The 115343-nt window shown below is 55.5% G+C and carries 89 protein-coding genes and 1 pseudogene (2 of these 90 only partly in view); 64 read left to right on the top strand and 26 right to left on the bottom strand.

The window, feature by feature from the left end; translation table 11 throughout:
- The 11 genes from essC to L6439_RS17765 form a co-directional block, all read left to right on the top strand.
- Positions 1-573: the 3' portion of a type VII secretion protein EssC gene (gene essC / locus L6439_RS17815; RefSeq protein WP_213468110.1), read on the top strand. It extends 3438 nt beyond the left edge of the window; 573 of the gene's 4011 nt are visible here — the last part of the coding sequence; its start codon lies off the left edge, out of view; its stop codon occupies positions 571-573.
- 18 nt (positions 574-591) lie between these two features.
- Positions 592-1437 carry a hypothetical protein gene (locus L6439_RS17810; protein WP_213468414.1) on the top strand — a complete coding sequence of 282 codons (846 nt, stop codon included), beginning with the start codon at positions 592-594 and terminating at the stop codon, positions 1435-1437.
- 5 nt (positions 1438-1442) lie between these two features.
- Positions 1443-2636 carry a WXG100 family type VII secretion target gene (locus L6439_RS17805; RefSeq protein ID WP_168178887.1) on the top strand — a complete coding sequence of 398 codons (1194 nt, stop codon included), beginning with the start codon at positions 1443-1445 and terminating at the stop codon, positions 2634-2636.
- Positions 2637-2678: 42 nt separating this feature from the next.
- Positions 2679-2981 carry a DUF4176 domain-containing protein gene (locus tag L6439_RS17800; RefSeq protein WP_168178785.1) on the top strand — a complete coding sequence of 101 codons (303 nt, stop codon included), beginning with the start codon at positions 2679-2681 and terminating at the stop codon, positions 2979-2981.
- A 107-nt stretch (positions 2982-3088) separates the two neighbouring features.
- Positions 3089-3364 carry a WXG100 family type VII secretion target gene (locus L6439_RS17795; protein WP_006674860.1) on the top strand — a complete coding sequence of 92 codons (276 nt, stop codon included), beginning with the start codon at positions 3089-3091 and terminating at the stop codon, positions 3362-3364.
- Positions 3365-3490: 126 nt separating this feature from the next.
- Positions 3491-5449, top strand: a complete 1959-nt coding sequence (locus L6439_RS17790; protein ID WP_168178784.1) for a hypothetical protein — start codon at positions 3491-3493, stop codon at positions 5447-5449.
- Positions 5450-5496: 47 nt separating this feature from the next.
- Positions 5497-6249, top strand: coding sequence for a vWA domain-containing protein (locus L6439_RS17785; RefSeq protein ID WP_168178886.1), 753 nt, complete (start codon positions 5497-5499; stop codon positions 6247-6249).
- A 17-nt stretch (positions 6250-6266) separates the two neighbouring features.
- The gene (locus L6439_RS17780; protein WP_213468111.1) at positions 6267-7091 is read left to right on the top strand and encodes a PP2C family serine/threonine-protein phosphatase; all 825 of its coding nucleotides are present in this window, start codon (positions 6267-6269) and stop codon (positions 7089-7091) included.
- Positions 7092-7236: 145 nt separating this feature from the next.
- On the top strand, positions 7237-7788 hold the full coding sequence (locus L6439_RS17775) for a ribonuclease FAU-1 family protein (protein WP_168178782.1): 552 nt from the start codon (positions 7237-7239) through the stop codon (positions 7786-7788).
- 88 nt (positions 7789-7876) lie between these two features.
- Positions 7877-8068, top strand: coding sequence for a hypothetical protein (locus L6439_RS17770; protein ID WP_168178781.1), 192 nt, complete (start codon positions 7877-7879; stop codon positions 8066-8068).
- A gap of 65 nt (positions 8069-8133) precedes the next feature.
- Positions 8134-8388: a DUF2164 domain-containing protein gene (locus L6439_RS17765; protein WP_168178780.1), complete on the top strand. Its 255-nt coding sequence runs from the start codon at positions 8134-8136 to the stop codon at positions 8386-8388.
- A 91-nt stretch (positions 8389-8479) separates the two neighbouring features.
- Here the strand turns inward: L6439_RS17765 and L6439_RS17760 are convergent, their stop codons facing one another.
- Genes L6439_RS17760 through L6439_RS17750 form a run of 3 tightly spaced genes read right to left on the bottom strand, consistent with a single transcriptional unit; the run spans position 8480 to position 10067 of the window.
- Positions 8480-8683, bottom strand: coding sequence for a hypothetical protein (locus L6439_RS17760; RefSeq protein WP_168178779.1), 204 nt, complete (start codon positions 8681-8683; stop codon positions 8480-8482).
- Positions 8680-8991: a hypothetical protein gene (locus L6439_RS17755; RefSeq protein WP_213468112.1), complete on the bottom strand. Its 312-nt coding sequence runs from the start codon at positions 8989-8991 to the stop codon at positions 8680-8682. Before L6439_RS17755 ends, L6439_RS17760 begins: the two co-directional genes overlap by 4 nt.
- A 59-nt stretch (positions 8992-9050) precedes the next feature.
- Positions 9051-10067, bottom strand: coding sequence for a polysaccharide pyruvyl transferase family protein (locus L6439_RS17750; protein WP_168178777.1), 1017 nt, complete (start codon positions 10065-10067; stop codon positions 9051-9053).
- Between the two features lie 425 nt (positions 10068-10492).
- Between L6439_RS17750 and L6439_RS17745 the strand changes: the two genes are divergently transcribed.
- The gene (locus L6439_RS17745; RefSeq protein ID WP_168178776.1) at positions 10493-11173 is read left to right on the top strand and encodes an HAD family hydrolase; all 681 of its coding nucleotides are present in this window, start codon (positions 10493-10495) and stop codon (positions 11171-11173) included.
- A gap of 255 nt (positions 11174-11428) precedes the next feature.
- On the opposite strand, the gene L6439_RS17740 is transcribed toward L6439_RS17745, so the two are convergent.
- The 6 genes from L6439_RS17740 to L6439_RS17715 form a co-directional block, all read right to left on the bottom strand.
- Positions 11429-12388 carry an ABC transporter ATP-binding protein gene (locus tag L6439_RS17740; RefSeq protein ID WP_168178775.1) on the bottom strand — a complete coding sequence of 320 codons (960 nt, stop codon included), beginning with the start codon at positions 12386-12388 and terminating at the stop codon, positions 11429-11431.
- The gene (locus L6439_RS17735; RefSeq protein WP_168178774.1) at positions 12385-13377 is read right to left on the bottom strand and encodes an ABC transporter ATP-binding protein; all 993 of its coding nucleotides are present in this window, start codon (positions 13375-13377) and stop codon (positions 12385-12387) included. Before L6439_RS17735 ends, L6439_RS17740 begins: the two co-directional genes overlap by 4 nt.
- Positions 13378-13396: 19 nt before the next feature.
- Positions 13397-14344, bottom strand: a complete 948-nt coding sequence (locus tag L6439_RS17730) for an ABC transporter permease (RefSeq protein ID WP_168178773.1) — start codon at positions 14342-14344, stop codon at positions 13397-13399.
- Positions 14341-15279, bottom strand: a complete 939-nt coding sequence (locus L6439_RS17725; protein ID WP_213468113.1) for an ABC transporter permease — start codon at positions 15277-15279, stop codon at positions 14341-14343. Before L6439_RS17725 ends, L6439_RS17730 begins: the two co-directional genes overlap by 4 nt.
- Positions 15280-15399: 120 nt before the next feature.
- Positions 15400-17103: a peptide ABC transporter substrate-binding protein gene (locus L6439_RS17720; protein WP_168178771.1), complete on the bottom strand. Its 1704-nt coding sequence runs from the start codon at positions 17101-17103 to the stop codon at positions 15400-15402.
- A 306-nt stretch (positions 17104-17409) separates the two neighbouring features.
- Positions 17410-17907 carry a copper amine oxidase N-terminal domain-containing protein gene (locus tag L6439_RS17715; protein WP_168178770.1) on the bottom strand — a complete coding sequence of 166 codons (498 nt, stop codon included), beginning with the start codon at positions 17905-17907 and terminating at the stop codon, positions 17410-17412.
- 324 nt (positions 17908-18231) lie between these two features.
- On the opposite strand from L6439_RS17715, the gene L6439_RS17710 reads away from it, so the two are divergent.
- The 5 genes from L6439_RS17710 to L6439_RS17690 all read left to right on the top strand — a co-directional run bounded on the left by L6439_RS17710 (position 18232) and on the right by L6439_RS17690 (position 22545).
- Positions 18232-18855, top strand: a complete 624-nt coding sequence (locus tag L6439_RS17710) for a TetR/AcrR family transcriptional regulator (protein WP_168178769.1) — start codon at positions 18232-18234, stop codon at positions 18853-18855.
- Positions 18852-19706 (top strand): ABC transporter ATP-binding protein, encoded by an 855-nt coding sequence (locus tag L6439_RS17705; protein ID WP_168178768.1) that lies wholly within the window; start codon positions 18852-18854, stop codon positions 19704-19706. Before L6439_RS17710 ends, L6439_RS17705 begins: the two co-directional genes overlap by 4 nt.
- The gene (locus L6439_RS17700) at positions 19703-20446 is read left to right on the top strand and encodes a fluoroquinolone export ABC transporter permease subunit (RefSeq protein ID WP_168178767.1); all 744 of its coding nucleotides are present in this window, start codon (positions 19703-19705) and stop codon (positions 20444-20446) included. The genes L6439_RS17705 and L6439_RS17700 overlap by 4 nt, the downstream gene beginning before the upstream one ends.
- Positions 20447-20462: 16 nt before the next feature.
- Positions 20463-21209 carry a hypothetical protein gene (locus tag L6439_RS17695; RefSeq protein WP_168178766.1) on the top strand — a complete coding sequence of 249 codons (747 nt, stop codon included), beginning with the start codon at positions 20463-20465 and terminating at the stop codon, positions 21207-21209.
- Between the two features lie 97 nt (positions 21210-21306).
- Positions 21307-22545 carry an MFS transporter gene (locus L6439_RS17690; RefSeq protein ID WP_168178765.1) on the top strand — a complete coding sequence of 413 codons (1239 nt, stop codon included), beginning with the start codon at positions 21307-21309 and terminating at the stop codon, positions 22543-22545.
- Here the strand turns inward: L6439_RS17690 and L6439_RS17685 are convergent.
- Positions 22482-23312, bottom strand: coding sequence for a helix-turn-helix transcriptional regulator (locus tag L6439_RS17685; protein ID WP_213468114.1), 831 nt, complete (start codon positions 23310-23312; stop codon positions 22482-22484). The genes L6439_RS17690 and L6439_RS17685 overlap by 64 nt on opposite strands.
- Positions 23313-24128: 816 nt before the next feature.
- Here L6439_RS17685 and L6439_RS17680 point away from each other — a divergent pair.
- The 12 genes from L6439_RS17680 to L6439_RS17625 all read left to right on the top strand — a co-directional run bounded on the left by L6439_RS17680 (position 24129) and on the right by L6439_RS17625 (position 54495).
- Positions 24129-25871, top strand: coding sequence for a fatty acyl-AMP ligase (locus L6439_RS17680; protein ID WP_237096935.1), 1743 nt, complete (start codon positions 24129-24131; stop codon positions 25869-25871).
- Positions 25831-29205 (top strand): type I polyketide synthase, encoded by a 3375-nt coding sequence (locus L6439_RS17675; protein ID WP_213468115.1) that lies wholly within the window; start codon positions 25831-25833, stop codon positions 29203-29205. Before L6439_RS17680 ends, L6439_RS17675 begins: the two co-directional genes overlap by 41 nt.
- Positions 29206-29237: 32 nt before the next feature.
- The gene (locus L6439_RS17670; RefSeq protein WP_213468116.1) at positions 29238-35816 is read left to right on the top strand and encodes a non-ribosomal peptide synthetase; all 6579 of its coding nucleotides are present in this window, start codon (positions 29238-29240) and stop codon (positions 35814-35816) included.
- Positions 35813-38827 (top strand): type I polyketide synthase, encoded by a 3015-nt coding sequence (locus L6439_RS17665; protein WP_213468117.1) that lies wholly within the window; start codon positions 35813-35815, stop codon positions 38825-38827. The genes L6439_RS17670 and L6439_RS17665 overlap by 4 nt, the downstream gene beginning before the upstream one ends.
- A gap of 26 nt (positions 38828-38853) precedes the next feature.
- Positions 38854-44616, top strand: coding sequence for a non-ribosomal peptide synthetase (locus L6439_RS17660; RefSeq protein ID WP_213468118.1), 5763 nt, complete (start codon positions 38854-38856; stop codon positions 44614-44616).
- Between the two features lie 14 nt (positions 44617-44630).
- Positions 44631-45440 (top strand): methyltransferase domain-containing protein, encoded by an 810-nt coding sequence (locus L6439_RS17655; RefSeq protein ID WP_168178758.1) that lies wholly within the window; start codon positions 44631-44633, stop codon positions 45438-45440.
- 17 nt (positions 45441-45457) lie between these two features.
- Entirely contained in the window at positions 45458-46708 is a 1251-nt protein-coding gene (locus L6439_RS17650; RefSeq protein WP_213468119.1) for an MFS transporter, read from the top strand.
- A gap of 22 nt (positions 46709-46730) precedes the next feature.
- Positions 46731-47990: an MFS transporter gene (locus L6439_RS17645; RefSeq protein WP_168178756.1), complete on the top strand. Its 1260-nt coding sequence runs from the start codon at positions 46731-46733 to the stop codon at positions 47988-47990.
- Between the two features lie 4 nt (positions 47991-47994).
- Complete coding sequence (locus L6439_RS17640) at positions 47995-48699, top strand: ABC transporter ATP-binding protein (protein WP_168178755.1); 705 nt, start codon at positions 47995-47997, stop codon at positions 48697-48699.
- A 24-nt stretch (positions 48700-48723) separates the two neighbouring features.
- Positions 48724-51093 (top strand): ABC transporter permease, encoded by a 2370-nt coding sequence (locus L6439_RS17635; RefSeq protein WP_213468120.1) that lies wholly within the window; start codon positions 48724-48726, stop codon positions 51091-51093.
- Between the two features lie 439 nt (positions 51094-51532).
- Entirely contained in the window at positions 51533-53176 is a 1644-nt protein-coding gene (locus tag L6439_RS17630; RefSeq protein ID WP_168178753.1) for a hydroxysqualene dehydroxylase, read from the top strand.
- Positions 53177-53199: 23 nt separating this feature from the next.
- Positions 53200-54495 (top strand): sensor histidine kinase, encoded by a 1296-nt coding sequence (locus L6439_RS17625; RefSeq protein WP_237096522.1) that lies wholly within the window; start codon positions 53200-53202, stop codon positions 54493-54495.
- A 118-nt stretch (positions 54496-54613) separates the two neighbouring features.
- On the opposite strand, the gene L6439_RS17620 is transcribed toward L6439_RS17625, so the two are convergent.
- Complete coding sequence (locus L6439_RS17620) at positions 54614-56788, bottom strand: HelD family protein (RefSeq protein ID WP_213468121.1); 2175 nt, start codon at positions 56786-56788, stop codon at positions 54614-54616.
- Positions 56789-57029: 241 nt separating this feature from the next.
- Here L6439_RS17620 and L6439_RS17615 point away from each other — a divergent pair, with 241 nt between their 5' ends.
- The 3 genes from L6439_RS17615 to L6439_RS17605 all read left to right on the top strand — a co-directional run bounded on the left by L6439_RS17615 (position 57030) and on the right by L6439_RS17605 (position 60225).
- Complete coding sequence (locus tag L6439_RS17615) at positions 57030-57389, top strand: hypothetical protein (protein WP_237096521.1); 360 nt, start codon at positions 57030-57032, stop codon at positions 57387-57389.
- Positions 57390-57599: 210 nt separating this feature from the next.
- The gene (locus L6439_RS17610) at positions 57600-58364 is read left to right on the top strand and encodes an ABC transporter ATP-binding protein (RefSeq protein WP_168178751.1); all 765 of its coding nucleotides are present in this window, start codon (positions 57600-57602) and stop codon (positions 58362-58364) included.
- Positions 58339-60225 carry an ABC transporter permease gene (locus L6439_RS17605; RefSeq protein WP_213468122.1) on the top strand — a complete coding sequence of 629 codons (1887 nt, stop codon included), beginning with the start codon at positions 58339-58341 and terminating at the stop codon, positions 60223-60225. The genes L6439_RS17610 and L6439_RS17605 overlap by 26 nt, the downstream gene beginning before the upstream one ends.
- Positions 60226-60388: 163 nt before the next feature.
- Here L6439_RS17605 and L6439_RS17600 read toward each other — a convergent pair whose 3' ends face one another.
- A complete protein-coding gene (locus tag L6439_RS17600; protein ID WP_213468123.1) occupies positions 60389-60682 on the bottom strand; it encodes a hypothetical protein in 294 nt (97 codons plus the stop codon).
- Positions 60683-61297: 615 nt separating this feature from the next.
- On the opposite strand from L6439_RS17600, the gene L6439_RS17595 reads away from it, so the two are divergent.
- The 14 genes from L6439_RS17595 to L6439_RS17530 all read left to right on the top strand — a co-directional run bounded on the left by L6439_RS17595 (position 61298) and on the right by L6439_RS17530 (position 78480).
- Positions 61298-62533, top strand: coding sequence for a metallophosphoesterase family protein (locus tag L6439_RS17595; RefSeq protein ID WP_213468124.1), 1236 nt, complete (start codon positions 61298-61300; stop codon positions 62531-62533).
- Between the two features lie 215 nt (positions 62534-62748).
- A complete protein-coding gene (locus tag L6439_RS17590; RefSeq protein WP_168181564.1) occupies positions 62749-63255 on the top strand; it encodes a MauE/DoxX family redox-associated membrane protein in 507 nt (168 codons plus the stop codon).
- Positions 63252-63815 (top strand): hypothetical protein, encoded by a 564-nt coding sequence (locus L6439_RS17585; protein ID WP_168181563.1) that lies wholly within the window; start codon positions 63252-63254, stop codon positions 63813-63815. Before L6439_RS17590 ends, L6439_RS17585 begins: the two co-directional genes overlap by 4 nt.
- A 323-nt stretch (positions 63816-64138) precedes the next feature.
- The gene (locus tag L6439_RS17580; RefSeq protein WP_213468125.1) at positions 64139-65971 is read left to right on the top strand and encodes an ABC transporter ATP-binding protein; all 1833 of its coding nucleotides are present in this window, start codon (positions 64139-64141) and stop codon (positions 65969-65971) included.
- 241 nt (positions 65972-66212) lie between these two features.
- On the top strand, positions 66213-67181 hold the full coding sequence (locus L6439_RS17575; RefSeq protein ID WP_168181561.1) for an ABC transporter permease: 969 nt from the start codon (positions 66213-66215) through the stop codon (positions 67179-67181).
- Between the two features lie 31 nt (positions 67182-67212).
- Complete coding sequence (locus L6439_RS17570; RefSeq protein WP_168181560.1) at positions 67213-68109, top strand: carbohydrate ABC transporter permease; 897 nt, start codon at positions 67213-67215, stop codon at positions 68107-68109.
- A gap of 88 nt (positions 68110-68197) precedes the next feature.
- Positions 68198-69889: an extracellular solute-binding protein gene (locus tag L6439_RS17565; protein ID WP_172879150.1), complete on the top strand. Its 1692-nt coding sequence runs from the start codon at positions 68198-68200 to the stop codon at positions 69887-69889.
- Positions 69890-70063: 174 nt separating this feature from the next.
- Positions 70064-71644, top strand: a complete 1581-nt coding sequence (locus L6439_RS17560) for a response regulator (protein ID WP_213468126.1) — start codon at positions 70064-70066, stop codon at positions 71642-71644.
- Positions 71645-71659: 15 nt separating this feature from the next.
- Positions 71660-73396, top strand: coding sequence for a sensor histidine kinase (locus tag L6439_RS17555; RefSeq protein WP_213468127.1), 1737 nt, complete (start codon positions 71660-71662; stop codon positions 73394-73396).
- Between the two features lie 91 nt (positions 73397-73487).
- Entirely contained in the window at positions 73488-74078 is a 591-nt protein-coding gene (locus tag L6439_RS17550; protein WP_168181557.1) for a hypothetical protein, read from the top strand.
- Between the two features lie 51 nt (positions 74079-74129).
- Complete coding sequence (lepB, locus tag L6439_RS17545; RefSeq protein ID WP_237096520.1) at positions 74130-74630, top strand: signal peptidase I; 501 nt, start codon at positions 74130-74132, stop codon at positions 74628-74630.
- A 223-nt stretch (positions 74631-74853) separates the two neighbouring features.
- Positions 74854-75453 (top strand): hypothetical protein, encoded by a 600-nt coding sequence (locus L6439_RS17540; RefSeq protein WP_237096519.1) that lies wholly within the window; start codon positions 74854-74856, stop codon positions 75451-75453.
- A gap of 770 nt (positions 75454-76223) precedes the next feature.
- A complete protein-coding gene (locus L6439_RS17535; protein WP_213468128.1) occupies positions 76224-77261 on the top strand; it encodes a Gfo/Idh/MocA family protein in 1038 nt (345 codons plus the stop codon).
- An 88-nt stretch (positions 77262-77349) separates the two neighbouring features.
- Positions 77350-78480 (top strand): DUF4261 domain-containing protein, encoded by a 1131-nt coding sequence (locus L6439_RS17530; RefSeq protein WP_237096518.1) that lies wholly within the window; start codon positions 77350-77352, stop codon positions 78478-78480.
- A gap of 116 nt (positions 78481-78596) precedes the next feature.
- Here the strand turns inward: L6439_RS17530 and msrA are convergent, their stop codons facing one another.
- Positions 78597-79571 (bottom strand): peptide-methionine (S)-S-oxide reductase MsrA, encoded by a 975-nt coding sequence (gene msrA, locus L6439_RS17525; protein ID WP_168181555.1) that lies wholly within the window; start codon positions 79569-79571, stop codon positions 78597-78599.
- Between the two features lie 369 nt (positions 79572-79940).
- On the opposite strand from msrA, the gene L6439_RS17520 reads away from it, so the two are divergent.
- On the top strand, positions 79941-80660 hold the full coding sequence (locus tag L6439_RS17520; protein WP_168181554.1) for a TerC family protein: 720 nt from the start codon (positions 79941-79943) through the stop codon (positions 80658-80660).
- A 169-nt stretch (positions 80661-80829) separates the two neighbouring features.
- Here the strand turns inward: L6439_RS17520 and L6439_RS17515 are convergent, their stop codons facing one another.
- Positions 80830-81714: a LysR family transcriptional regulator gene (locus L6439_RS17515; protein ID WP_168181553.1), complete on the bottom strand. Its 885-nt coding sequence runs from the start codon at positions 81712-81714 to the stop codon at positions 80830-80832.
- A 415-nt stretch (positions 81715-82129) separates the two neighbouring features.
- On the opposite strand from L6439_RS17515, the gene L6439_RS17510 reads away from it, so the two are divergent.
- Positions 82130-83182, top strand: coding sequence for a YeiH family protein (locus tag L6439_RS17510; RefSeq protein ID WP_213468129.1), 1053 nt, complete (start codon positions 82130-82132; stop codon positions 83180-83182).
- Positions 83183-83398: 216 nt separating this feature from the next.
- Here L6439_RS17510 and melA read toward each other — a convergent pair whose 3' ends face one another.
- Positions 83399-84697, bottom strand: a complete 1299-nt coding sequence (melA, locus tag L6439_RS17505) for an alpha-glucosidase/alpha-galactosidase (protein WP_213468130.1) — start codon at positions 84695-84697, stop codon at positions 83399-83401.
- A gap of 174 nt (positions 84698-84871) precedes the next feature.
- Here melA and L6439_RS17500 point away from each other — a divergent pair, with 174 nt between their 5' ends.
- The gene (locus tag L6439_RS17500; RefSeq protein WP_168181550.1) at positions 84872-85744 is read left to right on the top strand and encodes an AraC family transcriptional regulator; all 873 of its coding nucleotides are present in this window, start codon (positions 84872-84874) and stop codon (positions 85742-85744) included.
- Positions 85745-85813: 69 nt separating this feature from the next.
- On the opposite strand, the gene L6439_RS17495 is transcribed toward L6439_RS17500, so the two are convergent.
- From L6439_RS17495 to nhaC, 7 genes are all read right to left on the bottom strand, one after another.
- Positions 85814-86953 carry a glycoside hydrolase family 88 protein gene (locus L6439_RS17495; protein WP_168181549.1) on the bottom strand — a complete coding sequence of 380 codons (1140 nt, stop codon included), beginning with the start codon at positions 86951-86953 and terminating at the stop codon, positions 85814-85816.
- Positions 86954-87045: 92 nt separating this feature from the next.
- Positions 87046-87804, bottom strand: a complete 759-nt coding sequence (gene kduD, locus L6439_RS17490) for a 2-dehydro-3-deoxy-D-gluconate 5-dehydrogenase KduD (RefSeq protein WP_168181548.1) — start codon at positions 87802-87804, stop codon at positions 87046-87048.
- Between the two features lie 67 nt (positions 87805-87871).
- Positions 87872-88624: a DeoR/GlpR family DNA-binding transcription regulator gene (locus tag L6439_RS17485; protein ID WP_168181547.1), complete on the bottom strand. Its 753-nt coding sequence runs from the start codon at positions 88622-88624 to the stop codon at positions 87872-87874.
- 13 nt (positions 88625-88637) lie between these two features.
- The gene (gene kduI, locus L6439_RS17480) at positions 88638-89471 is read right to left on the bottom strand and encodes a 5-dehydro-4-deoxy-D-glucuronate isomerase (protein WP_168181546.1); all 834 of its coding nucleotides are present in this window, start codon (positions 89469-89471) and stop codon (positions 88638-88640) included.
- A 225-nt stretch (positions 89472-89696) separates the two neighbouring features.
- On the bottom strand, positions 89697-89861 hold the full coding sequence (locus tag L6439_RS17475; RefSeq protein WP_168181545.1) for a hypothetical protein: 165 nt from the start codon (positions 89859-89861) through the stop codon (positions 89697-89699).
- 54 nt (positions 89862-89915) lie between these two features.
- Positions 89916-90272: a hypothetical protein gene (locus L6439_RS17470; RefSeq protein WP_213468131.1), complete on the bottom strand. Its 357-nt coding sequence runs from the start codon at positions 90270-90272 to the stop codon at positions 89916-89918.
- 97 nt (positions 90273-90369) lie between these two features.
- Positions 90370-91809 (bottom strand): Na+/H+ antiporter NhaC, encoded by a 1440-nt coding sequence (gene nhaC, locus L6439_RS17465; protein ID WP_213468132.1) that lies wholly within the window; start codon positions 91807-91809, stop codon positions 90370-90372.
- A 1331-nt stretch (positions 91810-93140) separates the two neighbouring features.
- Between nhaC and L6439_RS17460 the strand changes: the two are divergent.
- Positions 93141-93455: pseudogene (locus tag L6439_RS17460) on the top strand (transposase); the annotation flags it as partial.
- Between the two features lie 13 nt (positions 93456-93468).
- Here the strand turns inward: L6439_RS17460 and L6439_RS17455 are convergent.
- Genes L6439_RS17455 through L6439_RS17445 form a run of 3 tightly spaced genes read right to left on the bottom strand, consistent with a single transcriptional unit; the run spans position 93469 to position 95788 of the window.
- A complete protein-coding gene (locus tag L6439_RS17455) occupies positions 93469-93939 on the bottom strand; it encodes a RidA family protein (RefSeq protein ID WP_168181512.1) in 471 nt (156 codons plus the stop codon).
- A gap of 19 nt (positions 93940-93958) precedes the next feature.
- Positions 93959-95119 carry an alanine racemase gene (locus L6439_RS17450; protein ID WP_213468133.1) on the bottom strand — a complete coding sequence of 387 codons (1161 nt, stop codon included), beginning with the start codon at positions 95117-95119 and terminating at the stop codon, positions 93959-93961.
- Between the two features lie 24 nt (positions 95120-95143).
- The gene (locus L6439_RS17445; protein WP_213468134.1) at positions 95144-95788 is read right to left on the bottom strand and encodes a helix-turn-helix transcriptional regulator; all 645 of its coding nucleotides are present in this window, start codon (positions 95786-95788) and stop codon (positions 95144-95146) included.
- Between the two features lie 382 nt (positions 95789-96170).
- Between L6439_RS17445 and L6439_RS17440 the strand changes: the two genes are divergently transcribed.
- The 11 genes from L6439_RS17440 (at position 96171) to L6439_RS17390 (ending at position 110042) form a co-directional block, all read left to right on the top strand.
- A complete protein-coding gene (locus L6439_RS17440) occupies positions 96171-97226 on the top strand; it encodes an extracellular solute-binding protein (RefSeq protein ID WP_168181515.1) in 1056 nt (351 codons plus the stop codon).
- An 84-nt stretch (positions 97227-97310) separates the two neighbouring features.
- Positions 97311-98420, top strand: a complete 1110-nt coding sequence (locus L6439_RS17435) for an ABC transporter ATP-binding protein (RefSeq protein ID WP_213468135.1) — start codon at positions 97311-97313, stop codon at positions 98418-98420.
- On the top strand, positions 98407-100071 hold the full coding sequence (locus tag L6439_RS17430; protein ID WP_213468136.1) for an ABC transporter permease: 1665 nt from the start codon (positions 98407-98409) through the stop codon (positions 100069-100071). Before L6439_RS17435 ends, L6439_RS17430 begins: the two co-directional genes overlap by 14 nt.
- Positions 100072-100302: 231 nt before the next feature.
- Positions 100303-102009: a sensor histidine kinase gene (locus L6439_RS17425; protein ID WP_213468137.1), complete on the top strand. Its 1707-nt coding sequence runs from the start codon at positions 100303-100305 to the stop codon at positions 102007-102009.
- Positions 102002-102787, top strand: a complete 786-nt coding sequence (locus L6439_RS17420; RefSeq protein WP_168181519.1) for a response regulator transcription factor — start codon at positions 102002-102004, stop codon at positions 102785-102787. Before L6439_RS17425 ends, L6439_RS17420 begins: the two co-directional genes overlap by 8 nt.
- A 288-nt stretch (positions 102788-103075) precedes the next feature.
- A complete protein-coding gene (locus tag L6439_RS17415) occupies positions 103076-104869 on the top strand; it encodes a cache domain-containing sensor histidine kinase (RefSeq protein WP_213468138.1) in 1794 nt (597 codons plus the stop codon).
- Between the two features lie 24 nt (positions 104870-104893).
- Complete coding sequence (locus L6439_RS17410) at positions 104894-106009, top strand: response regulator (RefSeq protein ID WP_237096517.1); 1116 nt, start codon at positions 104894-104896, stop codon at positions 106007-106009.
- Positions 105976-106485, top strand: coding sequence for a helix-turn-helix domain-containing protein (locus L6439_RS17405; protein WP_237096516.1), 510 nt, complete (start codon positions 105976-105978; stop codon positions 106483-106485). The genes L6439_RS17410 and L6439_RS17405 overlap by 34 nt, the downstream gene beginning before the upstream one ends.
- A gap of 322 nt (positions 106486-106807) precedes the next feature.
- Complete coding sequence (locus L6439_RS17400) at positions 106808-108148, top strand: extracellular solute-binding protein (protein ID WP_213468139.1); 1341 nt, start codon at positions 106808-106810, stop codon at positions 108146-108148.
- 94 nt (positions 108149-108242) lie between these two features.
- Complete coding sequence (locus tag L6439_RS17395) at positions 108243-109124, top strand: carbohydrate ABC transporter permease (RefSeq protein WP_213468140.1); 882 nt, start codon at positions 108243-108245, stop codon at positions 109122-109124.
- Between the two features lie 33 nt (positions 109125-109157).
- Entirely contained in the window at positions 109158-110042 is an 885-nt protein-coding gene (locus L6439_RS17390; RefSeq protein WP_168181524.1) for a carbohydrate ABC transporter permease, read from the top strand.
- Between the two features lie 1954 nt (positions 110043-111996).
- Here L6439_RS17390 and L6439_RS17385 read toward each other — a convergent pair.
- A complete protein-coding gene (locus L6439_RS17385; RefSeq protein WP_213468141.1) occupies positions 111997-113001 on the bottom strand; it encodes a LacI family DNA-binding transcriptional regulator in 1005 nt (334 codons plus the stop codon).
- Positions 113002-113443: 442 nt separating this feature from the next.
- Here L6439_RS17385 and L6439_RS17380 point away from each other — a divergent pair, with 442 nt between their 5' ends.
- The 3 genes from L6439_RS17380 to L6439_RS17370 form a co-directional block, all read left to right on the top strand.
- A complete protein-coding gene (locus tag L6439_RS17380) occupies positions 113444-113767 on the top strand; it encodes a UxaA family hydrolase (protein ID WP_213468142.1) in 324 nt (107 codons plus the stop codon).
- A 51-nt stretch (positions 113768-113818) separates the two neighbouring features.
- On the top strand, positions 113819-114982 hold the full coding sequence (locus L6439_RS17375) for a UxaA family hydrolase (RefSeq protein ID WP_213468143.1): 1164 nt from the start codon (positions 113819-113821) through the stop codon (positions 114980-114982).
- Between the two features lie 109 nt (positions 114983-115091).
- Positions 115092-115343, top strand: the 5' portion of a protein-coding gene (locus tag L6439_RS17370; protein ID WP_168179467.1) for an SDR family NAD(P)-dependent oxidoreductase. Its footprint extends 543 nt past the window's final position; 252 of the gene's 795 nt are visible here — the first part of the coding sequence; it begins with the start codon at positions 115092-115094; the stop codon falls past the right edge of the window.

Genomic DNA, 115343 nt, shown 5'->3' with positions numbered 1-115343 from the left:
TATGCGGTCGATACCCGGTTCGGCGGGGAAGGGATCAGCCGCTTGTCCGGTCTTCCTCATGTCAGAGGAGTCGCTGTGCGGGAAGAAGAGATTCCATTCCTCGTGCAGATGATATATGATCAAGTACAGAACCGGACAAAGGAAGCGCATGAACCGGCCCTCTTGCTTGTGATGGACGATGCCGATGATTTATGCAAACAGCTGACTGATTTTTCTGTAAAGGACCAGCTGTCTGCCATCGCGCGGCAGGGCCGGGATCGGAATGTCCATGTCGTGCTGGCGGGAGTTCCATCGGAGTTCCCTACCTTCGGCGTCGATTGGTTCAACGATGTGAAGGCGTCCCAATCGGGATTCCTGTTCGGAACGATCGATGCGAACGACCTGTCCTTCCTGCGCTTGCCGATATCCGAATCGAACAGCGGGAGCTCCGGAACGAAGATGCTGCCGCCGGGACAAGGATATTTTATGCGACGCAAATTTACCAAATTGAAAGCCGCTTTTCCATATACCGAGTCGTGGACTCCAAATGAATGGTCAGAACGAATTCGCGAACGATGGAATGTACCGGTCTGATGGGGGGTGCATGAATTGATGACGACAGATGACGTTGAAAAAGAAGAGAAAAAGATGAGAGATAGCATTACGCTGGATGCGAAAGAGTTGTACTTTCTGACCGGTATTATCGGTTCTGACCGTTTATTGGGCATCGAAGATCCGTTTCGCGGATATTTGACGGACGAGATTGCGGAAGAATGGGACCGGGCCAAGTCAGCTCTGCTGAAAAAGGGATATTTGAGAGAAGAGCCGAACGGGGTGGAGCTGTCCATGCCCCCGCATGTGTTTTCCAGCGTGGCTGTCACCGGATTGGCCAAGCGGTCGTGCTGGGTCAGGTATTCCCATGCGAGCGAAGTGTTCGAAGGCTACCTCCATATGACGGACGAGATGGTTATCCAGCGCGTGCGGTGCAACGAGGATCCGGACAGGTATATGCTCTATGAGATCGGATCGGTGGAAGAGGCCTGCCATGAGCTTATCGAGAGGATGGGCTGGGCCGACCAGCCGGAGACGGATATGACCTCGGTGATATTGTCCAAAAGGCATTTTCACAAGCTGTATGAGCAGGCTCCGCAGTTGACTGTCGAGCAAATGACATGCCAATTGATGACGTTCGACGGAGAGGAAGAAGGGGCGCTCGCCCTGGCCCGCTCCATGAAAAATAAAGTTGCGGAAGGAGAGTTCCTCTTCCTGGTCTGGAATGAGCAGGATTGGGACGTCCAGGGGCTGGCGTTTATCATTGGCGATTCATGCAACTGGCTGATCCGCAAAAGCTCTAAAGGTGACGAAGATTGGTTGACGGCCACGCCGACGACAAAGGAGCAATTTGCCCGAATGTTCGTGCAGTGGGACCGGCAGCTCGCAAAAGATGAGGGAAGGTGACAACGATGCGTATTCTCGTCTATCCGGATGCGCTCCGTGATATGGGCCGTCAGCTTCAAATTGCGGCGGAACAAATACAATCTATACAATCGTCTCTGAGCCAGGCGCTGCACACGTTGACGTGGGAGTCTTCAATCAAGACATCCGTCATGGAAGAATGGCAGCAGGCGTCGCGTCTGTCTTCCCAGATTCACGAGCTGCTGTTCGAGCTGGGCAAGCATCTCACTACGAAAGCGGAGCAATTCCAGACGGCGGATCAGCAGACGAACAGCATTTTACCGCCAGGGGTTAAAATCGGATCGGCGACGGCCATATTCAGCGGCATCATGATGGGGGGGACCTCTCTCATTCTTCCCGGGGCGGCGCCGGGGCTTGGCACGATCTCGAATCCGAATTCGGCCGTTCGCGCGATGAATGGAGGCGGGACCTCCATCGGCTTGAGCTGGAAGCCGACGGAGGCGCAATTATACGGCTTCGCCAAGGGCGGCTATGACATGGTGCGCATGCACCGCGACAAATTCAACGTGAATGTGCGGGGAGACGGTTATGTCACCATTAGCGGAGCCCGCTCCGATTACGCGCTGTCGGAAGGGATTCGCGGTACGCGGTATACCGCCTCGAACGCGTCTAATCACCCTAATGTATGGAAGTTCGTCGACCCGGGCATCGCGATGAAGGAAGCCTTCTCGCTCAAGGGGTGGAGCGCGAAGCTGGGCTATGCCGGCCTCGCCTACGACACGGGAACCGCCGTCATGACGGATTACGAAGCGGGCGGGGCCAGCCGCGCGGCGGCGAGCGGCGTCGTGAACGGTTCCCTCGGCCTGGGCACGATGGCGGCCAGCGCGGCCGTCGGCGCTTATGTCGGCTCCGTCGTCCCGGTGGGAGGAACCATCGTCGGGGCAGGCGTCGGATTGGCCGCGGGCGCGGTCATTTCCATGGCCTCGGAAGTAACGGTTAACGGCAAGTCATTGAAAACCTACGCGGTGGACGCGGTAGACAGCGCGGTGGACAACGTATCCGACTCGGTGTCGGGAGGGGCGAAGTCGCTCTCCACAAAAGTGCAATCCGTCTCGGACACGGTAGCTGACGGAGTAAAGGCGGTCAAGAGCGGAGCGACAAAGACGGCGAAGCGCATCACAGATTCCGTCTCGGACACGTTCGGGGGTCTCGGAAAATGGTTCCCGGGCACCCGCTCTTAACCGGTCAGAGGCGCAATTGAACAGAGAAGGGAAGGGTGCGATTTGAAGAATCAAGCAGAACAACTCCGTCCTGCGGATGAAAAGACGTTACTGCCGCTCGGCTCGGTCGTATTGCTGCGCGACGGAAGTAAGAAACTGATGATATATGGCCGCAAGCAGCTGCAAATCAAGACGAATCGTCTGTTTGATTATTTGGGCGTCGTCTATCCGGAAGGGTACATAGACGAGAACTTTTCCTTTTTATTCAATCATGAGGATATCGACGTTGTCGCCCATGTAGGTTTTTCGAACTATGAAGAAGAAGCGTTTCAAAAAATACTTCAGGAAGTTTCACCGGCTAAGTAAAAGGTAATATGGAAATTAGGTCCAGGGCCTCTTACCGAGTAGGAATGGAATTCATGTACAATTGACCTAGCATTTATCCTATCCATTTCCAAAGGAGGAAGTTAATAATGGCAGGCCGTATTTTAATTACACCTGAACAAGTGGACCAGGTTGCAAATCAATTCAAGCAGGGCGGAGAGCAGAGCCAACAGGTGGTCTCCAGCCTGACACAAGCGATTCAAGGCATGGAAGGTCAATGGGAAGGGATGACGAAGCAGCGCTTCTTCCAGGAATTCCAGGAAGCCAGCAGACAGATGCAGGCTTTCGTTCAGACGCTGAACGGCATCAGCGAAGAACTGCGCGCGATTGCGAACAAGTTCCGCACAATCGACCAACAGCGATAATACGGAATGCGGGGCTGTGCTGCCGCTGCGCATGAACCTGATAAGAAAACCGGGCGTTGTAGCGACTCCCGGTTTTCTTGCAGTATGCCGCATGATGTAACTTGAATCACCACGGGGGGATGGGGAATGTCATTTCAGCCGAATCCGGGAGATTCGATCCGGCTGTACGGAACCGATTATCTCATTGGAGAACACCCGGCTGCTCCCGGTCTGGCTTACGCGCAGGCCGGAAGGCAAGGAATCGTATATCAATTGATCCCGCATGACGGCGACATGCAGGAGATGAAGGCGCTCAAGGTGTTCTTTCCGAAATACCGCATACCGGCCATGGTCTATCAATCGGAGCAGCTGGATGCGTACAGCGCCTTGCCCGGGCTTAGCGTATGCAAGCGGCACATCTTGACTCCTGAAAAAAACGGAGGAATCATCCAGTCGCATACCGACCTGTTGTACGCGGTGCTGATGCCATGGGTACATGGCCCTACCTGGTTGGATATGATCGCAGCCCAGCGGGCCCTTACCCGGCGGGAAAGCCTTGAGCTGGCGACCTCCCTCGCGCAGATCTGCTCGGGGATGGAGCAAAAAGGATTGGCTCACTGCGATTTGTCTGCGCCGAACGTATTGCTTCCGTTTTTTTCGGAAGTTAACAGGCATCGCGGCGGATCCCCGATCGAGCTCGTCGACGTGGAGCAGATGTACAGCCCGAAGCTGGACCGGCCGGACGTGCTTCTCGCCGGTTCGCCGGGATATGCGGCGCACCGCACCGTGCAGAGCGGGTTATGGAGCGCATATGCGGATCGGTTCGCGGGTGCGATCATTCTCGCCGAGATGCTCGGCTGGTCCGACGACCGCGTCATCGGGCGCGCATGGGGAGAGAGCTATTTCGATCAGCATGAAATGCAGACTGCCTGCGAGCGGTACGGGTTGATGAAGCGCTCGCTGGAGGAGCGCTGGGGGAGCAAGGTTGCCGAGCTGTTCGTTCGGGCGTGGGAGAGCCAGGACTTGAGCAGCTGCCCGACCTTCGGGGAATGGCTCATTATTTTGTCCGGCGTGTCCGCTGACGAGCCGCTTGAGGCGGAACCCCAACCCCAGCAGCCGTCTCCGGCTGCCAGCGGTACGCCGGCGGGCATGCCGGGCTCCGAACCGGCCGGGCAAGACCCGGTTCCGCTGGACGCTTCGCAAGCGGCCGGCCGTTCCGATCCGAATGTAACGGATCGGTTGTTCAACCAAGCCAGGGAGCTGGAGCAGAAGGGGCAATGGCAGAGCGCGCTTGAGGTGTATCGTTCGGCGCATCATTTCGTCTCTGCCGGAAGCCCGATGGAGGTCGAACTGTCGGCCGCCATCGCAGGCTTGGAGGAACGGCTGCGCGCGGAGCAAGCCCCGCCCGGGAAGCGTCCGGGCAATCGCCGCCGAACCGCCGCGCTGCTGGCGGCGGGTATCGTCGTCCTGCTGCTGGGCGCGAGTCCTCTAGTGTATAACATGTTGCAAGCCGATGCCCTGAAGGCGAAGGAGCAGCAGGAGGCGCTGGCCGCGAAGCAGCGCGAGGAGGCGGAGCTGGCCCGCAAGCAGGCGGAGGAGGAAGCCCGCCGCAAGCAGGAGGAAGAAGCCCGGCTGGCGGCACAGCGCGAGGAAGAGGCGAAGAAGGAGCAGGAACGGAAGAAGCTGGAGCAGCAGAAGCTGGCCGAGAAGAAGCGGGCCGAGCAGAAGAAGAAGGAAGAAGAGCGGAAGAAGCTTCAGGAGAAGTATGACAAGCAAGCGAAATATGAGAAGTATCTCCAGTGGAAGCAGCAGCAGGCCGAGGCGCAAAAGCGCAAGCAGGAGGAAGAGGCCCGCAAGCGCAAGGAGCAGGAGGAACTGAAGCGGGTTCGGGAACGGGATGCGGTGCTGCTCGTGGCCTCCTATAACAAAACCTACAATTCCGCCAAGCGGGATAATCACGAGAAAGCCCGGAAGACAGCGCTGGAATTCGCGAAGCGCTATGAGAAGGATCCCGATTATTTCAATAAGAAGCCCGACATGTCCGCCCGGGCGGGACATATTTATAAATATTTGAAAAACCGGGAGCATGAGCTTCCCGATATTTAATCATGTAATCCGGAAAGCAGGATAGAACAGAGGTGACACCGAAGCGGATGAACTATACGATTCAAGCTTCCCAACGGACGCCGGCGCTCATTATATATCTTATTGACATCAGCGCTTCGATGAATATGCTGATGGACGGCAAGCGCCGGATAGACATTGTATACGAAGCGTTGTCCTTGGCCATTCGGCAGATGGTATTCCGATCCACCAAGGGCAACCGGCTCACGCCCCGGTACCGCCTGGCCATACTGGCCTACAGCGATGATGTGTACGACCTGCTGAACGGCATCAAGGGCATCGACGAAATCGCCAGTCTTGGCTCGCTGCCGGATCTGACGCCGGTCCGGTTCTCCGATTCGGCCAAGGCGTTCCGTCAGGCGGAACGAATCCTGGAGGCGGAGCTGCCGAATATGCAGGACTGCCCGGCTCCGCTTGTCTGTCATATGACCGACGGGGTTGCGACCGGGGAGGACCCGGAGCCCATCGCGAAGCGGATTATGCAAATGAGCGTGCCGGACGGCAATGTGCTGGTGGAGAATATTTTCATATCCGATCATATTATGGGCTCGCCAATCGCGGAGCCGCGCCGCTGGAAAGGGATTATGGCGGATACGCCATTCAAGGATGAGCATGCCGAGAAGCTGCGCAACATGTCTTCCGTCCTGCCGGAGAGTTACCGGGAGATGCTGGTCGAGGCGGATTATCATCTCGCTCCCGGCGCGCGCATGATGCTCCCCGGAAGCTGCGCGGAGCTCGTGTCCATCGGGTTCCAGATGTCGGCGGCGACGCCGGTTCGGTAGAGATGGGGAGATTGCGTATGCGAATTGGCCGAAAAAAATCGTACCGGCATGACCCGGCGGTACAGCGAATCCTGTGCCCCCAGCATAGCGAGCATCCCGTAACGATCATTGAACACCCGTACCGGTGCCGGTACGGCTATGCGCGGGCGGAAGAGACGGTCCAGCAGCGCGAGAACGGGCAGGACTTCCTCGGACTGCATCTGCAGGGCAACGGCTGCAGCTTCGTGCTGTGCGACGGGGTCAGCATGAGCTATCAGGGCGACTTCGCCGCCCGGTTCCTCGGGGAGCGGTTGCTTGGCTGGCTGGCAGACCTGGGCGCACCGCCAAACGAGCAAGCCTTCCATGCCTATATCGGAGGGTTGACCGGCCCGGCGACGAAGGCGGTCGAAGGTTTGCCGATCCCCCGCGACACGCCGCAGCTGCTGAGGGAAGTGCTTGAAGAGAAGCGGAGCCGCGGCAGCGAATCGATGTTCATCTGCGGCCATATCGAGCGCGCCAGCCGCAGCGGGCTCCGCAAGGGCAAGCTGTGGCTCGCCTGGCAGGGCGACTGCCGTCTGCGCCTGTGGGTGAACGGCACGGAAGTGAAGGCGCCATTCCAGGATAAGATACGTATCGGCGAGCGCTGGTCCACGTTAACCGGCCCGGTCGGCGGACCGCCGCATCTGTTCGCGATGGACTTACCCCGCTCCGGGACCTACCGGCTGCTCTGCTATACGGACGGCTTGCGCGAGCTGGACGGCTGCAGCGGAACGCCGTCGGATGCAGAGCTGCAGCGGATGCTGGATCAGCCGCAGGGCGGCGCGTTGACGGATGACGCTTCATTTATCGAGGTGTCGTGGTGAGCCGGCTGAACTGTTGTTCATACTCCAAGTAAGGACATCGGGAGCGATGTTCTTTTTTTTGCGGATTTTCGGGTTGAATAGCGGTATAATGGAAGAGATTTACGGAGAACGTGTATTTGGAGACGGGAGAAGAAAGGTTGACTTCATGAAACGAAAACATGCTGACCGCAGCGACTGGAAACGGATTGAATCGCGTGATTTTGCTATAATGCATCAGGATACCGAAGATTTCTCGGGTTATGTGACGCTGCTCCATTTCCATGCGGTGCGTGCGCCGCTTGTCAAAAAAATGGACGGCCGGAAGCTTGTGCTGGCGGACGCCGGTTATTATTGGATGCAGCATTTCCCGCAGGGCAAGCGCTACTCCGTGACGACGATGCTGGATGACAAGGAAGAAGTGGTCCAGTGGTATGTGGACATCTGCGAGCCCCCCGAAGTGGACGAGCGCGGAATTCCGTATTATGACGATCTGTACCTGGACATCGTTCTGCTGCCGTCAGGGAAGATTTTTTTGCTGGATGAAGACGAATTGGACGAGGCGCTTCGCCTGGGACGCATATCGGAGGAACAGTACCGGTTGGCGACCGAGCAAGCGCATGCTTTGATGAAGCATATAAAGGAGCTGGCCGCCGTCCGGAACGGCATGCATGATTTCCGCAAGCTGAAGCCGCTGCTTCGCCCTTATCCGAACGGGTAAGGAAGAGAACGGGTAAGGAGCCGCAACTTGTGACCTGGCGGCCGGCGGGAAAGCGCGTACTGAGACATAACGGTTGGAGGTGTCTCCGATGGATATCGGATTCGTTTCATTTTTTGGATTTATCCCGCTTATGATTTATGCGGTGGTCTTCGCCCTTGGCATCTATATCAGTATTCTGGTCATTCGCGCGCTGCACCGGACCATCCGCTGGCTGGACTTGGCCATTCGGGAGAAGGAGAGCAGGTTGGGACAGCCTCCGGTCTATCCGCCGGATCGTTGATGGCGCGCACAACGGCTGGATTCAAGCGGAACGCAGGGAACGAAGGAGTATGGAGGAGGAGCGGCATGAATCCGATAAAGCTGCCAAGAGAACAGAAGCAGCACATTATGGAGCAGGTGAAGCGTTTCTTTGCGGAAGAGCGCGCGGAGGAGCTTGGAGATATCGGAGCGGAGCAGCTCGTTGATTTTATGATCAAGGAACTGGGTCCGCATCTGTACAACCAGGCGGTTCAGGATGCAAGGAAGCTGCTCCTCGAGCGGATGGCCGCTCTGGAGGACGACCTGTACGCGCTGGAGCGCCCCTTGCAAAGACATCGTTAAGCTCGGGGGGTCACCCATGCCCCGAGAGCCGGAGGGAAGAGCCGGTACTACAGCGCCGGGGCGCACGTTCCCGTGCGCCCCGGCGTCATTATCAGTCTGCGGGAATGCGGACAAGTTCGATCGCTTGCAGCGGAATGGCGGCGATTTGCCCGGAAGGTCCGTTAAAAATCAGAGGAACCTTAAGGGTCAGGGTGGAGCTGCCGACGGATTGCAGCGTCCCCGCCGTCACGCCATGGGCGGTCATGATCTCCACCGCATTCCCGATATAACTTCGCAGCAGTTGGCGAAAGTTCATCGCAAGGTCTCCTCTCTGCTTGCCGATGATTGGACATAGGTCACTTTGGAAAACGGGATGACGGCGCGATCGCCGGTTGCCTCCCTTAGCTGCAAAACGCCGGCGCCTACGCTGAGGAGCACGCCCCGCACCGAAGCGCTTGGGGTGCAGACCACGATCTCCGTTCCCACCTTGAACTCCAGGAACCGTTTTAATTCTTCATTAGGGCCCGAAGCCGCTTCATCGGCGCCGCGAGCCAATTCCTCGACTTTTCCCTCCAGATGGCGAATCTTGTTGACAAGCCGGCCGTACCCGAACCAGAAACCCATCCTGCTACCTCCTCTCTCTACGATCATTTTTGTTCGATCTGTTCCGATGGCCATCACAATCAGCGATGCTGCCGGCATCGCTGCTCGATATCCGCCTTCAGGCGGCGAAGCTGGCGCACGCTCTCGCGTTCGGCCTGGCGGATGCGGGGCAGGGCCGCCTGCGCCTTGGCCTGGCCGTGTTCAAGGAAATCCTCGATTCGCGGCCAATGGTCTTCTCCTTCCGTTTCAACGGAGCAGACATATTTCTCCATGCCGAAGGGCCTGAGCAGGCAGCGGAGCTTATTCGTCTTGCGGAAGGCGAACACGGGCTTTCCGGCGCGCAGGGCCACAAGCGACGGATGGAGCTTGCAGGAGATCAGCATGTCCATGGCTTGAATGATGCTGTAGGTCACGTCCAGTTCCATGAACGGCGGCAGCGCTTCGGCGGAGGCGCGGGGATGGCGGGCCTTCAGGGCCCGGTACAGCCGGTTGCACATGTTGAAGTCGGAGAATCCGTTCGTAGGATGATTCATGACGGGTATAAGGGCAAGATGGAAGCCTTCGCTTGTCAACCGGAGGAAGAGCCGAAGGATTGCTTCGAGCGGGAAGGCGGAACAGGCGGAGACGACGATGCCGATCGTGGGCCTGTCGGATAACCGCTTTACGGGGAACCGGGGCTCCCGATAGCCGAAAGCGATGTCCGGCGCCATCGTCGGATACGGGTGGAAGCCGGCCCGGGAAGCGACAGCAAGCGAATGGGCGTCGCGGAACACGGCCTTGTTGGCCTGACGTACCCGCTCCCGGTACAGATTCACTTGGTCCTCCGGCCAGGTCTCTTCCGGCCAGTCATCGCCAATGCCGACGCCATATACCCAGGTGGGATGATTGCGCAGCGCCGCCGGGAAGTAATAAGGGTTGAAGTAGTGCGGCGTGATCAGATCTCCTCCCCCGATGATGACGGCATCGGTCTCATCCGGGTTCATATGCGGCAGCCAGGGGTAGACGGCATGTCCGTCGAGATGCTTCTGCAGCGTCCGCAAGCATAAATCGTCGCCGAAGCGCCCCATCCCGTAATATCCGCATACGGCAATATTCATCAATGCACCTCCTCTCCCTCGAAATGAATCGGCCGCTTGCCGCCTTCCTCTCTACCATATGCGAGACTGATAGAATCGAGATTCCGCTCTCGCCCTTCGCTTCGGAAAATCATTGTTTGCCATGCGGCTTGCATGCCGAGCGCCGGCTCAGCTTCGCGGTGGAACGAAGTAAGCGATTTCTTTGAATGAAAGGCAGCCGTGATCTCCTAGTTCAGCAAGCCTATCCTGGAGGCCCCCAAGTCCCTTTTTCAGGAGATGACTCTCTTCTTGCGAAACAGGTTTGCTATACTGGAAGTATTCTCGACGCTTATCGACGGAATTGTGCAGCGGCGGCAGCCCAGGCCCGGTCCGTGAGGTGGGGTACAGCGCGGCGCATTCATACGGAACATCGGCCGGAAGTCATGCGGATAAGGGGATGGGACGTCATGGCGAAGTACAAGGCGCTATTTATTAACTTTTATGGAACGTTGGCATGGGAAGATGAGAACATATTGCAGATTGCGTTCCGCAATATCCAGGTGAATTCCCGCCGGGAATGCAGTCTGCGGGAGATCGGTACTTACTGGTGGCAGAGCTTGTCCAGGATGCTGCTCGAGAGCTATGGCAGCTCGTATCAGAGCCAGCGCCAGCTCGCGTGGGAATGCCTGGCCGAGACGCTCATTTACTTCGATTCGTTCAGCCGGCCGGACGATCTGCTGGCGCTCCAGTACGCCAATTGGGAACAACCGAACCTTTACGAGGATGCGAGACGGTTCGTGGAGCTGGCCCGCCAATCCTATCCGGTCTATATATTGTCGAATACGGATCGGGCCGATATCGAGGCGGCTTTGCGCCTGCACGGTTTGGAGGTGGACGGGGTCATGACGAGCGAGGATGCGCGCGCCTACAAGCCGCGGCCGGAGATGTTCCGCTGCGCTCTGGAGCAGTTCGGGCTCAAGCGGGAGGATGTGCTTCATATCGGAGATTCCTTGAGCGGCGACGTGGGGGGCGCGGCGAACGTCGGAATCGATACGGTCTGGCTGAACCGGAAAAACAAGCAGGGCAGCTTCCCTCATATCCGGTTCATCTGCGGCGATCTGTTTCAGTTGTCCTCTCATTTGCTGTAAGCATAGTGTCTTTGCATCGTTGCCGTAGTAAGCTTCCTCCGGAAGCTGTATTATGCGGGAAGCTGTAGAGGAGGGCATTCGCGCTATGCGTGGGATTGCGGCCGGAGAGGGCGAGTCAGCTTCGCGGATCGGGCAGGCTGGCCGGAAGGCTCGCTGCCTTCTCTTACTCATCTAACGAACAGGAGGCTGAACGGAATGCGTTCGGCCTCCTGCCGTATCTTCTGCTGTGGTCCCTGCACGCGGCTCGCGGACAGCTTACGCCAGATGGCAGGCGACATAGTGTCCCGGCTTCGCCTCCCGGAACTCCGGCTTGCGCTCGGCGCAGGTCCCGTTCGCGAACGGGCATCGCGTCCGGAAGGAGCAGCCGCTCGGCGGATGCAGCGGACTCGGCAGCTCGCCGCTCAGCACGATGCGCTCCTTGCCTGCCTCGATGTCGGGATCGGGAACGGGAATGGCGGACATGAGCGCCCGCGTATACGGATGAAGCGGCTCCGCATACAACGTCCCGCTGTCGGCCAGCTCCACGATCTGGCCCAAGTACATGACGGCCACCCGATCGCTGATATGCTTGACCATGGACAGATCATGCGCGATGAACAGGTAGGTCAGCCCAAGACGCTTCTGCAGATCCTGCAGCAGATTGACGACTTGGGCCTGTATCGATACGTCCAAGGCCGAGATTGGTTCGTCGCAGATGATGAACTTCGGATCGACCGCCAGCGCGCGGGCGATACCGATGCGCTGGCGCTGGCCGCCCGAGAACTCATGGGGATAGCGGGTGGCATGATCGGGATTGAGCCCCACCAGGTGAAGCAGCTCCTCGACCCGCTTCCTGCGGGCGGAACGGCTGCCGGCGAGGCGATGAATGTCCAGCGCCTCCCCGATAATATCCATGATGGTCATGCGCGGATTCAGCGATGCATACGGGTCCTGGAAGATCATCTGCATCTCGCGGCGGAAGGCCTTGAGCTGACGCGGCTTCAACCGGTATATATTCGTCCCCCCGTACCAGGCTTCCCCGTCCGTCGGCTCGTACAAGCGGAGGATCGTCCGTCCCGCCGTCGATTTGCCGCATCCCGATTCGCCTACCATACCGAGCGTCTCTCCTCTGCGAACAGTGAAGCTGATATTATGGACGGCCTTCAGCGTCTGGCCCCGTCCAAGGTGGAAATGCTTGCTCAGCCGGTTGATCCGGAGCAGTGGCTCTGTGCTCATCTGGCCACCTCCCGTGCGAGCGGATGCAGCAGCCAGCAGCTCGCGCTGTGGGTTCCGCTGATGGCGGTCGCTTCCGGCTGCCGTTCCTGGCAGACGCGCATCGCATCGCTGCAGCGGGCCCAGAACGGGCACCCGGACGGCGGCTTGGCCAGGTCGGGCGGCGTGCCGTATATCGGCACGAGCGGCTCATCCTTGCCCTGATCGATTCGCGGCAAGGAACGCAGCAGACCACGGGTGTAGGGATGCTTCGGCTTCTTGAATATTTCCCGCTTCGTGCCGGTCTCGACGATCTGGCCCGCATACATGACGATGACGCGATCGCACAGATCCGCCACGATGCCAAGATCATGCGTAATGAGAATGATCGATGTCCCGAAGTCGCGCTGCAGCTGCTTGAGCACGCGCAGAATCTGGGCCTGGATCGTCACGTCCAGCGCCGTCGTCGGCTCGTCCGCGATGAGCAGCGCCGGGCGGCAGGCCAAGGCAATGGCGATCATGGCCCGCTGCCTCATGCCGCCGGAGAACTCATGCGGATATTGGGAGAAGCGCGTGGCCGGATGGGGGATGCCGACCATCTCCAGCATCTCTATCGCCCGGCGCTTGGCTTCCTGCGATGTCAGGCGCTGATGCTTCATCAGCACTTCGGTAATCTGGCGGCCGATCGTCATCGTCGGATTGAGCGATGTCATCGGATCCTGGAAGATCATTCCGATATCCTTGCCCCGGATGGACTGCATTTCCCGCTCCTTCAGGCTCAGCAGATCTTTTCCCTGGAACCGGATCTCCCCTTGATGAACGCGGGCGGGAGGATGCGGCAGAAGACGCATGATCGCTTGGGCGGTCACGCTCTTGCCGCAGCCGGATTCGCCGACGATGGCGACGGCCTCGCCGGGCTGGACATGGAATCCGATGCCGCGCACGGCTTGCACCTCGCCGCCGCGGACATGGAAGGAGACACAGAGATCTTGGACTTCTAGCAATCGCTGCATGGGCGAACCCTCCTTGTCCTTATTTTTTCATCTTCGGATCGAGCGCATCGCGCAGCCCGTCGCCGAACAGATTGAAGCACAGCATCATCAAGCTGATGAACAGCGCAGGGAAGGCAAGCCGCCAAGGATGTATGATCATCGCTTTAAGGGCGTCGTTAATCATCGTCCCCCACGATGCGGCCGGCGATTGCACGCCCAGCCCGAGGAAGCTCAGCACCGCTTCGCTGAAGATGGCTGCCGGCACCGCCAAGGTCAAGGTGACGATAATCGGGCCCATGGCGTTCGGCAGGAGATGCCGGAACAGAATGCGCATGCCCGACGAGCCGAGGGAGCGGGAGGCGAGGGCATATTCCTGATTTTTGAGCTGCATCATCTGCCCGCGCACGATCCAGGACATATTGATCCAGCCGGTCACGCACAGCGCCAAAATAATCGTGCTCAGGCTCGGTTCGAAGACGACGACGAGCAGAATTGCCACCAGCAGATCCGGGATGGAATAGATGATTTCGGAGATTTTGTTCATCACCTCGTCAAGCCGTCCGCCGATATAGCCCATGATGCCGCCGTAGATGACGCCGATGACGAGGTTGATGGCCGCGGCGGAGAAGCCGACGGTAAGCGAGATGCGGGCGCCCATCCACGTGCGGGCGAACATGTCGCGGCCGAGATCGTCCGTGCCGAACCAATGCTCGGAGGAAGGCGGCAGGTTCGTCTTCTCCAGATTGTTGGAGTAGTAATCGTAAGGCGTCAGCATCGGGCCGATAATGGCCATGACGATGATGAGCAGCAAGAAGACAAGACCCGTCATGGCAACCCGGTTGCCGCGCAGCCGCAGCCAGGCGTCGCGCCATGCGGATACGCTTTCCTGTTCGATCGCTTCCGCCGCATGTTCGCTGACGTTCGCCTTGCGGAAATCTTCCGGGGCGAGAGGACGTTCATCGGCAGGGGAGGAATGGAACATGGTCATGCGGCCTTCTCCTTTCTCGTGACAAGAGTGATGCGGGGATCGATCAACCCGTATGCGATGTCGGTGATGAAGCGGGCACACATCAGAATCAGCCCGTAGAATAGGGTGATTCCCATAATAAGCGAGTAGTCGCGGTTGCTGATGCTCGTCACGAATATTTTGCCGAGCCCCCCGATTCCGAATATTTGCTCGATGATGAAGGAGCCTGTCACGACGTTGGCCGTCAGCGGCCCAAGATAGGTGACAACGGGCAGAATGCCGTTGCGCAGCACATGCCGGCGGATGATGGTGCCGCGGGACAGGCCTTTGGCCTTGGCCGTCTTAATATAATCGGCCGTTAACACTTCCAGCATGTTCGAGCGCGTCAGGCGCGCGATGAAGGCGATAGGCAGGGCGGAGAGGGCCAGGGTCGGCATGATGTAATCAAGCGGTCCGTTCAGGCCGACGACATGCAGCCACTTCAGCTTCACGCCGAAAATATATTGAAAGAAGGAGGCGAGCACGAAGCTGGGGACCGAGACGCCCAGCACGGCGATGACCATCGAGGCGGAGTCGAGCAGCTTGCGATGCCGCAGGGCCGCGACCATGCCCAGGCTGACGCCGATGACGACGGAGACGATAATCGATACGACGCCAAGCTTCATGGAGTAGGGGAAGGCATCCCGTATCGTCTGGCCGACTTCGCGGTCCTGCATTTTCATCGAAATCCCCAGATCGCCTTTCGCCAGGTTGGACAAGTAGACGAAATATTGCTCATACAGCGGTTTATCCAGTCCGTATTGGGCCATGAGACGGGCGCGAATTTCGGGCGGAACCGCTTTTTCGGACATGAACGGGTCGCCGGGAATGGCCTTCATGAGCAAAAAGGTGACGGAAGCCAGCACCCACAGCGACAGGATAAGATAGAACAGCTTGGTCAAGGAGTACCGAATCATGGATGCATCCTCCTTCTGATCAGGTTCATTCCGCCGCGGATATGAAGAAGCGGGACGCACCGGCCATTGGCCAAGTGCATCCCGGATGAGCTTCATCCCGGGCAAGCGCGAGCGGCGCCGTTATTCGAAATAACCCCGGCTGTAGTTAATCATTCCTTGATAGTCGATAAATACGTTTTTGAGATACGGCTTCTTCAACCCAACACTTGTATAGTAGTACAGCGGAAGAATGGCCTGATCCCGCTCGATCAGCATGCGCTCCGCCTTTTCCATCAATTCCATCCTTTCCTTGTTGTCCAATGATTGCTTCGCGTCCCGGACGAGCTTGTCGAATTCCGGATTGCTGTACCCGATATCGTTGTTGCCGCTTCCGGTCATGTACAGATCGATGAAGGACATCGGGTCGTTGTAGTCGGTCGTCCATCCGGCCCGGGCCATCTGATAGTTGAGCGCGGTGCGGTTCTTCAGGAAGACGCCCCATTCCTGGTTTTCGATTTTCACTTTGATGCCGAGATTTTTGCTCCACATGTCGGCGACCGCCTCGGCGACCTTTTTGTGGCTCTCATCGGTATTGTAAGCGAGCGTAAATTCAGGCATGGCGGACAGCCCGAGCTCGCTGAGCCCCTTCTGCAGCAGCGCCTTCGCTTCCTCTATATTCTCCTTGAAATAATCATCCTTGTGTTCGGAGCGGTATTCCGCTTTCTCGCCCGCGATTCCCGGAGGAACGATGCCGAACGCGGGAAGCTGTCCGCCGAGAGTCACCTTGTCGACGATGAGCTGACGGTCGATCGCCATCGACAGCGCTTTGCGGATGTTGACGTTATTGAACGGCTCCTGCTTATTGTTGAACAAATAGTAGTAGCTGGAGGCGATGCCCTTAATCTCGAGTTCGTCCGGCTTCGTCTCCTTCAAGATCGGAATTTGCTCGTTCGGAACGCGTCCGGTCGGCATGCCGGCATAGTCGATTTGGTCAGTCTCGTACATATTCAGCTCCGAACCGGAATCGGCGACCATGGACATTTGCACTTTGGTGAATTTGACGTCATCCTTATCGTAGTAATGTTCATTTTTTACCATCTCAAGCGAGCTTTGCTGCTTCCATTCGCTGATTTTGAACGGTCCGTTCGAAATAATGGTGCTCGCCTCGGAAGCCCATTTCGGATTGTCTTTGACGGAGGAATGCACCGGGAAGTAGGTCTGGAAAGAAAGCAGGCTTAAAAAATACGGAGTGGAATGCTCCAGCTCGACCTCGAGCGTGTGCGCATCGGCCGCCTTGATGGCGACGGAATTCGGATCGGCGTTCTGGCCGGTATTGTATGCTTCCGCGCCCTTGATATAGTACAGTTGATAAGCGTACGGCGGCGCCGGCTCGGTCTTCGGATCGAGCACCCGCTTCCAGGAGAACTCGAAGTCTTCGGCAGTCACGGGATCTCCGTTCGACCATTTCGCGTCCTTCCGCAAATGGAAGGTGTACTTGGTGCCATCCGGGGAGATATCCCACTTCTCGGCGGTGCCCGGGATGGGCTCTCCGTTCTCATTGCTCCGCGTCAACCCTTCGAACAGCCCGTTGAGCACGGCGTGCGCCACCGTGTCTTGCGCCAGTCCGGGATCGAGCGTCGGCGGGTTCGAATGCAGATTGAAGCGGAAGACCTGCTCCTTCGGCGTTTCGGTCTTGCCCCCGGGCCCCGGATCAGCGGGCTTTTCCTTGTTCGCCGCCGGTGGCGAGGAAGAGTTGGTGCCTTGGCCGCTGCCGCCGCAAGCACTCATAAAAGCGCTTACAGCCAGTAATAGTGTCAGCACGGCCAGCATGGATTTGCGTCTCATTCGCATAGCGTACCCCTCTCTTGGTATGAAGTGGTCCACCTGGCCGGCGGCAAGACGATGAAGCGGCAGCGATGCGGCCATCGGTGTATACCCTATCATTCTATAAAAATGCCAACTCGTCTCTATTTATTCCCATTTGCGATAAATTTTTATGGAGCAGGTCGTGGAAAACGCGGATTTCCGGGGTGAGCAGGGAGCGGAAGGGGGCCTTTCGGTTCAGGTCAGACGACAAGCGCGGCAAAAAACGGGACCGGAAGAGTCCGGTCCCGTTCGGCGTTCGCCGTCCTGCTGACGGCGGCGCAGGAATTATTCGGAAGAATAAGGCTGCGGCTCATACCAGAGCGTAACGGTTCTTGACTTGCCTTCCCAGGTGAAGTCGAACAGAAATACATCGTGCAGCAGCTGAATCGGCACATAGGTCTTGCCTTTGATCACTTTGGGAAGCGTGGTCAGCTTCGTATCCTTGCCGTTGACTTTCATCTTATTGGTAAGCGAGTTCCAGGCAATATCATCCTCGGGGCCATCGATATATACGGTGTGGCTGATGCCCTCCCACCGGACCTTGAACTGGAACGCTTCACTGATATCCATAATGGGCACATAGGTTTTGCTGTCGATCAGAAGTCCGTTCTCTGTTATCGGTTCGCCTTCCTTGTCGACGACCAGTACGCTGACGGGTTCGGGCGTAAGCTTCGCGGCCCGGGACTTGTCTTCCTGCTTGGCAGCCGATGCCGGAAGGCTGATCGACGCCACCAGAGCTCCTATTAACATAATCATGCCCAATGTACGAAGAGTAGCTTGCATTGAACCGACAACCTCCTTTACTACTAGTTTATAACGTGGAGAACCTGAAAAAGTTACATGTTTCTTCAATTTTTTTGGCTTTCTCCAAAAAAAATGTCGACGCTGCAGCAGTGAGCGGCACATTTTACTCTGAGTTACCCGGAAAGGAGACCTGTGAGTCACGCAGCAGATGCTTTATCCAGAGGGGGCGGCCGAGCGGAATCGCCCGATTGGAGCGGGGAAGATGGAATGGAGCGGAACTTCCGGCTTGACAAGAGGAAAGAATTGCCGTTTAATTATGAATATAAAATAAAAATATTCATATATTCACGAGGAGAGATCGTCATGCCGCGCTTCAGCAAACAGGAGAAGGAAAAAATCAGACAGGATCTGAAGGAGAAAGGGAAGCAGCTGTTTACGGCGTTCGGCTTGAAAAAAACGAGCGTCGCCGATCTGACCAAGGCGGTCGGCGTGGCACAGGGCACGTTTTATTTGTTCTACCCTTCGAAGGAAGAGCTGTACTTCGAGCTGCTGGAGGAAGAAGAGCAGGCGGTGCGCCGGCACTTGTCCGCTGTCTTTCTGCAGACGGATTCGCCGATGACCCGGGAACGGTTCCGCCGCTTTCTGCATGAATCGCTGCGTATGCTGGAGGAGAATGCGTTTTTGCAGCAGCTATATGACGAGGAACTGGTGGAATCGCTCTTCCGCAAGCTTTCCCCCGAGACGCTGGAGCGGCATTACGGGGACGATTATGACGAACTGTATCCTTTTCTGGCGAAGGGGCAGCGGCAAGGCTGGATGCGGAACGGTTCGCCTGACGCGATAGTCAGCCTAATCCGGTCCTTCGTTCTGTTGTCGCTGCAGAAGAAGCGGATCGGCGAAGCTCATTATGAACAGACGATGGAGCTCCTGATCGAGCTTCTGGCCGAAGGGCTTATTATCGAAGCGGATGGGGGGGAGGACGAATGATCGACGTGAAAGGTCTCCGGTACCGGTATCCGGGCCGGTCTGACTATACGTTGAAGGGGATTGACTTTGAGATCGCTCCGGGAGAGATTTTCGGATTTCTCGGCCCCTCCGGAGCAGGCAAGAGCACGACGCAAAAAGTGCTGATCGGCACGCTGCCCCGCTATGAAGGGACCGTACGGGTTTTGGGGCGGCCGCTGGGACGGCAGGGCCGGGATTATTACAACCGCATCGGGGTCGCCTTTGAATTTCCGAATTTCTACAGCCGGTTCACCGCGCTGGAGAATCTGCGCCTGTTCGCTTCGCTCTATGACGTGGAGACCGAGGATCCGATGCGCATGCTGGCGCGGGTCCGGCTCGACAGCTATGCCGGCATGAAGGTCGGACAGTATTCGAAGGGAATGAAGATGCGGCTCAATCTATGCCGGGCTCTGCTTCACCGGCCCCGTCTTCTCTTCCTGGACGAACCGACGTCCGGGCTTGATCCGGTCAATGCGGCTCTGGTGAAGGAGCTCATTCTGGAGCAGAAGGCCGCGGGTAAGACAATCATCATTACGACGCATAATATGGCCGCGGCGGAAGAGCTTTGTGATCGGGTCGCCTTTATCGTCGACGGCGAGATTCGCCTTATCGATTCTCCCCGCGCCCTGAAGGTGAGAGCCGGCAAGCGCACGGTCCAGGTTGAGTATCGGGAGGACGGATCCGGCAAGCGGACGGAGTTCGGGATGGCCGGTCTGGATCGCAATGAAGAATTTCTGCGGCTGCTGCGGATCGGGGCGATTGAGACGATGCACACGCAGGAAGCGTCCCTCGATCAGTTGTTTATTGACGTAACCGGGAGGGCTTTGACATGAATCAGCCTGTCGTTCCGCACCGGGGGGCAAGCCGGTTCCGGCGTTCCTTCCGCCGCTTCCGCCATGCGCTGGCGGGCGATATCCGGCTGCAGGTGCGCCACCAGTTCTACACCGCGTATGCCCTCGTGAGCACGGTCTATATCGTCCTGCTCCATCAGCTGCCGGCGGGGTATAGAGCGACGGCGAATCTGCTCCTGACCTTCTCGGATCCGAGCATGCTCGGCTTCTTCTTCATCGGCGGGCTTGTATTGCTGGAGAAGGGACAGGATATTCACGAAGCCTTGTTCGTGACGCCGCACTCGCCATTCGCTTATATCGGATCGAAGGCGCTCTCGCTTATGCTGCTCTCCTTGGGGAGCAGCCTCCTGATTCATGTCAGCACCTTCGGATTCCATCGGGGGCTGGGCTGGTTCCTGATCGGGGTGGCGCTGACCTCCGCATTTTTTACGCTGGCCGGCCTGGGGCTGGCCGCCCGCTGCCGGACGATGAACGGCTTCTTCTTCTGCTCCGTTCCCCTGTGCGTCTTCTTCACGCTGCCTGCCGGGGAGGTGCTTGGCTTGTACGAAGGCGGCTTGCTCCGTGCTCTGCCGGCTGCGGGATCGCTGCTGATGCTCCAGTCGGCCTTCCGGCCTGTGCCGGACGGCGAGCTGCTCCTCGGAGCCGCCTGCCTTATGGTCTGGATCGGCGCTGCATACGCATGGGCCTTCCGGTCGCTTCAATTATTCCGGCACCGTTACTGAATGAAGGAGGAACACAATGAGTCGAACGCTGCAATTTGTTCGCCATGACCTGCTGCATATGGGCCGCGACCCGATGATGCTGTTCATCGTGTCGGCCCCGGCCCTGCTGATCGCCGCTCTCGCCTGCGGCGTCCCGTGGACCGCCGCGCTGCTCGAACGGCGGGCCGGGATTCATCTGATGGAGCATGCCGGCATCCTATCCGGTATCGGCCTGCTTCTTATTCCGCTCGTGATCGGCGTCATGGCCGGTCTGCTCATGCTGGATGAACGGGACGAGCGGGTGCTGCACTATTATGCGGCGACTCCGCTCCGGAAGAGCGGTTATCTGCTCCGCCGCATGGTTGTTCCGCTGGTGCTGGCCGGCTTGTATCTCGCGCTTGCGGGTGTCAGCATCGGGTGGATGCCGTTAAGCCCGGCGGCCGTCCTGGGCGCGATGCCGATGCTCATGTTGGAGGTTCCGCTGATGGCTCTATTCCTGACCGGCTGCGCCTCCAACAAGGTGGAAGGCTTGGCGCTATCCAAGCTGGGCGGGATCGCGGTCTTCCTCCCGGTGCTTGCATACGTACTCCCGGTCTCCTGGCGGCCCGCATTCGCCTGGCTGCCGACCTATTGGGCCGCGCATCTGTTTACGGCGGAGCCCGCAGCCGGATTTCCCCTTACGGAGCCGTGGGGGACGACAGGAAGCATCGCTTGGGGCGTCGTCCTTCACGTTCTCTGTCTGGCGCTCGCTTACAAGCGGTACCGCAATCGGGCCGAAGAATAAGAGAATTGACGAATCATACCATCTTGTTATCAAAGCCAGCAATTTTTCTACAGAAAACGCCTCACTCCCATCGTACGATGGACATGAGGTGAACGATATGTACGTAAAAGTGATAAAGACTAACAGGAATGTTCTACTTTACTTGCTGGCAGCAGGGGCTTCTAATTTAGGCAATGTGATTTCGGGGCTGGCTTTCTTGTTTTTAGCGTATGAACTGACGGAATCAAGTATTTATACGACGGGTATTGCCTTTTCACAAGTTGTGCCGTATCTCTTTTTCGGATTAATTGGAGGCGTAATTGCGGATTGGGTGAACAAAAAAAGATTATTGATAGCGATTGAACTGATTAGGGGACCTCTGATGGTCTCCCTTGTCATCTTTGATCAATTGGGAATGTTAACCTATTGGCATTTAATTGTAATCAGCTCTATGATTCATTGTCTGGGCTGTTTCTTCAACCCCGCTCATCGGGCAATGTTGCCCATGATAACGAAAGAAGAAGAAAGAACGGCTGTTAATAGCTTACTCGATACGTTTACAAGAGGGGTTACGGTATTAGGTCCCATTGTAAGCGCCGGATTCATAAATACAATCGGTATTATTCATTTTTTTACATTTGATGCACTCACGCACCTACTCAGCTCGTTATTCATTTATCACATCCAATTTTCAGAAACACAAACAAATGCCAAGCCGAAGAAAATGAAGGATATCTTGATTTCTATTCAAAAATTTACGATTTGGGCAAAGAACCAATATACGATCCGAACTTTATTTATGGTCACCGTCATTATTGTTTTTTTGAATACCTGGGTATGGCAGGTTGGTCTATTCATGCAGCTAAGCAATACGACTCCTGACGGGGAAGAATGGTATAGTATTCTCCTGGGATGGTACGGTGCGGCTGTTATCGCGGTTAATGTAATGATTCCGTTATTATGGAAGAAGTTAAGTTTAAAAATTTATCTATTTGGCTCTTTGATGTGGGGAGGAGGCATTTTTCTTTTAGGATTTGCATATCATCTCCCATTCTATTTTATAGGCGTGTTGGCAGCGGCAATTGGTTTGCCCATATCCGGGTTGTCACGGGTGTACTTGTTACAGCGCTATTTACCCGCAGACCAATTAGGTCTCGGCTTCAGTTTCAATGCATTTCTGTTATATTTTTCAAATGTACTTTCACTTGGGATATTCGGATTCATTTCTTCGTTATTATCCACCCATATTTTATTTTTGGGATGCGGCATGGTGATGATTCTCGGTTCAGGCGTTTATTTACGAGCCATTGTTCGAAAAGATCGGGGGGTTATGCCGTATAATCGTTTGAACAGCTGATTGTAAACGGAAACAGAAGAAAAACCGCATTCGATGGCGATCTTTAATATGGCTTTATTTGAGTTTATCAGCATGTCTTGGCTGCGGATGACTCGATAAATTTGTAGCCATGAGTATGGAGATATCCCGACAATTTCCTTGAAATAATGAGCGAATTGAAATTTACTGAAGTATGAAAAATACGCCATTTCATCTAACGTCCATGGGTGCTGAAAATTCTCTTTCATGGCCTGAATCGTTTTATAGAGTTGGGGATGAATCGTTTTATAAGCCGGCAAGTGGATATCGTGTGATTGTGTTCCGATAGCGTTTTTTACCAAAATTAAAGCTAATTGACTAAAACTATGCTCTAAAAAAAGTTCCATGGATTCCGAATTTCCGTCTTCTTCAAGCTGCACATAGTCCAAAACAAAATGAACCCATTTCGTCAACAAAGGGTGTCTTTGTGTACAAGAAGCAAATTGAACATCAAAATGAAGAGACGATATCGCTCTGGCTGCCCGGTTTAAAAAGGATGGTTCTATTTCAATTAGAAACTTTGTGTTCTCCAAAGCTATTTGCTTATGTTCATCATGTGGATTCAACAATAGAAATTGCTGCTCATCAAGAGAAATCTGGTTCCGATTTGTTTGATAAGTCATCGATCCATTTGCGGAATACATAAATTTATAACAATGATCTGAGCGCCAATTGCTTTCTTGATTGACCTCTTGCTTGAATAAAAAAAGTCCATTCGCCGTTTTCAGTACTACTTTCTTTGAGCTCACCGAATGGCCTCCTTTCGATCATGCGTTTTACAAAAAATTATACCATATGGGAGACCTAAGAAGTTGCCGGCAATTCCATCTTTTATCTGTGGGAGCCGGATGGCGTGCAAGGCGTTGCACGCTATTTTTTTGCATGAGAATGTGGAAATATGTTGAAAAATAAGCTTTCTATAGTAAGGTGATATTAGTTGTATTTCCTAAACTTCATAGAGAACAGGAGTGCAGGCAATCATCCCCTGTCCCATAGTGAGATTATCCCAGAACAGTTATAGGGTGACATTATCACAGAAGAACAGTAACATGATTATTGAAGTATTGACACCAAAAATATATAGTGGTATTTTAAGGTGAATTATATAAATTGAACTTAATATCATAAACTATGGAAAATGATTTGCACCTGCTTGTCGAATAAGCAAAGAAACCATATTCAAATAGGCAAATGGACTCCGCCCTCAATTCCTACATCGAAGTGAAGACGGTTGTATACAGAGAGTTACCTTTTCCAAGTGATTGGCGCACCAGTTCGCTTACAGGTAGTTGCTCCCTATCCGACGGGCCACATTGTCATGGCCTTGGATAACGATCGCATTCATCATGCCACGCTTTTACAGCCGTTTCTGGATGATATGAAAGCACCACTGAACGCGTTTTATGACCCCTTACCGGCCAATACTCAAATTCCATACTCTTCTTGTGTAAAAATAGCACAATATTAGCCGTTGATGCCGCTATGTATAACAAGCCTGTCTTCTTTTTTATGTGTAATTTTCCGAATGAGAAAGGAAGTCGAGGATGCATAAAAATTTGTTAGAAATGCTAGATTATACGGCATATCACTATCCCAATCGCAACGCGTTTATTTACTTGAAAAACGGGGACTTCGAGTGTGAAAGCTGCACCTATCATGAGCTGCGCCTCCGTTCCCAGAAGCTTGCCGCGTATTTTCAATTTCTGAACTTGGCCGGCGAGAGAATCATGATCCTGCTGCCGAACGGGATCGATTATATCATTGCTTTTTTCGGATGCTTGCAGGCAGGCGCTTTGCCGGTGCCGGCCTTTCCTCCCAGCAAGTCGCGCAATGGGCAACGAGTCACGGCGATTTATGAGAACGCCAAGCCCGCCCTGCTTATTACGCAATCTCCCCATGATTCCATGAAGCTTCCAGAGAAGATGAGAAGTGCCTGCTCCATCCAGCTTGCCGATATTCTGCAGCGTGACGATGAATTTCCCTATCAGGCACAGACGGTCCCGATCGACCATATCGCTTTCCTTCAATATACGTCCGGATCTACCAACACTCCGAAGGGCGTAATGGTGAGCCATCGCAATTTACTCCACAATCTCGCAATCATGAAGAAACGATTCTATCATTCAAATGACACGGTTATGGTGTCTTGGCTGCCGATGTACCATGATATGGGGCTCATCGGGAACGTGCTGCAAAACGTATACAATGGCGGAAGCTGTTATCTGATGTCGCCCATGGATTTCATCCAAAAGCCGATTCGATGGCTGCGGACGATCACGAAATATCGGGCGACCTTCAGTGGAGCCCCCGACTTTGCCTACCGGCTATGCGTCCAAAAAATAACGGATGAAGATAAACAAGAACTGAATCTGAGCCCTTGGGCGATCGCCTTCAACGGCTCCGAACCGGTTCGGGCAGAGACGATCCGCGAGTTTTGCGATAGCTTCCGCGTATGCGGCTTCCGCGATGAAGCGCTGCTGCCTAGCTATGGCCTGGCCGAGGCGACGCTCTGCGTGACCGTTGCGGCCAAAGAGGCGCAAAAGAAGCTGCTCTATCTGGACGATAAGGCGCTCCAGCAGAACAATGCCGCCCCAGTCAAAGCCCGCGGGGATGCGGCGCGAGCCCAGGTCGGTTGCGGTTCGATTTTTACGGATCATCAGATTAAAATCGTAGACCCGTCCACCCAGCTCGAATGTGGGGCGGGCGAAATCGGCGAAATATGGATTAAGGGAGAAAGCGTCGCACAAGGCTATTGGGATGCCCCGGTCGAGAGCGAAGCGACATTTGCGGCTTATTTGTTGGATTCGGAGGAAGGTCCGTTTTTGCGTACCGGTGATCTCGGCTTTGTTCACGGTGGCGAATTATACATAACCGGACGGCTGAAAGACTTGATCATCATTCGGGGACAGAACTATTACCCTCAGGATATCGAGGAGATTGCCGCCAGCTGCCATCCGGATATTAACGGGTCGAGCCTGGCCGCATTTTCGATAGAGGTGCAGGGCGGCGAGGAACTTGTCGTAGTATGCGAGATGAACCGGGAATTCAAGCATGCCGCGCAGCGCCAGCAACTCGATTGGGAAGCTTGCTGCAGCGGGATTGCTCATCGAATTCGCGAAGCCATTGCCGAACAGCTCCAGCTATATGCCTATGATGTCAAGCTCGTCAAGCCTCTGAATCTCCCGAAAACGACCAGTAACAAGATTCAGCGCCGCAAGTGCAAAGAGATGTATCTGAACGGAAGTTTATTCGTGTGGGGTGGATTAAATGGACAAGGGACAGGACAAGCGTTACAAGGACATATGTAATTGGTTCGTGCAGCAAATCAGCGCGCTGAAGCAAATATCGCAGCATGAAATCAAGGCCGAATTTCCCTTTTCCCGATATGGCCTTGACTCGAAGGAATTGGTGTCTTTATCCGGTGAATTGGAAGCGCTCGTTAATCGTTCCGTTGATCCAACCCTGTTCTGGGACTATCCTTCCATCCAGGCCGTGGCTCGGCATTTTGCGTTCGGAGGGGAGGATGGGCATGCAGCACGATATGACTGCGGAGCCGGGCAAGAGGACGCGATTGCTGTCATCGGCATGGGCTGCCGATTTCCCCAATCGCGCAGCATCGACGAATATTGGCATCATCTCCGCAGCGGAGAAAACTGCATCACGGAGATGCCCGGGCTGCGCTCGTCACGGTTCGCGCAGGACGGTATGCACCGTGCCGGTATCGTTGAAGAAATCGATCTGTTCGATAATGAAGCCTTCCACTTATCTCCCCGCGAGGCGGAGCAGATGGATCCGCAGCAGCGCATGCTGCTGGAAGTGGTATGGGAGGCGCTCGAGGATGCGGGATTGACGAACGAAGCGATGAACGGCTCGAGGACGGGCGTGTTCGTCGGCATTTCCAGCAACGATTACGGCTGCGCCAAGCTGTCCGATTACGAGCGGAGCGGCATTTATACGGTGACGGGAAATTCCAATTGCATTGCCGCCAATCGAATTTCGTATATATGGAACTTGCGGGGCCCAAGCATGGCCGTCGATACAGCCTGCTCCTCCTCCCTCGTCGCGGTTCATCTGGCATGCCAAAGTTTGAAAACGGGCGAGACGAATATGGCGATCGCGGGCGGGGTGAACGTGATATTGAATCCGGCCATCAGCAAAGCTTTCCGGGAAGCGGGAATGCTCTCGGCAGACGGCAGGTGCAAAACGTTCGATTCGCGCGCTGACGGTTACGTCCGGGGAGAAGGAGCCGGCGCGGTCATCTTGAAGCCGCTGGCTGCTGCCCTTCGCGACCGTGATCGCATATACGCCGTGATCAGGGGGAGTGCCGTCAATCAGGACGGCTTAAGCAACGGCTTAACTGCACCCAATGGCCAGGCCCAGGAAGAGGTGCTGCAGGACGCTTACCGCGCTGCGGGCATATCCGGAGAAGAGATCGACTATATCGAAGCGCACGGGACGGGAACCGCTCTGGGAGATCCGATCGAAGTTCAGGCGATCGGGCGGGTGCTCTCTAGGAACCGCTCCGCTGCGAGCAAGTGCTACATCGGTTCGGTCAAGACCAATATCGGTCATCTGGAGGCGGCTGCCGGGATTGCCGGCTTCATCAAAACCGTGCTTTGCCTGCACTACCGGGAATGGGTTCCGCACTTGAACCTGCAGGAGGTCAATCCATACATCCCGCTTCGCGATCTTCCGCTCCAGATCGTGCGGAATCCGGTAAGCTGGCCGGCAGGAAGCAGAGCTTCGGTGGCCGGGGTAAGCTCATTCGGCTTCGGCGGAACGAACGCTCACGTTGTGCTGCAGGAGTATACAACTTCGTTGAGGCCGCCAGCGCGGACATCGCAGCAGGCGCCTCCTTCGTTACATATTCTTCCTTTGTCCGCCAATAGCCACGGCTCCCTGATACGTCTTGCCGCCGACATGAGACGATACCTGCAGGAGCGCGCTGATGCTTCGTTGGACGATATTTGCTACACGGCGCAGCAGAGGCGCACGCACCGTGCCTGGCGCGCAGCCGTTCTCGGGAGCAACCGCGAGGAGCTCGCTCTTGAGTTGGAGCGGCTTGCTTCGACTTGCGCGATCGCCGATCCGTCCAATCTTGTGTTCGTCTTCTCCGGCCAAGGCAACCAATGGAACGGAATGGGACTGCAATACTTATCCGGGGATAACGCATTTACACGAACCTTCCTGGAATGCGATGCGATATGGAGCAAGTATGCCGGATGGTCGTTATGGGACGAACTTCACCGCGGAGATGCCGATGCTTGGGCGGATCGCACCGATGCGGCTCAGCCGCTCGTCTTTGCCGTTCAAGCGTCCCTTCTCGCGCTATGGAGGAGCTGGGGAATTGAACCGAAGGCGGTCATCGGGCACAGTCTTGGAGAAATTTCAGCGCACTACGCGGCTGGCGTGCTCACCTTGGAAGATGCGATGCGTCTCGTATATTGGCGCAGCACGCTCATGCAATCGACCAAGGGACAAGGCGCCATGGTCTCCATACGCATGCCGCTTGCCGATATCGAGCAGCGCCTCGGCGAATATCCGGGCGTAGGGATCGCGGCGGTGAACGGGCCCTCATCCATTGTCCTGGCCGGAGAAGCACATGAAGTGGAGCGCTTGCGGAGGAACCTGCCCGATACGGTTAAAACCCATCTCCTTTCAAGCTCGTTTGCCTTTCACAGCCACTTCATGGAGCCGTTGTGCGATCGTCTTCACACCGAGCTGGGCCCGATTCGCCACCGTCTGGCCCGCTTGCGCATCTATTCGACGGTGACGGGGCGGATGGAGAATGGGCTGAGGCTGGGGGCGGAGCATTGGTCTGACAATATGCGCAAGCCTGTTCGATTTGCGGACGCGGTGCATGCGGCCATGCTGGACGGATACGATGCATTTGTAGAGCTCGGCCCTCATCCGGTCCTCATACAGCATGTAGAAGAATGCGGTCAGGCTGGAGAAGTCAAGCTGGCGGCATTTTCCATGCGCAGGGGCGATGGCGGAGCATGCATGCCGGAGGCTGCGGCCAGGTTATACCGGTATGGGGCGGCTCTGGACTGGAATGCCTTCGGCAGCCGGGGACAATGCATTGCCATACCGACCTATCCTTGGGAGAAAAGAAGGCTGTGGATCGACGATCCGGAGGCGTTGGAGAGAGGAACGGCTGGAGCGGTGCCCGAATCGCAAACGGATCGGGCGAGGGAAAGCTCTAGAAACGCTTCCTCCGTTCAGCATATCCTTCAAGCTGTACGCGATCGCGTGGAAACGCTGCCACTGCTCGAGGAGCACTTGCAGGGCATGTTCGCCAGCGTGCTGAAGATAATTCCCGTGTCCGGCTTGTCCCTGGATCGTCCGCTGGTCACGCTCGGGATGGATTCCATCATGGCGCTGCAGCTGAAACATGCGATCGAACAGCAATTCCAAGTATCTTTGCCGATTGTTCAGTTATTGGAAGGGATGACTACCCGCCAGGCCGCATCGAAATTGCACGGCATCCTGCTGGATGCCCGGGATAGGCAGAGCAACGAAGAACGATCGCGAATCGATGATTTGCTGACTTCCGGCGACATGGAGCGAGATCTGGGCGAGTTGTCCGACGAAGACATGGATCGGCTGCTTCTGCTGTTAACGCAAGAGAAGGGGTCATGATTGCTTCACATCAATGACAGGAGATGAACAAGATGAACGATTCGATTGTCACTGCAGGCTTATCCCGCCAGGACAAAGAAAGGCTGATCCGCCAGCTCCTGCAGCAGCGTCAGGAGAAGCGGGATACGATGGCATCTTACGGGCAGAAGGCGCTCTGGCTGCTGCAGCAGGCCCATCCGGACAATTGCGCCTACCATATGCAAGCGGCATGGGATCTGTTAACGCCTGTGGATGAGCATAAGCTGCGCGAATCCTTTCAAAGTGTCTATGATACGTACAGTTCTTTGCGCACTGTGTTTTCTATAGAAGACGGAGAGATCAAACGTCATGTAAGGCCGGACGGAGAAGTTGATTTTCGGGTGCATCGGCTTGCGTCTTGGGGATCCGAAGCGGAAGAATTGTTCCGGCGCTGCATGCGGGAGCCGTTCTCATTGCATGATGGCCCGCTGTTCCGCACTTTCCTGTTCTATGCCCCCGATCGTCCGCCACGGTTGTTGCTATCCATGCATCACATCATTGCGGACGCATGGTCGATCGTCATGCTGCTGCGGGATGTCGCAAATCGGTACCAGCATGGCGTTCCGGTTCGGGAGCGATTGCGGGAGAGCCGCGGCTACAGCGCATTCGTGGATTGGCAGCAGCGTTACTTGCAGAGTGAGCGCGCAGAACAAGACCGGAACTACTGGGAGCGTACGCTTGCGGAGCCGCTGCCCATCTGCGCGCTGGTCGCGGACAAAGCCGGGGACGGAGCATCCGCGCACGATCATAGAGGGGAAAACTGTATCTTCAGGTTCAGCGAATCCTTGTCCCAAGAAGTGATCCGGTTAAGCAGGAAGCTCGGTGTGACCGTGAATACGCTGCTGCTTTCTTCCTTTGCTGCGCTGCTGTATCGCTATACGGAGCAAGAGGAAGTCGTCATCGGCACGTTCGTCTCCGGAAGGAACGAAGCCGGCTTCGAGGAGGTTTTCGGCTATTTGGTCAACACGGTTGCCCTGCGCCTCCAGTGCTCGGGCGAATTGCCATTTGGGAAGCTCGCGGATTCGGTCAAGCGATCAATGCTGGGGGCCATGGAGCACCAGGATTATCCGTTCCCTTTGGTGGCGGAACGGCTGCAGCCGGAGCGCGATGCCAAGATTTCACCCGTGTTTCAGGTTGCGTTTGTCATGGAACGGGCCCAGAGCGGGGATGGAACTCGCTCTCCGTTATTCATAAGCGATGAACAGGAGCTGACAGAGCTCGGGGGTATGATGTGGCGGCCGGTGCCGCTGGGAACCAAGGATACGCCATTCGAGCTCGTCTTGATGGTAGAGGAGACGGACGCATTCATCCATGGTTCTTTCATCTACCGCTCGAATTTGTTCAGTGCTGCGTTCATGAAGACCATGGCGCGCTTGTATACGGAGCTGGTCGAGGGGGTCGTGCGGAATCCGGAGGAGCGGATCGGCACGCTGAGGCTGAATGCGCGATCTGGCCATGGCCGGCGGTCGCAGCTCCCGTCCGCGCCGCTGCCTCACATCTGCTTGCATCATTTGCTCGAATATCAAGCGTCGCAGCGGCCGGACTCGGCGGCCGTTACGTTCATGGACGATACGTTGACCTACCTGGAGCTGGAGCAAAGGGCGAATCGCATCGCTTGGTGGCTGTCCGGCAAAGGCGTACGGAAGGGCGAATTTGTAGGAGTGTGCTTGCGTCGTTCGCCGGACATGGTCGCAGCGGTATTTGCCGTCTTGAAGCTCGGCGCGGTCTTTGTGCCGATCGATCCCTCATATCCGCCGCATCGCATCGCCTATATGGCGAACAAGGTCGAGATGAGGGTCATCATCAGCACTTCGCCCATCGGCCTGGGTTCGTTCGGAGAAGGCATCGAACTGGCGCTGCTCGATCGGGATGAGGCGGTCATTGCCGGCCAGAGCGCGAGGCCGTCCGGGATGGACGTCGGAATCCGCGACCTGGCATACGTCATCTTCACGTCCGGATCCACAGGCAAGCCGAAGGCTGTCATGATCGAGCACCGCGGCATATGGAACATGGCGGAGGCGCAGCGTCAATATTTCAATCTTAGCGATAGAAGCAAGGTGCTCCAGTTCGCATCCTTCAGCTTCGATGCCTGGGTGTTTGAGGTCGTGATGGCATTTCGCAGCGGGGGAACGCTGTGCATGGCCGACAGGGATACGCTGATGCCCGGCGCGGCAATGGCACGGTGGATGAAGGACAAGCGGATTTCTCATGCGGTGCTTCCTCCGTCTGTTCTCACCTTGCTTCCGGATGCGGACTTGCCGGAATTGGAGGTCGTCATATCGGCGGGCGAAGCGTGCAGCCGCGATATCGTGGCACGCTGGGCTCCGGGGAGGCGTTTTTACAACGCATACGGTCCTTCGGAAGCAACCGTCTGGGTCACGGTCAAGGAATGCGGTGCAGATGAATCGATCATCGATCTCGGAGAAGCGATCCCGAACGTGGAGGTGCACGTGTTCAATGACTGCATGCAGCGCCCATTGCCTGGGGGCATTGGCGAGTTGTACGTCGGCGGAATCGGGCTTGCCCGCGGGTATTGCAACGATGCCGAATTGACGCAGGCCAAATTCATTGCGCCTTCGGCCGGCGGCGGACACGAGCCGGGGCGCTTATATCGAACAGGCGATCTGGTAAGATGCCTGCCCGACGGAAGGCTTCAGTTCGTTGGCAGACGGGACGATCAAGTCAAGGTCAGGGGGGTAAGACTCCATCTCGGCGAGATCGAATCCCACTTGTCAGAGCATGCGGACATTGCCAGCTGTGCCGTCATGGTCGCCGGAGAGACTCCCGATCAGGCTTCGCTCGTCGCTTTTGTCGTCATGAAGCCGCAATCGGCGTGGGAGGAGACGGCTGTAAGGAAATTTTTGCAAGAGCGCATGCCGGGCCATTATATTCCGTCCCGCTTTGTGGTACTGGGCGGCATGCCTTTGACGCCCAATGGCAAGGTGGATCGCAAAGCCTTGTGCTCCTTGCTTGCCGAGGAGGCCGAGGAGGCTTGCGGGATGCCTAACGCGCCGGAAGCGAACAGACTCGGCAGTGATATGGTTGAAGAAGTGTTGATCCAAATATGGAAACAAGTGCTTGGAAAAAAGCAGGTGCGCCCAGAAGAGCGATTCTTCGAGGCTGGCGGCCACTCGTTGCTGGCAACCCGGCTCATCACGGCCATTCATGACGTGTTCGGCATTGAATTGCCGATCGGCACGGTCTTCGCCAAGCCCGCCCTGCGCGACATGGCATACGAAATCCGCCGAATGCTGCAGAAGGCAGAGAGCGGAACGGACAAGGCGGACATCGTACCGCTGAAGCTGGCCGGGGATTACCGGGCTCCGCTCACGAGCGCCCAGCAGAGAATGTGGTTCCTGCAGAAGCTGGATGAGGATCAGACGGCTTATCTGCTGCCCGGCACGTTGTCTCTTGACGGGCCGCTGGACGTGGAGGCTCTCGAGCAAGCTCTGCAAGAGCTGATTCGAAGACATGATTCTCTCCGGACGACCATTCATGAAGAGGGAGGCATCCCCTTCTCCTTCGTCAGGGAGGAAAAGGCGTTCCGGCTGGCAATCAAGACATGCACGGAGGAAGAGGCGCAGCAATGGATAAGAGAGGAGTGCCGTCGTCCGATTCGGGTGTCGGATAGCGAACTGTACCGGATGACGCTGCTCCGCACGGGAGAACGCCGCCACTACTTGGTGCTCGTGCTGCACCATATTATCACGGACGGCTGGTCGACAGGCATAATCCTGAACGAGCTTCGGCAGCTCTATGCGATCCGGGTCGGGCAATCCCGGCAGACTTTGCCGAATCCGCCGCTGACGTACTCCGATTATGCCCGCTGGGAGCAAGAATGGATAGGGAGCGACTCCTATTGCCAGCAGCTTGAATATTGGGCAGGCGTGCTGCAGCAGCCGATTCCGCCCCTGCTGCTGCCGGCCGACAGCCCTCGGACGCTTGCGTCGAGCTATCGGGGCAAGCAGGTCAGCTTGAAGCTTCCGCAAGCGCTCAGCGAGGAGTTGAAAGAGCTGGGGCAACGGCACAATTGCACGCTGTTCATGACGCTCTTCACTGTATTCAACGCGCTGCTGTACCGATTGAGCGGAACCTCCGACATTGCCGTCGGCGTTCCGGTTGCGAACCGTCATCACCGGCATGTGGATCAAGTGGTCGGGTTATTCGTGAACACGCTGCTTCTCCGGCTTGATTTATCCGGCAATCCTGATTTTAACCAGCTGCTGTTGTCAGCGAGGGACGCAGCCATCCATGCTTATGCGCATCAGGACATGCCTTTCGAGAAGCTGGTGGAGATGGCAAGACCGGATCGGGATCTCAGCCGCTCCTCCGTGTTCCAGGTCATGTTCAATATGCTCAACATTCCGCCGGTTACGGCTCAGTTGAGCGGACTGACTACGCAGATCACCGAACTGGACGAGCCCGATTCCAAATGCGAGCTGACGCTGTACGCACTGGAGCAAGCCGAAGGGATTCAACTAACGATGACGTATGCCTCCAACCTGTTCCGGGAGGAGAGGGCAACCGAAATGCTGGCTCAATTCGAATGTCTGTGCCGCCAGATCGTGAATGATCCCGAGTGGCCGATTGAGCGTTATTCGCTCCTCACCGAACGCTCGGCCGCGGTTCTGCCCGATCCGGGCATGCCGCTAAGGCAGGCGCGCGATCCGCTTCTGCAGCCGGTTCATGTGATGTTCAGGCACAAGGCGGCGCAATGTCCAGAGGCTGTTGCGGTCATCGATAGCGATGATGCCGAATACACGTATCGCGATCTGGATGAACGCAGCGACAGACTGGCCGCGAAGTTGATTCGCTTCGCCCGCCGGCGGGGAGGAGCGATAGCCATATACGGTGAACGAAGCGCGTCTCTTATCGTCGCCATGCTCGCCGTGCTCAAGAGCGGCTCGGCATTTGCGGTGATTGATCCGGCGCAGCCGGCGATCCGGGCGACAGAGTTGCTCAAGGCATCCAAGGCGGACGGCATCGTCTTTCTCAACGCGGAGCGGGAGAGACTGGGCGGGTTGCTCGATGAATGGGCAAGGCATGTATCGTTCTGCATTTACGGCATCGACGGCGATTCTGCAGCCGATGAAGCCGAATCAGCCCGCGCGATGCCGGCGCGGCTCGAGAGGGGATGCTCCTTGGAGGATCCGGCCTATGTGCTGTTTACCTCGGGCACGACGGGAGCGCCGAAGGGAATTGAATGCACGCACGAGCCGCTTGCCAACTTCATTCGCTGGCAAGTGAATGAATTCCGGCTTGATCGGCGGGATCGGTTCAGCATGTTCTCCGGCTTGGGACACGATCCATTGCTGCGCGACATATTCGTGCCGCTGTCCATCGGGGCCGCGATCTGCATTCCGGACGGAAGCCGGATGATCATTCCTGAATACGTGACGGAATGGATGGAACGCCGCCGGATAACGATTACTCATCTAACCCCTGCGATGGGCATGGTGATCGCGGGCGGAGGCAGCTCTGGGCATAAGAGGTGCGACCTTGGGGCATGGCGGTATGCCTTTTTTGGCGGTGATGTGCTGATGCCGTCCCACATTGAGAATATCCGGGCGATCGCTCCGCAGGTTCGCTGTCTGAACGGGTATGGTGCGACAGAGACGCCGCAAATTATGGGGATCTATTCCGTTCCCGCGGATCCAGGGCCATCGATCCCGATCGGCAAGGGGAGAGACGGCGTGCAATTGCTCGTGATGGATTCGAAGCTGGGCATGAAGGGGATTGGAGAAACGGGCGAAATCTGCATTCGCTCGCCTTATCTGGCTTCCGGTTATATCGGGAATGCGGAAGCGGAACAAGGCCGCCCCGCGTTTGTCTCCAATCCTTATACATCAATGGAGGATGATCGAATATACAGGACGGGCGACTTAGGGAGGTACTTGCCGGACGGCAACGTTGAATTCATCGGCAGGCAGGGGGACTTTGTCAAAATTCGCGGCTATCGGGTGGAGCTGCGCGAAATTCAGGAGGCGATTCTGCGGCATGCCGCGATCGCCGACTGCTTAACGGTATGCCAAGCGGACAGGGACGGCCGGATCATTGCGTATGTGGTTCCGGCCGAGAGGCCGTTCGACCCGACCGGCATGCAGCTTCATCTGAGAGACCGCCTGCCGGAATATATGCTGCCTGCGGCGTATGTGGAGCTGGATCGGATTCCGCTGACCCGCAACGGGAAGGCAGATCCGGCCAGACTGCCCGAGCCTGGGGCATACAACTTCAGGGAGAGCCGACAGGGCACGGTACTGCCGGAGACGATGCTGCAGCGGCAAATTGCGGAGGTATGGAAGCGTCATTTGAAGGCAGAGGAAGTGGGCATTCACGATAACTTTTTCGATGCGGGCGGCCACTCTCTGCTCCTGCTTCGCGTCCAGCAAGGACTCGAAGCGGAGCTGGCAAGGCCGATCCCTGTTGTGGATCTGTTCAAATATCCGACCATTTCCTTGTTGGCGCACTATCTCGAAGGACACGGAAACGGCACGGAGGCGCAACGCGGCGTTGTTGTTGACGAGCAGCGCAAGAGCAAGCAGCGAGCCGCGCAGCAAGCGCAAAAATTACGGCGAAAGGGGGAGCGTCGATGACGGCGAGCGAGGCGGAGAACACGATAGCCATTATCGGGATGAGCGGCAGATTTCCTGGAGCCAGCCATACGGGGCAGTATTGGGATAACTTGAAGCACGGCAGGGAGACGATCACCTTTTTCACCGATGAGATGCTGCGAGAATCCGGCATTGCAGAGGAGAAGTTGCGCAGCCCGAACTATGTGAAGGCTTCCCCGATCCTGGATGACATCGACAAGTTCGATTATCAATTTTTCGGCATGAGCAAGCGCGAGGCTGACCTTCTCGATCCGCAGCACCGCCTGCTGCTGATGTGCGCATGGGAAGCGCTTGAGGATGCGGGCTATGTCGCGGAGTCGTACCCGGGCTTGGTCAGTCTGTTCGCCGGATGCGGATTCAACAGTTACTTGGTGAACGAAATATTGCCGCGTCGCGATGAACTGTCGGAGGAAGAGCTGCAAATGGTGCTGCAGGCGAACAGCAACGATTATGTAAGCACCAGAATCTCTTACAAGCTGAATCTGCGCGGAACGAGCGTCACGATTCAGACGGCGTGCTCGACATCGCTCGTTGCCGTCCATTATGCCTGCCAGAGCCTTCTCATGTATCAGTCGGATCTGGCTCTTGCAGGCGGCGCCTCCATCCGGGTTCCGCAGCAGGAAGGATACTTGTACCAGGAAGGGGGGATTTTCTCCCCGGACGGGCATTGCCGGGCGTTTGACGCGAAGGCGCAGGGGACGCTCTTCGGCAGCGGAGCGGGGATCGTGGCGCTTAAGCGCCTGGAGGACGCTCTGGCCGATCGCGATCATATCTATGCCCTTATTCTTGGCAGCGCCGTGAATAATGACGGTGCCGCCAAGGTCGGGTACACGGCGCCAAGCATCGAAGGCCAGCGCCGCGTCGTGGCGGAGGCGCTCATGATGGCGGGGGCAGAACCGCAGACGATCGACTATATCGAAGCTCATGGGACCGGCACGGCGCTGGGCGATCCGATCGAGATAGCGGCGCTTCAAGAGGCATTCGGCGAGACTGGAGAAGTCAGCGCCAGGCAGCGCTGCCCGATCGGCTCCGTGAAGACGAATATCGGCCACTTGAACGCTGCCGCGGGCATTGCGGGGTTGATCAAGACGGCATTGATGCTGCATCACCGGCAAATTCCGCCGAGCCTGCATTATGAGGATTCCAACCCGGCCATTGACTTCAAGGCCAGTCATTTCTATGTCAATACGGCCTTGCGGGATTGGCCGGCCTCGGATCATCCCCGTCGGGCAGGGGTAAGCTCGTTCGGGATTGGCGGAACGAACGCCCATCTCATCTTGCAGGAGGCTCCAATACCTGCGGAATGCGCCGCGGGACGCCGGAAGGAGCAGAGAGAGCAGGCGCTTCTTCTGTCTGCGAGAACGGCCAGCGCTCTCGGTGCGATGGAGGATGCTCTGCATAGGTATTTCCGGCATCACCCGGACGCTTCCATGGACAAGGTCGCATATACGCTTCAAGTCGGCAGGAAAGCATTCCCTTATCGTTATGCGGCAATCTCCGGCAGGGACGGCAGTCTGCAAGTCATTGGCAGGGGCATTGCGGGCAAGGACAAGGCCAGCATCATTTTTATGTTTCCGGGACAAGGAAGCCAGTACTTGAACATGGCGGCCGGACTGTATGAACAGATCCCTTTGTTCCGCAGTTGGGCGGACAAGTGCATTGCGGTCCTGAACGGGAGCATGCGCACCGAGATATCGCAGGCGATGTTCCGTACGAACGGAGCCGGAGAACCGCAATTGTTGGAGCAGACCGCGGTAGCGCAACCGCTGCTGTTCATTGTCGAATATGCGCTTGCCCGCTGCTTGATGGATTGGGGACTGAGGCCCAGTGCCATGATCGGACACAGCCTCGGCGAATATGTAGCCGCCTGCCTTGCGGGCGTCATGCGGCTTGAAGAGGCGCTTGCGATCATCGTTCTAAGGGGGACGGTCATGCAGCAGAGCCCAGCCGGCGCCATGATGGCCGTATCTTCATCTTATGAGCAGATCCGGAGCTTAGCGGACGAAGCCGTGTACTTGTCGGCCGTCAACGGCCCCGGCTCATGCACGGTTGCGGGCGAGAGCGAAGCCATCGCTGGCTTGGCGGCGCGATTGGAGTCCAGCGGTATCGGCCACAAGCTTCTGCCCGTATCGCATGCGTTCCACAGCCCGTTCATGGAGCCGGCCGCGGAGCAATTCGAACGCTTGCTTCGCCAGTACGAGCTGTCAGCCCCTTCCATCCCTTTCATCTCCAATGTAAGCGGTGAGTACATATCGGAGGACCAGGCCAGGAGCGCCGCGTACTGGGGCGCCCATATGAGGGAGCCTGTCAACTTCGGAGGAGGGGTGTCCGCGCTTATGAGGAGCTTCGGAGATGATGCCATCTGGCTGGAGGTGGGACCAGGCAGAGGCTTGGCCCAATTGGTGCGGCAGCGTGACGATGAATCGCGCAAGGTTCATGCGATCAACTTGATGCGGCATGGCAAGGAGGAGGAATCCGACGTTGCCGCGTTATGGAAAGGCTTGGCCCAATGCTGGCTATCCGGAGCAGATATCCATTGGAAGCATACTCACGACGGACAACCCGGACGCGTGCCGCTGCCTGCGTATCCGTTCGAGGGGACGCGATGCTGGTTCGGCGACAGGCGGGAAGGCCAGGCAAGCGCGGGACATGCAGAATCCGCTGCGCCAGTAGGCGCGGGCCATGAGCGATGGGAGGACGACAGGGCGCACCTGTCAACGATGTACGTCCCTCCTGCGGACGGGTTGCAGGAGAATCTGGTGGACATATGGGAGCAGGTGCTTGGCGTACGCCCGATCGGCATCAAGGATAATTTCTTTGAACTGGGAGGCCATTCCTTGATGGCGACCCAGCTCATATCGCGCGTGCGGAATCTGCTGCCGGACATAGACATCAAGTTGGAGCGCATTTTCAAGTATCCGACGATTGAGGAGATTGCCGAGCAATTGGAACTGCAGATGATTGAGCATCTGGCAGGCAATGATCAGCGATAAAAATTCCGGTGGAACGGTGGGGGCTTATGACGAACAAAAATGAATTGGAAACGCGACGTTCACTTTTGTCGGACAAGCAGCGCGAGCTGCTTGAGCAGTGGAAGCTGGGACGAGGCAGGAAGCAACCGCGGATTGTTCCCAGACCGGAAGAAGATGGCCTGGTGCTGTCTCCGGCCCAGAAAAGGCTATGGTTCATGGATCAAATGCTGGCGGATAAGTCTGCTTACAACATGTATTTTGCCGTGAGGTTCAGCGGAGAGCTGGACATAGAGGCAGCCCGCCGGGCGCTGCAGCATATTATCGACCGCCATGAGTCGCTGCGCATCAATTTCATCAATTCCGGCGGTCGGCCGCAACTGCGGCGGATGGACCGTTTCACGCTGGAATTGCCCATCGAAGATGTTAGCGGACTGCATGAGACAGAAGCTGAAGCTCAAGCGAACGCGGTGATCCAGCGCGTCATTTCTTCGCCTTTCGATCTGGAGAGAGGGCTTCTGATGCGTGCCCAGGTCATCCGGTTGAAGGAGCGGGAGCATATGCTCGCGATATGCCTGCACCATATTATTTCCGACGGCTGGTCCATGGGCGTGCTGGCAAAGGAATGGGTGGCGTGCTACCGATCTTATTCAGAAGGCAAGACGCCCGCCCTTGCTCCCTTGCCGATTCAGTACAGCGATTTCGCGCATTGGCAGACGGAGCAGCTAAAATCGGGGGCATGGGAGAAGCATTTGCGTTATTGGAAGGACAGATTGGAGCATTGCCCGAGCATTGCGCTCGCACCGGACAAAAAAATGACGGATTGGGCCGGAAACCGGGGCGGAGAGGTGCCCTTCGAACTCCCGGACGATCTGGCTCACGCACTCAAATCATTTTGCGCCGAAGCAGACGCGACAATGTTCATGACGCTGCTCGCCCTGTTCGGGGGCGTGCTCTACCGCTATACTCATGAGCGCACGCTCGTGGTCGGGACGCCTGTTGCCAATCGCAACGATACAGAAATCGAAGGTCTCATCGGTTACTTCGTCAATTTATTGCCGCTTCGCATGGACATAGGCGAGGACATGACATTCCGCGAACTGCTGCGACAAGTGGCAGCAACGGCGGCCGAAGCATACGATCATCAGGATTTCCCTTTCGACCGCATCGTTGAGGAACTGCAGCCGGATCGCCAAGGATGGGCCATCCCGCTGGTTCGAAATCTGTTCGTCTATCAAAATACGCCTGCGGTCGATATTCAGCTTCCGAAAGCGCGAGCGGAGAGCATCAGACTGTTTAACGGCACGTCGAAGTCGGATGTGCTGCTGTCGATGGCGGAATTGCAAGGAAAAATCACCGGGCGGCTTGAATATAACGCCAATCTGTTCGTTCCGCAGTCGATGCAGAACTTCGTCAATCACTTTATTCAGTTCATTCGATCGGCGCTGTCTGCGCCTGATCGGGCTATCGGCCGGCTCGACTTGATGGAGGAGGGCGAGCGGGAGAGAATGCTGCAGCGCTCCGCCGCAATAGAGGCAACTGCGGCGGCATCGGAAGGCATTCATCGGCAATTCGAGCGCAATGCGGCCCTGTATCCGAACAATGTCGCGTTGAAGTGGAACGAAGCGGTTTGGACCTACCGGGAGCTCAACGCTTATGCGAACCGGCTTGCCCGCCATCTGCTGCAGTCGGGGGCTGAGCCCGGGCAATTCATCGGCTTGTGCATGTACCGCTCCCCTTATCTCATTGCCGGAATCCTGGCCATCTTAAAAGCCGGCTGCGCATATGTACCTCTCGATCCGGCGTATCCCGAAGAACGCATCCGCTGGATGCTGAGCGACTCGGGATGCGCGCTGCTGCTGGTGGATGAAGAGACCCGGGACGTGGTGGCATTCCGTTCTTGCACGCGTATTAATGCAGCGGCGCTGCCGGAGGATCCGTCAAGCGATTCTGCGAGCGATTTGTCTGTAGTCGTCAATGAATCCGATTTGGCCTACATGATCTACACGTCAGGCTCGACAGGGAAGCCTAAGGGAGTGCTTGTCGAGCATGGCAGCGTGAACCGGTTGTTCGCAGCGACGCGGCGATTGTTCGGCTTCCATGCGGAAGATGTATGGACGCTGTATCACTCATGCGCCTTCGATTTTTCTGTCTGGGAAATATGGGGGGCACTGCTCCATGGAGGAAGCCTTGTGATTGTGCCTGCCGGCGTGACGCGTTCCTTCGAGGACTTCTATCGGCTTCTCGCGCGCGAGCGGGTAACGGTACTGAATCAGACGCCGTCTGCCTTCAAGCAATTGATCCATGTCGAGCAGCATGCCGGATTCGAGGAGGCTGGGGAACTGTCGCTGCGTTACATTATTTTCGGCGGGGAAGCGCTGGAGCTGCAGTCGCTGCGGCCTTGGTTCCGGCTGCATGGCGATCGCCGGCCTCAATTGATCAATATGTACGGCATTACCGAAATTACGGTGCACGCGACGTTCCGGCCGATTACGCTGGAGGATCTGGATGCCGGGGCGGGCAGTGTCATCGGCGCGCCGCTGCCGGATCTGGAAGCGTACATCCTCGACGAGCATGGCCAGCCGGTTCCCTTGGGGGTTCCGGGGGAGCTGTATATTGGCGGGAGAGGCGTAGCCCGCGGATACTGGAACCGCGAAGAGCTGACCAGGGAGCGGTTCATCGCGAATCCGTTCGCTTCCGTCTCGGCGTGCGGACCCCGGGCTCGCCTGTACCGATCCGGGGACTTGGCCAGATGGACGGCGGCGGGAGAGATCGAATATTTGGGCCGCCGCGACGAGCAGGTGAAGGTTCGCGGCTATCGCATTGAGCTTGGCGAGATCGAGAGCGCAGTGAGCGATCATGAGCTGGTGTCCCAAAGCGTGGTCGTTGCCGAACGGAATGAGCACGGAGATGCCCAATTAACTTGTTATGTGATCCCGCACAAAAATGAACTGCATGCGCACGGCACGCTTCGGCAGTTCAAAGGCGAACTGGTCGAACGATGGGAGACGGTATTCGACAGCTATTACGCCAAAGGCAATGAACATGAGGACAAGACGTTCCATATCGTCGGATGGAATGACACCTATACGGGGCTGCCCATACCGGCGGTCGAGATGGAGGAATGGACCAGCGAAACGGTCGAACGGATTCTGAAGTACAGGCCGAAACGGGTGCTGGAAATCGGATGCGGTACCGGCTTGCTGCTGTTCCGGATCGCCCCGTCGTGCGAGTCCTATATCGGCACCGATTTATCCGAGAACGCGATCGAATATGTCAGTTCGCATCTGCATCTGCTGGGAGAGAACCGCCATAAGGTTTCGCTGTTCAAATGCAATGCCCACGAGCTTCCCGACGTGGATCAGGTCGACATGGTCATATTGAACTCGGTGGTGCAGTATTTCCCGGATGTCTCGTATCTGAATGAGGTTCTGCAGCATGTTGCCGGCAAATTGAAGCCGGGCGGATGCATCTTTCTCGGCGACATTTGCGGCCTTATGTTCAGAGAAGCGTTCCATTGCTCCGTCGTGCTGAATGGCGTGGACGAGCGAATTTCGCTGCCGGAGTTCAACCGGCTCGTGCTTCGCAAAATGAAGCAGCACAGCGAACTGATGCTGGACACCGGCTATTTCGCGCAATTGCAGCGGGAACTGACCTCCATCCGAACGGTTGAAGTGCTCTATAAAAAGGGCAACTATCGCAATGAGATGAACAAGTTCCGATACGATGCGGTGCTGCATGTCGGCGATAAACCGGTATGGGAGACCGAGGCTCTCTTTGAATGGAGTCCCGATATCAAGCGGCAGCTGCGCGAAGGCAAGCTGTGCGCCGCGCATTCTTCCGCCTGCTTCCTCGTGACGGGGATCCCGAATGGACGCCTTGCGGAGGAGTGGGAATTTATGCGCTGGCGGCGCCAGGCCGCTCCGGCGGACACGATCGCGGATTACCGCAGGCATTTCATGCGGGAGTCGCCGTTATCGCAATGGACGGATCCGGCGGACATTCTCCAATGGGGCGGGCAGAGCCATCATGTGGAACTTCTGTTGTCCGATGATGAGACATGCTTGGACGCGATCTTCATGCCTTACGGGGAGGAGAAGCTGACGCCTTGCAGATACACGGGTGCACCCAAGGCTTCATTGGAGCTGGCAAGCATTCCGATGCAGCAGGAGGTGGAAGGAAGGCTGGCCGCCAGCATTCGAGAAGAGCTGAAGCAACGGCTGCCGGACTTCATGATTCCGTCCCAATTCGTGGTTCTGGAGCAATTCCCGCTTACGGCCAACGGCAAGATCGAACGCGCAAAATTGCGCGAGCTGAAGCCCGGCAGGCACTTGGCGGATAAGGAGACGGCGTTAGATGGCGCGCAGCACTTCACGGATACGGAGCTGGCGCTGCGCGAGATGTGGCTAGGCTTGCTTGATGCGGAGCATATCGGATTAGAGGATAGCTTTTTCGATATGGGCGGCCACTCGCTTCTAATCAGCCGGATGATGTTCCAGATTCGGAAGAAGTTCCAGGTTCAGATTCCGCTAGTACAGTTGATGCAAGAGCCGACGATCAAGAGCATTGCCTCGCAAATCGAGAGGGTGTTGGCGCAGGAAGAAGCTGGGGACGGACTGGACTTGGCAAGCAGGATCGTGCTCGATCCGGCCATTCAGGCTGCGGATATCCCGCAAGCGGTGAGCATGGCAGAGGATGAAGCCGTGCTTCTGACGGGAGGCACGGGATTCTTCGGGGCGTTCCTGCTGCATGAGTTATTGCACTCCGATTCCTCCCGGCACGTCTATTGTCTGGTACGCGCTGCGGACCGGGAGACAGGCATGCGCAGGATCGCCGAGGGGATGAGAAAGTATGGGCTATGGAAGGACGAGTACGAGACGCGGGTGACGGCGGTAACCGGGGATTTGGGCGCAGCGCGTCTAGGGCTGGACGAGAAGGCATACGAATTCTTGACCAAGGAGATCACGTCCATTTTTCACAACGGAGCCGTCGTGAATTTTGCCCAACCTTATTTGGCATTGGAGGCTGTCAATGTCAAGGGGTGCGAGGAGATATTGCGGTTTGCCGCGGCCGGAGCCGTGAAGCCGATCCATTATATCTCCACATTATATGTATTCTCTGAAAAAGATGCCAAAATCAAGAAAATCATTCTAGAGGATGATGTGCCTGTTTGTAGCGATGCTTTAAAATTGGGGTACACACAAAGCAAATGGGTGGCGGAAGGAGTAATGCGGGAAGGCAGAAGACGCGGAATCCCCGTCAGCATGTATCGTCTTGGCCGGATTTCGGGCGACAGCCGAACCGGGGCGTGCCAAGACAGTGACTTCTTCTGGAAAATCATCCGCTTCTGTCTCCAGCTTGGCGCATTCCCGGATATCGATTTCCGATTCAACTTGATTCCGGCCGACTTTGCCGCAGACATCATCGTTCGGCTAGCCTCCTCCAGATTCTCGAATCAGACATTTCACGTGATGAATGATCACGATTGCTCATTCAAGGATATCACCCGCATACTCGCGAAGCGAGGATATTCATTTGCGTACCTGCCCTGGATGGATTGGAAGGCGAGAGTGTCGCAGAGCCTGGAAGCAGGCAATGATGCAGGCAATGCGGGCGGGCTCGACATCTCGATCGTGCCGTTCATTGAGGAAATGTCCATCAGTGAAGGCGAGACACCTGTCTTTAACGCGGACAAAGTGTTCTCCTTCCTGAAAGAACGCAAGCTAGACTGCCCGCAAATGGATGCAGACAGATTGGCCATGTATATCGATTATTTTGCTGCCAGCGGTTATTTCGAACCAATTTCCGTGTAAAGAGGAGGAAGAACATGAACAAGCTGATGATGGATGAAGGAAAGCTGAAGCGGTTGTTAGAGCGGATGAAAGGGCAAATGAACATCAGTTGGTCCAAGGAAGAACAGGTTCTCGGACAGTTCGGCGTCAAGGATGGCGATTCCATTCTGGAGGTTGGCAGCGGTCCCGGATTCGTGACGGAGCAGCTCTCGCGAATGTTCCCTTCGAGCCGCATTACTTCTATTGAAATCGAAGATTATTACGTCCAATATGCACGGCAGCGCATTGCGCCCGGAAATGATGGACGGGTAAGCGTCGTGCATGGAGACATTCTGGAACATGGCCTTCCGCTCGCTCATTTCGATGTCGCCATCGCCAGACTTGTGTTTCAGCATTTGCCGGATCCGGCCCAAGCCGCAAGGAACATATTCGATCTGCTGAAGCCGGGAGGAAAGCTGATTATTTTGGATGTGGACGACGCCATCTGGGGCATGGTCGATCCGGTTATTCCGGAGCTGATGCATGTGTTGAATCAGCATGCCAAGGAGCAGGCTTCGCAAGGAGGAAACCGGTTCATTGGCCGCCGGCTCTGGCATATGCTGCAGCAGGCCGGCTATGCCGATTTGCAGCTGAAGCTGCTCGCCTCACATAGCGACGAGCTCGGCATCGAAGCCTTCCTGCCGCAAGTCGATGCCGAGGAGATGCGAACGATGGTGGAGAGCGGATTTGCGACGGAAGAAGAAGTGGCAGCCGTGCAGAAAGGCGTCTCTTCCTTTCTCGCCAGCGAGCACCCATACGCCATGCTCATCATGATGGCCGTCTGTGGTGTCAGACCTAACTCGTAGAAGGGGAGCGTGTCTATATGGGAATAAAGGATACGCCGTCTGCCGTTGCCCGCATCCTGTTCTGGTCGGCTGTTGTCTTTAACGTGGCCGTGTGGATCGATCTGGTGGCGATGCTGAATTACTGGGGCTTTTACCATGCGGCCACGCCCATCCAGCTCGGGGTTCTCGTCATGAGCTTTTCGGGTTCCATGGCCCTGGCGACAGCAATGGGAAGCGGACGGATTCAGAAGCGGAATGTACTGGCTATGATGGGAGCTGCTTTGGGGAGCGGGATGATCATGGTGCTTCATTTGTCCGTGGCGTCTTTTGCCGCGGCAATCGGACTGATCCTCATCAAAGGCTTGCTCATCGGATGCTTTGTTAACGGACAGGAGGTATTGCTGCGGAGGATGACCTCTCCGCAGCTATATGAAGCGCTTGACAAGCGGTTCGAATGGCTGGTGGCGATCGTCAAGTGCGCCGGGCCGCTGGCTGCCGGATTGAGCGTGATGGTATGGCAACCGCAGGTGACCGTGTGGATAGCCGCCGTTACCTATGCCGTTACTGCCATTCCCGCAGCCTTTCTGTCCAGACCTGCGCGAGCGGGAGAGGCGAGCAGGGAGGAGCCGGCCCAGGACAACGGGAACGTGCGGCATCCAGGCGAGGCGCCGGACGCATCCGTTCGCGCATACCTGATGTCGGGGCTCATTATCCTTGCGGCGATGTCCTTCTTCGTCACGGTCGGCGATTCACAATTGGTCGTGTTGTTCCGCGACATCTACCAGTGGGACAATGCCGCGATCGTGGCTTATGTGATGGCTGCCGCAGGTCTCGGCACGCTGTTGGTTCGGATGCGGGTGGAATCATCCGGAGGCCAGCCCTCCTTCAAGGCGATAAGCCTGTCCTCGGCAGGGTTGGCGCTCGTATTTCTTGCCGTTACGTGGGCCATGAGCCGGCACATGGACGTAGCCTGGCTATTGGGACTGTTTTTTGCCGGCGGCATATGCTGGCAAATCGGCTTCTCCCTTTATCTGAAAAAGCTCGGTCAATTGGCTGCCGCTCGCGCAAAAATGGTGCAATTCGGGACGGTCATGGCGCTTACGTATATTTTGGGGCCCCTCTTCGGAGGATTGGGCGTGGCATGGCTCGGAATCGGCGCGACGTTCTTGTGGGCGGGAGCGTGCATCCTTGTTTTCGGCCTTGCGGCCAGTGCGGGGTATGCCGCGATTCTGGCAAAGCTGCGCAAATCGGCCCAGCGCTCATCCCATCCAGTGAAGGAAGCGAAATGAGAAAAGGGGGGAAGCGGTCTGCATGGAAGCAGCGAAACAGAGTTTGTTCGGCAATAAAAATGTAGTGTATTTATTATCCGCACAGCTATTTTCCGCTTTGGGAGACGGAATATCCCTGCTCGCTATACTGGCCTTGTTCGGCTTTCAAATGGAAGCCTCCCCGATGGAAATGGCATATGTCACGTTGTCATTAGGGCTTCCATTTGTTCTCTTCGGTCCTCTCACGGGCGTGTTGGCAGATAAATTCGACCGCAAGAAAATCATGATATTCTCGGATATTGCTCGCTGCGTCATCATGCTCGCGATTGCCTTCACGGACCAAATCTGGCTGCTGTACGGCTTGTTCTTCCTGAAAGGAACCTTCGAATCGATGTTTACTCCGGCCAAGAACGGAAAGGTGAAGGAATATGTCCCGAACGAGCAGATGGATCAGGTGGTCGGCATCACGACGATCATCGACTACGGATCCAAAATTATCGGGCCTGCGGTCGGAGGAGTGCTGGTGGCGGCGGCGGGCGTGAAGCTTGCCTTTTATATTGACGCCGCGTCTTTCCTCATTTCGGCCTTGCTGCTGCTGGGACTATCAAAGCGGTCGATCCCGGAAGATCAGGAACAGGACGGGAAGGGCGAGGAGTCGTTCGTCTCCTTGTTCAAAAACGGATTAACGTTCATACGGAACACGCCGGCTCTGTTATATAGCTCGATTGCATTCAGCGTCGCCATGCTTGTGCTGACCTTGACGGATACCCAGCTCGTGGTGCTGATGCGCGAAATGTCCGACGTTCCGCCATCCTTGTTCGGCGTCGTCATGGGAGCGATCGGGCTCGGAACGTTGGCGGTCGCCGCTTACTTGTCCAAAGCGAAAATAAACGGCGCAATCGCCTATATGTCCCTGGGGTGCCTCGGGGCAGGCGTCGCTTTTGTGTTGATTACCTTGTTTACCCAATGGGAAATGTCAGGGAAGTGGATATGGTATCCTGCGTTAGGACTGTTTGGCGGTTGTTTTGCGGCGCTCGTATTCGTTCCTTTCCAGTCGATGGCTCAGAAGCTGACGCCGGAATCTTATACGAGCCGCGTGTTCGGAGTTATCGGCAGCCTCAGCACATTTGCCACGATCGTCGGCCCTTTGATGGGCGGGGTGTTGATCGACTTATACGGCGTGTTCCCCATTTTCTTCGTCGTTAGCGGCCTGCTCGTATTGACGAGCGCGGCTCTTGTGGCGTTGTACCTGACAGACAGCAAGACGAAGCACGCGGCGGTCGACGGTTACGAAGGGGGATAATCAGATGGACTTAATAAGAGTCAACAATGTAAGCAAGATATATGGCGAAAAGGAAAGCCGGGTTTGCGCGCTCGACGGGATTACCGTCCGCATTGCAAAAGGCGATTTTGTCGCATTGCTTGGTCCGAGCGGCTCCGGCAAGTCTACTTTGCTCAACGTGATGTCCGGTTTGGAGAAGGCGGATGCGGGAGAAATTTATTTTGCCGACCAACCTATTTCCCGGTATGGGGATAAGCAATTGGTCGAATTTCGACGGAAGCATACAGGGTATATTTTTCAGCAGTATCATTTGATTTCGAACTTGACGGTTCAAGAAAATATCGAGATCGGGCAATATCTGAACGCGGATAGCCTCAACTTGGATGAACTCATGAAGGAATTGAATATCCATCATCTGAAAAGCCGGTTCCCGTATGAACTATCCGGGGGCCAGCAGCAGCGGGTAGCGATTGCAAGGGCATTGATCAAGAAGCCCGAGGTGCTTTTCTGCGACGAAGCGACAGGCGCTCTGGATGAAGCGAACGGAAAGCAGGTGCTGAACTGCCTGCAAAATATGCAGCAAAAATACGGCATTACGATTGTATTCGTCACGCATCATCTCGGAATCGCGAAAATGGCCCGGCACATTATCAGGCTGAATAGCGGCCGGCTGGTTGCCCAAGAAGTGAACGAGCATCCGCTTGCGGCCGAGGAAATCAGTTGGGGATAACTTCATTGCAGGGGATGTGTATTCATGAGAAACGTAATGAGGTTTGTGTGGCGCGATTTGTTGAAGCATCGGCTGCAGGTATGGCTTATGCTTCTCCTCATCGTGGCTACATCCTTTATTTATTTCTTTATTCAATATGCTTCGGACGGAATCCTCACGGAATACGAGCGCTTTGCCGAAGCGAGCGGCCAGGAGCATTTTGCTTTCCGCCCGAATCTGGCCGTCCTGCTGGAGGAAGAGAAGCTGCGGCAGCTCGCGCGGAGGGAATCCATATCTCAGCAAGATCTAGACTCGCTTGGACTGGAGAACCTGATCGATACCGGCATGCTGCGGCTGCCGGATGAAGAAGCTGCGGCGGCCGCGCGCTTGAGCGAGGAATATCGATTCCATGCGGACGAGATGAAATATAAAGAGAACGTCGAGCAAGGAATGCTCTATCGCTGGTACGATGATGCCAGCGGGCGGAGCGTAAATCGGATTCACGTCGTCGAAGGGCGGCTGCCCGCAGACAACGGCGAAATTGCCGTTGCCTTACATGCCGATACGGGGCAGCCGTGGAAGGTCGGCGATCGGCTGACAATCGGGGATCAGGCATACGCCATTACTGGAACGGTCATACTTCCCGAACAAATGCGGCGATATGCCGCTGACGCGGAACGACCTTTCGATATTATCGTGTCCGCGAAGCAATATGAAGGGATTAACGGCAAGGAATTTCACTATTTTAGCGGACGTTTCCGAGATGGAGTATATAAGGAAGATGCAATCCGTCAAATGGCACAGGACGTACGCTTTGCTTCCTTCCTGCCTGCTCAAGACAATCCCGGGGCGACGGAACTGGCGAAGGGCGCGGCTTCCAATTCCGGGATGGCGCTCCTGTTTCTGATAATCTTGACGTTGTTATGCACAGGGGTATTTCTCATCTTTCTGAATCGCCGCCTGCGGCAGCAACAGAAATCACTGGGATGTCTCATTGCGTTAGGCTATCCGCGCGCCCAGCTCCGTAAGGCCTACGTCGCCATTCATGCGGCGCTATGTGCGGCTGGCGTTATTCTGGGTCTGCTTCTCGCTTATTTTGCCAGCGATTTGCTTCTCCAGCAGTTTCAGGCCCAATATGTGATGCCCGCTTTTCCGAAGAAGCTTGACGCTTCTTCCTTGCTGACGGGCGTGCTTGTCATCATGATCGGATTCAATGCGTCTTCCTATTGGATGGTGGCCCGGATTATGAACGGCGACGCGGCTGCGATGCTTCACGCCCGGCAGAAGCAGGAACACGTTAATTTCCTTACCAGGCGGGTAAGCGGCGCAACGGCTGGTCTGCCTTTCATCTGGCGGGTTAAATTGCAAATGTCTGTTCGAAGTCTGAAAATGATCGTTATGCTCGGCATTACGGTACTGCTGTCGTCGATCCTGTTTATTATGGGCTTGTCATTGAATCAGTCCAGCTCCATTGCGGCGGAACAGAGATTTCGCGGAGTTAACTACCAATACGATATTCAATATGCGGAAGCAAGGATTTCTCAGCATGATGAGAGCCGCAATGATTATTATATGCAGAAGAACAAGCGCATGGCGTGGGACGAGGGCAGCGGCAAGCGGGCGGGAGCGACGGTCAATCTGCTGGCATTCGATGGCGACGAACAGTGGCTGACATTGTCGGACGGAAGCGGACGGGAGATAAATGCCAAGCTGAAGGAAGGAGCCATCGTGCACGTGTCCAAGGCGCACTTATACGGCTTGCAAATCGGCTCGACCATCAAGCTCCTTATCGGCGGCAAGGAAGTTGCCGTTCCGATTGCAGCCTTCTGTTCTAATGGAGATCCGGCGGCCGTTTATATGGATAAGCTGCAGTTGACGAAGGCTCTCGGCATTTCACCGGATATTTACAACGCTTCGTTCACGAATTCGCTTGGGGCTGATGCGCGGCAGGGAGCGGGCAGCAAAGTCATATCCACCGAGAACATGCGCAAGGAGATGCAGGATCAGGCGTCCTCCTCGCAGCTGAGCGCCGTCCTGAATCAGGTCATCGGCGGTGTCATCGCGGTCATCATGGTGTGGCTCGTCGCTTTGATAACGGTAGAAGAGAACAAAAATAACATGGCCATACTCCGCATAATCGGGTACAGCGAGAGGGAGATAGCCAATATGTTGTTGAATATATATATGGCGATTGTGATCGTTTCATATTGCGTGTTCACGCCGATCTCTTTATTGGTTGTGAGATATATACTCAACTTGGTTTCGCTTAACACGAACGATTTTATTCCATTGATCTACAGTATTTATACATTTGTTTTGGTGCTGGCTATCATTGCAGCCATTTATTATGCCGTGCTCTTCGCCGTTAGGCGGTTGCATGCGCATACCTTCGGCGCGTCCCCGGCTAACATGTGACACAAGCTTATCAGCAGAGCAATAAGAGAACGAAGAGCAGGAGGTTCGGGCACCAAATTGTTCTTGGCGGAACAGAGGACACTTTATAGCAGCTCTATCCAATTTGTGCGAGCGGGTTCGACTCGTCCGGCAGGGTGCGGCATGCACATGCTTCCCGGGATCTATTTTTTCTCTTCATCATGTTGAGCAAAAAAACGAGATTAGGACTCGTGTATGGTTAGCCGGTTCGCTGCATCATTATGCTATGGCGCCGCCCGCTTCCGCTGATGGAAGAGGAGCGGCGCTTCTTTCGGCGGCACCCAACGCCGGAGCAGTATTTATTTAAGCCTTTTACTCTAGCAATAATGTGGAAATATGTTGAAAAATAAGCTTTCTATAGTAAGATGATATTAGTTGTTTTTTCCTAAACTTCATAGAGAACAGGAGTGCAGGCGCTGAGATGGTAGCATCAGTTCATCCTTCAGTTGTCGTGCTGGGCGGCGGAATCGCCGGCATGAGTGCCGCGCAGGAGCTGATGGAGCGCGGATTTCACGTTACGGTTTTGGAGTCGCGCCGCATTCCCGGAGGGAAGGCGCGCAGCATGCCTGTGCCGGGGACGGGAACAGAGGGACGGCGGGATTTGCCGGCTGAGCACGGATTTCGCTTTTTCCCGAAGTTCTACAAGCATGTCACGGACACGATGAAGCGCATCCCTTATCAGGGGGGACGGCGCAGCGTGTATGATAATCTCATCGAAGGCACGAATCTGGGACTTGCGTTTTTCGACCGCCCGATGCAGCCTTTTCTAACCGAATTCCCCCAATCCATCAGCGGATGGAGAACCTTGCTCAAATCTCTCTTCAGGAACAATCTCAGACTCAGCGAGCATGATATCGACCACTATGTGTCTGCCCTATGGAAGGTGTTGACGAGCTGTGACGAGCGCAGATTGCTCGATTATCAGCGCGTCTCCTGGTGGGATTTCCTGCAGGCGGAGAAGCAGTCCCCCGAATTCCGGCACATCTTTACCGGCTTGACGCGCATTCTTGTCGCAGCCAGAGCCAGAGAAGTAAACGCTTGCACGGTCGGCACGGTCGGAGCGACGATCATGCTGGACATGGTGCTGCCGGGAGGCAGCGCCGATCGGCTTTTGAACGGGCCGACGAACGATGTATGGATTAACCCGTGGCTGAACTACTTGCGGCAGGGGGGCGTCGATTACCGCTTCGGCGCCAAGGTCGAGCATATTCACTGCGAGGACGGCCGGATCCGAGGGGTAACGGTAACCGAGAACGGCCAGTCCCGACGGGTGACCGCGGACTATTACCTTGCGGCGCTGCCGGTGGAAGTGATGGCTGAATTGCTGAATGACGGGCTGCTTGCCGGCGATCCGCTGCTGGGGGGATTAATTGAGCTGGCCAAGAATGTCGAGTGGATGAACGGTGTCCAATTTTATCTGAAGGTGGATGTGCCGATCATTCATGGACATGTCATTTACATGGACAGCCCTTGGGCGTTGACCTCGGTCTCGCAGGCCCAGTTCTGGCCCGAATTCCGGTTAAGCGACTATGGCAACGGCCAGGTGAGGGGGATTATCTCCATTGATGTATCCGATTGGAAGGTGCCGGGCATTTTGTACGGGAAGCCGGCGATGGAATGCACTAGGGAAGAGATTAAGGCCGAGGTGTGGGAACAGATCAAGCGCAGTCTGAATCAGGACAAGATCGTGCTGTCCGACGACATGCTCGTGGAGTGGAATCTGGATGAAGATATTCAATTCGAAGAGGGACGGGCGACCAATGCGGAGCCGCTGCTCGTGAACCACGTGAACACCTGGAACCTGCGGCCGAACGCTTACACGGCGATTCCGAATTTGTTCCTGGCCTCCGACTATGTCCGGACGAATACGGATCTGGCCACGATGGAGAGCGCGAACGAAGCCGCCCGCCGGGCCGTCAACTGCATTCTGGAGCGCGCCGGCTCCGATGCGCCCCCATGCAAAATATGGGACATGTATGATTATCCGATCCTGTCGGCTTGGCGTTCCAACGATCGGGCCCGATTCCACAAAGGCTTGCCCTGGAACGGGAAAATAATCGGTTAACTCGCTTTTCGCGTGTACGGCGAATGGCTACTACGTTCGGAAAGGAACGGTTAACTTTGATCGATTCGATACTATCCCAGGAATTCAGGGGACTGCTGTATATTATGTCCGCCTGTCTGATGTTTTTGCTGATCACCCCGCAGTTCATGTTTGCCAATTATCGGAGAAAGATGCTGTTCATCGGCATTTTACTGGTGCTTACGTATTTCTATATTCGCTATGAGAAGATTCATCCGTTCGTGTACGGCGTTCACCTTACGCCGATCTCGCTGACGCTGGCGGCGCTGTTCGAAGGGTTTTTGCCGGGGATCGTCACTTGGCTTGCCTTCAATCTGTGCACCGTGCTGCTGCTGGGAGAGAATGTGCTGGCGACCGCCGTCGGCTCGACGCTGCTGCTCGTGATGGGCCTTTATTTTCACTACCGTCATGTGCTTCAAAGCACCTATTGGCAGATTTGCCTGCTGGCCGTCACCTTGACGACGACCTATTTGCTCGGGTATTTGCTATGCTTCACGCAGTGGCGGCACCTGACCGGCGTCGATGCGGGAGTGGCGGTGGTCGGCACGTATTTGTCGGCCATGTACGTCAGCTATATTTATCATCATGTCAAAAATCAGGAAAAAATGCGGGAAGAGCTGTTCCGCGCCGAGAAGTATCAGGTCGTGGGCCAGCTCGCCGCATCCATCTCCCATGAGATTCGCAACCCTCTTACCACATCCCAAGGCTTTCTCCAACTGATGACGAAGGAGAATCTCACCCCCGAGCAATTCGAGAACTATCACCGCCACGCCGTAGCGGGAATCGAGCAGGCAAATGCGATCATCACCGATTATTTGAACTACGCCAAGCCTGTCGTCGAGCTGGCGCGGCCGCTTCACGTTCAGAAGGAGGTGGATGATGTCGTCGCCATGATCGCGCCGCTGTGCGCCTTGTCCGAGGTGAAGGTGAACACCCAGCATCTGACCAAATGCCCGCGCTATGTGTCGGGAGAATCGAAAAAGCTGCAGCAATGTCTGCTGAACATTATGAAGAATGCCGTCGAATCGATGCCAAGCGGCGGCGAGCTGACCGTGACGACATGGTCCGACAACGAAGGCGTCCACATTCACATCAAGGATACCGGGGTCGGCATGAGCGAGAGTCAGATCAAGCGCATCGGCATGCCGTTCTATACGACGAAGGAGAAGGGGACCGGCTTGGGGCTGATGGTCGTCATCGGATTGATGAAGGCGATGAACGGCAAAGTATCCTACTACAGCCGGCCGGATGAAGGGACGACCTGCGTGCTGCAGTTCAAGCAGGTGAGGCTGTTCCGGTAGCCGCCGATAGCATGCCCGGCTAATGCAGAACAGCCAAGAGCGTTGGATAGCTCTTGGCTGTCTAAGGCCGGCCCGCGAGCGCGCAACCGTCTCCTTGCGGTGCGGCCTCTGCGCTTGATTACGAATGCTCATGCATGGTCCATTCATCATCCGACTGCGGAAGCAGCGGGCTGATGACGCCATCCACGCACAGGGTCAGCTGATGGAGCGCGCGCGTGCAGCCGACATACATCAGCCGCGCTTCCAACGGGCTCATGCCGTAATGGGTGTCATTGGCATGGAGCAGAATGACGGCATCGAACTCAAGCCCTTTCGACAGATAGACCGGAAGGACCGAGATGCCGCCCGAATATTGCTGCTGCCGGCCGTCGATGAGATGCGCTTCGGCACCCAGCGTCCGCAGCCGCTCGTGCCATTCGCGCGCTTCCTCCGTCGTGCGGGTCAGAATCGCCGTCGTCTGGTAGCCCTGCTCCCGGTGGCGCTCCAGTTCGCCGGCCGCCCAGGAAGCGGTCTGCCCGGGGGCCATATGCCGTATGCGGACCTTGTTCCCGCTGCGGAATACCGGCTCGGCGAGCATGGTCGTCTTCACGCCGCGCTTCAGGATGGCGTTGGCGAAGTGGATAATCTCCATCGTGGAACGGTAGCTTCGCGTCAAGGCGTGATAGGCCGTATCTTCGCCGGCGAAGGCGCTGCGCATCTCCTGCCAGTCTTCGATGCCGGCATAGGCGTGAATGCCCTGGGACAGGTCGCCCAAGATCGTGAACGAGTGGCTCTTCGCGAGCCGGTCGAGCAGGGCGACCTGAAGCGGAGAGAAGTCCTGCGCTTCGTCGATGACGACGTGATCGAACCGCTGGCCGGAACTCACGCCATGAAGCAGCAGGTGGAGACAGACGAGCGTAGCCACATCCTCCTGCCTTACGATGCCGCGCTTCAAGCTCGCCAGCGTCTGCTTCCTTACGGCGGACGGGAGGTGGCCGGCATACGCATCGTCCTGGAGGAGCTGCTTGTACACTTCCATGACCTCCGCTTTGGACCAGCGCTTCAGATACGCTTTCAATTTGGCGGAGCCTTTGCGCTTCTTCTCCTGCTGGCGGGATCTGATCGGCTCCTGCTTCAGCTCCATCTCCAGCCAGCGCTGCATGCGGGCCGCCACGCGCTCCAGCCGCTTGGCCGGTTCATAGGAGCGGTACTCCTGCCGGAACCAGTGCGCGATCGTCGCGTGCGGAAGCAAGCCGCCTTCCCATGGGATGAAGTCTTCTTCCGGTATCGCCCGCTCCACCCAATGCCGGACGAACTCGTCCAGCCGCCGCATCCATTCCAGCGAGCCCTTGAAGCGTCCCGGGCTGCCGCTGCTGTCGAGCGGCCGCTCCGCGAGGGAGCCGTACCATTGTTCGATCTCGTCCATCGGCGAGGCGAGCTGCACGCGTTCCTCCAGCCCGATCAGCTCCAGCGCCCAATCGGCGAAGGTGCGCTGCTGGATATTGCCGACGCCCAGTTCGGGCAGCACTTCCCCGATATAGTCGAGGAACATGCGGTTCGGCGCAAAAATAATCATGCGCTCGGCATGAATCTGATCCTGATACTGATAGAGCAAGTAGGCGAGCCGATGCAGGGCGACGGTCGTCTTGCCGCTGCCCGCGACCCCTTGGATGAATAGCGCCTTGTTCTTCGGCGCGCGGATAATCGCATCCTGCTCGGATTGAATGGTCGAGACAATGTCGCGCAGCTTGTTATCCTTGTTCTCGCCCAAGCGGTAGACGAGGAATTCGTCGGTCACGCTCTCCTCTCCCTGCTCGCGGTCGAACGTATCGACTACCCGCAGGAGCTGTTCGTTGCGGATGACAAGATTCCGCTTCAAGTGAACCTCCGCCGTCATCGTCCCCTCCGGCGCCTCATAGGATGCGGGCTCCAATCCGCCCGTGAAGGAGTAGAACAGGCTGGCGACGGGAGCGCGCCAATCGATGACGAGCGGATAGGAATCCGCGCCCGGCGTGGAGGCTTCCTGCTCCCGCCTCTCGCCGGCGTCGACTCCCTGCTTCCCGATGTAGAGCGGAATCACCTGTTCGCGGCTTCCTTCGCGGACGTCGAGGCGCCCGAAATAAGGCTCGCGGGCAGCCCGCTGCAGCTTCTGCCGGCGCTGCTCGCGATTGTCTTCCAATACTTGCTCGGTAAAGTCATCTCCCTTATAGACGGGAACTTGCCGCAGTGCTTCATACTGCTTCCGGATCTCCCGGAGTGTCGCATCAAGATGGTGCTGCTCTTCTTGATAGGCACTTTGAAACGTGTCAGTCACTTTCAGTTACCTCCTAAGAATGATCATATTGCTGGAAAATGGGAACCTAGCATACCACACGCTAGGAGCAAAAGCAATGACTGGAACGGTTTTTGGATTGGCGATGTGCGGCCCCCCGGTTCCCGGCCGTCTGACTCGAGGGCAGAAGGCACTCCCATGCCGTTGATTCGGCTGCGGCCCGAAAGGGGAACATAAGAATAAAGAGAGGAACATAAGCATGATGATGCGACGGGAGGAATGAATGATGAAAGCATCAGAACAGGCAGGGCGGCAGACGAGCCGGCTGCGCCGGGCAGCGGGGAGAAGAAGCGCAGGAAGAGCCGTGGGAACGGTTGTCCTGCTCTTGCTCCTGACGGGCATGCTGAGCGGGTGCGTGCCGGGAGACGGGACCTATACGCCCGCGAAGCCGGCAGGCTTCTTCTGGGGCATCTGGCACGGCTGGATTGCTCCAATCTCGCTGATCCTCGGTGCGATCAACGGCGAATATCGCATCTATGAAGGGAACAATACCGGGTGGTGGTATGATCTCGGCTTCTACCTTGCCCTGCTCGGCGGATTCGGCGGCTTGTCGCTCACCCGATCGAAGCGGAAGGACAGATAAAGAGCGGCTCTTCCTCGACGAGGCGCAAATATCCTTGCCAGAAGGAGCATGTCCATGCGAGAGACATGCTCTTTTTTGTTGAAGAAATAGGGTGACAGGGAATTGTTACAATAACGAAAGCTTGGCGTAAGGAAGAAGAATGGCTCGATTCCCCGTTTCGGCTTACAGTAAAAGCAACAAAACGATTGCGAAGGAGCGTGCAAGTTACCCATGCTGGAAGTTAGGAACGTATCCAAAGTATATGAAGGCAAGCAGTCCTATCAGGCGCTGACCAATTTGAATCTGAAGGTGAACACGGGGGAATTCGTCGGCGTGATGGGGCCGTCCGGGAGCGGCAAGACGACGCTGATGAACGTCGTCTCCACGATAGACAAGCCGACCTCCGGCGAAGTCTATGTCGGCAATGAGCAGATGAACAAGCTGAGCAAGCGGAAGCTGGCGCTGTTCCGCCGGCGCGAGCTCGGCTTCGTGTTCCAGGATTTCAACCTGCTGCAGACGCTGACGGTCAAGGAGAACATTATTTTCCCGCTTGCCCTGGACGGCATCGGCATCAAGGAGCAGGATGCACGGGTGAACGCGATTGCGGAGAAGCTCGGGATTACGAGCATCCTCAACAAGCGGACGTACGAGATCTCCGGCGGCCAATGCCAGCGCACGGCGATCGCGCGGGCGGTCATCCACCAGCCGAAGCTGATTCTGGCCGACGAGCCGACAGGGAACCTCGATTCCAAATCCGCCCAGGACGTGCTGCAGACGCTGGAAAGATTGAACAAGGAAGAGGGCGTGACGATGATGATGGTTACGCATGACGCGCAGGCGGCAAGCTACTGCGACCGGGTCATCTTCATCAAGGACGGCACGCTGTATCAGGAACTGCACAAGACGGGAAGCCGCCAGATCTTTTTCCAGGGCATCATGGATATCTTGTCATCAATAGGAGGCACGCGGGATGAATATTCGCCAGTTCGCGCTTAAAAACGTATTTCGCAACAAACGGCTGTACGCGGGCTATTTCTTCAGCTGCGCGTTCTCCGTCATGATCTTTTTCGTCTATTCGATGCTGGCGCTTCATCCGGCGCTCGATTTCAGCGGCAACGGCAATTACGGCGCGGGCGCGCAAGCGGGAATGGATGTCGCCCAATATATCATCTATCTGTTTACGTTTTTCTTCATTTTATATTCGATGAGTTCGTTCTTGAAATCCCGCAAAAAAGAATTCGGCATCTGCATCATGCACGGCATGTCCGATATGCAGCTGAGACGGCTCGTCTTTACGGAAAATATTGTAATCGGCCTGGGCGCAACCCTATCCGGCATCGGAGCGGGTCTCGCCTTGTCGAAATGGCTGCTCCTGATGAGCTCCTCGGTTCTGAACCTGGAACAGCCGCTCCCGTTCTACTTCCCGGTGAAGGCGATCGCGCTGTCGGGCGGGGCATTCGTGCTGCTGTTCCTGATCATCTCGCTGTTCACCGCGACGATTCTGCGCAGCAGCTCGCTTATCGACCTGCTGAAGGGAACGATGAAGCCGAAGCCGGAGCCGAAGGCGTCCCGCTGGCTTGCGTTCCTCGCGGTCTTCCTGCTGGCGTTAGGCTACGGCGTTGCCATGTGGGTCAAAGGCGTACTCGTCATTTTCGCGCTGCTGCCTGTCGCCACGGTCGTCAGTATCGGGACGTACTTCCTGTTCACGCAGCTTAGCGTGTACATGATTAACCGATTGAAGACCAAAAAATTGTACCGCCGCGGCACCAATCTGATTACATTGTCGGATCTGGCTTACCGAATGAAGGACAATGCCCGCATGTTCTTCCTCGTCGCCATTATCTCGACGGTCGCCTTCACGGCGATCGGCACGCTCGTCGGCCTGAAGGCCGTGTTCACCAATATGGCGACATCCGGATCTCCGGTCATGAGATACGAATCGCATTCGGGCAACAAGCTGGAGGCGAAGCATGCCGAGCTGATCGAGCAGTCGTTGAACAAGGCGGGAATCAGCTACGAGGCTGTCGTCTTCCCGGCGAAGTTCGCCGAGGATACGAAAACGGAGAAGTCCTATCAGGTGATTCGCGTGTCCGACTATAATCAGCTGATGAAGACAAATCTCGCCCTGCGCGACGAGGAAGCGCATCTGTTCTATCAGGTCAATCCGATGAACATCGAGCAGGAGAAAAGCGAGGAAACGTCGGTTGCATTCGGTGCGGACCAGACGTTCGCGGTGACGGCCAATGAAGCGATGCCGGAAGCGATCACCCAAAATGCGGGCGGGCGCAAAGTCATCGTCTTGTCCGACGCGGCGTTCCAGAGCTTGCCGGCATCCGAGAGAGATGACATGATTTATACGTATCTGATTGAGGACTGGCAATCGACGCTGGCCGTGGCGAAGCAGCTGAAGAAGCAATTGGGCGACCCGGCCGGCAATTATTTATTCAGTTCCAGAGCGCTGATGCTGAACGATGTGAACCAGGGCTTCGGCCAGATTTATTTATCCGGACTGTTCATCGGGGCGGTATTTTTCGTCGCCGCCGGCAGCTTCCTGTACTTGCGCTTGTATTCCGATCTGGATCAGGATACGGTGCAGTACCGGGCCATCAGCAAGCTGGGACTGACGGAAGGGGAACTGTCGAAGATTGTGTCCACCCAGATTGGGCTGTTGTTCTTCGTTCCGATTGTCGTCGCTATCGTACACGGCGCTGTCGCGCTGAACTCGCTGCAGAACACGTTCGGCATGAGTCTGGTGAAGGAATCCGCGATTGTCCTTGGTTCGTTCCTGGCGATTCAAGTGATCTACTTCATCTTTATCCGCGCGAACTATGTGCGCAAGCTCAAAAAAGTCATCTAACCCGATCCGCAAGGGGCTGTCTCCGAAGTTATTTTTAGCTAGAGTGAGACAGCCCCTCTCATTCTCCAAGCTCGACTTGCCGAGAAACTGCAAAATTACAATATTCCCTAACGGCGTTTCGTTCGTTGCCGAAAATCCTGCACAACGGCATCAATTTTCACCTTTACAATGGAGGCAAAGCAAAAAACGGCGAAAATAAGGCGTTTTTCAGGCTGTTGAGAAAGAAGTTATGAGTAGGAAAATGGATAATTCCACCGGCCTGAAAACGGCGCCATTTCCTGGGACACGCCGATTCGGTAAGCGAAATCCTGCATAAATACAGCAATTCGATAGGGACGACTTTTCCAGAAAGGGAATCCTGCAAAATGACAGGAATTTCCCCGGTTTCGCATCGGCTTGAAGCAAAAAGGCCTAAAATGATGTAGATTTGCAGCATTTCCCCGGGAGGTGGACTCATGAAGCCGAAATTCCTGTAAAATAGCAGCAATTTCCTCCGCACGTCCAAGCCCCAGGAGGCAACGATGCTTCCAGCAGGCCGATAATGCTTCCTGAAGGCGATGATACCCCCCAGCATCCAATCAGGGCAATGAGCAGTTTATGGGACTTTTCACCTGCGATGGATCTCTTCTCCCGGTAAAAAACTCGATTTAAGACGCGCTGAGAGCCAATGTCTGGATGAGGAAAATGGACCATCTCCACCCCTTCGTAAAAAACAGTGGTTTCTCAACAGCCTGGTTTTTGCAGCAATTTCTAAAATATCGGTTTAAAAAGCGTAAATTACTGTATTCACGCAGGATTTTATTTAACTAGCTCGTCGCAGTGCCTCATCCCAGTGCCTCGTTTCACTGCCTTGTCCATATTCCGCCGCTTTTCCCGTCTTTATATTCTCTGCCGTCCTTCTTGCCCCTCACCGTTGCGCGCTGCCTATGGGGCAGCTACCTTTTTTGCAGCCGCACGGCACAGGGAGTTCCGAATTTCTATGCGTTAGGCAGCAAAAATCCATATTCAACGGGACAAGAAAGGAGTAGACTGAAGCTGAACCAGCGTTGAACAAAAAGGAGCTGAACGTCTGATGGCAGCTGTTCAATCTACCCCTCGTCTCGTCTTCCCGGTCATAAGCGATGTGCATATCGCGCCGACGGGCGACGAGTCTATCCATAGGTACGAGCAAGCGCTGCGGTACTTGAATGCGCGCGCGCCGCAGCAGGACGCCTTCGTCATCGTGGGCGACCTGACGAACAATGGCACCATTGAGGAATATGAGCGCCATATGGATACGCTTCGCAAGCATAAGCAGGACGGAGCGGAATTGCTTATTGCGATCGGAAATCATGATTATTGGAACGATCTGCCGGCGAAGGAAGCGCAAGCGCGCTTTCTGGATATGACAGGCATGGAGGCGATGTACTATCACCGCGTTATCCAGGGCTATCATTTTATCGTGCTGGCGACAGAGGATAAGCCGACCCATGGCTACTTCTCCCTCGAACAGATCGAATGGCTCAAGCGGCAGCTGGAGGAAGCGGCCGCCGATGCGCCTGAACGGCCGATCTTCGTCTTCCTTCATCAGCATCTGAAGGACACGGTGTACGGCAGCCAGGAATGGGGCATCCTGGAAAATATCGGCGAGCTGATGGCCGCGCTGGATCCATATCCTCAGGTCATTACGTTCTCCGGGCATTCTCATTACCCGTTGAACGATCCGCGCAGCATCCATCAGAAGCGCTTCACGTCCGTGGGCACCGCTTCAATTAGCTATATGGAAGTAGAGCGCGGCAAGCTTCAAGGCAATCTGCCGCCGGGACATGAGAAGTTCAGCCAAGGTTGTCTGGTTGAAGTGCACGAGGACAAGGTTGCGATTTCGCGGCTTGACTTTGCGCATCAACGGGAGATCGGAGACGCTTGGGTGGTGCCGGTGCCAGTAATTCCGGAGGCTTTCGCGTATACGGATGAGCGCGATCGGGAAGCGCCCTGTTTCCCGGCGGATGCGGAAATTCATATCAAAGAGGAGCTTGCGGCCTCGGATTCGATCGCGATCGTGTTCGACCAGGCACAAGATAATGAACTGGTTCATTCCTACCGGATTACGCTGTCGGATGAAGAGACCGGAACACAGCTTGCGCAGTGCTTCGCTTATTCGGAATTCTATCTTCACCCGATGCCGGAGAAGCTTCAACTGACATTGACGGAACTGGAGCCGGAACATGGCTATTCCATCGAAGTTCACGCGATCGATGCCTTCGGCAATGTGAGTGAACAGGCCTTGTCCGCTCGCGGCAGAACGAAATCGGCCTCCGCCTTTGCATGAGATAGGACAATAAACTTTATTCACGGGATGTCCCTGCGGTTATCGGATGATGACGGGGCATCCTTTTTTGTATTCAACGAGCGTGGAAAAGTATCAAACATCGTTGTTTACTCCTATATTCACCTAGTTGCATTCCGATTATAATTTTTATATGAAAATTGAATTATCAAAGATTGCTATAAAGAAGAAAAGAATATTGCTGAAAGGGAGAGGCTATGAATCTTGAATCGTTCTTGACCGCTATTCTTTGCACCGTTCTTGTCTACTCTTCGATAGCCAAAATAGCCGGCTACCGCGATTTTGCCCGCACGATTCTTCAACTGAATTATCCCCCTTTTTTTGCATGGGGAGTCATTGCCGCGGAACTGGCCATCGCGCTTCTGCTGCTCTTCGACACCACGCACTTTATTGGCGAGATCGGTTCGCTGCTCCTGTTCTGCGCATTCTGCGCCGCGGCCGGCAAAGCAATAAAGAAGAAAATGAAGGTTGTCTGCAACTGCTTTGGCAAGTCCACCGAAGAGGAATTGGGCTGGGCCACCATCATGAAGATTACTCCGTTATTTATCGCCTCTACTCTATGCGTCAGCCTGCAATCCCCGACTTCATTGACTGCGAATCAACCTATCGACTGGATCAGCACCGCCGGAATGACAATAGCGATAATCAATCTGTACGCGTTGTGGAAAAACCGTCACTTTTTTGCCGAGGTGAAAGGGAAATGATGAACATGTTTGAGGTATCTTATTTGTTGCTCTGGGTTGTCGTCGCTCTGCAGACCTATTATATCGTTCAAATCGGCAGGCGGAAACAGGTTCAGCAGGCGAATCCGCAGCAAGGTCCAACCTTGGTTCATGAGCATCATGGAGTGCCTGCAGGCGCCACCTTTCCTCAACTCCAGTTTGACACGATCAATCATGGGTTTATCGATATCGCGCAAATGAAGAAAACCGGCTTTCTTATCGCGTTCACCTCCGTGGGCTGCGATCAGTGCAAGCTCGTCTATCCCATCCTGAAGCGCTTCCAACAGGCCAGGCAAGATATTCAGATTATTATGCTGATGCAAGGCAGTCCGGACGAGATTCAACATGTCGTCCATCAGTGGGAGATGACGATGCCAGTCGTGCCCATTCTGCTTGAAGATATGGCCAGACTTCAGACCGGCTACTATCCATTCATCTATTATTTATCGGCTTCAGCGGTGGTTCAGACGAAGAGCATTATTAATTTCGAGGAGCAGCTGAACCTCTTGGTCAAGCAGGGACAGTTAAAGGTTGCGGTGTGAACAGCGAAAAAATAGGAATCACGAAATATGAATTGAGGTAGCAAGGGCATTGCCTTTGACTATAAATAGAAAACGCGAAAGGAGGCATTACGCATGAGCTCAGGCTGCTTCACGACCGGCGGTTGCACTTCCTCGAAATGCGCTCACTATCCGCAAGAGAAGTTCGTGTATGAAAGCGTCTATGTGTGCGCTGGATCTTCCACGACGACTTACTATTGCACTTGTTAAAGCCGCGTGCGGGCAGAGAAGAGAGCACGACTCTTCTCTGCCTCAACCACATGGTCGGCCGCAGGCCTTATTTTAGAGTAATAGGGTGAAAATCAATGGATAACCCATCTGCTAACCAGGCGAAGATCAGCTTTAAACAAAAAGGGCTTATCGTGAAAAATGTGCTGTTCCGCTTTATGCCGTTATTAATCAAGGTCATTCCCGGGATGACCTTGCTGTTAATAGCATGTAAGCTGGTTTCTTCATTAATACCGGTCGCGCAACTTTATTTGGTCAAAGAGACTATCGATGAAATTACGGAAGTATTTGGGCAGCAGACCCGTTCGCTTTCCTTTGTTTTTATGTTGCTGGGCATGCAAGGCGTTCTGTTGCTGCTCGATAAGCTCGTGCAATTTGTCGAACAGCTCGTCGGATATCGATCGCAACAACATCTCAAATATCATTTCGAAATGCTGCTGCTGCAAAAATCAGCAAAATTGCCGCTGCGGTATTTTGATCGTCCCGATTATTTTGATCAGCTGGAGCGAGCGGCTCTCGGCATGGATATCAAAGGGTTCAATATTTTCGTCTTGTTCATGAATATGGTGCGCAACTGCATTTCCCTTATCGGAATGGTGTATATATTGATTTCCTTTCATTGGGTTTTGGCGCTTGCGGTCTCGATTATGATCGTGCCGAATCTGTGGGTGAGCGCCTTCTTCGGCCAGCGGAAGTACATGCAGATGATACTGCATACGCCGGCGCAGCGGAAAACACATTATTTGCTTCAGCTTCTGCACAGCAGAAATGCGGCCAAAGAAGTGAGAGTGTACCAAAATGCGCCTTACTTAATTGCGAAATGGCAGCGATTATTCTGGAAGACGACCGATGAACGCTATCAATTGGAAAAGACAGCAGGCTGGAGATCCCTGATCGTGGATGCTTCGCACTCGCTTTTGAACATAGGTACATTTGGATTGCTGGTATGGCTTGGCTATCAAGGCTCCCTCACAGTAGGGCATTATGTTTCGTTAACTCAGGCACTGGTGCAAATCGAGGGCATCATCTCCGGATTGGGCAGAAATATCGCTGGAATCTATGAAGAGTCCTTATTCGTCAATGAAGTGTTGACCTATCTGGAATTAGAGACGGAGGAGCCGGGGGAGAACCATATCAAGTTCCCGGAGCCTTTGCGCGATGGAATTGAGGTCTCGGATCTTGCCTTTGCGTATACCGACCAGTCGCCGCCGGTGTTGAAGGGCGTAAGTTTGCGCATCCGGCCCGGAGAGAAGATCGCCATCGTCGGCGAAAACGGGGCGGGGAAAAGCACGCTTGTAAAATGTCTGCTGGGCCTGTATAGTCCGGACAGAGGAACCATTCGATTCGACGGCATCGATCTGCGGGACATGGACCAGAACAGTATGAGATCCAATATATCTGCCGTATTTCAAGACTTCATGAGCTACCAGCTTACGGCGCGAGAAAATATTGCCATGGGGCAGGTAAGCAAAATCAAGGATGACGGCGCGATCCGGGAAGCGGCGGACAAAGCGGGGGCGGGCGAATTGCTCCGGCGGCTGCCGCAAGACATGGACACGGAGCTCGGATCTCTGTTCGACCATGGTTACGAACTCTCGGGAGGGCAGTGGCAAAAAATTGCTTTGAGCCGAGCTTTTTTGAAGGATGCGCAGATTGTCATTTTGGATGAGCCGACGGCGTCTCTTGATCCGAAAGCAGAAGCCGAGGTGTATGATAACTTCACGAGATTGTACGAGGGGAAGACGACTATCATGATCTCTCATCGTCTGAGCAGCTGCCGCCATGCCGATCGGATCATTGTGCTGCGGGACGGCAGAATTATTGAGGAAGGAAGCCATGAGGAGTTAATCCGCAGGGAAGGCGAGTACGCGCAAATGTTCACCTCGCAAGCACAAAGATATACCGCTTAAAGGGAAAAAGGGGTGAATAGAAGAACATCTTAAAGTATAAATAATCGTTGTTTTGTCATATATTCGTGAAAGCGTTTCGAATATAGAATGAAGGAAAAGACAATATGGAGGGAGAACATGGAGGAGGACACGGCATCAAGCCAGATATAGAGAGCTGATGCGAGGCGGAGCATCCGCTCTGCCGCTATAAATTAAACCGCTTTACATTTGGCGGCATTAGGCAAGGAGGAGGGATTCACATATGGCGAAAGCATCTGCCGGGCCGGACACGGAATCACGCTTGAATCTCGATAAGCATCGTAAAAGCGCGTTTAAACGGTTTTTCATGCAAATAGATATTCAACTGATGGTACTGCCTGCGCTCGTGTTCATCTTTATTTTTTCCTATATTCCCATGTATGGCGTTCTGATCGCTTTTCAGGACTACAAGATGGGTTCGAACTTATTGAACAACAATTGGGTCGGCTTTAAGCACTTTGTCGCTTTTTTCAATGCTCCGGAATTTTATCCCGTCATGCGCAACACGATTGTCATCAGCTTTTTGAAGTTCATTTTTGGGTTCCCGGCGCCGATTCTTCTGGCGCTCATGCTGAATGAAGTGCGCAAAATGTTCTTCAAACGGGTGGTACAGACCGTAACGTATTTGCCGCACTTCTTGTCTTGGGTCGTCATCGGGTCGATGGTGACATCGCTGCTCTCTGTCGACAACGGCAGTGTCAATATGCTGCTCGAGAAATTGAAACTTATCGATGAACCTGTCAATTTCCTGTCATTGTCGGAATATTTCTGGACGATTCTCATCACGACCAATGTGTGGAAAGAAATAGGATTCCAGTCTATTGTTTATTTGGCGGCGATTGCCGGGATCGATCCTCATTTATACGAGGCGGCATCCATCGATGGCGCCAGCCGGTTCAAGCAGATGTGGTTGATTACGCTTCCGTGCATTATGCCTGTCGTCATCATTTTTATGATATTGGCGATCGGCAATCTGACGAATGCCGGCTTCGAAGATATTTTGATTCTGGCCTCCAATCCGGCCTTGCGCGAGGTGTCGGATTCACTGGATGTATACGTGGTCCGGGTCGGTATCGACAACTACAGGTACTCCTATGCGACGGCAATCGGTCTGTTCAAGGCCGTGGTTAGCGTCACGTTGCTTACATTAGCGAACTTCATCGCCAGAAAAACGGGCAATAGCTTGTGGTGATGAATCATTCCCAATACAGGAGGACTGAACGATGATACGAGACAGTATAGGAGACCGCATATTTGTCGCCTTTATCTATGTATTTCTAACTGTGCTGGCGTTTTCCACCTTTTATCCGTTTTGGAACTCGCTCGTCATTTCCTTCAATGAAGGGTTGGATACCGCGAAGGGCGGGATTACGTTCTGGCCGCGGGAATTCACGCTGGAGAACTACCGCATCGTATTCGAGGACTCGCGGTTAATGAACGGCTTCGTCATTGCCGCTCTGCGGACGGTTATCGGCACCTTATCCGCGATATTAGCAACGTCCATATTTGCCTATGGCATGTCCAAGCGAGAGCTGATGGGCCGCAAATATTACATGATTATGTGTATTATTACGATGTATTTTGGCGGCGGGCTCATTCCGACCTATATGCTTATCCGCAGCCTTGGCTTGTTCAACTCGTTCTGGGTTTTCATTATTCCAGCCCTGATCAGCGTATGGAACATGATTATCTTCCGCACGTTCTTCCAGGGGCTCCCGGCAGGCTTGGAGGAATCGGCCAAAATCGATGGCTGCGGCAACTGGGGAACGTTCTTCCGAATTGTGCTGCCTTTATCCGGCCCCGTCGTGGCCACGCTGTCGCTGTTCACGGCCGTGGCGCACTGGAACGAATGGTTCGTGGCCAGTATCTATATCACGAATGAAGATCTGCTGCCTATCCAGACGGTGCTGCGTCAAATTCTGTTCTCGAATATCGCCTCGGAACAGATGGCCAATGTCGATATGAGCGCGATTGCGCATATGAATGCCGCCAAAAAAATTACGTCCAAGGCCTTGACGATGGCGACGATTATGGTTGCGACGGTTCCTATCGTATGCGTCTACCCGTTCCTGCAGAAATATTTCGTCAAGGGCGTATTGATTGGATCGCTGAAAGAGTAGTGACCTGGAGCAATACGGGAAAATTCGCTGGCGTTTAGAGCATCTTTGCTTTAAACATAGAATACAAATTGAAAGGGGAAAATATCCAGTGAAGAACAAGAGAAACCTCCTTCTTAGCGTGCTCTCTGTCTTTATGGTGTTCACCTTGGTGGTCGGGTGCGCCGGCGGCGGGAACACAAGCGCGCCCCCAGCCAAAGAACCGGCTAAGCAGGAAGGGGGCGGAGCCGGGCAAGAACCTTCCGGTGAATCACCGAAAAGCGATCTCTACGAGTTGGGCAAGGAAGAGCTGAATGTCTCGTTCTATGGCAACTATGGCTGGTACCAGATGCCGAAATGGGGCAAGGATCCCGCTTCCAAATGGATTCAGGACAACCTCAAGGTAACGGTCACGGCCGTCAGCTCGGGCGGGAACAACGCGCAGAAGCTGCAGACGATGATCGCCGGCGATGAGCTGCCGGATATTATTTGGACAGACAGAGGCCCGGATGTCGAGCGGCTCCGCGAAGCAGGCATGCTTGTGCCGCTGGACGAATACATCGAGAAATATCCAAACTTCAAAAAGTCTCTGTCCGAACAGCATCTGGCGCTGCTCCGGTCCCCGGACGGCAAAATCTATCAGCTTCCGAACTATTATACGCAGCAACCGAACGGCAACGCTGGATATGCAATCAATAAAAAGATCTATAAAGCGCTCGGCTCTCCGAAGCTGGAGACGACCGACGACTTGTACGCTTATCTGAAAGCGGTCAAAGAAAAATTCCCGGATGTCATTCCGTTCGAGACGGGATTGGCCAAAGACGGACATGGCATTGACCAGATTTTCTCTTCCTTCAAGGAAAACAACCTGTCCTTCACGCGTTTCTTCGGCGTCCCTGACGGCGACAAAATCGTATCCATCTATAAAGATCCGGGATTCCGCGAATCCGTCGTCTTCACGGCGAAGCTGATGCGCGAGAAGCTGATGACGCAGGATGCGAATACGCAGACCGAGGACCAAGTAAGAGAGAAAGCGATGAATGGCAAATTTGCCGTTATTGCCACCTTTGACCCGATGAAGATGCTGGCGACCGCGGACGCCGAACTGAAGAAGAAGGATCCGGAAGACGGATACATGTTCATTCAGCCGATCGCCAAGGAGGGTCTCGATCGCGCCAAAATCTACCCGGGAACCTATAATCAATTAGGCTGGAACGTGGCTCTCATTACGAAGAATGCCAAAAATCCGGAAGCCGTCTTCGCGCTTCTCGACTGGATGACCGGGCCGGAAGGCAGCATGGTGCTGAACTGGGGCCCTCCGGGAACGGACGGATATTGGGACGGCTTCGAGGCGGACGGCGTGACGCCGAAATTCAACAAGGAAAAATATTTGAATGACCCGGATACGCTTGCGGAAATTAACGGTAAAGCCGGCGACCTGGTATGGGTGGGCAACACGATGTTCCTCGATAACACGAAGAAGCAAATGTTGTCCAACGTTCCGGCCGATCAAGTCGACTTCAGCAACCGTTGGCAAATGGAAATTACATGGGGCACGCAGGGCGATTTCACGGAGTTCCTCGGCTGGGAGCCTGCTCCTGACAGCGAAGTCGGCATCATTAGACAGAGCATCCGAGATATTTGGCTGACCGCGAGAGCGAAATCGATGTATGCCAAGTCCGACGAGGAAGCACTGCAAATTCTGGATAAGGCTCACGAAGACTCGATGAAGCTGGGCTATGATAAATTCCTTGAGCATGTAACCAACGTGTGGACGGAAAACAAAAAAGCGTTGGGCAAATAAGGATATCGCAACGAAGGCTCGCTGTACCGGCGGGCCTTCGTTTTTGTTCGCTGCCGCAGGGGCGGAACTGGCAGCCGCATACTGTTCAAACGGGATGGTTCATTGCTATACTTGGGATGGAAATAGTTAGGCTGCAGGTAACGATTGACCGCATGTCCTGAAGGGAGATCTTTCATGTACAACGTGTTATTGGTGGATGACGAGATGCTTGATCTCGAAGGGATGAAGCAATTTATTCCATGGGAAGCTTTAGGCATGAAAGTGGCAGCGGCGGTGAACAACGCCTTTGACGCATGCGAGATTATCGAACAGCTTCCAATAGACATTATGGTTAGCGACATCAATATGCCCAATATGTCGGGATTGGAATTGGCCCGGAGAGCAATCGAAAAAAAGGCGGACATTCGTGTCATTTTTGTAAGCGGTTACCAGGACTTCAGCTATGTGAAGCAGGCATTGTCACTGAAGGCTTATAGTTATGTGCTGAAGCCGATGGATGATAACGAGCTGATCGCGGCGCTGCAGAAGGTGAAGCAGGATCTGGAGAACGAGCGGAAGCGCCGTGACGTGGAAGAGGCGTACCAGCGCATGATTCCGATGGCCAAGAACGACCTGTTGGCCAGGTTGCTGGAAGGGGAATGCGATCAAGATTATTTGCAGGAAATGAGGAAGGTGATTCAGTCCAACGGGCTGGATCAGTTGGAATGGCCCGTGCGTGCCGCCGTTATGGAGCTGGATGACATGAATTGGGCGCAGGAGGCCGTCAGCCTGTCCCAGCAGATGATGTCGAAGAACTTCCTCTTTGAAGTAAGCGAGATCGGGCACAAGCACGGCATGCGCCATGTCTGCAAGCTGTCCTCGCACCGGATCGCGCTGTTGATTGACGGCCAGCGGATGGAGGCGCTGATTCATGACTTGTACGCGGCGGTTCAAGCCAACTTCCCGTTTACGATGACAGTGGGGGTCGGCGAGCCGGTGCATGCGCTCGTACAGCTTCACGTATCGTGCAAGCAGGCCATGGAAGCCGTGGACGGCAAAATGTTTTTGGGCAAAGGCAAGCTAATCATGTATGAAGAAGTGAGCCGGGAACCGGGAATGGTCGATGCCCGGACGCTCGATACGCGCGTGGAAGCCTTATTTCATGCGCTGACCAAATACGATCTTGTCCGTATCTATGACGAGATCGAGCGATTGTTCGAATCCGTAAGCATGCTGAGATCCAAATTCACGGTGCATAATCTGGCCATGTTTATTATATGGAAGCTGGATCAGCAACTGAAGGCAAGAGGCGAGAACTTGTTCGATATGCTTGGGATGGAGCTTCATAATCTGGATATCTTGCTGAAGTTCGATACGATTAGCGATATTCGTTCCTGGCTCGTGCGCAAAACGTTCGAAATATCCGAGCACTTGCGAAGCAAATCAAGCTCCAAGAACAATAAGCTGATCCGGGAAATGATTCAAATGATGAAGGATCGAATGAATGACAATATCACCCTTAAGGATGTGGCGCATCAATTTTCTTTTTCTCCCAACTATCTCGGCTATATGTTCAAGGAAGAGACGGGCAAGTCGTTCAGCGAAGTGTTGATTCAACTGCGGATGGAGCGGGCGCGCGAATTGCTGCACGATCCTTCGATGAAGATCTATGAAATCGCGAATCAGGTCGGTTACCGTTACCTGCCGTATTTCAGCAGACAATTCAAGGAAGCTTACGGCATGACGCCGATGGAGTACCGCAAGCGAGAAACGTGACAGGGGATGGCGGATATGAAAGCACAACAGGCGAGGCGAAGGTACTTGCCGATTGGATATAAATTAATGCTTACTTATATGCTGTTCATCGTGAGTGCCGTATCTGTCATCGGCTATGTGTCCCACTCCATGTACGACGAATCGATCCGGAAGCACACCAGGATGAATGTTCAGGGAACCTTGCTGCAGATGCGCGATAATATCGAATATAAGATGCAGGATGTCATCCGCATTTCCTCCCTTCTCTATGACGATTATGAATTGTACCGGCATCTGCGAAGCTATGAGGAGGGGTGGGACAACTATGACCGCATGACGAAGGACGTTCTGCCCAAAATAGAAGCCGCCACCAAGTCGACCGGCATGAAGCTGTGGACCTCGGTCTACTTCCGCAATGAATCGATTTATGAAGTATATAAGAATAGGATCGAGGAGAGTAACTGGTCGTATGATATTTATCATCTTAGCCGCATTACGGACAAGGAATGGTACAAGCACTTCCCGCCTGAAAAGTATGGCTTCACGATGCAGTGGAGCCAGATCGAAAATGACCGCGACCTTCAGCGGATTTCCCTGCTGCGGAGACTGATTGACACCTACAATCCGAATCAGCTGCAGGAAGTCGGATTCCTCCGGATCAACGTGGCCATTCAGGAGTTGTTCGACAGTCTGGATTACTCCAAAATTGGAAGCGGAAGCGTCCTCTATATTCAGGATGAGTCCGGGCGGATCATGTATCAATCAGGCGAGCTTCCGGCCGCCTACTCGGAAGGCCAGGAGCAGTTGGACAAGGATTTTTTGACGATCCAGGAGACGGTCGGCCGGCAATCGTGGAAGCTGGCCGCGCTCGTGCCGGTCGCGCTGATCCAGCAGGATGCGCTCAAGGTCAGGATTTTTATCATTTTCGCTTGTCTGATTTGCGTGGTTGTCCTCTCTTTCGCAGGCGGCTTTATATCCCGGTTCTTCTCGGTTCGGATACATAAGTTTGTCTCCGTGCTGAATGCATTTCGCGAAGGAGATCTGCATAAGCGCATCTCCTACCGGGGCAATGACGAATTCTCGCAGATTGCGACCGCGCTCAACAATATGGGCGAGAATATCGAGTCTCTAATCAAGGAAGTGTACTTGACCCAGCTGCAGAAGAAGGAAGCGGAGCTGGAAATGCTTCAGTCGCAAATGAATCCGCATTTTCTCTATAACACCCTGTCCTCGATCAGCCGCCTCGCCAAATTCGGCGAAAATGACAAGCTGCAGCAAATGGTGATGGGGCTGGCCAAATTTTACCGCCTGGCTCTGAACAACGGCAAGCTGATGATCCGGGTTCCGCAAGAGCTGGAGCAGGCACAGGCGTATGTCGATATCCAGAAGATCAAATACGGGGAACGGCTTGAGGTGATGTTCGATATCGACCCCGTCATTTGGCCGTACAGCACTGTCAAGCTGATTTTGCAGCCATTTATTGAGAACGTCCTGGAGCATGCCTGGTGCGGTGATCGGATTCACATTCGCGTCGTGGCGTCCAAAGAAGGGGAAAATCTCTTATTCCGCGTCATCGATGACGGGGTCGGAATGGCCCCGGAGCGCGTGATCGATATTTTCCATGGCCGGGATCATGTGAATGCGGGCTATGGCATACGCAACGTCGATCAGCGCATCAAGCTGCAATACGGACCGGAATACGGCGTGAGCATCCACAGCCGGCTCGGGATCGGGACCTCGATATCCATCCGGATCCCGGCGAAGCATAGCTGATTCCCACGAACCCCCTAATCTTGTATAATAGAGGTTGCACTATACGCATTCATAGATTTTGTATTTCTGAATCGGAGTGGGGGGAACTGGATTGAATACCCGATCGCTGGCCTATGTGGCGGTGCGGTTGCTGGCGCTGTATTTTTTCATTACCGCGATCGTCCATGTGTCTAACGTGGTGCAGGTCAGCTTGCCGAATCTGATGTCTATCAAGGATGCAGCCGCCAGCGGGCCGGATCAGATTGTGCTGTTGGTGGTGGTCCTGCTCCCGTCCATCATTATGCTGCTTAGCGCCTTCGTACTATGGACGGCAGCTTACCGCATCTCCGGACTGTTGGCCCCGGCCGCCCAGCCGCGGGAGGAAGCTGCGGCGGCAGAGGCGGCGGGCCAAGGAGAGCTTCCGCGGCGATCGAGGGCGCAGGAACTGGCATCCCTGACCAAGCCGCTGCTTCAGACGGGCCTCGGCATCTCCGGCCTGATCCTGCTCATTAACGGCATCCCGGACTTCATACATATGTTGATGACGATTACCTATGTCGATACGCACATGTACCCGGATCATATGCAGCGCGAATTAAGCGCGAATTTCGTGCAAGTCATTGTGAAGATGCTGCTCGGTCTCTGTCTGGCGATTGGGGCCGGCGGACTGACCCGCTACTTCACGCGCTCGTCCTCATCGTGAACGGGGACGACGCCGACAATGGCGAATGTACGCCTTCGAAGGAGGAATTGAATGATGCGAATGTCTCATATTATCAAAGGTTATGTTATTCCGATGATCATCGCGTTCGGCATCAGCCTGTTAATCCAGCAGGTCGCCTATGCGCAGGTCGTCGTGCAGCAGCATTCCATGCAGCATACGTATAATCCCGGGGATCGGCTCATCGAGAACAAATGGGTGTACCATTGGTTCGAGCCCGCCTACGGCGATGTCGTCATCATCGATCCGGCGTTCCAGGGAGAACGGTATATCAAGCGCGTCGTCGGCGTGGCGGGCGACACGATCGATACCCGCGACGGGAAGCTGGAAGTGAACGGCCGGGTCGTCGACGAGCCGTTCGCAGAGGGCAGCACCCTGCCGAAGCAGCTGGACCTGCCGATTGTCGTGCCGGAAGGGCATGTATTCGTGATGGGAGACAACCGGGCCGTCAGCATAGACAGCCGGACCTACGGGCCTGTTCCGCTGGAGTATCTGGAAGGCAAGGTCGAATGCAAAGTATGGCCTTGGTGGTAGCAGGGAGCAGAAGCGGGGAGCGGTTGTTCCCCGCTTCTTCATGTCCGGGCGGGCATGTCTGGAAGCGCGTCGAAGCCCGCTTCGGCAAGTCAGCGCATTCGTGGTCGTTCGCATACTCACACTCCCGTTATAGGTCCGTCGCTTCCTCAAGTTGCATGCCGGAAGGCTGCGCGCTATACTTGAACACGATGAACTAAGGCGCTGTCCCTTCCGGGACGGAGCAGTGAAAGGAATCGAATTCACCACGATGTTGACAGAGAAGAAAGCGTTTAGACGAATCCAATGGGGATTGCTGTTTTTTATTGATTACACGGCGGGAGGCGTAGATCTGCTGCCGGATATCGTCGGCTTGTTCCTCATCTATACGGCGATTCGCGATCTGGAAGGGGTCGAGCCTCCGTTCCGGCGCGCGAAGGCCGTGGTTATCCCGCTGATGGCGTTGGCCGTTATCGAAATTTTGCAGCCGTTCTTCATTCAAGCCATCCCCCGGGGGATATTGGCCTGGTACGGAGTCGGGCGATCCGTGCTCGAGACCGGGTTGAATATCGCGCTGATGGCCCTGCTGTGCGGCGGGCTGCGCTCGTTCCTGCTGCGGAACGGACAGCCCGCGCTCGCGCATATGGCCCGCAGGCGGCTCATCTATTTCATTGTCGCGCTCGGATGCTCGTTGAGCATGATCGGCTTTGCCCTGGCGTCGCCGATGCTGTTCGACGCGATGGCCGTGCCGTTCTTCCTGCTCTATATTATTGTCGTCATCATGCTGATGGGCTTGTTCGGGCAGGCGGCCAAGCGAACGGATGCGATGGGCGGAAGCATGGCATAACAAGGGAATGAGGCCGGGGCGCTTGCGGCGCACCCGGCCGCGGGAGGTTAAAGACAGGCGAAGAGTTTCGCCTGTCTTTTGTTGTTAATGAGGGCCGGCAAGGCTCGCTGGCAGGGGCAAGCCCGCGGTGATCCCGCAGCCTATGGAGGGGCCTGACGATGTGCCCAAGGCTGGCGGGGCTCTATGGCCGCCGGCGAGCTCGGGCCGGAGGAGCGGCTTCCTCGTCTGGCTGCAAGGAGCAGGAGGAGGCGCAAGAGGCGCTGGGGCACCCTCAAAGAAAAAATCCTGCACGGGTGCAGTAATTTTCGATCCAATGGCGGATCTGCGGTATAATTCCTGCAAAAGTGCATCATTTTCGCCTAATTTTCCTTTTTTTTGGGGGATCAAGAGCGAAATTCCTGCATTTTTGCAGGATTGGCTTTTCGCCATAAGCAGCTCTGGAGAAATACTGCAGATTTGCAGTAATCTTCGGCGCTGCGGCGAACAATCCGCTCTCCATGCCGAGGGATAGAACCACCGCGGGGCAGGAACCATTGCATGGCGAAGAAACACCAGTAGAGGGGACTTGGGGGCGGTTTACACACTTGGCATTTGAACGCTGGACGCGCCAGGGCGGTTTGCACACTTGGCATTTGAACGTCGGCCACGCCAGGACGGTTTGCACATTTTGACGATAGTGCAGCGATAACGGATCCATGAATCTATTCGCTGCGGAACAGGATTGGGGTATAATCTTATCAAATCCTATGGAGTAAGGAGCGTGTCGCATCATGACAACATGGAAAGTCGTCGTGGCCGGATGCGGCCAAATGGCCAATACGTGGATGGAGTATGCCAGGCAGCGCGAGGATACGGCGATTGTCGGCCTCGTCGATATCCGGCCGGAAGCCGCCTTGCAGATGGCGGAAAGGCATGGTCTGTCATGCGGGCTCTATTCGGATCTGCGGGAAGCGATACGGCGCAGCGGAGCCAATCTCGTCTTCGACGTGACGACGCCGAACGCGCATCGCGCAACATCGGGGACCGCAATGGAGATGGGCTGTCATGTGATTGCGGAAAAACCGATGGCATCCAGCCTGTCCGCGGCGATCGAGTTGGCGGAGCTGTCGCGGAAGACGGGGATGTCCCTGTCCATTATGCAGAACCGCCGTTACTTGCGCCGGGTTCGGGCATTCCGCGGCTTGGTCCAATCGGGCGTCATCGGCCGGCTTGGCTTCGTCGGGGCGGATTTCTTCCTCGCGCCCCGGTTCGGGGGCTTCCGCGAGCAGATGGCCAGTCCGCTTATTCTGGATATGGCTATCCATACGTTCGATCAAGCCCGCTTCATCACGGGGGCGGATCCGATATCCGTGACCTGCCAGGAGTGGAATCTTCCCGGTTCCTGGTACAAAGGTCATGCCAGCGCCGTTTGCACCTTTGAGATGAATGACGGGTCGGTCTTCAATTACCGCGGCTCCTGGAGCGCTCAGGGGTTCCCGACATCATGGGAGGCGGCTTGGCGCGTCGCCGGCAGCCGAGGCACCGCGATCTGGGATGGAGAGGACCGGATCGAGGCCGAATCATTCAATGATGCCGGGGAAGCGGTACGGACGGAGGCCCCGATGGATTGGAACGGCCGGGAGGGGCATGCCGGTTGCCTCGACGAGATCTTCGCCGCGATGGCGGAAGGACGGCCGGCGGAGACTTGCGCCGCCGACAATGTGAAGAGCATGGCGATGGTGTTCGGGGCCATGGAGAGCTCCCGCCGTCAAGCGACGGTGCGGATTGCTCCGCTGATCCAGGAATACGCTGCCTGCGGGGAGACGTAAGGGGGTGTCCCGGGACATGGGACATCCCTGAGGAGAGGACAAATCGAGCCTGACAAAGCCCCATTCAATGACATAGGGAGTGTGGAGCATGACCAACAAGGGAGAGACCGAGAACGAAAAAGCCGGGAATGGGCTTGGGAAGCAATCCGAACAACAAGAGAATTATGCTCAACATAAGCAAGAAGAGCAGCAACGGCAAGAAGAGCAGCAACGGCAAGAAGAGCAGCAACGGCAAGAAGGGCAACATCAGCAAGAAGGGCAAGAACAGCAAGAACAGCAAGAACAGCAACAACAGCAAGAAGAGCAGCATGAGCCAGATCAATCCGGATTCGCCGATGTGTACGTCATTCAATTGCTGTACAAGGACAAGCCGGTGCTGGACCGGGAGGCGCTGTATGGAAAAATGCAGCAATATACCGGAGAGATACACTGCGCGGAGGATGCGGAGGAAGCGGAGGAGACTGGCGAGTCGCTGGCGGTATGGGAGTCCAGTGAGAGCGAAGCTGCGGAAGCGGGCGAGGTCATGCACTTCTTCCATCTCAATCATATGATTGAGTTCCAGCAGGGAGCGCTTCCCGCGCAGACATGCATCATGCCTTCGGACAAGCCGGTGGAGGAGGAAGCCTTCGAGACGGCGCTGCAGCAAGCCTGGCATTGGCCGGAAGCGAGAGCGGCCGTTGCGGGCTGCCGTCACTCGCTGATGCTGACCGATTTCTTCGCGCGCGGCCTGGAATATAAGGAGCGCCTGAAGCTCATTAGCGGTGCGCTCCGGGCTCTGCTGGAGACGGCGCCTTGCGAAGCCGTCTACTTCCAGGCCAGCGACAAGATCGTCCATCCCCAAGCTTATGCGGCCGCGGTCGAAGCCGGCCAGCGCTTATACGGGGCGATGAATCTCCGTTTCTATAACGTGCATGGCAGAGACGAGATGATTATGGATACTTGCGGCCTGGCCGCGATCGGATTGCCGGATGTGCAGTGTCATTTCCGCGGGTTGGAGCCGAATGAAGTGGCGTCGTGGGTCGGTGATATCGCGTACTACTTGTACGAGCACGGGGATATTATCCAGGACGGCGAGACGGTCGGCTCGGAGGAGATCCGCTGGCACTGCGAGCACCAGCTTGCTTTGGCGGCGCCGATGCGGCATGTGCTCGATCTGAACCCCGGGCCGGAGCACTATGCGGGCATCCAGCATCATGGCCGGGATCAACGTCCGGAATAGCACCGAATCGTAAAGCGGTGCCATGCTCCAAAGCGGGGGCCGCCGCTTCGGCCACACGCCAACCGGCCCTTGATCCGAAGCGCGCTGCGGCGCTGGACCAAGGGCCGGCCAGACCATCAATCGGCAAATAAGACGGCATATTCGCCGTAGCCTTCCTCTTCCAGCTTCTCCTTCGGGATGAAGCGAAGAGCCGCCGAGTTGATGCAGTAACGCAGTCCGTTCGGGCCGGGACCGTCGTCGAAGACATGCCCGAGATGAGAGTCGCCGTAACGGCTGCGCACCTCGGTGCGCACCATGCCGTGGGACAGGTCAAGCTTCTCTTCGATATGGTAAGACCGGAGCGGTCTCGTGAAGCTTGGCCATCCGCACCCCGCATCATATTTGTCGCGCGAGCTGAACAGCGGTTCTCCCGAGACGATGTCTACATAGATGCCGTCTCCCGAATGATCCCAGAATTCATTCTGGAACGGAGGCTCTGTTCCGTTATTTTGCGTGACATGGAACTGCATCGGGGTGAGACTTTCCTTCAGCCGGGCTTTGTCCGGCCCCGTTACGCCCCAATGCTTGGCGATAAAGGCGTCGCGCCCGGACCCGGTGCGGTAACGTTTGTAATGGGCCGGCTGCTTGCGATGATAGTCCTGGTGGTATTCCTCCGCCGGATAGAAGGCGGATACCGGGACAATCTCGGTCGCGATCGGCTTGTCGAAGCGCCCGCTGCGCTCCAGCTCCCGCTTGGATTCCTCCGCTTCCTCCCGCTGCTTCTCGTTATGATAGAAGATCGCTGTTCGGTAGGAGGAGCCACGATCGTGGAATTGGCCGCCCGGATCGGTCGGATCGATCTGCTGCCAGAACAGCTCCAGCAGCTTCTTATAAGGAAATACGGCCGGATCGAACGTAATCTGCACGGCCTCCGCGTGTCCGGTTCGGTCGGTGCACACCTCTTCATAGGTCGGATTTTCCGTATGCCCGCCGGTATAGCCGGAGACGATGGAGCGGATGCCGGGAAGCTCCTCGAACGGAGTCACCATGCACCAGAAGCATCCGCCCGCGAATGTCGCTTTTTCCAGAGAAGGTTGAGTATGGTCGCTCATTGGATATCAACTCCTTTGCATAGCCATATCATAACCAAATGGAGGCCGCGAGACAACAAAGGCCGCACGCAAAAATGGGCGGCCCCGCCGAAAGATGAGGGTTGTATATGCTGCCGATCCGTGCTAGTATGAATATATCGAAAACGATACTCCACAAAGGGGAGTAGCTAGCACAGTATTCGTCGTCATTACGGGATCGAGTCGCCTCGTCCCCGGCGGTACTGGCAACGTACACGTTGTTTGCGAGACCTTTGCCACGGGTTGCGATGGTGAAGGTCTTTTTTGATCGTTTAGAGCCGTCGCCTCGTGGTGACGGCTTGTTTTATTTTTCGTAGTATCAAGCATACTACAGTATGGGAGGAAGTCATTGTGGAACTATTTTCAATTGAATTCTGGACGGCATTGTTGTCGATCGTGGTGATCGACCTGGTGCTGGCAGGAGACAATGCGATCGTCATTGGCCTGGCCGCCCGCAATGTTCCGAAGCAGGACCAGAAAAAAGTGATTATTTTGGGGACGGCCGGAGCGATTATCATCCGTGCGATCGCCACCTTGCTCGTCGTCTACCTGCTGATGGTTCCCGGACTTCAATTGTTCGGCGGTCTTCTCTTGCTCTGGATCGCAGTGAAGCTGATGATTGAAGAGAAGGAGCATAACATCAAGGCCGGCACCAGCATCGGCGCGGCCGTCGGCACGATCATCGTCGCTGACGCCGCCATGGGGCTCGATAACGTGCTGGCTGTGGCGGGGGCCGCCAAGGGACATCCGTTCCTGGTCATTCTCGGATTGATGATCTCGCTTCCGATTGTCGTCTGGGGAAGCACGATTGTGCTCAAGTTTATCGAGCGGTATCCGGTTATTATCCTGCTCGGCTCCGCCGTGCTCGCCTGGACCGCCTCGAAAATGCTCGTGGCCGAAAAGTTTATCGCCCCTTACTTCACCAATCCGGTCATCAAATACGGATTCGAAGCGATCGTCGTGCTGGGTGCCGTGGCCATCGGACTTAGCCTGAAGCGGAAACGGGCGCAGCGGGCCCAGGAAGCGGACGATCATCCGGAACTTCATCACCATCGTGCGCAGGGCGAGTAACCGCCCGGCATGACTCCAGCCGAAGGCATCGCCTTCGGCTTTTGCCATGAAGGAACATACACGGAGATCCGCGATAGGGAGTGATGCCTGTATCCCTATACAGAGTGTCCATTGGTATCATCCTATGAAGGGAGCGGCCGATTGGTGCCATTTTTCCCGTAAGAACCGGTCAAGAGAGCTGCCGTATCTGCTGTATCAGCATTTTCATCGCCATCGTCGGCACTGCCTTCGTATCCTGTAAAATAAAGAAGGGCCGAATGACGCGGCCTCCCTTGACATGAATGCGTCGCAGCTCGCCCGCTTCCAATTCCTTGTGGATAACCCAACGGGAGAGCAGTGCGATGCCAAGGCCGGCGAGAACGGCCTCCTTCACTCCTTGGCTGCTGTTGAACACATAAGTGCGCTTCGGCTCCACGCCGAGATCCCGAATAAATTGCTCGCTGTAGGAACGGGTTCCCGAACCGCTCTCCCGCAGAATCCAAATCTGATTCTGCAGCATGGACGGATCGAGCTTCGGCATCGCCGTCAGCTCGTGATCCGGGGGGGCGACGAGGATCATCTCGTCCTCCATGAACGGGTGATCCACCAAAATATCGGCATACTCAATCTTCCCTTCGACGAGCCCGACATCGAGCTCATTCGCCCGCACGGCTTGCGCGATCTCTTCTGTATTGGCGATCATCGCCTGGATATCGACCTGCGGATATTGGCGGGCAAAATCCGCGATCAGACGCGGCAAAATATATTCCCCGATCGTAAAGCTGGCTCCCACCTTCAGCGTACCCGTCACTTCGTCCCGCAGCAGATGGATTTCTTCCTTGGCGTTCTCGTATAGAGCAAGCATTTGCTTGGCCCGCTGGTACAGGATATGCCCTGCGTCCGTCGTCTTCACATGCCGGGGAGAGCGGTGAATCAGCTTGATCCCGAATTCGTTCTCCAGGTTCCGGATATGCATGCTGACGCCGGGCTGAGACAGATTCAGTAATTTGGCGGCTCTCGAAAAATTGCACTGCTCTACGACGGTAACATACACTTTCAATGTATCGACAATCATGTTCGAATCCTCCGGTATCCATCTAGCTGAATAATCCATCCCGCTGATGGAATCGCTTGCTTGTATCCCTTCCCATTGTATCCCTTTCTCCCGAATGGAACAATCCGGATGCGGTCATCCGGGCAAGCATAAGTTTTCCTAATCGTTCGGATAGCTTATTGGTATTTCACATTCCGTGTTCTTCGGCTTATAGTTGATTATGGAATCAGGGTTCACATGCAGGTGGGGAATGAGCCCGTAAGCTGCCGGGATGGAGCAGGGGAGCAGGCACCGATAAGCGGCATCTTTCTGCCTCGGGAGGTGCAGGAAGGCGCCCGGGAGCCTGGGAAAGCGCCGGAATGCGCTGCGCGATCGTTGCTTTGTTGCCGCAATGCTGCAATGTGAAAGTGCAACCAGACAGAATTGGGGGAAAAACATGAGTCAGGGAGAAGGACTTGGCGCAACCAATGCCCGCAGGCAGCGGAATGGCCTTGGTTTTGCGCTTGGAATCGGATTGACGCTTGTCATCGCGCTGGCGGCCAAGTATTTGGCCGGGCTTCCGTTCCTTAGCATTATGGGTCAGCTTGTTATCGCTATCTTGATCGGCATTCTGTGGCGTGCCATGATCGGCGTGCCTGATCAGATTGTGGCAGGCACCAATTTTTCAAGCAAAAAGCTGCTTCGGCTCGGGATTATCCTGCTAGGGATGAGGCTGAATTTGATGGATATTGTTCATGCGGGCCCGAAAGTATTTCTGATTGCGGTCATCGTCATTATATTCGCTATTAGTGTCGTCTATGGCTTGTCAAGACTGTTCAAGGTACAGAAGCGGCTTGGCATCCTGACGGCATGCGGCACGGCCATTTGCGGCGCGGCTGCGGTTGTCGCGATTTCGCCGCAGATTAAAGCCAAGGACGAGGAGACGGCCATTGGCGCAGCCATGGTCGCGATACTGGGCACAATTTTTACGTTGGTCTATACCTTTTTGTATCCGGTGCTCGGATTGACGCAGGACGGATACGGCATCTTCGCCGGCGCCACGCTGCATGAGATCGCCCACGTCATTGCGGCCGCGGCGCCCGGAGGCGATGGCGCGGTCGATATGGCGGTCATCGTGAAGCTGACCCGGGTGGCGCTTCTCGTGCCGGTAGCGATTCTTATCGGCATTTGGTCCAGCCGGGCCGAGCAACGGGAGAAGGGAACCCGCTCGAAGCTGTCTTGGCGCACGCTGCCGATTCCGTGGTTCATTCTCGGCTTCCTGGTCGTGAGCGGCATCAATTCGTTGGGGATCATTTCCGCCGAGATCGCGACCGGGATTGTGACGCTGGCTTACATGCTGATCGCGATGGCGATGGCCGGTCTAGGCCTGAACGTCGATCTCGTCGCGTTCCGCCGGCTGGGCCTGACCTCATTCGCGGCGGGGCTTATCGGCTCGGTGCTGCTGTCCGGCCTTGGCTTCGCCCTGGTTCACCTGCTTGGGTTGGCCTAAGGAGTCTGCGGCGAACGGCGGCATCCCGGAGGCGGCTTCGCCGCACGGGAATGAAGCCGGCACCTGGGCCGACGTGAGGATCGGGCTTATGCCGGCCAAGTCTCTGGCAAGGGGATAAGCGATAATAGAAGAAGACAGACCGTATCTCCTCGATGTGGAAGGGGATGCGGTCTGTCTGTTCGTATGCGCTGACCGCTGATACAGACCGGCCGCAGCTTAGCGGAACGCCGGCAGCCAGCTGCCATGCGCCTCAATCATATCGTCGCACAGCGATACGATGTCGTCGAGGCTGAGCTCGGCGGATGTATGCGGATCAAGCATCGCCGCATGGTAGATATGCTCTTTTTTGCCGGTGATGGCCGCTTCGATCGTGAGGAGCTGCGTGTTGATATTGGTCCGGTTCAGCGCAGCCAGCTGCGGCGGCAGATTGCCGACAAAGGTTGGCGTCACGCCGCTGCGGTCGACGAGGCACGGCACCTCGACGCAGGCTTCCGCCGGAAGATTCGGAATCAGCCCCGTGTTCATGACGTTGCCGCCAATCTTGAACGGCTCCCCCGTCTCCATTGCCTCGAAAATATAGGAAGCATACTCATGCGAGCGGGCATGCTCCAGCCGGGCATCATTCACCAGCTTCTCGCGCATCTCCTTCCAGGAAGCAATCTGATTGACGCAGCGGCGCGGATATTCATCCAGCGGAATGTTCAGCTTGTCGATCAATTCCGGATAGGCCCGCTTGATGAAATAAGGATGATACTCGGCATTATGCTCGGACGACTCGGTGACATAATAGCCGAACTTGAACATCAGCTCGTAGCGCACCATATCATGATGCTTCTCCTTCTGCTTCTCCGCCGCCCGGCGCTTAATCTCCGGATACAGATCTTGACCGTCCTTCGTCACTTCCAGCAGCCAGGCCATATGGTTGATGCCGGCGATTTTCGTCTGCACGCCCGTGGAATCCATCCCGAGGTCATTGAACAGCCAAGGCATACACACCTGCACGCTGTGGCATAAGCCGACCGTCTTCACGCCGCCATGCGTAATCATGACGTTGGTCAATACCGCCATCGGGTTCGTATAGTTGAGGAACCACGCACCCGGACAGACCTCCTGGATGTCTCTCGCGAAGTCGAGCATGACCGGGATGGTGCGCAGATTGCGGAAAATTCCGCCGATGCCGACCGTATCGGCGATCGTTTGGCGCAAGCCGTATTTTTTCGGAACCTCGAAATCGGTCATCGTGCAAGGATCATAGCCGCCGACTTGAATCGCGTTGACGATATACTTGGCGCCGCGCAGCGCCTCCTTGCGGTCGTGGTAAGCGACGACCCGGCATGTGCTGCCCGTCGATGCGACGAGATGATTCAACATCCGTTCGGAATCCCGGAGGCGTTCACGATCGATGTCGAACAGCGCCAGCTCGAACGATTGCAGCGCAGGCGTCAGCATGCAGTCGCCCAATACATTTTTGGCAAATACCGTGCTTCCGGCACCGAGAAACGTAATTTTACCCATAGCAAGATCATCCTTTCGCTGGACAGGAATAAAATCTTAAAAAATATATTGCATGGTCTGATGCAACTTGCACTCAGATGCGTTACAATCAATGTATCTGATTTGACAAGAGAAGAGTATGGTTATTTTGGTCGACAGTATGGAATATTGTATCCCGATGAGGAGGATAGGCCGATGGCGGAGACAGCGCATATCGCGATTAACGAATACCCGTCCCGCGGGGAATTGACGATTCTTTTCAGCGGTCAGGCGAAGACCGAACCCCATCACCGCATTGGGCCCACGGTGCATGATTATTATTTGGTGCACAGCATTTTGTCAGGCAAGGGCACCTTCGTCATTCGCGGGCAGGAGTTCCAGCTTCGCAGCGGCGACAGCTTCTTTATTTTTCCGGGGGAAATGGTGCGGTATGAGTCCGACGGCGAGGAGCCGTGGCAGTATAGCTGGGTCGGATTCCGCGGACAAGACGCCGACCGGATTCTGGCCAAGATCGGGGTCGGGCCGCATGTTCCCGTCTTGCAGGGTTACCGTCACCATCGGTTGAACGCGATGCTTCGCAGTTTAACGAAAGCGCTTCACCGCGGCGGCCATGCGGGAGATATGGAGGCGGAGGGTTATTTTCGGCTGATCCTGTCTGAATATGCGCGGGCCGCGGGCGCAGCGCTGCGCTCCGGGAAGGAGGACACCCGAACCGATATCGAACGGCAGGTGGAACAGGCGGCCAGATGGCTGACGCTGCAGCATGACAAATCGATATCGATCGACGAGCTGGCGCAGAAGCTCGGCTACCACCGGACCTATTTATCGAAAATGTTCCGCAAGCAGATGGGGGAATCCCCGATGCAGTTTCTGCTGCGCATCCGGATGGAGCGGGCCCGGACGCTGCTGCTGACAACGAAGCTGACGATGGAGCAGATAGCCGCTTCCGTCGGCTATGAGGATGCGTTGTATTTTTCGAAGCTGTATAAAAAATGGTACAAGCGCTCCCCAACCGCCCACCGCGCGGAAATGCAGAGAAACCAGGTCACCGAATGCGCTTACCGGTAAACTAACGCAGCCCCTGTCCGGGATGCAGTCCAATCTGCATCGTGGGACAGGGGCTGTCGCATAAGTCCGTCAGGCGCGGTTGTACCAGTAGCCGGGCACCCCTCGTTCGAGGCGCATCAAGGCCTCCAAATAATAATAGTCGCCCCAGATGACATAGTCGTCCGGGCTGTGGCCGAGCCGCACGGCATAGGAACCTCGCCGCAGCAAGCCGTCTTCTTCCGGGAACTGCATCGTCGAGTAACGTCGGACGAGCGAATCGAGCATCTTCTCCATGCCGCTCTTCAGCCACTCGCGCTCCGGATGATCGGACGGCAGATGCGCCAGCAGCTCCTGCAGCCCGGCGGCCGTAATCGCGGAGGCGGAGCTGTCTCTCGGGGTCGAGTCTTCCGCGGTCACATCGAAATCCCAGTAGACGACATGATCCTCCGGGAGCCGTTCCAGGAAGTAGCGGGCCATGCGCCGGGACGTCTCCAGGAAATGATCGTCGCGCGTGTAGCGGTAGGCGAGGGCGAACCCGTATATGCCCCAGGCCTGGCCGCGCGTCCAGGTCGATCCGTTCGTATACCCTTGATGGGTCGATCCGCCGATTGGCAGGCCGCTCTCTGGCTCGATATGAAACGTATGGTACGAGGAATCGTCGCCGCGTACGAGATAGCGTCTGCTCAGCTCGGCATGAATGCGCGCCACTTCGGCATACCGGTGGTCTCCGGTCATTTCCGTGGCCCAGAACAGGAGCGGCAGATTCATCAGGCAATCAATGATAATGCGGCCGCCGTTCTTCGGATCGCCCTTCGGCCCCCACGCCTGAATATAGCGTCCCTTCTCTCGCCAGCGGTTCATGAGCTTATCCGCCGCGCGCAGCGTCAAGTCGCGCGCCGCCGGTTCCTGCTCGATAATCCACTGCGCCTTGGAAGAGAGCGAGTACAGGAATCCGATGTCGTGATGATCAAGCGCGACATCCCTTTGCAGCCGCTCATCGAAGCTTCTGACCGTGCGGCGGGCCGCCTCGGCGAAGGCTTCCTCCTTCGTATACTCATAGCACAGCCATAAGATGCCGCTCCAAAAGCCGTCGGTCCAGTCGGTGTTGTCGTTCAGAAGATACGCCCCGCCATCCCGGCCGACATGGGGGAACCGATTCCCGAAGCGCTCCATATTCGCTCTCGTCTTCGAGACCGCGTCTTCAATGGCTTGCGCCCATAGCGTTTTCATCGTACACTGCCCCTTTCTCTATATTGGAACGTGTTCAAGTGACCGGTTTTCGCACCGGGAAGGTAGCAAGCGGGCTTATTGAACAACCTCTATTAGCGGTTCATCCAGCCGCCGTCCACGCACAAAATATGACCATTCACGTAATCCGAGGCGGAGGAGGCGAGGAATACGGCAGGACCAGCCAAGTCCTCCGGCGTCCCCCAGCGTCCCGCCGGAATCCGGCCCAGAATCTCCGCGCTGCGCTTCTCGTCGTCGCGGAGCTGCTGCGTGTTGTCGGTCGCCATATAACCAGGCGCGATGGCGTTGACATTGACGCCGTGTTTCGCCCATTCATTCGCGAGCGCCTTCGTGATGCCGGCGACGCCATGCTTCGCCGCGGTATAGCCGGGCACATTGATGCCGCCCTGGAAGGAGAGCATCGAGGCGATGTTGATGATTTTGCCGGATCCGCGCTCAATCATCGTCTTGCCGAAGGACTGGCACAAGTAGAAGACGGCATGCAGATTCAATTGCAGCACCTCATGCCAGTCCGGCAAGGGATGATCCGCTGCGGGCGTCCGGCGGATGATGCCGGAATTGTTCACCAAGATATCAACCTGGCCTCCGGCCGCTTCCAGGCATTGTCCGACAACGCTTTCAATTCCGTCCAATTCTTTCAGATCGGCCTGGATATAGGCCGTCTTGACGCCCAGAGCCTGCAGCTTCTGCAGCGGCTCCTTGCGAACGTTGTGAGAGACGAGAATCAGGTCGGCGCCTGCCCGGGCCAGACCCTCGGCGATGCCGTAGCCGAGACCGGCGCCTCCGCCCGTCACGACGGCGGTGCGGCCCCGCAAATCGAAGATGGATTGCATAACCCTTTTCCTCCTTAATAACTGTTGTATTCGAGGATTGAACAGAGGGCAGGTCCCGCACGCCGGCTTACAAGATGGCCGGGATTCCTGCCGCGATATAAGTCGACCTCGCTTCCTCGCTCAAGCCGCTGTCTGTGATGACGGAGGTCATCTCGGACAAGGAGGCGAAGGTCAAAAGCGCGGATTTGCCGAACTTCGTATGGTCGACGACTCCGTAGGAATGCTTGGCCGTCTCGATCCAGGCGCGCTTCAGATCATACAGCTCGCTCGTATAGATCGTCAGACCGTTCTCGGTATGGATTCCGGTGGAAGAGACGAACGCCTTCTGGATATTGAGCTTGCGCACGAGCTGGACCGCCTCGCAGCTGACGAGCAGATTGCGGTTGCGGTACCCGCCGGGGACGACGAGGCGGATGTGGGGCTTCCGTGTCAACTCGGCGATGATGAACAGGTCGTTGGTTACGACCGTTAACGACTCATGATCCAGACGCTTCGCCATTTCCAGCGTCGTGCTTCCGCCATCAAGCGCAATGATGTCGTCAGGTTCGATGAGGCGTACGGCTTTCTCCGCGATCTCGGCCTTCTCGTTTAGGTTCCGGCTGTTCGGCGCCTGCACGGGAAGCATGCCGAGATCGGACATATTTTTCAACACGGCGCCGCCGTGAACGCGGGCAAGCAGGCCTTGCGCTTCGAGCGCCTCGAGATCGGCGCGGATCGTCTTGCCGGTCACTTCCAGCCGCTCGCTCAGCTCGTTCACTTTGACCTCCCCTTGTTGAATGAGAAGCTCCATGATTTGTTGATGGCGTTTTACATTGGACATATCGTTCAATCCTTTACTTCAAATCCTTCATATCGACCATATCCATATCTTCGAATGTCTGGTTCTCTCCGGCCATGCCCCAGATGAACGTATAATTGCTCGTGCCGACGCCGCTATGTATCGACCAGCTAGGGGAAATAATCGCTTGCTCGTTCCGGACGACGACGTGGCGCGTCTCTTGCGGCTCGCCCATCAGATGGAAGACGACGCCGTCCTCCGGCATGTCGAAATAGAAATAGACTTCAGAGCGGCGGTTATGGGTATGGCAAGGCATCGTATTCCACATATTGTTCGGCTTCAGCAGCGTCATCCCCATGACGAGCTGGCAGCTTTGCACCCCGCCTTTGTGGATATATTTATAAATCGTGCGCTCGTTGGAGCTCGACAGACTGCCGAGATGCTGCGGCGTGGCCTTGCTGATGGCCACCTTCTCCGTCGGGTGCGTCTTGTGCGCCGGCGTCGAGTTGAAATAGAAGCGCGCCGGGCGGGCCGCCTCCTTGCTCGCGAACGTCACATCCTTGCTTCCCATGCCGACATAGAGACAATCGCGCGGCTCCATGTCATAGGCGACTCCGTCCACGGTGACGACGCCTTCTCCGCCGACATTAATTATTCCGATCTCCCGCCGTTCCAGGAAATAATCGGCGCCCATTTCCTTCGCGTCCGCTTCCAGCTTCACCGTCTTCGTCGTCGGCAGGACGCCTCCGGTAATGAACCTGTCAACGTGACTGTACACCATAAGAAGCTCATTGTCCACGAACAGCCTCTCAATCAGAAACTCCTCGCGGAGACGGGAAGTATCATAGCCCTTCGCGCCTTCGGGATGACAAGCGTAACGGATTTCCATGATGCGGTTTCCTCCTTCGGACAAGTAAATGATGAATGCTCTCGTTCATAGTATAGCTCAATGTTCATTTATGTTCAATTAAATGTTCATATGGGTTTATTTTATCGTGAATTGTATGTTCGTTTTAGAAAAAATGAACCTCGAATAGAACGCAGGCATAAAAATACCTTTGCCCGGAGGGGATGAACCCCGTGTGGGCAAAGGCATTAGGGCCGCTACGGCCAACTACATCAAATAGTATAGGGCGACAATAATCACGATCGATGCCGCCGTGAAGATCAGGATATTGCGGATATCCCGATTAATGACCTTCATATCGGTCTTCATTGGCTGGCCTTGCTTGCCGCTGTTCGCCGCAGGCTTGGCTTGATCTGGACCGGTTGCCTTCATCTGCCACACCTCCTCGCCGCTTAGGCTGCAGGTCCGGGTTCGGACGCTCGCAATCTATTCGGCGAAGACGAAGCGCGAGGTGTACTTCAAAGGCCGCAAGAGAAGCCTGCGGCGCAAAATCAGATACGGCACGCGGAACCGGAAGCGCGGAACGCCGCTTCTGGCGAGAAGAAGCAGGTAGAACATGAACAGAATCTTCCACGTCATGAACGTATGGATCTTCACCACGTAATGATGAAGAGAGCCGACAACGGACTGGTAATGCCGATCATGCTGATAATAGGCGCTTCTCTCATCCGACTGCAAAGGTTCCTCGGGCGCGGAGGGCAACAGGGAAGAGGCGAGCAGGGCGATTACCGAGATGAAGATAACTGCATAGCGGATCCACGATGGGTACTTATGGTGAATCACTGCCGTCCTCCTCTCCTTGCCCCGCCACCTTCGTATGGACCCGGGCCGATCTCTGCTATGAGATTACCATATTGTCATGGAAGGGACAACATGCGGCCTACAGTCCGGCATTCTTGGCATCTCCGGGCGCCGATGAGGCAGACCCGAGGCCGAGCGCGCCGCGCTTCAGCCCCGGCAGCAGCACGAAGGCGAAGGTAACGAGCGGCGACAGCCAGAGAAAGAACGCAAAAGGCGCGTAATCCAGCACCGGCAAGCCGAGGGCGCCGGTCATCATCGCGCCGCTGACGCCCCACGGGATTAACGGGTTGACCAGCGTGCCGCAATCCTCCAGCGTTCGGGACAGCGTCTTCCGCGGAATGCTCCGCTTGTCATATTCGTCGGCAAACAGCTGGCCTGGGAGCAGGATGGACATGTACTGCTCTCCGGTAAGGATATTGACGCCGATAGAGCTCAGGCCGCTTGCAACGACGAGCGACTCCTTCTTCCGGATGGGAGCGATGAGGCGCCGGAACAAGGCCGGAATGACGCCGCCATGCTGCAGCAGCCCGCCCATGCCGAAAGCGATGGCGATAAGCGCGATCGTGCCGGCCATCGACTGCAGGCCGCCCCGGTTCATAATGCGGGCCGTATCCTCCAGGGCGAAGCTGCCCGAGAATCCATAGTGCATGACGCTGATCCACTGCCGGATATCATGCGCCCCTTGGAGAAGCGCCGCCACCGCCAGGCCGGATCCGATGCCGAACAGCATCGTCAGCGCGACCGGGAGACGCTTGAACGCGGAGAAGAGCACGACGGCCAGGGGGAGCAGCGCCCATGGCGTAATATGGAAGCTCTGCCCGATATCGCGCTGCAATGCTTCCAACGCCTTCATATCCGGCGCGGACGAGGAGCCGATGAAGGCGAAGGCGATACAGGTCAGAACGAATGCCGGCACCGTTGTCTTTGTCATATTGCGGATATGATCGGGGATCGATACCCGGGCCACGGCCGAGGCGAAGTTGGTCGTGTCGGACAATGGAGACATTTTGTCTCCGAAGCAGGCGCCCGACACGACCGCTCCCGCCGCGATCGCGGGATGGACGCCCATCGAGGCGGCCATGCCGACAAGGGCGACGCCGAATGTGCCGACCGTCGTAAGCGAGCTGCCGACGAACATCGAGACGATCACGGTGAGCACCAGCGCGCTCAAGGTGAACCATTGCGGCTGGAACAGGGACGTGCCGTAGTAGAGCAAGGTCGCCACCGTTCCGCTCATCATCCAGACCCCGATGAGTATGCCGATCAGCGTCAGCAGGAGCGCAGGCTGGACCGATGCCTGCAAGCCGCGGACGAAGGCTTGTTCCACCTCGCTCCAGGACCGGCCGAACAGCAGCAGGAGTCCGCCGGCCGCCACCGAGGCGCCGATCAGCGGAATATGCGGTTCGACCCGCCATCCGAGAATCGGAATAATAAGAATGAGCAGAATGGCAATAAAAATCGTAACGCTCTGCCCGAACCGAAGCATGCTCTGCTCGGCTGGACTTGTTGATGACTTCATGACTGACATCTCCTTATTTGATAAGCGGAACAAGCCGAAGGCATGACCGTCGGCTTGCAAGCTCCGCGGAATTGTCGCGCGAGAACGCATTTTTGCAGGGACGCTTACACGCTTGACCGCGATAAAGCAAAATAATAGTACATAGTCTACTTTATCGGGGGTTATCCGGATGGTCAAGGGAATTTACTGCCAGCGGCAGGAATTAGCGATAGATCGACGGAGGTCGAGTCCAGTGACAAGAACGAGCGCGATCGACTGAGATTGCCGGAGGCAAGAACGAGTGTGCGGGGCTTGGCAAACTAGCGCGTTCCGGGGAACGCGCTCAGACTGTCGACAAAGTCTGGTCGACAGTCTTTTTCCTTAGGAGGGCGGGGCCGGGGAAGGCAGAACAGGTTAGGTTAGGGCAAGCTGGTCCGCCATGAAGCAAGCTAGTCCCCGCATGAAGCAAGCTGGTCCCCGCATGAAGCAAGCTAGTCCCCGCAGAAAGCAAGCTGGTCACCGCATGAAGCTAGAGCAGCAAGCTATCCCCGCGTATGAAAATGCTGCACAGGCGCAGCATTTTTAACCTCAATAGGCTAAATTCCGAGAAAATCCTGCAAAATTACATTATTTCGCCATTTTGAACGCTATTTATGCCTCGCCGCACGGTAATTGCTGTATTTTTGCAGTAATCGTATTTTCGCAACCTCGTGTCAATGAAATTGCTGTATTTTTGCAGTATTGGTGGAGCAGGTGAATAGAATGGCGGGGAGATCCTGCAGCTTTGGGGGAGCAGATGACTAGAGTGGCGGGGAGATACTCCAGGTTTGGTGGAGCAGGTGAATAGAGTAGCGGGGAGCTACTGCAGTATTGGTGGAGCAGATGACTAGAATGGCGGGGAGATACTGCAGCTTTGGTGGAGCAGATGACTAGAGTGGCGGGGAGATACTCCAGGTTTGGTGGAGCAGATGACTAGAATGGCGGGGAGATACTGCAGTATTGGTGGAGCAGATGACTAGAGTGGCGGGGAGCTACTGCAGCTTTGGTGGAAGAATGGCGGGGAGCTACTGCAGCTTTGGTGGAGCAGATGACCAGAGTGGCGGGGAGCTACTGCAGCTTTGGTGGAGCAGATGACTAGAGTCGCGGGGAGCTACTGCAGCTTTGGTGGAGCAGATGACTAGAGTGGCGGGAGCTACTGCAGCTTTGGTGGAGCAGATGACCAGAGTGGCGGGGAGCTACTGCAGCTTTGGTGGAGCAGATGACTAGAGTCGCGGGGAGCTACTGCAGCTTTGGTGGAGCAGATGACTAGAGTGGCGGGAGAGTACGCCGATGAGATGATACTATACGATGAGGACGAGGCGGATCACTTTCCCCATACAGAAGAAACAATAGAGCGAGTTTTTGCTGATTTATAGGAGAAGCAGGGTATGCGGTGGACGACCTTACGCGGGTTAATAAGCAGGTCTGCGCAAGCGGTGCTTGTTTTTGCTGCCATGAATCTCAAAAAAAGTGCGGCCTGGCTCTGGAAGACCGATCGCACCTCTCCTAAGTTCTCTTTCCTATTTGTAACTAGGGATAAAAACGTAAAGAACTCCCGCGGTTGCCGTATTTCGCGGGAGTTTGTCTTTAATCTGAGCGCGTTCCGGGGAACGCGCTGCTTATCTTAGGTCTCTATCCCGATTAAGCTCCGTCCTTCACCTCGACGATAAGCTCGATCTCCACCGGCGTATGGAACGGCAAATCGCTCGTTCCGATCGCGGAGCGGGCATGGCGGCCCGCATCGCCGAATACTTCGATCAGCAGGTCGGAAGCGCCGTTAATGACATAGGGCTGATCCGCGAAGCCCGGGGCGCTGTTCACGAAGGCGAGCATTTTGACCACCTTCGAGACATTGTCCAGCGTGCCCAACTCATGCTTGATGACGGCAAGCGCATTGATAATGACTTGACGCGCCGCTTCCCGGCCCTGCTCGATCGTCAGGTCGGATCCGAGCTTGCCCTCGTACATCAAGACGCCGTTAATCCGGCAGTCCATGCCGGACGTATAGACAAGATTGCCCGTGCGCCGGGATGGAATATAGGAGAACTTCGGCTCTCCGACTTCCGGGAGTTCAATCCCCAATTGCTGCAAACGTTGTTCGATTTGTCCCATAGGTTCATTGCTCCTTCATTTACCAGTTGCAGCCGCGCGCCTCGACAGACACCGGCGTCACCCCGTCCGGAGTGAGATACTGGACCGAATTGTATAAGTTCAACGTGCTGCAAATATGATTCGGCACGATGTGCAGCCGATCCCCGACCTCCAGGCCGTGTCCCGGCGCGATCCTTATCATGCCATGCTCTTCCGACAGCCGCTCCAGCACCGCCTCGGGCGCTTCGAGCACATGCCCGAAGCCGCGCAGATAGAGGGGCGCGGTGTGCGGCTGAACATCGGTCGCGAACGCTTTGCTGCCGCCGTCGACGATGACGGTGTCCTCCTCGGGACAGCTCACGACCGTGACGACGACGACTCCCGCGCAATCCTTGAGACTGCAGCCGCCGAAGGCGACCTGCATCCGATCCTGGAACACGTAGGTGCCCGGCCGAATCTCCGTTACGCCCGGAACGGCTGCCGCATACGCGCCCGTCGGGGTCGAGCCGACGCTGACATCCTGAATGTCATAGCCGGCTTCGCGCAGCCCCTCGGCGATGCCGGCCATCCGCATGCCTTCGTCGAGTCCGGCGCTGCGGACATCCAGCGTCGCCTCCCCGTGAATCAGCGCGCCGCGGAACGTATAAATGCCGGTCAAGCGCAAGTGCGGACACCCGGCGATCGCTTCCGCCACCGCCTTGACATCCGCCGTGCGCACCCCGGACCGCTTGAGCCCGGTGTCGATCTCCAGCCGCACCTCCAGGACGCCGCCGAATTGCCGCGCCTCCGCCTCCAGGGCGCGCGCGCCGGCCGCGCTGTCCACGCCCGCAATCATGCGGGCGTCGGCCGTCAAGGCGAGGGCGCGCCGAATTTTGGACGGCACGACAAGAGGATAGGCGATGAAAACATCGCGAATCCCGTGCTTCACCATCGCTTCCGCCTCGGATACCTTGGCCACCGTAATGCCGACGGCGCCATGCCGCTGCTGCAGACGGGCGATGTGCGGCATTTTGTGCGTCTTGGCATGGGGACGCAGCTGGACGCCGTTCTTGGCCGCGATGTCCGCCATATGGCGGATGTTCCGGTTCGTCCGTTCCGCGTCGATGAGCAGAAAGGGCGTTTCCGCCTCGCGAAGCTCTCCGGCACGGGCGCTCCAGGCGGAGGGAATTCGCCGTTCGCGGCGTGTAATCTCATTGGACATGCGTGCTAGCCTCCTTACGGCACGTTAGTTCGATGATTTCTTCACTTCATCTAAATAGTTATACAGCGTATACTTCGAGATGCCCAAATAAGCGCAAATTTTCTCGCCCGACTTTTTGATGAGGAAGGCGCCCTTCTCTTCCAGCAGAGCGATCATGCGCATTTTGTCCTCCTTCGTCATGACGGCCACCGGCTTGTCAATGCGTTCCTGCGCCTCCTGGATCAGCGTATCGAGCAGATCATTCACATTGGAGACGAACGACTCCTTCACTTCCGCCTGGAGTCCGGTCATCGTAAGCGACTTCAGCGCTTTCTCCGCCAATGTCAAATCCGTAATATCATAATTGATGCAGAGCGAGCCGATGACGCGCCCTTCGCGGTTGCGCATATATAGCGACGTTGACCGCAGCAGGCGGCCGTCCCGGGTCTGCGTAATGTAATTGATCTTATTCCCGTCCTCGGTGCTGCCGCGCAGCAGCTCCAGGCCGAGGTTGGTGCCGGGATCGCCGACCTTCCGTCCGGTGATGTGCCCGTTCTCGATCGCGACGATGGTCCGGTCATAGGGCAGCGTCAGATCGTGCAGCACGACCTCGCACTGATCGCCGAATTGGGCGGCAAGGCCCTTGACCAGCATTTGCAAAAAAGGAAATTCGTCTCCTACCGACTCCACATCGCTCCTCCTTCCAAGCATCACCCCGCTGAAAACGGTTCACGAGGCTGCCTCTATCGTAGCATAATTTATTCCATATTCACACAAAAAGTTTGGTGTCCAAACAAATAATTTGGACTTGGTTTGCAGCAAAATTTGGCATACTCTTACAACTGGCAGGTTGATTATTTGATTGCTATACTGAGGCTGCATCTGTCAATTCCTCCTGACTATTGTTCGCGCTTGCAAAAAAAGAGGATTAGCAGATGCTTTTCTATTCCGGAGGTTGAGTATTTTAGGATATATATTTAGGATTATTGGATACCCGAAGCACCGGATAGCTCCTATAATGATGATACGAATTACAACTATTCTCATCATGACAAGAGGGGGAAAGAAACGAATGAAAAAAATGAAAGCGGTTACTATCGTTGCTGCGGCGGCTCTATTGGTAAGTATTTTTGCCGGATGCTCGTCACAGGAAGGCTCTGGCAAAGACTCTGCCAAAGAGAAAGACGGAAATGTGTTGACCGTATATACGGCGCGCAGTGAGAGTTTGAACAATGCCGTCATCCCTAACTTTGAACAAGATACCGGGATTAAAGTCGAAGTCATCGTGGCAGGTACAGGAGAATTAGTGAAGCGTGTCGAGTCAGAGAAAAATAATCCGGTGGGCGATATTTTGTGGGCGGCGGATGAAACGATGCTCAAAAGTAAAGCGGACTTGTTCGAGCAATACGTTTCTCCCGAGGATAAGAATATGATGGAGGAGTTCAGAAACAAGACCGGTTATTTTTCGCCCGCATTTGCCGATCCAACCGTTTTTATCGTGAATACCAACTTAATTGGGGATATCAAGGTTGAAGGGTTTAAAGATTTACTGAATCCCGAGCTGAAGGGGAAAATCGCATTCGGCGATCCGGCGGCTTCCAGCTCTGCTTTCCAGTCGCTGACAGCGATGCTATACGCCATGGGAGATGGCGATCCGATGTCTGATCAAGCTTGGGAATTTGTTGAAAGGTTTATTGCCAATTTGGACGGAAAAATGTCTTCCAGCTCCGGACAACTGCACAAAAGTGTGGCTGATGGCGAGTATCCAATCGGCTTGACATGGGAGGATCCGGTGGCCAGTTACATGAAGAATGGGGCGCCCGTGGATATTGTCTTCCCGAAGGAAGGGGCTGTGTTCCCGGGTGAATCGGTCCAGATTATCAAAGGGGCGAGGAATCTTGAAAACGCCAAAAAATTTGTGGACTATATGCTGTCGGAAAAAATACAAAATTTAGTAGGCAGCGAGCTTACGGTCAGACCGCTCAGAGAAGGAGCAGAGCTTGCTTCTTACATGGTGCCGACAGAACAGATTGTCTTAGCCAAAAATTATGATGAAAGCTGGGTGTCCGATCATAAGGATGAGATTACGGCTAAGTTCAACGAGTTGCTCGAAATGTCCCTGGATTAACTAGTGTTCAAGGGGATAGCTTACCGGCTCTGTAAAGGACATCGTTGAGCTGTCTCCCTTTCATGAATAAAGGAGGGAAGCGGATTGAGCGTTGCAATTCAGGTTGAAAACGTGGTCAAACGATTTGAGGATAGAACCATCATAGACGGCTTATCGCTCAAAATACAACGAGGCGAACTCTTTACCCTGTTGGGACCCTCGGGGTGCGGGAAAACAACGTTGCTCCGCATGATTATCGGCTTTAACTCGATTGATGACGGGGTCATTAAAATTGAGGACCAGGCGATAAACGATATCCCCGTCAATAAGCGCAACATGGGAATGGTTTTTCAAAATTATGCCATCTTTCCGCATATGTCTGTGAAGGACAATGTCGCTTTTGGCTTGAAGCATAGGAAGCTGCCCAAGGCTGAAATCGAGAATAGAATTCAGGATATATTAAATGTGGTCAAAATAGAAGAATATAAAGACAGAATGCCGGACAAGCTGTCTGGCGGGCAGCAGCAGCGAGTGGCTTTAGCCAGAGCCTTGGTCATTCATCCTCAAGTATTGCTTATGGACGAACCGCTGTCCAATCTGGATGCCAAATTAAGAATTGAAATGAGAAACGCGATCAAAAGCATCCAGCAGCGGGTAGGCATTACCACGGTATACGTTACCCATGATCAGGAAGAAGCCTTGGCGATCTCGGATCGAATCGCGGTGATGAACGGCGGCGTGATTCAGCAAATCGGCACTCCGAAACAGATCTATGAACGTCCGGCCAATGTGTTTGTATCGAAATTCATCGGGACTTCCAATCTAATAAAGGCAAAGGTAGAAATAGAGAACGGGCAAAAATGGATCAACTTCGGAAACAGCTATAGGGAGAGCATGAATAATCTATCCGATCATCTGGCGGACGGAACCCCGGTGTTCGTATCCGTAAGACCACAGGAGTTTGTTATCGGTTCGGATCGGCATGGTATCAAAGCGGTTGTGCAAAGCAGCATGTTTTTGGGTGTAAATACGCATTATTTTGCCGAACTGTTGGACGGAGAGACGGTAGAAGTGATCCAGGATGCCGATAGTTCGGACATGATTCCGAATGGAAGCGAAATCTGTTTGCGCGTGAAAGCGAACAAAATCAATATTTTTGATCTCGAAAAACAGGAGAGTTTGATCAAAGCGGGTGGCGAACATGACTGCAAATAAGAAGCGGTTATTTAGCGTCTGGAACCTTTCTTCCATCCTTATCCTAGCTATTTTCCTTCTCTTTATTCTGTTTCCGCTGGTCCTGGTCCTGAAAAAAAGCATTTTCGACCCTTACACGGGTGAACTGACTCTCAGTTACTTTAGCAAATTTTTTGAACGAAAATTTTATTGGATCACCTTAGTGAACAGCTTTAAAGTCACGCTGGTAACGACCGCGCTGTCGGTAGCCATCGGCTTGCCCGTCGCCTATGTCATGAGGAAAGTGAAGATTAGGGGAAGTAAATATCTCCAAATCTTAATTATTATTTCATATCTGTCGCCGCCATTTATCGGGGCTTACGCCTGGATTCAATTGCTCGGCAGGAATGGCGTGATTACGCAATTCATTAATGATTTGTTTCATACTCAACTGAATGGAATTTACGGATTTCCGGGAATTGTGTTAGTCATGACGCTGCAATCCTTTCCTTTGATTTATATTTATATTTCGGGGGCCTTGCAGAATCTGGACAATTCGCTGAATGAAGCCGCTGAGAGTCTCGGGTATTCGGCGGTACAGCGCGTGTTTAAAATTATTCTTCCCTTAATTATGCCTACGGTCTTGGCGAGCGCGTTATTGGTCTTCATGCGCGTGATTGCGGACTTCGGGACGCCGATGCTGATCGGCGAAGGATTCAGGACCATGCCTGTCCTCATCTATACTCAATTTATGAGCGAGGTGGGGGGAGATGACGGATTTGCCGCCGCGCTGTGTGTCATTATTATCTTGTTAACCATTTGCCTATTTATGGTTCAGCGTATCCTTGCAAGATACTACTCCTATTCGATGAGCGCATTAAAGCCCATGGTTCCCGAGCGAAGTAAAGGGATGAAAAATATAGCAGCGCACGGAGCGGTCTACTTTACGGTTCTCTTGGCCATCCTGCCTCAATGCGTGGTTATCTTTACATCCTTCCTGGCAACGCGGGGAGGCCAGGTATTTACGTCCGGATTTTCGTTGAACAGCTACCGGGACATCTTATTTAACAAAGATACTTCGGCAATTTTCAATACGTACCTGATTGGTATCGCGGCGATCGTGATTATTGTGGCATGCGGCATATTGATTTCCTATTTGACCGTAAGAAAAAGAAATGCTCTTACATCCACCTTGGATACGATCTCCATGTTTCCGTTTATCATTCCGGGGTCGGTCCTGGGTATTGCCTTTCTCTTTGCGTTTAGTCAAGCCCCGCTTCTGTTAAGCGGTACGATGATCATTATGATTATGGCTTTTGCGATTCGGAGAATGCCGTATACGATTCGTTCAAGTACGGCGATTATCAGCCAGATCAGCCCCAGTATTGAAGAAGCGGCCATCAGCTTGGGCGCGTCAGAGACGAAAGCGTTTACAAGAGTGATTGTGCCGATGATGATGCCAGGCGTTATTGCCGGAGCCATCATGAGCTGGATTACCGTCATTAGTGAATTAAGCGCATCGATCATTCTGTACACGAGCAAGACCCAAACGTTAACGGTGTCGGTCTATACAGAGGTGATTCGAGGTAACTATGGAAACGCATCAGCTTATTCGACCATCTTAACGCTGACCTCGATCCTCTCGCTAATCCCGTTCTTTAAGCTGACAGGAAAGAAAGACATTAGTGTTTAGCAGCCCAAGTAAGCCCGTTCCGAGGCTCTTCGCTTTACTCCATAGGCTGGCGCGAAGAATGCAAGTCTCCCAGTTGCTGGCGACTGCACAGGATGTGCGGCACCGCATTTCGATGGATGAGATTCAGCTATGGAGTAGAGCGGGGGCAGCCTTTACGTTTCTGTCACAAGCAAGCCATAGAGCAGATAGGTGGAGAGAAATTATCATTCTAAGAAACGTCAGGTGATGTGAATGATGCAAAAATCCAATAAGTTCAAAGACTATATCAGGAAGACGTTTGTTCGTTCCGGGGCCATTCTTGTGTTATTGATTTTTGCATTGTTTATCCTTTCCTTGCTTCTCACGTTTAGAGAAACCATCGTTCAGACGAATCGATCGTATAATGCGGGGCTTAGCCGGCTCATAGAGAAAGAGGTTCAGCACTACTCGGAGGGACTGGACAGGCTGGCTGAGGACCCAACGGTACGGGCTGTTTTCGATAATAAAAACGTATCCATTGAAGTGAATCAACTGCTTTACCGGTTTGTCAATGATAGAAAAATAAAAGCAAGCTTTGTTCTTTTGGATCGCAAGCAGCATATCGTCTCCACGAATTTTTATCAGAGCGACCAAGAGACTTTATCCAATAGTTATGTGCTCAAGGATTTGTTGTTGAAGCTTCAGGAACAGGAAAAGGGAGTTTATGGCGGCATCAATAAAATATCCTTCGGGCAGTTTCGGAAATCACCGTACGTGTTGGCCAAGCCGATAACCAGCGGAAATGAAGTACGCGGTTATCTCCTGTTGTTTCTCGCTGACCTGGGCGCCTGCATTCATACCCGGGATGCCGATATGGTGGTGGTGGCGGATCGCTTCGACAACATTATCTACACCTCTCATGACTCGCTAAGAAACGGCATGGGCAAATCAACGATTCCGTACCGGACCGATCAAAAAATAATCGCTTTTCATGATTCCTATTACTATATGACGGCGAATGAAACAGGGAATGGGAACTTTCATATTCTGACGATGACCTCCATGAACAGTTTCAAGCAGTTTCTAGTGATAGGAATCGTCATTTTATTGGGTTCAGGCCTGATTCTGCTCGCCTTGATCCATTTAGTCGTGCCGAAGCTCATGAAGCGCAATCTGCAATCCTTTGATTCCTTCATCTCCGCCGTGGATCAATATAAGCAGGGGAACATGGACTACAGGCTTGAAGCGAGAACCTTCGATGAATTTCAGACCATTTATGATGAATTCAATAACATGATGTCCAAAATACAGCTGCTGATGAAGCATAATGATGAAATCGCGGAAAGAAAGAGAAAAATGGAGATTAAGCATTTAGAAAATCAGTTTAATCCGCATTTTGTGTTTAATGTGTTGGAAATGCTAAGGTATGAGATGTTACTCGATGCCAGGAACGCATCGAATATTGTGGTGATGTTTGCTAATTTAATGAGATATTATATTCATTACGGCAATGGAGAGGTCGCGCTCCACACCGATATAGGCTACATGGAAGACTATTTGCGGCTGCAAAAAATGAGATTTAACACAAGATTAGATTATGAGATGGATATCGATCCGGCCCTTCTGGACTATAAAATACCGAAATTATTATTGCAGCCCATCATTGAAAACAGCATCAAGCATGGACTTGAGTATACGAAGCATTTATTGATCCGGATTACGATTAGACAAGTCGGGGATGACATTCAAATCGCAGTCGAGGATAACGGACAAGGGATGGAGGAGGAAAGGCTCGATTATATCCGAAAGTTATTAGACGATAAGGATGCCATGCCGGAGCATGTCGGATTATACAACTCCCATAGAGTGATGCAGCTTTTATACGGACCGGCTTACGGGCTTTCCATACAAAGCAAACACGGTGCCGGGACAACAGTGATAGCGGGAATCCCTTATATAGGAGACGTGAACAATGTATAAGGTATTAATCGTAGAAGATGAGGATATTATTCGAAATGGTCTGGCCTATATGGTGGACTGGCCGAAGCTGAATTGTATCGTCGTGGGAAGAGCGGAAGATGGAATCGAGGGCTTGGCCAAAATCAAGGAGCTGCAGCCTGATATTGTCATTACCGACGTGAGAATGCCTTTTCAAGATGGAATCCAAATGTTAAAGCAAAGCAAAGCAGAGCATGACTATGAAGCGATCATTATTTCCGGATATAGCGAGTTCGAATATGCCCGGCAAGCGATATCGCTATCTGTAAGCGAATATCTGTTGAAGCCGATTGACTTTGACAAATTAAATGCGGCGATGGTCAAGATCATCGCCAAAATACAATTAAAACGACAGCGCCATCACGAGAAAAAGTCCTTTGAAGAGCTACATTTGTACAATGAATTATTGGATATTCAATACCTTGAAGTTCGAAGCAATAAAACGAAATATGTAGACAGCCTGATTGAATATATCAAGCAACATTATTCACAAAAAATTTCTATCAATGATCTTAGCGCCAGCCTTCACATTTCAACGGTGTATCTATACTCCAAATTTAAAGAGGAAACAACTTATACGTTCAATGATTTTCTTAACCGATACAGGATGATCAAGGCCATTGAATTGCTGAAGCAAGGGGATCTCTTAATCTATGAAATCGCGGAACGGGTGGGCTTCCAAGATTATAAATATTTTAGTCAAGTATTTAAGAAATACATCGGGCACTCTCCAACCAGCTTTTTGGAGCAATCGATGTAGCTGCCCCTGTGTGTCGGCCTTCATGTCAATTGGGCCCCGCAAGCTGGGCGTCATTCACTGCTCGTCCCCATGACTCCGGGATCGGGAACAGTTATTTAGTTCTGGAAAATCTATCAATTCGTTGATATACTGAACGGGCATCTGCCTCTCCATTTGTTGTGTGGTGCAACTTACAACAATTCAGGATGGGCAGATGCTTTTCCATATCTCACATTGAAATTCATCCCACACTGATTGCAGCTGTGAACCACATCTATTGCTGAACTTACCCGAGAGAGGGGGAACGTTATGCGCTGGATGACCCGTTCGCTGCACCGCAAATTATCGACCCTGCTTATCGCCTTCATCATCATCCCTGTGCTGCTGCTCGGCTACGTCTCCTACCGGACGGCATGGTCGATTAGCGAGGAGAAGAGCAAGCAGGCCAGCCTCAACACGCTGCGCCAGATCAGCGCCATTTTGGAGACGATCGCTCAGGACGTGGAGAACATGTCGATATTTTTGATCGGACAGCATGATGTCCAGCAATATTTGGCCAAAGACCGGGCAAGCGCCAACGATTATTTGCGCATGGTCGGTTTTTTGACGAACCTTGCCTTTTCCAAAAGCTACATCGCAGACATCCGCATTATTCCGCTGAACGGCAACCCGGAGCTGTCCAATACGACGCTGCTGTCCTCCCATCTGTTCGGGCAGGCCCCGTCCGACGAGGCGTATTGGCAGGAGCACCCGGTCTGGTGGTCGCCGCCGACGCTCAGCGACACGACGCTGGGCCAGAAGCGGACCGTCTCGCTCGTGCGCCCGATCCGCAACATGAATACGTTCGACATGCTCGGCATGCTGTCGATCGGCATTGACGGGGACGCGCTGGCCGAACGGCTGCGCGAGGCGGCGGTGGATGGCGGAGGCAGCCTGTTCTTGCTGGATGCAACCGGCCATATCGTCGCCGCCAACGCCGATCCGGACACCGCTGAGCAATGGTCCGCGAAGCTGAGAGTCCTTGCCGGGCAAGAGTCGTCTGCCGGAGCCGCGCGCTTTTCGGAGATCGGGGAGGGCCGCGATCGCCACATTGTCGTGTCGATGTCCGTGCCGATTGCCCCGTGGAGCGTCTACGCGCTCATCCCCTATCAGACCTTCAGCGCCCAGAACGGCTATCTGCTCCAATTCACGGCCGTGACGGTCGCGGTCGTCATCGCGGTGATTGCCGCCGTGGCCGCTTATGTCGTCAAGCGGGTGACGAAGCCGCTCGTCCGGCTCGCCCGATCGATCGGCGCCGTGCAGCCGGATCGGCCGTTCCGGCCGCTGCCGCTCACGTCCAGCGACGAAGTCGGCATGCTCGTGCACAGCTACAACCAGTTAAGCGACAATATCCGCCGCCTGACGGAGCAGGTGAAGGAGAACGAGGCCCGGAAAAAGGAGGCGGATCTGCTGGCCCTCCAGGCGCAAATTCATCCGCATTTTTTGTACAACACCCTGTCATCGGTTCAATGGATGGCCTATATGGAGGGGAACGGGCGCATTGCCAGCCTCGTCGGCGCGCTGGGCGATTTCCTGCGCTTCAGCCTGAACCGGGGGCTGGAGACCTGCTCGCTGGAGCAGGAGACCGAGCATGTGGCGAATTACTTGGAGATTCAATCGGTGCGTTACCCCGGGCGATTCGATTACCGCATTCATTTGCCGGAGGAGCTGAAAGAATTTGCGATGCTGAAGCTGCTGCTGCAGCCGCTCGTTGAAAACGCTCTCACGCATGGGCTGCTCCCGGCTTATCCGGGATCGGGAGGCCGTCTGATCATCGACATTGACATGATCGACAATGGCCGAATCCGCTTTATGGTACAGGATAACGGCGGAGGTCTCGGCCCGGAGGAGCTGGAGCGGGTCAGGGAACGGCTGAGCGCCCCGGAGCCGGCCGCGGCGAATGCCGAGACATCCCGCTCGGGAGGCAGCGGTTACGGACTGTTCAACGTTCAGCGCCGCCTGCTTCTCCATTACGGAACCGGATCGGAGCTGCGCATGGAGAGCCGGCTAGGGGAAGGGACTGCGGTCTCCTTTTCCATTCCGGCGGACCGAGGCACTGGATGAACTACGCGCAAGGGGGAGATATCCGTGAAAATATTGATTGTTGATGATGAGGTGATCATCCGGACGGGGCTGGCCCAGGTCATTCCGTGGAACGAGCTCGGCTTCGAGGTGCTGCCGCCCTGCGCCTCCGCCGAGGAGGCCATGGAAGTGATCGGGGCGGAGAAGCCGCATCTCGTGCTGACGGACATCCGGATGACCGGCGCTGACGGGATCGACCTGGCGGCCTATATCCGGGAGGTCAGCCCGCGAACGGAGACGCTGATTTTGACCGGCTACGACGATTTCCATTACGCCCAGCGGGCGCTGCGAGAAGGGGTTTGCGATTATTTGCTGAAGACGAGCCGCCCGGACGACATCGTGAAGGCGGCGCTGCGGGCGAAGGCGCGCATCTTGGAGAAGCAGGATGCGGCGGTGCATGATTCGGCGAAGGAGGCGTCCCACCGGGAGCGGCAGGTGCTGAAGCTGTTGGCCGAGCCGCTGCCAGCCGAAGATTGCCGCCGGATCGCCGCCGAATTGTTCCGCCGCGTCGGCGCCCCGCTGGGAAGCGGAAGCGATGCGGCTTCGTATGAGGCGGCCGTCATCGAGGCGGACGGCTGGGGCGAAGCCCGGCACGGGCTGCTGCTGTTCGCGGCCGCCAATCTGTTGGCCGAGCTGTTAGGCGGCCCGGTCGTCCGGCACGAGCAGCGGCTGCTGGCGATTCGCCGGACGGAGCCGATCCCCGGCCATCTGCCCTGCGGCTGGGACGAAGCGCTCCGCCGGACGGAGCGGCTCCTCAAGTGCCGTCTCTTCGCCGGGATCGGCGGAGCCGCCGCGGATGCCGCGGACATCGGCCGCTCCTTCCGGGAAGCGTGCAGTGCCGGCCGCTTCCGCTGGTTCGCGGCCGGCCGCCGCCTGCTTCATTATGAGGAGACGGCTGCGCGCGAAGGCCGCCCGTCGATCTGCTCGGCCCAGGAGGAGGACGGCCTGCTGCAGGCGCTGTCCTCCGGCCGGCCGGAGCGATTGCGCCGCTGGATTGGGGAGCGGGTGAAGGAACTGATCGCGCATCCGCACGCGACGCCGGAGTCTGTCCGCTCCTATGGGCAATCCGCCTTGATCGCGGCGGAGCGTTGGAGCGGTGCGCCCAAGCCGCTGCGCCGCTGACCCGGCCGGCCGCCGAGGCGTGGGACGGCTGGAGCTGGCAGCCGCATTCGCTCGCCGACCCCGCGGCTGCCGAGCCGGAGCAATGGGAAGGCTCGCTCTTCGCCGCGCTGCAGGAGGCGATGCAAATCTATCGGGACCGGTATGCGGACGACGCGGTCCCATATGTCTCCCAAGCGATGCGCTATATCCGGGAGACTGCCGACGGAAGCCTGACGCTGCAGCATGTCGCCAGCGTGGTGAAGGTTCACCCGAATCATCTGAGCGATAAGTTCAAGCAGGAGACAGGCATGAACTATATCGAGTACGTTACCCAGGCTCGCATCGCCCGGGCATGCCGCCTGTTGCAGGACGGCTCGGCGCTGGTGTCGGATATCGCCCGGATGGTGGGGTACGAGGATTTGAAATATTTTTCCCAGCTGTTCAAAAAGCATATGGGCTGCACCCCCTCCGAATTCCGGAGCAGCCGGAGCGGCTGATCGGCGGGCGTCCCGAACAGCGCCCCGAACAGCGCCCCGGCCCGATGATCGGCGGCCAACGCCGACACACCGGACACCTCCCTTCAAGGGTGACGGCTGCGCGGCACAGGATTCTTTTCCCGGCTGAGCGCAGCCGAACGCCCGGCTTAGCGAAAATCGGTGAAAACATTCCCCCTTGCCGCTTAATTTCTTCCCTCACTGGGGAAGGAAGCGCTTTCGTATACTGGATGTACGCGGAGCGGTCGGGGCGGAAGCCACTCCCTCTGCTGGTCTTAATGCGATTGAATTACGCAACATGATAGAGAATTGGAGGGGTTGTTCTATGCGTACACGATGGATGACGATGCTCGTCGCGCTGCTGGCTGTCTCCCTGCTCTCCGCATGCGCGTCGGGAGGCTCGAATGCGGGCCAGAACCGTCCAGGCGGCGAAGCGAAGGAAGAGGGAGCGGCCGGGAAGGTGAAGCTCTCTTTATGGCATAACTTCACGGGAGACGATCTTCGCGCCAAAGCGATGCGCGACATTATCGAGACATACCAGCAGGACCATCCGGAAATCACGCTCGATATCCAAGCCATTCCGCCGGACGGCTACAAAACGCGCCTCAAAACGGTGGCGGCCGCCAATGAGATGCCGGATGTCTTCCTGATGTGGCCGGGGATGATGACCAAAGAATTCCATGGCGGAGGCTTGATTCAGCCGATTGACGATCTGTTGAACAGCAAGACGGAGTGGAAGGAGGGCTTCCTGCCGGGGTCTTTCGACGATTTTACGATCGACGGCCGTATCTACAGCGCTCCGATGGGATTGTCGCCGACTTCGATACTTTACTACAACGAGGAGATATTGAGCCGCTACGGCCTGCAAGTTCCGAAAACGTGGGATGAGCTGCTTGCCGCCGTGAAGACGCTGAATGAGAACAAGGTAACGCCGATTGCGCTCGGCAACAAAGCGGCCTGGCTCGCCCAGTCGAGCATTCTCAGCTCGTTCGCGGATCGGGTGACCGGCACGGAATGGTTCCTGAAGGCCGCCAACCAGGATGGAGCCAAGTTCACGGATCCGGAATTCGTGCGGGCGCTCGAGCTGCTCCAACAGCTGCAGCAGGCAGGAGCGTTCCAAATCGGCTTCAACAGCATCGACAACACGCAGATGGAAATGATGTTCGCGCAAGGCCAGGCCGCGATGATGATCGACGGCGGCTGGGCCTTGACGAATCTGTCGGCCAATGCGTCGCCGGAAGCGCTGAAGAGCATGGGCGCCACGGTGCTGCCTTCGGTTCCCGATGGCAAGGGCGATCCGAATTCGACCTCCGGGGTCGTCGGCGTCGGGCTCGGTCTGAGCGCCAAGGTCGACGGCCAGCGCAAAGAAGCCGCCTGCGAGCTGATCTACGCCTTATCCGGGCCGGAGGCGCAAAAGCGCACATTGGAAGCGAATCAATTGGTCAGCTACAAGCTGGATCTCGATGAGAGTTCCGTATCGCCGCTGTTCGCCAAAGTTTATCGGCTCGTGAATGAAGTGAAGCGGACGCCGGTCTATGACGCCGTCATGACAAGCGCAGGCGCCGACGCCGTCAATAACGGGCTGCAGGAATTGCTGATGGGCGGCAATCCGGAGGAGATCGCCCGTAAGATTCAAGAGGCTCAGGCGAAATCGCTCGGCCGTTGACATGCCGTATGCTGCCGCACCTCCATGCCCCTGACCGTTCAGGCCAGGCAGGGCGGGCGGCGGCTTCAACATCGAAGAGAGGAGGCTGAGCCGAATGCGCGCGCATGCGGGGGCAAGCAAGCGGATATTTATTGCGGCGGGGCTGGCGCCGTCGCTTCTCATTTACGCCTTGTTCGTCATTGTGCCGATATTCTGGTCCGCTTACTACGGATTTTTTGATTGGAAAGGAATCGGCGAGATGAGCTTCATCGGCATCGCCAACTTCAGCGAGGCGCTGCGGGATCCGGTGTTCTGGCTCTCGTTCCGCAACAACATGATTATCGTAGGGGCTTCCGTCTTTGGCCAAGTCCCGATCGCATTGCTGCTCGCTCTGCTGCTGAAGCGGGGAACCTGGTTCCAGCGCTTCGTCCGCTCGGCGGTATTCATGCCGATGGTGCTGTCCTCGGTCGTCATCGGGATTATTTGGACAAATATCTATCATCCGCAGACCGGGCTGATGAATGCGGCGCTCGATGCGATCGGCCTGTCCGATTGGAAGCGGGCCTGGCTGTCGGAGCCGGGCATCGCCATCTGGATGATCGCGATACCCGTCATTTGGAACTATATCGGGCCGTATCTCATTATGTTCCTTGCCGCCCTGCACAGCATCCCGTCCGAGCTGGACGATGCGGCCGAACTGGACGGAGCCCGGGGGATGCGCAAGCTGGCATCCCTGACGCTGCCCATGATCTGGGACACGCTCAAGGTGGCGATCGTGCTGTGCATCTCCGGCAGCCTGAAGGCATTCGACCTGATCTATGTCATGACCAACGGGGGGCCGGCTCATGCCACGGAATTGCTCGCGTCGTATATGTATAACAGCACCTTCACCGTCTACCGCTTCGGATACGGCAGCTCGGTCTCTACCCTCATCGTCATCATCAGCTTGCTGCTCGTCGCCGGTTCGCAGCGGCTGATGCGCCGGGAAGCGCATTAGCATCCGGGCCATGGACAGGAAGGAGGAATCGAATTGGCATCATTGATAACCGCATCTGCAAGAGGGGACACGGTCCGCGCCGCAGGCTCGCGGGAAGGGTCGCGGGCGCTCCGGCTCCTCGTACACGCCGGCTTGGCCATTTATGCGCTCGTCACGCTCTATCCGCTTATCTGGCTCTATCTCAGCGCCTTTAAGACGAACGAGGAGTTTTTTGCCCATCCCTTCGGGCTGCCGACCTCATGGCAGTGGGATAATTTCGCGCGGGCATGGGAAGTGTCGGGGATGGGACGCTCCATGTGGAACTCCTTGTTCGTCACGGCGGTATCATTGGCGGCCACCTTGCTCCTTGGGGCGCTGGCGGCTTACATTTTGGCCCGGTTCCGGTTCAAGGGGCGCAGCCTGCTGCAGGGCTTGTTCGTGCTTGGCATGCTGATTCCGGTTCATAGCACGCTTGTCCCGCTCTTCATCATGATGAACAAGCTGGGCATCCTGAACACGCATGCGGCGCTCATATTCCCTTATACCGCCTTTGAGCTGCCGATTGCCATTTTCATCGTGGCTGCCTATCTGGCCAATATGCCTAAAGAAATGGAAGAAGCGGCGCATGTGGACGGCTGCGGATACATGGGAATCTTTGCGCGGATTATGCTTCCCGTATCGCTCCCGGCGCTCTCAACCGTGGCGATACTCGGCTTTCTTCGCTTCTGGAACGACTTCGCGTTCGCGCTCGTCTTTATTAACAGCCCGGGGCTCAAGACGCTGCCGCTCAGCCTGTCCGTCTTCGCCACAGGCTACTCGACAGACTACAAACTGACGATGGCCGCCCTCGGCATGGCGGCGCTGCCTACGATCGCGATCTACATCATTTTCCAGGAACAGGTCATGAAAGGGATGGCCGCAGGCGCCGTCAAAGGATAAGCGAAGCGTGGATAGAATGCGAGGGACCCTTGCAGCTGAAAAAACTCGGTATCAACAGGAGAGCTGCAAAAAACGGACGAACTGAAGCGTTCGGAGGCCGAGAAGCGACATCAGGGCCTACACCTCGAGAACACAACAGAAAGCCGGCACCGACAAAAGCAGCTCTATTGGGCTCCAAAGGTTGCCGGCTTAACTCATTAACGCGAACTTGGGTCCTCCCAGCTTATGAACAAGTAGTCCTGGCGCAGGAAAACGAGATGAGCCTGTACCTTCTGCGCCTACGGGAACCATCCTCTGCCACACATATGAGAAACATCCCATTCTCTACCACGTAGATGAGAAACATCCTCTCCAATGCCTTTCAACAAACCCTGTGGGACAGGACCTACCCGAGAATCCGTCTCTACCACGCCTATGAGTATTATCCCTTTGGAGCAGGAATGGTCGCTCCGTTTCTTTTCTTGTTTACGCACAATATCCCCGCAGCACAGGAGCTCCTCAAGAATCTGTCTCTACCATGCCTATGAGTATTATCCCTTTGAAGCAGGAACGGTCGCTCCGTTTCTTTTCTTGTTTACGCACAATATCCCCGCAGCCCAGGACCTACCCGAGAATCCGTCTCTACCGCCTATGAGTCTTATCCCTTTGAAGCAGGAACGGTATCGCTCTGTTTCTTTTCTTGCTTACGCACAATATCCCCGCAGCACAGGAACTCCTCAAGAATCTGTCTCTACCATGCCTATGAGTATTATCCCTTTGAAGCAGGAACGGTCGCTCCGTTTCTTTTCTTGTCTTTACGCACAATATCCCCGCAGCACAGGACCTACCCGAGAATGCGTCTCTACCACGCCTATGAGTATTATCCCTTTGAAGCAGGAACGGTGTCGCTCCATATCTTTTCTTGTTTACGCACAATATCCCCGCAGCCCAGGACCTACCCGAGAATCCGTCTCTACCGCCTATGAGTCTTATCCCTTTAAAGCAGGAATGGTCGCTCCGTTTCTTTTCTTGTTTACGCACAATAACCCCGCAGCACAGGATCTACCCGAGAATGCGTCTCTACCACGCCTATGAACAGGTAGACAATTATAACTGGTAGGGAGTCCGCGTTACTTTCCTGACAAGATGGGAGAGTAAGCCTAAGGCGAGTCGAAGGACCTGACTGGACGGGAGAGCGAACATAAGACGAGCCAAAGCACCTGACTGGACGGGAGACTGAGCATAAGACGAGCCGAAGCGCGTGACTGAACGGGAGACTGAGCATAAGGCGAGTCGAAGGACCTGACTGAACGGGAGAGCGAGCATAAGGCGAGCCGAAGCGCCTGACTGAACGGGAGACTGAGCATAAGGCGAGCCGAAGCACCTGACTGAACGGGAGAGCGAGCATAAGGCGAGCCGAAGCGCCTGACTGGACGGGAGACTGAGCATAAGGCGAGCCGAAGCGCCTGACTGAACGGGAGACTGAGCATAAGGCGAGCCGAAGCGCCTGACTGGACGGGAGACTGAGCATAATGCGAGCCGAAGCGCCTGACTGGACGGGAGAGCGAACATAAGGCGCTGAAGCACCTGACTGAACGGGAGAGCGAGCATAAGGCGAGAGGGGGCTATTTGATCTATAAGAGGTTTTTCCACATGCGGGAACACGCACTGAAAGGTGTGCCAATGCGCCGCTGGCGGCGTATGATGGGGAGTATGCACCACAGTTATTCGCTTAGTAAAAGATACAGCGTAGTGTTAAGGTATTTGCGGCCAAACGGGGCCGAGAACGATGTGTGTCCGCTTCGTCAAAATGAAGGAAAGGAAGGGACAGAGGCCATCCCTTCCGGGTAAATAACAAGTGTAGCGATAGACATATGGCTATATCGGTTCAAGGGCGTTGCTGGGCGTTGTGCCGCGAACTAAGTAATAACCTGCCTTCTTCCCAATGTCCTGGTGCAGTACATTTGTGATAAAGCTATATTTTCCCCACGGATTGCCGCATCAATATGTCGCAAGGGAGCACGATCTGGCGCGGTTTTTCTTCCCGGTTTTTGATCCGGTCCAAGAGAAGCTGCATGCCTTGTTCCCCGAATTCGTAAGCCGGCTGGGAGGCGACGGAGAAGAATGGATTCGCTTCTTCCACCCACCCGAAGTCGTCGAAGCAGGCAATCGACAGATCCTCCGGCACGCGCAGGCCCAGGCTGCGGACGGATTGGAGCACGGTGAGGGCCAGCATATTGTTGGCCGCGAAGATGGCCGTCGGCCGCGCCTCCGGTGCGAGCTCCATCCAGTGTGCGACGGATAAGTCCTGCTCGCGCGAATAGCTCGTCTGCATGACCAGCGATTCGTCGAATTCGATTCCGGCTTCCTGCAAGGCCTCGACATAGCCGGCTTGGCGCTCGCGGGCGGTAGAGACGTCCTGAGCGCCGTTCACGAGGGCGATGCGGCGGTGTCCGTACCGGATCATCTCCGCTACCATCCGCTTCGCCCCGTCGCGGCTGTCGCCGAGCACGGCATCGCAGACAATGCCGGGAACCTCGCGGTCCAGCAGCACGAAGGGCACATTTTGGCGCTGGAGCCACTCCAGATGTTCCTTGGACTGATCTCCGCTCGGCGCGAACAGCACGCCATCCACGCGCATCGACAGAATCATTTCAACATAATCTTTTTCTTTCGAGAAGCTCTCGTCGCTATTTCCGAACATGAGCCGATAGCCATGACGCATGGCGGCATCCTCGGCGCCCCGCGCCATCGTCGTAAAGAACGGGTTCGTAATATCCGTAATGAGAAGCGATACGATTTTGCTCTCTTGCGTGACGAGGCAGCGGGCGACCGAGTTCGGGATGTACCGCATTTCCTCCATCACCTGCTTGACCTTGTCGCGGGTCTTTTCGCTCACTCTTCCGGTATTGTTGATGACTCGGGATACGGTCATCGCCGAGACATTGGCTTTCTTCGCAATATCATAAATGGTAGCCATTGGCGTTATCTCCTACTATGATTTTATGGGCACCGGCGGCACATGCTGCAGCCGTCGTTCAGGGAAGGCCGCGGGAAAGCGGCGCCCGGGGCTGAAGCGGGACAGAGAACTCTCGCGGGCCGGGTGACAGCTGCGGCGGGAATCACCGACGCAGCGAGACGGAAGAAGCATGTCCATTTTCCCAATAAAATGCGGCTCACGAAGTCCGCTTTTCGTTAGGAATCCTAAGAGGAACTTGTCCTGTGAAGAGTCTTCCGCCCCCTGGTAAACCTAATTATACCATTTTCACCATAAGTTAAAAATAGATTCTACCGAATTATACCGATTATATTTTATGCTATAGAGAACATTGACATCAAGAGGGACCCCATGATATTGTTGAGTTAACGATAACATTTCCAGTTATAGTCATCTTATCGGGATAAATTAGGAGGGATCAGGCGTGAGCGAGAAGGTCATGCAAAAAGGTGTAAGCGTTATCGTCATGGATGAACGCGATCATGTGGCGACGGCGCTGCGGGAACTGCAGCCGGGTGAAGGGGTCACTTGCGAGGTTGCGGGAGCGACTCGTGCGATTGCGGTCAGTCAGACGATTCCCTTCGGACATAAGGTGGCCATCGTTCCAATAGCGGAAGGCGACCAAGTCCGCAAATATGGAGAAGTGATCGGCCGGGCGACCTGCGGCATTCCCGTCGGCAGCCATGTGCATGTGCACAACATCGAAGGCATCCGCGGAAGAGGGGATCAGGCGGCAACAGCCAAGTAAGAGCGTCTTAGTGGTGACAGCTTGTCAACTTAGGGAAGGGGAATCGGATAAATGAGCATGACATTCCAAGGCTACCGGCGTCCGAATGGCGAGGTAGGCATTCGCAATCATCTGCTAATCATCCCAACGGTCATTTGCGCCAATCAAGTGTGCAACCGCATTCAGCAGCTTGTTCCGAACACGGTCGCTATCCCGCATCAGCATGGATGCAGCCAGATCGGGGCCGACAAGGAGCGCACGTTCGATGTGCTGGCCGGCACGGGGAAAAATCCAAACGTCGGCGGAGTGCTCATCGTCAGCCTTGGCTGCGAGGTCGTGGATCCGGTGCAGCTCGGCGAAGAGATTCGCAAGACCGGGAAGCCGGTCGAGGTGTTCGACATCCAGAGCGTAGGCGGCTCGGTCAAGGCGATCCAGCATGGCGTCGAGATGGCCGGCAAGATGCGGGCCCAGCTTGATGCGATGGAGAAGGTGGAGATCCCGCTGTCCGAGTTGAAGGTCGGCGTTAAATGCGGCGGTTCGGATGCGACGAGCGGTCTTGCCTCCAACCCGGCGCTGGGCGTCGCGGCGGATGTGCTAATCGGGGAAGGCGGCACGATTGTGATCGGCGAGACGACGGAGATTATCGGGGCCGAGCATGTGCTGGCCGGACGGTGCCGGACGCCGGAGATCGCGGACAATCTGTACCGCATCGTCGATCGCTTCGAGAAGGAGGTCGAGCGGATGGGGGCGGATATGCGCGGCGGCAACCCAAGCCCGGGCAATATCGCGGGCGGCCTCAGCACGATCGAGGAGAAATCGCTCGGCTGCATCAGCAAATGCGGCACCGCCCCGATCGAAGGCATTATCGAGTATGCGGAGCAGGTGCCTCGCGGCGGGCTTTATTTTATGGATTCTCCCGGCAATGATATCGAGTGCGTGTCGGGCATGGCCGCAGGCGGCGTCCATCTGGTCTGCTTCACGACGGGGCGCGGCACGCCGACCGGGTCGGCCGTCATTCCGGTTATCAAGATTACCGGCAACCGCCTGTGTGCGGAGCGGATGGCCGACAATATGGACATCGATGTCAGCGGCCTGCTTGAAGGGGAGTATTCGCTTCAGGAAGCGGGCGGGCGGATCTGGGACGAGATTCGGGCGGTCAGCAGCGGCAAGCTGACGACGGCCGAAGTGCTTGGCCATACGGAGTTCAGCATTAACCGCATCGGTCCGAGCCTGTAAGGAAGAGCAGCAGCCATCCGGGCAACTGAGCGGGCTGAGTACCGGATGACGGGCAGGAACTAATTTGCATCGGGAAAAACAATGGGAAAAAGAGAGGGGACGTGCCAACATGGGTCGTTTAACAGGACGAATCGCACTGGTAACAGGAGGAAGCCGCGGCATCGGCGAAGCTATCGTCATTCGCTTGGCGGAGGAAGGAGCGGATATCGCGATTAATTATATGTCGGAGGCTTCTTACGATAAGGCGGTCAAGGTCCAGCAGCAGGTGGAGCAGCTTGGACGCAAGGCGATTGTCGTGCAGGCGGATGTCGGCAGCAAGGAGGAAGTGAACCGCATGTTCGACGAAGTCGAGGCGAAGCTG

It is taken from the genome of Paenibacillus dendritiformis (genome assembly GCF_021654795.1).
In the GTDB taxonomy this organism is placed as follows: Bacteria; Bacillota; Bacilli; order Paenibacillales; family Paenibacillaceae; genus Paenibacillus_B.
This window is presented reverse-complemented; position numbering and strand designations above follow the sequence as displayed.

Coding starts and splice junctions, on each gene's coding strand:
- L6439_RS17660 (WP_213468118.1), top strand. CDS start 38,854: ATGACGAACAAAAATGAATTGGAAACGCGACGTTCACTTTTGTCGGAC.
- L6439_RS17415 (WP_213468138.1), top strand. CDS start 103,076: ATGCGCTGGATGACCCGTTCGCTGCACCGCAAATTATCGACCCTGCTT.
- L6439_RS17810 (WP_213468414.1), top strand. CDS start 592: ATGACGACAGATGACGTTGAAAAAGAAGAGAAAAAGATGAGAGATAGC.
- L6439_RS17605 (WP_213468122.1), top strand. CDS start 58,339: ATGAATATTCGCCAGTTCGCGCTTAAAAACGTATTTCGCAACAAACGG.
- L6439_RS17610 (WP_168178751.1), top strand. CDS start 57,600: ATGCTGGAAGTTAGGAACGTATCCAAAGTATATGAAGGCAAGCAGTCC.
- L6439_RS17475 (WP_168181545.1), bottom strand. CDS start 89,861: ATGAAGGCAACCGGTCCAGATCAAGCCAAGCCTGCGGCGAACAGCGGC.
- kduD (WP_168181548.1), bottom strand. CDS start 87,804: ATGCAATCCATCTTCGATTTGCGGGGCCGCACCGCCGTCGTGACGGGC.
- L6439_RS17440 (WP_168181515.1), top strand. CDS start 96,171: ATGAAAAAAATGAAAGCGGTTACTATCGTTGCTGCGGCGGCTCTATTG.
- L6439_RS17425 (WP_213468137.1), top strand. CDS start 100,303: ATGATGCAAAAATCCAATAAGTTCAAAGACTATATCAGGAAGACGTTT.
- L6439_RS17555 (WP_213468127.1), top strand. CDS start 71,660: ATGAAAGCACAACAGGCGAGGCGAAGGTACTTGCCGATTGGATATAAA.
- L6439_RS17745 (WP_168178776.1), top strand. CDS start 10,493: ATGGCGAAGTACAAGGCGCTATTTATTAACTTTTATGGAACGTTGGCA.
- L6439_RS17750 (WP_168178777.1), bottom strand. CDS start 10,067: ATGAATATTGCCGTATGCGGATATTACGGGATGGGGCGCTTCGGCGAC.
- L6439_RS17375 (WP_213468143.1), top strand. CDS start 113,819: ATGAGCATGACATTCCAAGGCTACCGGCGTCCGAATGGCGAGGTAGGC.
- L6439_RS17625 (WP_237096522.1), top strand. CDS start 53,200: ATGGCTACTACGTTCGGAAAGGAACGGTTAACTTTGATCGATTCGATA.
- L6439_RS17730 (WP_168178773.1), bottom strand. CDS start 14,344: ATGACCATGTTCCATTCCTCCCCTGCCGATGAACGTCCTCTCGCCCCG.
- L6439_RS17680 (WP_237096935.1), top strand. CDS start 24,129: ATGCTAGATTATACGGCATATCACTATCCCAATCGCAACGCGTTTATT.
- L6439_RS17385 (WP_213468141.1), bottom strand. CDS start 113,001: ATGGCTACCATTTATGATATTGCGAAGAAAGCCAATGTCTCGGCGATG.
- melA (WP_213468130.1), bottom strand. CDS start 84,697: ATGGGTAAAATTACGTTTCTCGGTGCCGGAAGCACGGTATTTGCCAAA.
- L6439_RS17535 (WP_213468128.1), top strand. CDS start 76,224: ATGACAACATGGAAAGTCGTCGTGGCCGGATGCGGCCAAATGGCCAAT.
- L6439_RS17500 (WP_168181550.1), top strand. CDS start 84,872: ATGGCGGAGACAGCGCATATCGCGATTAACGAATACCCGTCCCGCGGG.
- L6439_RS17675 (WP_213468115.1), top strand. CDS start 25,831: ATGGACAAGGGACAGGACAAGCGTTACAAGGACATATGTAATTGGTTC.
- L6439_RS17450 (WP_213468133.1), bottom strand. CDS start 95,119: ATGTCCAATGAGATTACACGCCGCGAACGGCGAATTCCCTCCGCCTGG.
- msrA (WP_168181555.1), bottom strand. CDS start 79,571: ATGAGCGACCATACTCAACCTTCTCTGGAAAAAGCGACATTCGCGGGC.
- L6439_RS17400 (WP_213468139.1), top strand. CDS start 106,808: ATGCGTACACGATGGATGACGATGCTCGTCGCGCTGCTGGCTGTCTCC.
- L6439_RS17785 (WP_168178886.1), top strand. CDS start 5,497: ATGAACTATACGATTCAAGCTTCCCAACGGACGCCGGCGCTCATTATA.
- L6439_RS17395 (WP_213468140.1), top strand. CDS start 108,243: ATGCGCGCGCATGCGGGGGCAAGCAAGCGGATATTTATTGCGGCGGGG.
- L6439_RS17510 (WP_213468129.1), top strand. CDS start 82,130: ATGAGTCAGGGAGAAGGACTTGGCGCAACCAATGCCCGCAGGCAGCGG.
- L6439_RS17575 (WP_168181561.1), top strand. CDS start 66,213: ATGGCGAAAGCATCTGCCGGGCCGGACACGGAATCACGCTTGAATCTC.
- L6439_RS17780 (WP_213468111.1), top strand. CDS start 6,267: ATGCGAATTGGCCGAAAAAAATCGTACCGGCATGACCCGGCGGTACAG.
- L6439_RS17775 (WP_168178782.1), top strand. CDS start 7,237: ATGAAACGAAAACATGCTGACCGCAGCGACTGGAAACGGATTGAATCG.
- nhaC (WP_213468132.1), bottom strand. CDS start 91,809: ATGAAGTCATCAACAAGTCCAGCCGAGCAGAGCATGCTTCGGTTCGGG.
- L6439_RS17695 (WP_168178766.1), top strand. CDS start 20,463: ATGAGTCGAACGCTGCAATTTGTTCGCCATGACCTGCTGCATATGGGC.
- L6439_RS17645 (WP_168178756.1), top strand. CDS start 46,731: ATGGAAGCAGCGAAACAGAGTTTGTTCGGCAATAAAAATGTAGTGTAT.
- L6439_RS17585 (WP_168181563.1), top strand. CDS start 63,252: ATGATGAACATGTTTGAGGTATCTTATTTGTTGCTCTGGGTTGTCGTC.
- L6439_RS17630 (WP_168178753.1), top strand. CDS start 51,533: ATGGTAGCATCAGTTCATCCTTCAGTTGTCGTGCTGGGCGGCGGAATC.
- L6439_RS17595 (WP_213468124.1), top strand. CDS start 61,298: ATGGCAGCTGTTCAATCTACCCCTCGTCTCGTCTTCCCGGTCATAAGC.
- L6439_RS17805 (WP_168178887.1), top strand. CDS start 1,443: ATGCGTATTCTCGTCTATCCGGATGCGCTCCGTGATATGGGCCGTCAG.
- L6439_RS17590 (WP_168181564.1), top strand. CDS start 62,749: ATGAATCTTGAATCGTTCTTGACCGCTATTCTTTGCACCGTTCTTGTC.
- L6439_RS17790 (WP_168178784.1), top strand. CDS start 3,491: ATGTCATTTCAGCCGAATCCGGGAGATTCGATCCGGCTGTACGGAACC.
- L6439_RS17485 (WP_168181547.1), bottom strand. CDS start 88,624: ATGTCCAATGTAAAACGCCATCAACAAATCATGGAGCTTCTCATTCAA.
- L6439_RS17765 (WP_168178780.1), top strand. CDS start 8,134: ATGAATCCGATAAAGCTGCCAAGAGAACAGAAGCAGCACATTATGGAG.
- L6439_RS17755 (WP_213468112.1), bottom strand. CDS start 8,991: ATGGGTTTCTGGTTCGGGTACGGCCGGCTTGTCAACAAGATTCGCCAT.
- L6439_RS17705 (WP_168178768.1), top strand. CDS start 18,852: ATGATCGACGTGAAAGGTCTCCGGTACCGGTATCCGGGCCGGTCTGAC.
- L6439_RS17600 (WP_213468123.1), bottom strand. CDS start 60,682: ATGAGTCCACCTCCCGGGGAAATGCTGCAAATCTACATCATTTTAGGC.
- L6439_RS17615 (WP_237096521.1), top strand. CDS start 57,030: ATGATGAAAGCATCAGAACAGGCAGGGCGGCAGACGAGCCGGCTGCGC.
- L6439_RS17655 (WP_168178758.1), top strand. CDS start 44,631: ATGAACAAGCTGATGATGGATGAAGGAAAGCTGAAGCGGTTGTTAGAG.
- L6439_RS17670 (WP_213468116.1), top strand. CDS start 29,238: ATGAACGATTCGATTGTCACTGCAGGCTTATCCCGCCAGGACAAAGAA.
- L6439_RS17495 (WP_168181549.1), bottom strand. CDS start 86,953: ATGAAAACGCTATGGGCGCAAGCCATTGAAGACGCGGTCTCGAAGACG.
- L6439_RS17735 (WP_168178774.1), bottom strand. CDS start 13,377: ATGCAGCGATTGCTAGAAGTCCAAGATCTCTGTGTCTCCTTCCATGTC.
- L6439_RS17710 (WP_168178769.1), top strand. CDS start 18,232: ATGCCGCGCTTCAGCAAACAGGAGAAGGAAAAAATCAGACAGGATCTG.
- L6439_RS17725 (WP_213468113.1), bottom strand. CDS start 15,279: ATGATTCGGTACTCCTTGACCAAGCTGTTCTATCTTATCCTGTCGCTG.
- L6439_RS17640 (WP_168178755.1), top strand. CDS start 47,995: ATGGACTTAATAAGAGTCAACAATGTAAGCAAGATATATGGCGAAAAG.
- L6439_RS17690 (WP_168178765.1), top strand. CDS start 21,307: ATGTACGTAAAAGTGATAAAGACTAACAGGAATGTTCTACTTTACTTG.
- L6439_RS17740 (WP_168178775.1), bottom strand. CDS start 12,388: ATGAGCACAGAGCCACTGCTCCGGATCAACCGGCTGAGCAAGCATTTC.
- L6439_RS17770 (WP_168178781.1), top strand. CDS start 7,877: ATGGATATCGGATTCGTTTCATTTTTTGGATTTATCCCGCTTATGATT.
- L6439_RS17700 (WP_168178767.1), top strand. CDS start 19,703: ATGAATCAGCCTGTCGTTCCGCACCGGGGGGCAAGCCGGTTCCGGCGT.
- L6439_RS17455 (WP_168181512.1), bottom strand. CDS start 93,939: ATGGGACAAATCGAACAACGTTTGCAGCAATTGGGGATTGAACTCCCG.
- L6439_RS17715 (WP_168178770.1), bottom strand. CDS start 17,907: ATGCAAGCTACTCTTCGTACATTGGGCATGATTATGTTAATAGGAGCT.
- L6439_RS17665 (WP_213468117.1), top strand. CDS start 35,813: ATGACGGCGAGCGAGGCGGAGAACACGATAGCCATTATCGGGATGAGC.
- L6439_RS17430 (WP_213468136.1), top strand. CDS start 98,407: ATGACTGCAAATAAGAAGCGGTTATTTAGCGTCTGGAACCTTTCTTCC.
- L6439_RS17515 (WP_168181553.1), bottom strand. CDS start 81,714: ATGATTGTCGATACATTGAAAGTGTATGTTACCGTCGTAGAGCAGTGC.
- L6439_RS17530 (WP_237096518.1), top strand. CDS start 77,350: ATGACCAACAAGGGAGAGACCGAGAACGAAAAAGCCGGGAATGGGCTT.
- L6439_RS17720 (WP_168178771.1), bottom strand. CDS start 17,103: ATGAGACGCAAATCCATGCTGGCCGTGCTGACACTATTACTGGCTGTA.
- L6439_RS17650 (WP_213468119.1), top strand. CDS start 45,458: ATGGGAATAAAGGATACGCCGTCTGCCGTTGCCCGCATCCTGTTCTGG.
- kduI (WP_168181546.1), bottom strand. CDS start 89,471: ATGGAAATCCGTTACGCTTGTCATCCCGAAGGCGCGAAGGGCTATGAT.
- L6439_RS17760 (WP_168178779.1), bottom strand. CDS start 8,683: ATGAACTTTCGCCAACTGCTGCGAAGTTATATCGGGAATGCGGTGGAG.
- L6439_RS17795 (WP_006674860.1), top strand. CDS start 3,089: ATGGCAGGCCGTATTTTAATTACACCTGAACAAGTGGACCAGGTTGCA.
- L6439_RS17570 (WP_168181560.1), top strand. CDS start 67,213: ATGATACGAGACAGTATAGGAGACCGCATATTTGTCGCCTTTATCTAT.
- L6439_RS17635 (WP_213468120.1), top strand. CDS start 48,724: ATGAGAAACGTAATGAGGTTTGTGTGGCGCGATTTGTTGAAGCATCGG.
- L6439_RS17580 (WP_213468125.1), top strand. CDS start 64,139: ATGGATAACCCATCTGCTAACCAGGCGAAGATCAGCTTTAAACAAAAA.
- L6439_RS17420 (WP_168181519.1), top strand. CDS start 102,002: ATGTATAAGGTATTAATCGTAGAAGATGAGGATATTATTCGAAATGGT.
- L6439_RS17560 (WP_213468126.1), top strand. CDS start 70,064: ATGTACAACGTGTTATTGGTGGATGACGAGATGCTTGATCTCGAAGGG.
- lepB (WP_237096520.1), top strand. CDS start 74,130: ATGATGCGAATGTCTCATATTATCAAAGGTTATGTTATTCCGATGATC.